96 protein-coding genes, 1 tRNA gene and 1 pseudogene (2 of these 98 only partly in view) are annotated in these 115,343 nt (G+C 62.1%); 77 read left to right on the top strand and 21 right to left on the bottom strand.

Annotation, left to right across the window (positions count from 1 at the left end):
- Nucleotides 1-568, bottom strand: partial view of a gluconate 2-dehydrogenase subunit 3 family protein gene (locus LT42_RS04990; protein ID WP_037010429.1) — the 5' portion only. 179 nt of this gene lie to the left of the window's left edge; the window shows 568 of its 747 coding nt (coding positions 1-568); the start codon lies at nt 566-568; its stop codon lies beyond the left edge, outside the window.
- Between the two features lie 518 nt (nt 569-1,086).
- On the opposite strand from LT42_RS04990, the gene mrdA reads away from it, so the two are divergent.
- The 25 genes and pseudogenes from mrdA to LT42_RS26635 all read left to right on the top strand — a co-directional run bounded on the left by mrdA (nt 1,087) and on the right by LT42_RS26635 (nt 29,872).
- Nucleotides 1,087-3,021, top strand: a complete 1,935-nt coding sequence (gene mrdA, locus LT42_RS04985) for a penicillin-binding protein 2 (protein WP_052075091.1) — start codon at nt 1,087-1,089, stop codon at nt 3,019-3,021.
- A gap of 287 nt (nt 3,022-3,308) precedes the next feature.
- On the top strand, nt 3,309-5,030 hold the full coding sequence (gene poxB, locus LT42_RS04980) for a ubiquinone-dependent pyruvate dehydrogenase (protein ID WP_037010427.1): 1,722 nt from the start codon (nt 3,309-3,311) through the stop codon (nt 5,028-5,030).
- Nucleotides 5,031-5,518: 488 nt separating this feature from the next.
- Complete coding sequence (locus tag LT42_RS04975; protein ID WP_037010425.1) at nt 5,519-6,370, top strand: MurR/RpiR family transcriptional regulator; 852 nt, start codon at nt 5,519-5,521, stop codon at nt 6,368-6,370.
- Between the two features lie 197 nt (nt 6,371-6,567).
- Nucleotides 6,568-7,122, top strand: coding sequence for a D-alanyl-D-alanine dipeptidase (gene ddpX, locus LT42_RS04970; protein WP_037010422.1), 555 nt, complete (start codon nt 6,568-6,570; stop codon nt 7,120-7,122).
- A 298-nt stretch (nt 7,123-7,420) separates the two neighbouring features.
- Nucleotides 7,421-8,977 carry an ABC transporter substrate-binding protein gene (locus LT42_RS04965; protein ID WP_037010420.1) on the top strand — a complete coding sequence of 519 codons (1,557 nt, stop codon included), beginning with the start codon at nt 7,421-7,423 and terminating at the stop codon, nt 8,975-8,977.
- Nucleotides 8,978-9,099: 122 nt separating this feature from the next.
- Nucleotides 9,100-10,116: an ABC transporter permease gene (locus LT42_RS04960; protein WP_037010418.1), complete on the top strand. Its 1,017-nt coding sequence runs from the start codon at nt 9,100-9,102 to the stop codon at nt 10,114-10,116.
- Nucleotides 10,117-11,016, top strand: a complete 900-nt coding sequence (ddpC, locus tag LT42_RS04955; protein WP_037010413.1) for a D,D-dipeptide ABC transporter permease — start codon at nt 10,117-10,119, stop codon at nt 11,014-11,016.
- A gap of 2 nt (nt 11,017-11,018) precedes the next feature.
- The gene (locus LT42_RS04950) at nt 11,019-12,053 is read left to right on the top strand and encodes an ABC transporter ATP-binding protein (RefSeq protein ID WP_420806879.1); all 1,035 of its coding nucleotides are present in this window, start codon (nt 11,019-11,021) and stop codon (nt 12,051-12,053) included.
- Nucleotides 12,050-13,033, top strand: a complete 984-nt coding sequence (locus LT42_RS04945; protein ID WP_037010410.1) for an oligopeptide/dipeptide ABC transporter ATP-binding protein — start codon at nt 12,050-12,052, stop codon at nt 13,031-13,033. The genes LT42_RS04950 and LT42_RS04945 overlap by 4 nt, the downstream gene beginning before the upstream one ends.
- 761 nt (nt 13,034-13,794) lie before the next feature.
- A pseudogene (locus tag LT42_RS26485) lies at nt 13,795-14,829 on the top strand (HAMP domain-containing protein); the annotation flags it as partial.
- Nucleotides 14,830-14,922: 93 nt separating this feature from the next.
- A complete protein-coding gene (locus LT42_RS26480; RefSeq protein ID WP_420806895.1) occupies nt 14,923-15,687 on the top strand; it encodes a methyl-accepting chemotaxis protein in 765 nt (254 codons plus the stop codon).
- Nucleotides 15,688-16,947: 1,260 nt separating this feature from the next.
- A complete protein-coding gene (phnC, locus tag LT42_RS24840) occupies nt 16,948-17,781 on the top strand; it encodes a phosphonate ABC transporter ATP-binding protein (RefSeq protein WP_052075089.1) in 834 nt (277 codons plus the stop codon).
- 59 nt (nt 17,782-17,840) lie between these two features.
- On the top strand, nt 17,841-18,845 hold the full coding sequence (gene phnD / locus LT42_RS04925; protein WP_037010406.1) for a phosphonate ABC transporter substrate-binding protein: 1,005 nt from the start codon (nt 17,841-17,843) through the stop codon (nt 18,843-18,845).
- 96 nt (nt 18,846-18,941) lie between these two features.
- Nucleotides 18,942-19,730, top strand: coding sequence for a phosphonate ABC transporter, permease protein PhnE (gene phnE, locus LT42_RS04920; protein ID WP_037010404.1), 789 nt, complete (start codon nt 18,942-18,944; stop codon nt 19,728-19,730).
- 126 nt (nt 19,731-19,856) lie between these two features.
- On the top strand, nt 19,857-20,534 hold the full coding sequence (gene phnF / locus LT42_RS04915) for a phosphonate metabolism transcriptional regulator PhnF (protein ID WP_037012973.1): 678 nt from the start codon (nt 19,857-19,859) through the stop codon (nt 20,532-20,534).
- 14 nt (nt 20,535-20,548) lie between these two features.
- Nucleotides 20,549-21,028 (top strand): phosphonate C-P lyase system protein PhnG, encoded by a 480-nt coding sequence (phnG, locus tag LT42_RS04910; RefSeq protein WP_052075088.1) that lies wholly within the window; start codon nt 20,549-20,551, stop codon nt 21,026-21,028.
- Between the two features lie 26 nt (nt 21,029-21,054).
- A complete protein-coding gene (gene phnH, locus LT42_RS04905) occupies nt 21,055-21,687 on the top strand; it encodes a phosphonate C-P lyase system protein PhnH (RefSeq protein WP_052075253.1) in 633 nt (210 codons plus the stop codon).
- Nucleotides 21,687-22,760, top strand: coding sequence for a carbon-phosphorus lyase complex subunit (locus LT42_RS04900; protein ID WP_037010403.1), 1,074 nt, complete (start codon nt 21,687-21,689; stop codon nt 22,758-22,760). The genes phnH and LT42_RS04900 overlap by 1 nt, the downstream gene beginning before the upstream one ends.
- Complete coding sequence (locus LT42_RS04895) at nt 22,757-23,656, top strand: alpha-D-ribose 1-methylphosphonate 5-phosphate C-P-lyase PhnJ (protein WP_052075086.1); 900 nt, start codon at nt 22,757-22,759, stop codon at nt 23,654-23,656. Before LT42_RS04900 ends, LT42_RS04895 begins: the two co-directional genes overlap by 4 nt.
- On the top strand, nt 23,653-24,483 hold the full coding sequence (gene phnK, locus LT42_RS04890) for a phosphonate C-P lyase system protein PhnK (protein WP_037010401.1): 831 nt from the start codon (nt 23,653-23,655) through the stop codon (nt 24,481-24,483). Before LT42_RS04895 ends, phnK begins: the two co-directional genes overlap by 4 nt.
- A 22-nt stretch (nt 24,484-24,505) precedes the next feature.
- Nucleotides 24,506-25,264 carry a phosphonate C-P lyase system protein PhnL gene (gene phnL, locus LT42_RS04885; protein ID WP_052075084.1) on the top strand — a complete coding sequence of 253 codons (759 nt, stop codon included), beginning with the start codon at nt 24,506-24,508 and terminating at the stop codon, nt 25,262-25,264.
- Nucleotides 25,258-26,421: an alpha-D-ribose 1-methylphosphonate 5-triphosphate diphosphatase gene (locus LT42_RS04880; RefSeq protein WP_037010399.1), complete on the top strand. Its 1,164-nt coding sequence runs from the start codon at nt 25,258-25,260 to the stop codon at nt 26,419-26,421. The genes phnL and LT42_RS04880 overlap by 7 nt, the downstream gene beginning before the upstream one ends.
- Complete coding sequence (gene phnN, locus LT42_RS04875; RefSeq protein WP_037010397.1) at nt 26,421-26,987, top strand: phosphonate metabolism protein/1,5-bisphosphokinase (PRPP-forming) PhnN; 567 nt, start codon at nt 26,421-26,423, stop codon at nt 26,985-26,987. Before LT42_RS04880 ends, phnN begins: the two co-directional genes overlap by 1 nt.
- Nucleotides 26,978-27,727, top strand: a complete 750-nt coding sequence (gene phnP, locus LT42_RS04870; protein WP_037010395.1) for a phosphonate metabolism protein PhnP — start codon at nt 26,978-26,980, stop codon at nt 27,725-27,727. Before phnN ends, phnP begins: the two co-directional genes overlap by 10 nt.
- 138 nt (nt 27,728-27,865) lie before the next feature.
- Nucleotides 27,866-29,872, top strand: coding sequence for a methyl-accepting chemotaxis protein (locus LT42_RS26635; RefSeq protein WP_037010393.1), 2,007 nt, complete (start codon nt 27,866-27,868; stop codon nt 29,870-29,872).
- A gap of 189 nt (nt 29,873-30,061) precedes the next feature.
- Here the strand turns inward: LT42_RS26635 and LT42_RS25620 are convergent, their stop codons facing one another.
- Entirely contained in the window at nt 30,062-30,430 is a 369-nt protein-coding gene (locus LT42_RS25620) for a hypothetical protein (protein ID WP_152597587.1), read from the bottom strand.
- A 338-nt stretch (nt 30,431-30,768) separates the two neighbouring features.
- Between LT42_RS25620 and LT42_RS04855 the strand changes: the two genes are divergently transcribed.
- Entirely contained in the window at nt 30,769-31,590 is an 822-nt protein-coding gene (locus LT42_RS04855) for an alpha/beta fold hydrolase (protein WP_037010390.1), read from the top strand.
- Between the two features lie 164 nt (nt 31,591-31,754).
- Nucleotides 31,755-32,084: a thioredoxin family protein gene (locus LT42_RS04850; RefSeq protein ID WP_037010389.1), complete on the top strand. Its 330-nt coding sequence runs from the start codon at nt 31,755-31,757 to the stop codon at nt 32,082-32,084.
- A gap of 49 nt (nt 32,085-32,133) precedes the next feature.
- On the opposite strand, the gene moaA is transcribed toward LT42_RS04850, so the two are convergent.
- From moaA to LT42_RS04800, 10 genes are all read right to left on the bottom strand, one after another.
- A complete protein-coding gene (moaA, locus tag LT42_RS04845; RefSeq protein ID WP_037010387.1) occupies nt 32,134-33,132 on the bottom strand; it encodes a GTP 3',8-cyclase MoaA in 999 nt (332 codons plus the stop codon).
- A gap of 76 nt (nt 33,133-33,208) precedes the next feature.
- A complete protein-coding gene (locus LT42_RS04840; protein WP_037010385.1) occupies nt 33,209-34,036 on the bottom strand; it encodes a formate/nitrite transporter family protein in 828 nt (275 codons plus the stop codon).
- 306 nt (nt 34,037-34,342) lie between these two features.
- Nucleotides 34,343-35,713 (bottom strand): cation:proton antiporter, encoded by a 1,371-nt coding sequence (locus LT42_RS04835; RefSeq protein ID WP_037010383.1) that lies wholly within the window; start codon nt 35,711-35,713, stop codon nt 34,343-34,345.
- A 599-nt stretch (nt 35,714-36,312) separates the two neighbouring features.
- Nucleotides 36,313-37,365, bottom strand: coding sequence for an ABC transporter substrate-binding protein (locus LT42_RS04830; RefSeq protein ID WP_037010381.1), 1,053 nt, complete (start codon nt 37,363-37,365; stop codon nt 36,313-36,315).
- Nucleotides 37,362-38,570: an NAD(P)/FAD-dependent oxidoreductase gene (locus tag LT42_RS04825; protein WP_037010379.1), complete on the bottom strand. Its 1,209-nt coding sequence runs from the start codon at nt 38,568-38,570 to the stop codon at nt 37,362-37,364. The genes LT42_RS04830 and LT42_RS04825 overlap by 4 nt, the downstream gene beginning before the upstream one ends.
- Entirely contained in the window at nt 38,567-39,943 is a 1,377-nt protein-coding gene (locus tag LT42_RS04820; RefSeq protein WP_037010378.1) for an FAD/NAD(P)-dependent oxidoreductase, read from the bottom strand. The genes LT42_RS04825 and LT42_RS04820 overlap by 4 nt, the downstream gene beginning before the upstream one ends.
- The gene (locus LT42_RS04815; protein ID WP_037010376.1) at nt 39,940-40,230 is read right to left on the bottom strand and encodes a (2Fe-2S)-binding protein; all 291 of its coding nucleotides are present in this window, start codon (nt 40,228-40,230) and stop codon (nt 39,940-39,942) included. The genes LT42_RS04820 and LT42_RS04815 overlap by 4 nt, the downstream gene beginning before the upstream one ends.
- Nucleotides 40,231-40,273: 43 nt before the next feature.
- A complete protein-coding gene (locus LT42_RS04810) occupies nt 40,274-41,068 on the bottom strand; it encodes an ABC transporter permease (RefSeq protein WP_037010374.1) in 795 nt (264 codons plus the stop codon).
- 3 nt (nt 41,069-41,071) lie between these two features.
- Nucleotides 41,072-41,935, bottom strand: coding sequence for an ABC transporter permease (locus tag LT42_RS04805; RefSeq protein WP_037010372.1), 864 nt, complete (start codon nt 41,933-41,935; stop codon nt 41,072-41,074).
- Entirely contained in the window at nt 41,932-42,960 is a 1,029-nt protein-coding gene (locus LT42_RS04800) for an ABC transporter ATP-binding protein (RefSeq protein WP_037010371.1), read from the bottom strand. Before LT42_RS04800 ends, LT42_RS04805 begins: the two co-directional genes overlap by 4 nt.
- Before the next feature lie 247 nt (nt 42,961-43,207).
- On the opposite strand from LT42_RS04800, the gene LT42_RS04795 reads away from it, so the two are divergent.
- Both LT42_RS04795 and LT42_RS04790 read left to right on the top strand, forming a co-directional pair.
- The gene (locus tag LT42_RS04795) at nt 43,208-44,044 is read left to right on the top strand and encodes an IclR family transcriptional regulator (RefSeq protein WP_037010370.1); all 837 of its coding nucleotides are present in this window, start codon (nt 43,208-43,210) and stop codon (nt 44,042-44,044) included.
- Between the two features lie 267 nt (nt 44,045-44,311).
- Nucleotides 44,312-45,931: a methyl-accepting chemotaxis protein gene (locus LT42_RS04790; RefSeq protein WP_037010369.1), complete on the top strand. Its 1,620-nt coding sequence runs from the start codon at nt 44,312-44,314 to the stop codon at nt 45,929-45,931.
- Nucleotides 45,932-46,890: 959 nt separating this feature from the next.
- On the opposite strand, the gene LT42_RS04785 is transcribed toward LT42_RS04790, so the two are convergent.
- Both LT42_RS04785 and LT42_RS04780 read right to left on the bottom strand, forming a co-directional pair.
- The gene (locus LT42_RS04785; protein ID WP_037010368.1) at nt 46,891-47,829 is read right to left on the bottom strand and encodes a class I SAM-dependent methyltransferase; all 939 of its coding nucleotides are present in this window, start codon (nt 47,827-47,829) and stop codon (nt 46,891-46,893) included.
- Nucleotides 47,830-47,939: 110 nt separating this feature from the next.
- Entirely contained in the window at nt 47,940-49,193 is a 1,254-nt protein-coding gene (locus tag LT42_RS04780) for an MFS transporter (RefSeq protein WP_420806878.1), read from the bottom strand.
- Between the two features lie 213 nt (nt 49,194-49,406).
- On the opposite strand from LT42_RS04780, the gene hemB reads away from it, so the two are divergent.
- Nucleotides 49,407-50,381, top strand: a complete 975-nt coding sequence (hemB, locus tag LT42_RS04775; RefSeq protein ID WP_037010366.1) for a porphobilinogen synthase — start codon at nt 49,407-49,409, stop codon at nt 50,379-50,381.
- Nucleotides 50,382-50,732: 351 nt separating this feature from the next.
- Here the strand turns inward: hemB and LT42_RS04770 are convergent, their stop codons facing one another.
- Nucleotides 50,733-51,680, bottom strand: coding sequence for a VTT domain-containing protein (locus LT42_RS04770; RefSeq protein ID WP_037010364.1), 948 nt, complete (start codon nt 51,678-51,680; stop codon nt 50,733-50,735).
- A gap of 242 nt (nt 51,681-51,922) precedes the next feature.
- On the opposite strand from LT42_RS04770, the gene LT42_RS04765 reads away from it, so the two are divergent.
- A complete protein-coding gene (locus LT42_RS04765) occupies nt 51,923-52,408 on the top strand; it encodes a Dps family protein (protein ID WP_037010362.1) in 486 nt (161 codons plus the stop codon).
- 152 nt (nt 52,409-52,560) lie between these two features.
- Here LT42_RS04765 and LT42_RS04760 read toward each other — a convergent pair whose 3' ends face one another.
- A complete protein-coding gene (locus LT42_RS04760; protein WP_037010360.1) occupies nt 52,561-53,991 on the bottom strand; it encodes a mechanosensitive ion channel family protein in 1,431 nt (476 codons plus the stop codon).
- A gap of 197 nt (nt 53,992-54,188) precedes the next feature.
- On the opposite strand from LT42_RS04760, the gene LT42_RS04755 reads away from it, so the two are divergent.
- The 4 genes from LT42_RS04755 to LT42_RS04740 all read left to right on the top strand — a co-directional run bounded on the left by LT42_RS04755 (nt 54,189) and on the right by LT42_RS04740 (nt 59,352).
- Nucleotides 54,189-55,181, top strand: a complete 993-nt coding sequence (locus LT42_RS04755; RefSeq protein WP_037010358.1) for an MBL fold metallo-hydrolase — start codon at nt 54,189-54,191, stop codon at nt 55,179-55,181.
- A gap of 114 nt (nt 55,182-55,295) precedes the next feature.
- A complete protein-coding gene (locus tag LT42_RS04750) occupies nt 55,296-56,633 on the top strand; it encodes a cytochrome c (protein WP_037010357.1) in 1,338 nt (445 codons plus the stop codon).
- Nucleotides 56,630-57,094: a (2Fe-2S)-binding protein gene (locus LT42_RS04745; protein WP_037010355.1), complete on the top strand. Its 465-nt coding sequence runs from the start codon at nt 56,630-56,632 to the stop codon at nt 57,092-57,094. Before LT42_RS04750 ends, LT42_RS04745 begins: the two co-directional genes overlap by 4 nt.
- On the top strand, nt 57,091-59,352 hold the full coding sequence (locus tag LT42_RS04740; protein WP_037010353.1) for a xanthine dehydrogenase family protein molybdopterin-binding subunit: 2,262 nt from the start codon (nt 57,091-57,093) through the stop codon (nt 59,350-59,352). Before LT42_RS04745 ends, LT42_RS04740 begins: the two co-directional genes overlap by 4 nt.
- 81 nt (nt 59,353-59,433) lie before the next feature.
- Here LT42_RS04740 and LT42_RS04735 read toward each other — a convergent pair whose 3' ends face one another.
- Nucleotides 59,434-60,654: an MFS transporter gene (locus LT42_RS04735; protein WP_037010351.1), complete on the bottom strand. Its 1,221-nt coding sequence runs from the start codon at nt 60,652-60,654 to the stop codon at nt 59,434-59,436.
- Between the two features lie 412 nt (nt 60,655-61,066).
- On the opposite strand from LT42_RS04735, the gene LT42_RS04725 reads away from it, so the two are divergent.
- From LT42_RS04725 to LT42_RS04715, 3 genes are read left to right on the top strand one after another with little or no spacing between them, the layout of a single operon-like run.
- Entirely contained in the window at nt 61,067-62,593 is a 1,527-nt protein-coding gene (locus LT42_RS04725; protein WP_052075082.1) for an ATP-binding protein, read from the top strand.
- Nucleotides 62,556-63,227, top strand: a complete 672-nt coding sequence (locus LT42_RS04720; RefSeq protein WP_276209490.1) for a response regulator transcription factor — start codon at nt 62,556-62,558, stop codon at nt 63,225-63,227. The genes LT42_RS04725 and LT42_RS04720 overlap by 38 nt, the downstream gene beginning before the upstream one ends.
- Nucleotides 63,208-65,235, top strand: a complete 2,028-nt coding sequence (locus LT42_RS04715; protein ID WP_152597586.1) for an ATP-binding protein — start codon at nt 63,208-63,210, stop codon at nt 65,233-65,235. Before LT42_RS04720 ends, LT42_RS04715 begins: the two co-directional genes overlap by 20 nt.
- Before the next feature lie 27 nt (nt 65,236-65,262).
- Here the strand turns inward: LT42_RS04715 and LT42_RS04710 are convergent, their stop codons facing one another.
- The gene (locus LT42_RS04710) at nt 65,263-65,907 is read right to left on the bottom strand and encodes a phosphohydrolase (RefSeq protein WP_152597585.1); all 645 of its coding nucleotides are present in this window, start codon (nt 65,905-65,907) and stop codon (nt 65,263-65,265) included.
- A 225-nt stretch (nt 65,908-66,132) separates the two neighbouring features.
- On the opposite strand from LT42_RS04710, the gene LT42_RS04705 reads away from it, so the two are divergent.
- From LT42_RS04705 to LT42_RS04665, 8 genes are all read left to right on the top strand, one after another.
- A complete protein-coding gene (locus LT42_RS04705) occupies nt 66,133-66,558 on the top strand; it encodes a helix-turn-helix domain-containing protein (protein ID WP_081955316.1) in 426 nt (141 codons plus the stop codon).
- 140 nt (nt 66,559-66,698) lie between these two features.
- On the top strand, nt 66,699-67,619 hold the full coding sequence (locus LT42_RS04700; RefSeq protein WP_037010345.1) for a LysR family transcriptional regulator: 921 nt from the start codon (nt 66,699-66,701) through the stop codon (nt 67,617-67,619).
- A gap of 1,149 nt (nt 67,620-68,768) precedes the next feature.
- The gene (locus LT42_RS04690; RefSeq protein WP_037010341.1) at nt 68,769-69,185 is read left to right on the top strand and encodes a DoxX family protein; all 417 of its coding nucleotides are present in this window, start codon (nt 68,769-68,771) and stop codon (nt 69,183-69,185) included.
- On the top strand, nt 69,178-69,807 hold the full coding sequence (locus LT42_RS04685) for an antibiotic biosynthesis monooxygenase (RefSeq protein WP_052075078.1): 630 nt from the start codon (nt 69,178-69,180) through the stop codon (nt 69,805-69,807). The genes LT42_RS04690 and LT42_RS04685 overlap by 8 nt, the downstream gene beginning before the upstream one ends.
- A gap of 145 nt (nt 69,808-69,952) precedes the next feature.
- On the top strand, nt 69,953-71,791 hold the full coding sequence (locus tag LT42_RS04680; protein WP_037012956.1) for an amidohydrolase: 1,839 nt from the start codon (nt 69,953-69,955) through the stop codon (nt 71,789-71,791).
- A gap of 126 nt (nt 71,792-71,917) precedes the next feature.
- Nucleotides 71,918-72,541, top strand: coding sequence for an isochorismate family cysteine hydrolase YcaC (gene ycaC, locus LT42_RS04675; protein WP_037010340.1), 624 nt, complete (start codon nt 71,918-71,920; stop codon nt 72,539-72,541).
- Between the two features lie 148 nt (nt 72,542-72,689).
- Nucleotides 72,690-73,097 carry an SRPBCC family protein gene (locus tag LT42_RS04670; RefSeq protein WP_037010338.1) on the top strand — a complete coding sequence of 136 codons (408 nt, stop codon included), beginning with the start codon at nt 72,690-72,692 and terminating at the stop codon, nt 73,095-73,097.
- Between the two features lie 402 nt (nt 73,098-73,499).
- Nucleotides 73,500-74,186 carry a dihydrofolate reductase family protein gene (locus LT42_RS04665; RefSeq protein WP_037010337.1) on the top strand — a complete coding sequence of 229 codons (687 nt, stop codon included), beginning with the start codon at nt 73,500-73,502 and terminating at the stop codon, nt 74,184-74,186.
- Nucleotides 74,187-74,296: 110 nt separating this feature from the next.
- On the opposite strand, the gene LT42_RS04660 is transcribed toward LT42_RS04665, so the two are convergent.
- From LT42_RS04660 to LT42_RS04650, 3 genes are all read right to left on the bottom strand, one after another.
- Nucleotides 74,297-74,372: transfer RNA gene (locus LT42_RS04660), tRNA-Asn, on the bottom strand.
- A gap of 800 nt (nt 74,373-75,172) precedes the next feature.
- A complete protein-coding gene (locus LT42_RS04655) occupies nt 75,173-77,287 on the bottom strand; it encodes a TonB-dependent siderophore receptor (RefSeq protein ID WP_037010335.1) in 2,115 nt (704 codons plus the stop codon).
- A gap of 177 nt (nt 77,288-77,464) precedes the next feature.
- Nucleotides 77,465-78,508, bottom strand: coding sequence for an SDR family oxidoreductase (locus tag LT42_RS04650; protein WP_037010333.1), 1,044 nt, complete (start codon nt 78,506-78,508; stop codon nt 77,465-77,467).
- 232 nt (nt 78,509-78,740) lie between these two features.
- On the opposite strand from LT42_RS04650, the gene LT42_RS04645 reads away from it, so the two are divergent.
- From LT42_RS04645 to LT42_RS04505, 31 genes are all read left to right on the top strand, one after another.
- Complete coding sequence (locus LT42_RS04645; RefSeq protein WP_037010332.1) at nt 78,741-79,145, top strand: antitoxin Xre-like helix-turn-helix domain-containing protein; 405 nt, start codon at nt 78,741-78,743, stop codon at nt 79,143-79,145.
- The gene (locus tag LT42_RS04640) at nt 79,139-79,831 is read left to right on the top strand and encodes an RES family NAD+ phosphorylase (protein ID WP_037010330.1); all 693 of its coding nucleotides are present in this window, start codon (nt 79,139-79,141) and stop codon (nt 79,829-79,831) included. The genes LT42_RS04645 and LT42_RS04640 overlap by 7 nt, the downstream gene beginning before the upstream one ends.
- Nucleotides 79,832-79,962: 131 nt before the next feature.
- On the top strand, nt 79,963-80,394 hold the full coding sequence (locus LT42_RS04635) for an HhH-GDP family DNA glycosylase (RefSeq protein WP_037010328.1): 432 nt from the start codon (nt 79,963-79,965) through the stop codon (nt 80,392-80,394).
- Nucleotides 80,391-81,128 carry a DUF72 domain-containing protein gene (locus tag LT42_RS04630; RefSeq protein ID WP_037010326.1) on the top strand — a complete coding sequence of 246 codons (738 nt, stop codon included), beginning with the start codon at nt 80,391-80,393 and terminating at the stop codon, nt 81,126-81,128. Before LT42_RS04635 ends, LT42_RS04630 begins: the two co-directional genes overlap by 4 nt.
- A 168-nt stretch (nt 81,129-81,296) precedes the next feature.
- Complete coding sequence (locus LT42_RS04625; protein ID WP_052075076.1) at nt 81,297-82,418, top strand: GGDEF domain-containing protein; 1,122 nt, start codon at nt 81,297-81,299, stop codon at nt 82,416-82,418.
- Between the two features lie 136 nt (nt 82,419-82,554).
- Nucleotides 82,555-84,180 carry an NADP-dependent glyceraldehyde-3-phosphate dehydrogenase gene (locus LT42_RS04620; RefSeq protein WP_037010322.1) on the top strand — a complete coding sequence of 542 codons (1,626 nt, stop codon included), beginning with the start codon at nt 82,555-82,557 and terminating at the stop codon, nt 84,178-84,180.
- Nucleotides 84,181-84,567: 387 nt separating this feature from the next.
- Nucleotides 84,568-85,071 carry a type VI secretion system contractile sheath small subunit gene (tssB, locus tag LT42_RS04615; protein WP_037010320.1) on the top strand — a complete coding sequence of 168 codons (504 nt, stop codon included), beginning with the start codon at nt 84,568-84,570 and terminating at the stop codon, nt 85,069-85,071.
- 30 nt (nt 85,072-85,101) lie between these two features.
- A complete protein-coding gene (gene tssC, locus LT42_RS04610) occupies nt 85,102-86,640 on the top strand; it encodes a type VI secretion system contractile sheath large subunit (RefSeq protein ID WP_037010317.1) in 1,539 nt (512 codons plus the stop codon).
- A 23-nt stretch (nt 86,641-86,663) separates the two neighbouring features.
- Complete coding sequence (tssK, locus tag LT42_RS04605; RefSeq protein WP_037010315.1) at nt 86,664-88,019, top strand: type VI secretion system baseplate subunit TssK; 1,356 nt, start codon at nt 86,664-86,666, stop codon at nt 88,017-88,019.
- A complete protein-coding gene (tssL, locus tag LT42_RS04600; RefSeq protein ID WP_037010313.1) occupies nt 88,016-88,699 on the top strand; it encodes a type VI secretion system protein TssL, short form in 684 nt (227 codons plus the stop codon). The genes tssK and tssL overlap by 4 nt, the downstream gene beginning before the upstream one ends.
- A gap of 7 nt (nt 88,700-88,706) precedes the next feature.
- The gene (locus LT42_RS04595; protein WP_037010311.1) at nt 88,707-90,509 is read left to right on the top strand and encodes an OmpA family protein; all 1,803 of its coding nucleotides are present in this window, start codon (nt 88,707-88,709) and stop codon (nt 90,507-90,509) included.
- Between the two features lie 16 nt (nt 90,510-90,525).
- The gene (locus LT42_RS04590; protein WP_037010309.1) at nt 90,526-91,017 is read left to right on the top strand and encodes an Hcp family type VI secretion system effector; all 492 of its coding nucleotides are present in this window, start codon (nt 90,526-90,528) and stop codon (nt 91,015-91,017) included.
- A gap of 189 nt (nt 91,018-91,206) precedes the next feature.
- Nucleotides 91,207-93,834 carry a type VI secretion system ATPase TssH gene (gene tssH, locus LT42_RS04585; RefSeq protein WP_037010307.1) on the top strand — a complete coding sequence of 876 codons (2,628 nt, stop codon included), beginning with the start codon at nt 91,207-91,209 and terminating at the stop codon, nt 93,832-93,834.
- Nucleotides 93,834-96,368, top strand: coding sequence for a type VI secretion system Vgr family protein (locus LT42_RS04580; protein ID WP_052075074.1), 2,535 nt, complete (start codon nt 93,834-93,836; stop codon nt 96,366-96,368). Before tssH ends, LT42_RS04580 begins: the two co-directional genes overlap by 1 nt.
- Nucleotides 96,369-96,503: 135 nt before the next feature.
- The gene (locus tag LT42_RS04575; protein WP_037010305.1) at nt 96,504-98,546 is read left to right on the top strand and encodes a lipase family protein; all 2,043 of its coding nucleotides are present in this window, start codon (nt 96,504-96,506) and stop codon (nt 98,544-98,546) included.
- Nucleotides 98,539-99,333: a hypothetical protein gene (locus tag LT42_RS04570; RefSeq protein ID WP_037010303.1), complete on the top strand. Its 795-nt coding sequence runs from the start codon at nt 98,539-98,541 to the stop codon at nt 99,331-99,333. Before LT42_RS04575 ends, LT42_RS04570 begins: the two co-directional genes overlap by 8 nt.
- Complete coding sequence (locus LT42_RS25615) at nt 99,330-100,154, top strand: hypothetical protein (protein ID WP_152597584.1); 825 nt, start codon at nt 99,330-99,332, stop codon at nt 100,152-100,154. The genes LT42_RS04570 and LT42_RS25615 overlap by 4 nt, the downstream gene beginning before the upstream one ends.
- 127 nt (nt 100,155-100,281) lie before the next feature.
- Nucleotides 100,282-100,989 carry a hypothetical protein gene (locus tag LT42_RS04565; protein WP_052075072.1) on the top strand — a complete coding sequence of 236 codons (708 nt, stop codon included), beginning with the start codon at nt 100,282-100,284 and terminating at the stop codon, nt 100,987-100,989.
- Nucleotides 100,990-101,029: 40 nt separating this feature from the next.
- Nucleotides 101,030-101,830 (top strand): hypothetical protein, encoded by an 801-nt coding sequence (locus LT42_RS04560; RefSeq protein ID WP_037010302.1) that lies wholly within the window; start codon nt 101,030-101,032, stop codon nt 101,828-101,830.
- A gap of 41 nt (nt 101,831-101,871) precedes the next feature.
- Nucleotides 101,872-102,654, top strand: coding sequence for a hypothetical protein (locus LT42_RS04555; RefSeq protein WP_037010300.1), 783 nt, complete (start codon nt 101,872-101,874; stop codon nt 102,652-102,654).
- A 104-nt stretch (nt 102,655-102,758) separates the two neighbouring features.
- Nucleotides 102,759-103,103 carry a PAAR domain-containing protein gene (locus LT42_RS25135; RefSeq protein ID WP_338050478.1) on the top strand — a complete coding sequence of 115 codons (345 nt, stop codon included), beginning with the start codon at nt 102,759-102,761 and terminating at the stop codon, nt 103,101-103,103.
- Nucleotides 103,104-103,105: 2 nt separating this feature from the next.
- Complete coding sequence (locus LT42_RS04550; protein WP_052075071.1) at nt 103,106-104,263, top strand: hypothetical protein; 1,158 nt, start codon at nt 103,106-103,108, stop codon at nt 104,261-104,263.
- The gene (locus LT42_RS04545; protein ID WP_276209489.1) at nt 104,260-107,646 is read left to right on the top strand and encodes an ImcF-related family protein; all 3,387 of its coding nucleotides are present in this window, start codon (nt 104,260-104,262) and stop codon (nt 107,644-107,646) included. The genes LT42_RS04550 and LT42_RS04545 overlap by 4 nt, the downstream gene beginning before the upstream one ends.
- Entirely contained in the window at nt 107,643-109,268 is a 1,626-nt protein-coding gene (gene tssA, locus LT42_RS04540) for a type VI secretion system protein TssA (protein ID WP_037010298.1), read from the top strand. Before LT42_RS04545 ends, tssA begins: the two co-directional genes overlap by 4 nt.
- A 22-nt stretch (nt 109,269-109,290) precedes the next feature.
- Complete coding sequence (gene tssF, locus LT42_RS04535) at nt 109,291-111,060, top strand: type VI secretion system baseplate subunit TssF (RefSeq protein ID WP_037010296.1); 1,770 nt, start codon at nt 109,291-109,293, stop codon at nt 111,058-111,060.
- Nucleotides 111,024-112,259: a type VI secretion system baseplate subunit TssG gene (gene tssG, locus LT42_RS04530; RefSeq protein WP_081955312.1), complete on the top strand. Its 1,236-nt coding sequence runs from the start codon at nt 111,024-111,026 to the stop codon at nt 112,257-112,259. The genes tssF and tssG overlap by 37 nt, the downstream gene beginning before the upstream one ends.
- Nucleotides 112,240-112,776, top strand: a complete 537-nt coding sequence (gene tssJ / locus LT42_RS04525) for a type VI secretion system lipoprotein TssJ (protein WP_037010294.1) — start codon at nt 112,240-112,242, stop codon at nt 112,774-112,776. The genes tssG and tssJ overlap by 20 nt, the downstream gene beginning before the upstream one ends.
- Before the next feature lie 2 nt (nt 112,777-112,778).
- Nucleotides 112,779-113,219 (top strand): type VI secretion system baseplate subunit TssE, encoded by a 441-nt coding sequence (gene tssE, locus LT42_RS04520; protein ID WP_037010293.1) that lies wholly within the window; start codon nt 112,779-112,781, stop codon nt 113,217-113,219.
- A gap of 11 nt (nt 113,220-113,230) precedes the next feature.
- Nucleotides 113,231-113,968: a type VI secretion system ImpA family N-terminal domain-containing protein gene (locus tag LT42_RS24835; protein WP_276209488.1), complete on the top strand. Its 738-nt coding sequence runs from the start codon at nt 113,231-113,233 to the stop codon at nt 113,966-113,968.
- 313 nt (nt 113,969-114,281) lie between these two features.
- Nucleotides 114,282-114,971 carry a biliverdin-producing heme oxygenase gene (locus LT42_RS04510; protein ID WP_052075069.1) on the top strand — a complete coding sequence of 230 codons (690 nt, stop codon included), beginning with the start codon at nt 114,282-114,284 and terminating at the stop codon, nt 114,969-114,971.
- Nucleotides 114,961-115,343, top strand: the start of a protein-coding gene (locus tag LT42_RS04505; protein WP_037010291.1) for an ATP-binding protein. Its footprint extends 1,834 nt past the window's final position; only the first 383 of its 2,217 coding nucleotides appear in the window; it begins with the start codon at nt 114,961-114,963; the stop codon falls past the right edge of the window. Before LT42_RS04510 ends, LT42_RS04505 begins: the two co-directional genes overlap by 11 nt.

Raw genomic sequence — 115,343 nt, 5'->3', positions numbered from 1 at the left:
TGGTGTTGCCCAGCACTTGCTGGAAGAACAATTTGCTGTCGATGCCGTCCAGCGCGATCTCGCCTTTTTCCACCCCGGTCAGGACCTTGTCCTGCTGCTCGGGGGCGAGGGCGGCAAAGCTTTTCTGGAACTGCTTCTGGCAATACGCTTCCAGGCCGGCCAGGCCCAGACGGTAGCGCTGGCGCGGCACCAGTTCCGACTGATCGCCCTGCATCGGTGTGCCCTGCACGAAAGGGCCTTGCATGTACAAGCGACTGAACGTGCCGTACTCGCCGGCCAGCTGGCGGTCGATGAACACGGCACAACCGGCGTCCTTGCCACTGACGCTGAGGTCGTCGGCAGGGATCAACCGGGCCACGATGGCTTCCACCGTCGCGGCCTCGGCGTCGGTGAAAAACTGCCAGCCGGGCGTGTCGTAGTGCATGGGGCCGTTATGGTCGAAGGGCACCCACTGTGGAACGCCAACGACGGTGGCCGCCTGAGCGGTCGCGGCGGCGCCAACTGCCAGGGTGGTGGCTGAAGACTTCAGCAGCTGGCGCCGGGTCAGTCCTTTGGGTTTCTCTGTCATTCTGGGCTCCTGCAAAACCGCGCCGCCACAGGCCATCGAGAATGGTCCGTGCCGGGGCTGTACTCTGCGTTCTTTATCACGGGTATTGCCGCGCATACGATGTGCACGGCAGGTGGCTCTTGGCAGGGTGTGACATTGGGTCTCTGGCAAGCCAGCGCACGAAAGGCGCACGCTAGGCAGGGAGGTGTCATAACCGCTCATCATCTTTTGATGCCGATATCCATGATAGATGTGTTACGACGTATTGCGGCGGCGGATTTGGTAAATGACTTTTACAGATCCCGTAACAGTGACGTTTTTCCGATAGTCAGTTTTGTGGGTCCCGGCGCTTTACGCTGCCACGCTGGGGTAGGCTCGCTTCGTCTTAACTTGGGGAATAGCGCCAACCTGACAGAATCTTCATAAAGCCGGCCCCGTTGCCGAGGCGACTTCTTGGTATCGTGCACGCCATTTGCGTCCCGCTTTCCCTTGCGGGTTGCTGTGTATGCCGTCCTTCTGTTCACCGAGTAGCTGCAGAAATGCCCGATCCAATACCCCTTAAAGACCACGAGAAGGAAACCCGGCTGGTCAATAAACGCTTGATCGCCTGTGCTGTTTTCGTGGCCATGCTCAGCGTCGCGCTGGTGTGCCGCATGTACTTCCTGCAAGTCACCGAATTCGCTTATCACTCGACCATTTCTGAAAACAACCGCGTTCACGTGTTGCCGATTCCGCCGGAGCGCGGGCTGATCTTCGACCGCAACGGGGTGATTCTCGCCGACAACCGTCCCAGCTTTAACCTCACCATGACCCGCGAGCGCGCCGGCGATTGGCATGCGGTGATCGACACGCTGATGCAGATTCTCAATCTGCCGGACGAGGATCGCATCATCTTCGACAAGGCCATGAAGAACTCGCCGCATCGGTTTGTGCCGGTGACCTTGCTCTATGAGCTGACCGAAGAGCAGATTGCCCTTTTGGCGGTCAACCAGTTCCGCCTTCCAGGGCTTGATGTCGAGGCGCAGTTCGTGCGTCATTACCCACTGGCCGAGCATTTTGCGCATTCGATTGGCTACGTTGGGCGTATCAATGAAAAAGAAGCGACCCAGCTTGATCAGGTCGAATACCGCGGCACTCAGTCGATCGGCAAGACCGGCGTCGAGCGTTTTTACGAGAGCGAACTGCACGGCCACGTCGGCTACGAAGAAGTCGAAACCAACGCTCAAGGGCGGGTGTTGCGGGTGCTCAAGCACACCGACCCGGTGGCCGGTAAAAACATCACGTTGAGTCTGGACATCAAGCTGCAGAAGGCCGCCGAAGAGGCGCTCGGTGACCGCCGCGGCTCGGTGGTAGCCATCGACCCGGCCACCGGTGAAGTGTTGGCAATGGTCAGCAAGCCCAGTTTCGACCCCAATTTGTTCGTGACCGGGATCAGCTTCAAGGAGTATTCGGCGCTGCGTGATTCGGTTGACCGGCCGCTGTTCAATCGCGTACTGCGCGGGTTGTACGCGCCCGGCTCGACGATCAAGCCAGAGGTGGCCATTGCCGGTCTGGACAGCGGCGTGGTGACGCCTTCAACGCGGGTGTTCGACCCGGGCTATTTCCAGTTGCCGGATTTCGATCACAAATATCGGAACTGGAACCACAGCGGCGACGGCTGGGTTGATTTGAACGCAGCGATCATGCGTTCCAACGACACTTATTTCTACGACCTGGCGCACAAGCTGGGCATCGACCGTCTGCACGATTACCTGACCATGTTCGGCATCGGCCAGAAGGTCTCGCTGGACATGTTCGAGGAGTCGGCAGGGCTGATGCCGTCCAAGGAATGGAAGCGCATCACCCGACGCCAGGCCTGGTTCCCGGGCGAAACGGTGATTCTCGGCATTGGCCAGGGCTACATGCAGGTCACGCCGCTGCAACTGGCCCAGGCGACCACCCTGATCGCGAGCAAGGGCATCTGGCACCGTCCGCACCTGGCCAGGGAAATAGGCGGGGTCTCGCCGGTAGACGAACACCCGATGCCGAACATCGTGTTGCGTGACCCCCACGAGTGGGATCAGGTCAATAACGGCATGCAGGCGGTGATGCACGACCCGCGCGGTATCGCACGCGCCGCTGCGCAAGGCGCGCAATACCGTATCGCCGGCAAGAGCGGTACCGCGCAGGTGGTGGCGATCAAGCAGGGCGAGCGCTATAACCGTGAGAAGACCCTGGAACGGCATCGCGACAACGCCTTGTTCGTCGGCTTTGCACCGGCCGCCAATCCGAAGATCGTGGTTTCGGTAATGATCGAAAACGGCGAGGCGGGCGGTCGCGTGGCCGGGCCGGTGGTGCGAGAGATTCTCGACGCCTGGCTGCTCGATCAGGACGGTCACCTGAAACAGCAGTACGCCACGCCTGCCGCCACCCCGGTCAACCCGAAAGTGCAGATCGCCGCCCCGAGCAAAACCGTGGTGCAGCCGCCGGTGTGAGATTGAAAAGCCCCAATGCTCGCTTCCCGAACGACGCTGGTCTAACACATGGCGCACGAACCTGTAGGAGCCGGCTTGCTGGCGAACCCGATCTGTCAGTTACGCAAAAGCTGACTGACACAACGCGTTCGCCAGCAAGCCGACTATCTACGGATTCCAGCGCGCTCAAAAATGGCGCCCACCCACACGCACTGAACTGTGTCAGGCGCAGCGGGTCGATTTGAGACCACGCGCACGGTCTATCCAAGGCCTCGCGCGCTCATTCGACTCGACAAGGAATTTGCCCCATGTCCAGCAGAACCATCGCCGATTACCTCGCCCAAACCCTCGCTGCTGCCGGGGTCTCGAAGATTTGGGGCGTCAGCGGCGACAGCCTGAACGGGCTGACCGACAGCCTGCAGCGCCTGGGCAAGATCCAGTGGATGCACACCCGTCACGAAGAGGTCGCAGCGTTCGCGGCCGGCGCCGAGGCGGCGTCCACCGGCAAACTGGCGGTGTGCGCAGGCAGCTGTGGTCCGGGCAATCTGCATTTGATCAACGGCCTGTATGACTGCCACCGCAGCGGTGTGCCGGTGCTCGCCATTGCTGCGCAGATTCCCTCTTCCGAAATCGGCCTGAATTACTTTCAGGAAACCCATCCCACCGACCTGTTCAAAGAGTGCAGCCACTTCGTCGAAACGGTCAGCACCCCGGAGCAGTTTCCGCGCGTGCTGGAGCGGGCGATGCGTGCAGCGATCAGCCAACGCGGCGTGGCAGTGATTGTGATCTCCGGCGACTTCGCCCTGAGCGCGGTACCAGACATCAAGCCGCAATGGGTCGATCATGCACCTGCGCGGGTGATCCCGGCAGAAGCCGACCTGCAGCGGCTGGTTGACCTGCTTGACGGCTCCAAGGCAGTGACGATTCTCGCGGGCGCCGGGTGTGCCGACGCCCACGACCAAGTGGTAGCGCTGGCCGAAAAACTCTCCGCGCCAGTCGTCCACGCGCTGCGCGGCAAGCAGTACATCGAATACGCCAACCCCTTCGACGTCGGCATGACCGGCCTCATCGGCTTCAGCTCCGGCTACCACGCCATGATGGCCTGCGACACGCTGGTCATCCTGGGCAGCAGCTTCCCGTATCGTAATTTCTACCCTGATAAAGCCAAGGTCATTCAGATCGACATCGACCCCACGGCAATCGGCCGCCGTGTGCCCGTGGCGCTGGGTCTGGCTGGCGGCATTGCCGAGACCCTCGATGCGGTGCTCCCGCGTCTGAAAGAACACACCGACCGCAAGTTCCTCGACAAAGCGCTGGACCACTACGCCAAATCGCGCGAAGAACTGGACGAACTGGCCACGCCATCAGGCCACGGCGAGCCGATCCATCCGCAATACCTGACCCGCCTGGTGGACGCCTACGCCGACCCGGACGCGATCTTTACCGTCGATGTCGGCACACCGACATTGTGGGCGGCGCGTTACCTGACCATGAACGGCAAGCGCTCGCTGTTGGGCTCGTTCAACCACGGCTCCATGGCCAATGCCATGCCTCAGGCGCTCGGTGCAAAGGCGGCGTTCCCGCAGCGACAGGTGGTGGCGCTGTGCGGCGATGGCGGGTTGTCGATGCTGATGGGCGATCTGCTGTCGATCCGCCAGTTGAACCTGCCGGTCAAGCTGGTGGTGTTCAACAACAGCTCGCTGGGCTTCGTGGCGATGGAGATGCAGGCGGGCGGCTATGTGCCGCATGACACCGACTTCGATCGCACCAATTTCGCCAACATCGCCATCGGTGCAGGGATTCTGGGCATTCGTGTTGAAGACTCGGCAGACCTACCGAACGCGCTGAAGAAAGCGTTTGAACATCCGGGGCCTGTGGTAGTGGACGTTGTGACAGCGAAACAGGAATTGGGCATGCCGCCGAAGATCAAGCTGGCCCAGGCGAAGGGCTTCAGCCTGTTTATGCTCAAGGCTGTGATGAACGGCAAGGCCGACATGGTGCTGGAGTTGGCAAAAACCAACCTGCGCTGATTTCACGGGGGCCCGCGTTCCCATGTGGGACAGGCTTTAGCCGGGAAGGGTAGCTTGGTGACACCTAAAGATTCGGGGTGTTCACACGGGCCTCTTCCCGGCTGAAGCCGATCCCACTAATACACCGCATCGCCACGTGGATCCCACTAATGAACCGGATCTCCATGCGATTCCCACCAATGGATCGCGTGTCCTTGTGGGGCCCGCTAATGGATCGCATCTCCTTGTGGGACCGGCTTTAGCCGGGAAGAGGCCAGCCTTGGCACCCCAATTATCACCCTGCCACGTCCCCATTTTTGCCCCCTAATCGCGCATTTCTCCTAACCCTCGCACCACCCTGATTCACCAAAATCCCTTACTTGAAATCTTTGGAAAAAACCGTTGTAAGGGCGAGAATTGCGATGTTATGTTGCTAACATCCTGTCGCAGAATGACCGCCGGATAACATTTCCGACGCCTGCGCGCCACGCTTCAGAAGCGGAACACCCATGCAGAAAACCCCTTTTCTCGATGCGCTGGAGCAACGCTTCAGTGACCTGACGCCTACTGGCAAGCGCATCGCAGGCTATCTGCTGGCCAATCCACAGAAGCTGCCTTTCGAAACGGCCGACAGCATCGCCCAGCAGACCGGAACCACCGGAATTTCGGTGGGGCGATTTCTGCGCTCCCTGGGCTACCGCAACCTCGACGACGTCAAACAGAGCCTGCGGGGTGACAGCGCAAGCCCCTGGGTCATCACTGACCGGCTGGGTGCCTTTCGCGAAGAAAACACCCAGGGCGATGCGCTGGAGCGGTCGATGAACCGCGAGCTTGAGGCCATTCAGCGGGTCTACGCGCTGGCCCGAGGCGAAACCTTCGCCCGCATCGTGGACCGTCTTTACAGCGCCGAGGCTGTGTTCATCGTTGGCATTCAGACCACACGCGGCATTCTCAACGCCTTTTTCAGCCACCTGGAATACATCCGGCCCAAGGTGTACTACGTCGATGGCCTGTCCGGCACTTATGCCGAGTCCCTCAATTCGCAGTTTCAAGACCCCTATGCCGTGATCGCCGACTTCCGCACGTATTCAGCCGTGACGCGTACGTTTTGCGAGGTCGCTCAGCAGCAGGATCTGGGGCTGGCTTTCATCACCGACTTCCATTGCCCGTGGGCCCGTGATTACCCGAGCGACTTGTTGCAGCTGAACTCCGACGTGGGCCAGTTCTGGGATTCCCTTGCGCCTTTGACCTGCCTGTTCAACCTGATGGTGTCGGCGGTGGCGGAGAAATTTGGCGAGCGTCTGGATCAGCGCCTGGCGAAGAACCGTGAGCTGCAGCAGGTGTTTGGCCAGTTTGAGTAAGCAGGATTGCCCGGTTGAAGCCGGTTTTCAAAAGCGCAACAGCTTCCCGGCTGAAGCCGGTCCCACAGGGCTAAAACCGGAGCTACGTGCGGTCGGTGCCGCGCAATGATTTGGACCAGGAGTGGGACCGGCTTTAGCCGGGAAGCTTCATCCACAAGGCAACACTGAATCAACACGCAGATCTGGAGAGTCGTTACGTGAACAGCCCCCTCGTCGAAGTCGACGCCGATGCGCTTGAGGTCGAGATCGACCTGATTTATGCCGGTGCCGACAACCTCGCCGGCAAGCAGATTTACCAGGACCCGCGTTGCCTGCTGCACCGCGACGCCGAGCTTTGCCTACGCAAGGCCAGCACCCTGGCGCGCCAGGCCGGTTTGCGTCTGCGCCTCTTCGATGCCTATCGCCCAGCGTACGCGCAATATTTGCTCTGGCAGGCGCTGCCCAATCCCGAGTATGTGCGCGACCCCAGCCTGGGCTCTCATCACACGCGTGGCGTCGCCGTCGACCTGACCCTGATCGATGCCAGCGGCAAGGCCCTGGACATGGGCACCGGCTTCGATGACATGCGCGAGCATTCCCATCAGTTCTTCGCCGACCTGCCCGCCGAGGTACAACGCAATCGCCTGCTGTTGCTGGGCATCATGCTGGCGGCGGGCTTCACTTACATCGACAGCGAGTGGTGGCACTACGAGCTGCCCGAGGCAGACGCCTACCCGCTGATTGATGACGGGTCAGTGGGGCCGGCGGGCTGAGATTGGCAAGGGACAAGGGACAAGCGGCAAGCAGCAAGTAGCAAACAGCAAACAGCAAGCGGTAAGCAGCAAGCGGCAAGCGGCAAGCAGCAAAAGGGAGAGTAGAGCAGCACACCGCACAAACCTGACACACACGACCGGGACGACCATGAATCCCGGCTGAATCTGGCGACACCTCAACTTGCATGAGCAAGGTGCGCCATTTCGCAGGCCTCAGGCCTGTGAGCTTTAACTGCCCGGTATAGCTTCAATAACAAACCTGACGAACTTCCATACATCGAATGATCAAGGAACCGGCATGAAATCAATCGTTACTCCACGCACGCTGGCGATGGCAGTCCTCTGCACCGCCATGGGCCTCGGCGCCTGGCAGTCGGCCAGCGCAGCCGTCCCCCAGGACACCCTGATGATCGGCAAACCGTCCGATCCGCAAACCCTCGACCCGGCCGTGACCATCGACAACAACGACTGGACCGTGACCTACCCGGCCTACCAGCGGCTGGTCACCTACAAAGTCGAAAACGGCAAAGGCAGCACGGAAGTGGCGGGGGAGCTGGCCAGCAGCTGGACCACCTCGGCGGACAACCTGACCTGGGAGTTCAAGCTCAAGCCGGGCAACAAGTTCGATGATGGTGCCGAGGTCAACGCCGACGCCGTGAAATTCTCGTTTGACCGGGTAATGAAGCTCAAGCAGGGGCCCTCTGGCGCCTTCCCGGATGACATGACGATTTCGGTGGTCGATCCGCTCACCGTGCGCTTCACCTTGAAAGCACCCTATGCGCCGTTCCTCTCGACGCTGGCCCACAACGGCGCGGCGATCATCAATCCCGACGTGGCCAAGAAACCCGAAGGCGCGGAAGCCTGGCTGTCGAACCACACCGCAGGTTCCGGCGCATTCAAACTGGTCAACTGGCAGAAGGGCCAGACCCTGACCATGGAGCAAAACAGCTATTACGCTGGCCCCAAACCGACGCTGAAAAAGGTCGTGGTGAAGATCATCGGTGAGGCCTCGGTGCGCCGCTTGCAGCTCGAACACGGTGACCTGGACATCATTGAGGACATGCCCGAAGACCAGCTAGAAGCGCTGGCGAAAAAATCCGGCATCGTTGTGGGTGACTATCCATCACTGCGCGTGACGCTGCTGTACCTCAATACGCAAAAAGCGCCGATGAACAACCCGGACGCGCGGCGTGCCATTGTCGAGTCGCTGGACTACGACGGCATCATCAACGGCATTCTCAAAGGCAAAGCCAAGCCGTTGAACGGCCCGATTCCACAAGGCATGTGGGCGTACGACGAGAAACAGCCGGCCTTCAAGCAAGACATGAACAAGGCTAAAGCCGACCTGGCGAAAGTTTCGCCGAAGGTCAGCAACCTGACGTTCATGTATTCCGACAAAGACCCGAACTGGGAGCCGATAGGCCTGACCCTGCAAGCGGGACTGCAGCCTCTGGGCGTCAACCTGAAGCTGGAAAAGCTCGCCAACGCGAGCATGCGTGAGCGCCTGGGCAGCGGCGACTTCGACATCGCCATCGGCTCGTGGAGCCCGGACTTCGCCGACCCCTACATGTTCATGAACTTCTTCTTCGACTCCAAGCTGAAGGGGCTGGCGGGCAACCGCTCGTTCTATGACAACCCGGCGGTGGACTCGCTGATCCGCGAATCGGCCACCACCAACGACATGGGCAAACGCATCGAGCTCTACCAGCAGGCGCAGAAGATCGTGCTCAACGACAGCGTCTACGCCTACCTGTATCAGAAGGCCTACACCTTGCCGATGAGCGAGAAGGTCAAGGGCTACGTGTTCAACCCGATGCTGGAGCAAGTGTTCAACGTCGGCACGATCACCAAGTAAGCGTTTCACCGGTAAGTCGCTGTCGCATCGCATGGCTCCGTCGCTCTGGCGGCCCATGCGGTGCAACGCTGTGTCCGCGAGCTGTTTCGCGTTATTGATCGACTGCGTGACCGAGGTGCCTGATGGCCTTCCTGAATATGCTGCGTAAACGCCTCGGCGGCCTTCTGCTGGTCGTGTTCGGCGTTTCCCTGATTACCTTTTCGATTTCCCACCTGATCCCGGGCGACCCGGCGCGGCTGATCGCGGGCGACCGTGCCACCGACGCAATCGTCGAAAACATCCGCCATCAACTGGGATTGGATTTGCCGCTGTATCAACAGTACGGCCGCTACATGATGGACCTGCTTCAAGGCGATCTGGGCACGTCCATTCGCACCCATCGTCCCGTGCTTGAAGACCTGCAAACATTCTTCCCGGCCACGCTGGAGCTGGCCCTCGTCGCGCTGACCCTGTCGATCCTGGTGGGCGTGCCATTGGGCGTGCTGTCGGCGGTGTATCACAACCGTTTCATCGACCAAGTGGCGCGAACCCTGGCAGTGACGGGGATTTCTACCCCGGCATTCTGGCTCGGGCTGGGCCTGATCGTGCTGTTCTACGGCCATTTGAACTGGTTGCCGGGCAGCGGTCGCCTTGACGAGGGGCTGGAGCCGCCGCGGACCGTCACCGGTTTCTACCTGATCGACACGCTGCTGGCCGGCGACACGGCGCTGTTCTTCAACGCATTGCAGCATCTGATCCTGCCGGCCATCACCCTGGGCTTCGTCAACCTGGGGGTGGTTGCGCGGCAGATCCGCTCGGCGATGCTCGATCAGCTGGGCGAAGACTACATCCGTACCGCGCGGGCCTACGGGCTGTCGAAGTGGGCGGTAATCCTGCGCCACGCATTGCCCAACGCGCTGATTCCCTCGGTGACAGTGCTGGGCCTGACCCTGGGCGATCTGCTCTACGGCGCGGTGCTCACCGAAACCGTGTTTGCCTGGCCGGGCATGGGCGCTTACGTGGTCAAGTCGATCCAGTCACTGGATTTCCCCGCCGTGATGGGTTTCGCGATCATGGTGTCCTTCATTTATGTGCTGCTGAACATGGCGATCGATCTGCTGTACCGCCTGATCGACCCGCGCATTGGCGAGGTCAACTGAATGTCCACTCCGATCACCGCGCCCTCCGTGGCGCCACTGCCGGCGGCATCGCGCTGGCAAGACACGTTTGCTTACCTGGCGCATCAGGTGCGCCGTAGTCCGCTGACCATGGCGGGTTTGCTGATCACAATGATGGTGCTGTTGGTGATGGTGTTCGCGCCCTGGCTCGCGTCCCATGACCCCAACGCCCTGAACCTCAGCCAACGCCTGGCTGCGCCGTCCGCCGCCCACTGGTTTGGCACCGATGAAGTGGGCCGCGATTTGTTCAGCCGCGTGCTGTACGGCAGCCGGCAATCCGTTGGCGTCGGGCTGTTTGTGGCCTTCGCATCGTGTCTGGCCGGGGGGTTGCTCGGCTGCCTGTCGGGGATCATTGGCGGACGTTTCGACGGTCTGATCATGCGCCTGATGGACATCATGCTGTCGGTGCCGTCCCTGGTGCTGATCATGGCCCTGGCCGCTGCGCTCGGCCCGAGCCTGTTCAACGCCATGCTCGCCATCACGCTGGTGCGGATTCCGTTCTACGTGCGGCTGGCCCGGGGGCAGGCCCTGAGTATCCGCCAGATGGGTTACGTCAAAGCCGCCGAGACCTTCGGTGCCGGGCGCTGGCACATGGTCAGCTGGCACGTCGCGCGTAACGCGATGCCGCCGTTGCTGGTGCAGCTGAGCCTGGACATCGGCAGCGCCATCCTCATGGCGTCGGCGCTGGGTTTCATCGGCCTTGGCGCGCAACAGCCGACTGCGGAGTGGGGCGCGATGGTCGCCACGGGTCGTAACTACATCCTCGACCAGTGGTGGTACTCGACCTTTCCCGGCGTGGCGATTCTGATCACCGCCACCGGCTTCAACCTTTTGGGCGACGGCGTGCGTGATCTGCTCGACCCACGGCAACAGGGGAAATGACCATGACCGCTACTGCTCAACAGCCCCTTGCCGGGGCTGCACCGGTGCTGGTCATTGATGACCTGCGCATTGAATTCCCGGCCTACAAGAGCACCGTCAAGGCGCTTAATGGGGTGTCGCTGCACGTCGATCCCGGTGAGATCGTCGGTGTTATCGGCGAGTCCGGCTCTGGCAAGTCGGTCACCGCGATGCTCAGCCTGCGCCTGCTGCCGGAGCGATCTTACGAGGTGAAAAGCGGCAGGTTGAGCATCCTTGGCCGCGACATGCTGACCGCCAAAGAGAAGGACCTGCTGAGTGTGCGCGGCCGTGACGCGGCGATGATCTTTCAGGAACCCATGACCGCGCTCAACCCGACCCGCCGGATCGGCCGGCAGATGCTCGACGTGATCATTCACCACCAGCGCCTGAGCAAGGCCGAAGCCAAGGCCAAAGCCATCGCTTTGCTGCGCGACATGCACATCGCCGACCCCGAGCAGGTGATGAACAGCTATCCCTTCGAGCTGTCCGGCGGCATGCGCCAGCGGGTAATGATCGCCCTGGCGTTCTCCTGCGATCCGCAGTTGTTGATTGCCGACGAACCCACCACGGCGCTCGACGTGACCGTGCAACGACAAGTCCTGCTGTTGCTGCGCGAGAAAGCGCGGGCACGCGGTACGGCGATCTTGCTGATCACCCATGACATGGCGCTGGTGTCGCAGTTCTGCGACCGCGTCTACGTGATGTACACCGGCGCGGTGGTGGAGCAGGGCGTCACGGCGCAGGTCATGGCCGACCCTCAACACCCTTACACCCGAGGGCTGCTCAGTGGTTTGCCGGAGCAGGTCGAGCCAGGGCAGGATCTGATGACCATCCCCGGTCAGGTGCCCAATCTGTCGGCGTTGCCGGACGGCTGTACGTTCCGTGATCGCTGCGCCTTCGCCATGCCCAAATGCGTGGAGCGTCCGCCGATGCATACCCTCAATGTTATTGCGGACCGCAAGAGCGCCTGCTGGCTGAGCGTTCCCCATCCCGTCACCGTACAGGAGTCGCGGACATGAACCGCTCGGCCCTCAAACCCTTGCCGGACCAAAGCCCGGCCATCCTCGCCCTGCACGACGTGCGCGTGCATTACCCGATGGGCAAAGACTGGCTCGGTCGTCCCAAGGCCTTTGCCCATGCCCTTAACGGCATTGATCTGCAGGTCCGCGCCGGTGAAACCCTGGGCGTGGTCGGTGAATCCGGCTGCGGTAAAAGCACGCTGGCGCAATTGCTGATGGGGCTGATCAAGCCGACGGAGGGCCGGCTGGCCTGGGTTTACAGCACCGAGCAAGAGCGCAGCAGCAACGTACAGATCGTCTTTCAGGACCCGCAGTCGTCCCTCGACCCTCGATTGCCAGTATGGAAAATCATCACTGAACCGCTGTTCGTGCAGCGGTCCGCGCCGCGCCAGGCGATGCGTGCCATCGCTGCGAAAGTGGCGTCTCAGGTGGGCATTCGTACCGAGTACCTGGAGCGCTTTCCCCATCAGTTTTCCGGTGGGCAGCGTCAGCGCATTGCAATTGCCCGTGCGCTGTCTTCGGACCCGGACATCATCGTCCTTGATGAGCCGACGTCGGCGCTGGATATTTCGGTGCAGGCGCAGATCCTCAACCTGCTGGCCGAACTGCAACGCAGCCGCGACCTTACTTACATCCTGATCTCCCACAACGTTTCGGTGGTGCGTCACATGGCCGACCGGGTGGCGGTGATGTACCTGGGGCAGATCGTCGAGCTGGGCACCGCCGCCGAGGTACTGGAGCGGCCGCGGCATCCGTACACGCAACTGCTGCTGGAGGCGGTGCCGCGTCTGGGCGTGGCGGTGGACGAGGCGCAGGCCTCGGCGCCCACGGAGCTGCCGGGCAACCGCACGCTGCCGACCGGGTGCTTCTTTCGCGACCGTTGCCCCAGAGCCACCGCCGGCTGCGAACAGCCTCAGGCGCTGCTTCCCGTCAGAGGCGCAGCAGAAGGCGAGCGGGTGCGCTGTCATCTGGCGTCGTAAGGGAGGGCTTTCATCAGACCCGCAGGAGTGCGGCTGCTCGCGAATGTGGTGTGCCAGTCAGTGCCTCATTGCCTGGACAAATGCCTTCGCGGGCAAGCGCGCTCCTACAGTGCCGGTCAGTCATGCGCTGACATGATCGTTCCCACGCTCCGCGTGGGAATGCAGACCCTGACGCTCTGCGTCGCATGGATATTCATCGCCCGGGCTGCCATCACACCTGTAGGAGCGCGCTTGCCCGCGAATGCGTGATGTCAGTCAGCGCATCAGTGCCTGATGAAATGCCTTGGCGGGCGAGCGCTCCTACGATCCCGGGCAGTCAGGCGATGACATATTGACTGGGGTGACGCGTTCGCCAGCAAGCCGGCTCCTACAGAGCGGGTACGCCTTTCAATTGCCTGATCGTTCCCACGCTCCGCGTGGGAATGCAGACCCTGACGCTCTGCGTCACATGGACATGCAAAAATCATCTCCAATTAACTCCTAAAAATTAGCGATTGTTAATTAAGCCTTATATAAGCAATGGTCTTTATTGGATCCACTCATTGAACTAACGCTGTGCGTTTGAATGGAAGTTGACTGGGATCTCCCTCAATTAACCGCCCCCAAACTTTCATCTATAACTGCCCTAAATTCCGCACCGTCGCGGCCGAAACAGCTTTCATGCCGTGCCTATTTTTCCCCTGCAGACCGAGTGCAGGGGGCAGCGCACCTGTCGGCACCGCATTCGCGTCGCTGTCATCTCCGGTTATGGAAACACTCATATGATCAAACGTCTGGGTTTCAGCAGAAAGATCCTGCTGGCCGCTGCACTGATAGTGGTAGTTGCCTTTTCATGTTTCATCCTGGTGAACGATTATCGCCAACGTGAAACCCTGAAAAACAACGTCGCTTCCGAACTTCAACAGTTGGGCAGTCTGACCACGCAAAACATTCAAACCTGGCTCGACAGCCGCACTCAGTTGCTCAACTCCATGGCCCAGCAAATCGCTGTTGACGGCCCGGCGGCGAGCAGCCTGCAGCGCGTCATCGGGCTGCCGGTCTACCCGGACAACTTCCAGCTGAGTTATTTCGGCGGCAAGGACGGTGTGATGTTCTCCGTGCCCGCCGGCAATCGCGCGGCCGACTACGACCCGCGTGCCCGTGGCTGGTACAAGGCGGCCGATGCGGCGCAGGGCATCATCGTCACCGAGCCTTACATTGCCGCATCGTCGGGCAAACTGGTCGTGACCCTGGCCACACCGGTGCGCCAGCAGGGCCAGATGATCGGCGTGGCCGGCGCGGACATTTCCCTGGACGCCATCAGCAAGACCATCAACTCGCTGAACTTCGGTGGCCACGGCTACGCGTACATCGTCAGCGCCGACGGCAAGATTCTCATTCACCCGGACAGCAAGCTGTTGCTCAAAAACGTCAGCGAAGCCTATCCAAACGGCGCGCCGAGCATCGCTCCCGGGGTTGCGGAAATCGAGTCCGGCGGCAAGGCGCAGATCATCTCGCTCACCAAGGTCGAAGGCCTGTCTTCGGCGAACTGGTACGTGGCGCTGGTGCTCGACCGTGACGCGGCCTATTCGATGCTCAGCGAGTTTCGGTCCTCGGCGATCTTCGCCATGGTCATCGCCGTGGCAATCATCATGCTGGCGCTGGGGCTGTTGATCCGCGTGCTGATGCAGCCGTTGCACCAGATGAGCCGCGCGATGCAGGACATTGCCGACGGTGAGGGCGACCTGACCAAGCGTTTGGCCATTGTTTCGCAGGACGAATTCGGCGCACTGGCGCAGTCCTTCAACCGCTTCGTCGAGCGCATCCACGGCTCGATTCGCGAAGTGGCCTCGACGGCAGGGCAGTTGGGCGAGGTGGCCGCTCGTGTGGTGGGCGCATCCAACTCGTCGATGGGCAATTCGGATCAGCAAACCAGCCGCACCAGCAGCGTGGCTGCCGCGATCAACCAGCTCGGCGCTGCCGCCCAGGAAATCGCCCAGAACGCCGCGCTGGCGTCGCAGCACTCCAGCGAAGCCACGCAACTGGCCAGCGAAGGCCAGGGCGTTGTCAGCCAGACGATCAAGGCAATGAATCAGCTGTCCGAGAAGATCAGCGAGTCGTGCGCCAACATTGAAACGCTGAATAACAAGACGGCCAATATCGGGCAGATTTTGGAAGTCATCACCGGTATCTCGCAGCAGACCAATTTGCTGGCGCTTAACGCGGCCATCGAAGCGGCGCGGGCAGGGGAGGCGGGTCGTGGGTTTGCGGTGGTCGCCGATGAGGTGAGAAACCTGGCGCACCGTACGCAGGATTCGGCGCAGCAGGTGCAGGGCATGATCGAGGAGTTGCAGGTCGGCGCGCGCGACGCGGTGATCAATATGACCGAGAGCCAGCGCCAGAGTGAGAGCAGTGTGGTGATTGCCAATCAGGCCGGGGAGCGCTTGAACAGCGTGACGCGTCGGATCAGCGAGATTGATGGCATGAACCAGTCGGTGGCGACGGCGACCGAGGAGCAGACGGCGGTGGTGGAGTCGATCAATGTCGACATTACGGAGATCAATACGCTTAATCAGGAGGGTGTCGATAACCTGAAGTCCACGTTGGATGCGTGTGCTCATCTGGAGCATCAGACTGCGCGGTTGCAGCATTTGGTGGGGACGTTTCGGATCTAGATCGCATATCAGGATCAGGATCAGGATCAAGATCCTTAAGATCAAAAGCGCCTGCCTGGGGGCAGGCTGTTTCGCCTTCGGCGAGTTACTTGGAAAAGCACCCCAAGTAACCAAGGGTGCTTGCTCCTGGTTAGGTTCCTCCTTCGTCGGAATACCCTCACTCCGACGACACTCTGTGGGCCCGCGCCGAACGGACATCCATGTCCTGACGGCGCTCTCGCCGCATCCATGCGGCTCGGCCCACTGCGCGTCGTCTGCGTTCGGCCTGCACCCAAGTCGCGATTGGGGGTGTTTGGGCTTTTTGCGTATGAAGATCAAAAGCGAATCAAAAGCAGAGCAACAGCTTCCCGGCTGAAGCCGGTCCCACCAACCCAGGCACGGCGCGAAACTGTAGGAGCCGCTGCCAGGCATCTGATCGTGCCCACGCTCTGCGTGGGTATGCATCCCGGGACGCTCTGCGTCCATCGCAAGCTGAACCCGGCCCTCTTGGACGAAACGCATTCCACAGTGGGACCGGCTTCAGCCGGGAAGAGGCCAGTTTCTACACGCTCACTTCTGCGGTGTGACACCGGACGCTTTCCCGGCTAAAGCCGGTCCCACCAACGCAGGCACGACGCGAAACACGCTGAATTCTGCGGTGTGACACCGGGCGCTTTCCCGGCTAAAGCCGGTCCCACCAATGCAGGCACGTCGCGAAACACGCTCGATTTTGCGGTGTGACACCGGACGCTTTCCCGGCTAAAGCCAGCCCCACCAACCCAGACACGACGCGAAAACTGTAGGAGCCGGCTTGCTGGCGAACCGGTGTCAGCAGCCGACACTTTCGGTTCTGGCCCTCCGCGTTCGCCAGCAAGTCGGCTTCTGCAGAACCGCTGCCAGGCATCTGTTCTGCCGTGCTGCGACCAACGCTGTCCGGCTAATGCCAGTCGCACTTGCTGTATCGCGATAGGCCAACGGACCAACGGCACGCATTATTTGTTTCAGCCTCACCTTCGGACTCGCCAATTCAGCGTCGACATCCGTGCAACTTGTCTAGCGCGGGCGGCGGCTAGATCGCCCTTGCGCGCCAACCTGTCCACGATCCTCGCGAATAATCCCGCATCAAACCGTCTACGAAGTGCAATCCCACAGTCATCGTCGATTCATGGAACTGCCACAGGCTGCCCCTAATGTCACTCGCACCGAACGCGGCCATGGACGGTCGTGCGGCTGATCATTCACTCCCGGCAGGACGCTGGAATCACAAGACCAGAGAAGCCCATGACCGCAGCCATTCATGTCGACCGCTTGAACAAGACATTCGCCCGCAAGACCGCTTTGGTTGACCTCGCATTGTCTATACAACACGGAGAAATGGTGGCGCTGATCGGCGCTTCCGGCTCCGGCAAATCCACTTTATTGCGTCACCTCGCCGGCCTTGCCTGTTGCGACCGTGACAATGGCGGCAGCGTCCAGGTCCTGGGCCGCGAAGTGCAGGCCTCGGGCCGTCTCAACAGCAAGGTGCGCCGTTTGCGCGCGGACATCGGCTACATCTTCCAGCAATTCAACCTCGTCAATCGCCTGAGCGTGCTCGACAACGTGTTGCTCGGTTGCCTGGGCCGCATGCCGCGCTGGCGTGGCAGCCTTGGGCTGTTCAATGCCGAGGAAAAAGCCCGCGCCATGGCCAACCTCGAGCGCGTCGGCCTGGCTGACCTGGCGCCGCAACGGGCCTCGACGCTGTCTGGCGGGCAGCAGCAACGCGTGGCCATCGCCCGCGCGCTGACTCAGCAGGCCGAAGTCATTCTGGCTGACGAACCGATCGCCTCCCTGGACCCCGAGTCCGCGCGCAAGGTCATGGAAATCCTCGCCGACATCAATCGCCAGGACGGCAAGACCGTCGTGGTCACCCTGCATCAGGTCGATTACGCCGTGCGTTATTGCCCGCGCGCCGTGGCGCTGAAAGGCGGGCGGATTCATTTCGATGGCAACGGCGCCGAGCTCAACAGCCAGTTTCTCAATGACCTGTACGGCGCCGACGCTGATACCAGCCTGATGTTCGACGGCAACGCACGTCCTGCCGAACGTCCGGCGCGGCTGGTCATGGCCCGGGCCTGATCAGCCAAGGCGCTTTGCGCCGCGAATCCCTCACCCCAACCCCGTTTCAGGAGTTCTCCATGTTGAACCGTATCGGGCGCGTGTTCGCGTCTGCCGCTGTGATTGCCGGTTGCCTGATGGGCACTGCGCAGGCAGACGACAACGTCATCAACTTCGGCATCATGTCCACCGAGTCGTCGCAAAACCTGAAAAGCGTCTGGCAGCCCTTTATCGACGACATGTCGAAAAAGACTGGACTGAAAGTCAACGCCACCTTTGCGTCCGACTACGCCGGCCTGATTCAGGGCATGCGTTTCAACAAGGTGGACGTGGCCTGGCTGGGCAACAAGGCGGCCATGGAAGCGGTTGACCGTTCCGGCGGCGAAATCTTCGCTCAGACCGCTGCGGCCAACGGCGCGCCGGGTTACTGGAGCGTGATCATTGCGCGCAAGGACAGCCCGATCAATTCGGTCGAGGACATGCTCAAGCACGCCAAGGAACTGACCTTCGGCAACGGCGACCCTAACTCCACCTCGGGCTACCTGGTGCCGGGCTATTACGTCTTCGCCCAGAACCATGTCGATGCGGCCACCGCCTTCAAGCGCACGCTTAACTCCAGCCATGAAGTCAACGCACTGAGCGTGGCGAAAGGGCAGCTGGATGTCGCGACCTTCAACACCGAAAGCTGGGACCGCCTGGAAGTCACGCAGCCAGACAAAGCCGCGCTGCTCAAAGTGATCTGGAAATCGCCGCTGATCCCGGCCGACCCGATGGTCTGGCGCAAGGGGCTGTCGGACGCGGACAAAAACAAGATCCGCGACTTCTTCGCCAACTACGGCGACACGGATGAAGAAAAGGCCGTGCTGAAGAACATGCAGATGAGCAAGTTCCTCAAATCCTCGGACGACCAGTTGCTGACCATCCGCCAGCTTGAGCTGTTCAAGCAAAAGACCGAAACCACGGCCAGCACCACCCTCAGCGCCGATGAGAAGGCCACGCGCCTGAAAGACATCGACGCCGGTCTCGCCAGGCTGCAGGACCGCATCACCGAGCTGGAAAAACAAGGCACCGCCAAGGCGGGTTGATGCACCCGGCGCGCTGGCGCCTCACGACGCTGCCTCAACGCGTCACCGCTCAGCGCGCCCGGCATGACCGTTCACCCGTTCGCAACCGGACTTCTTATGACCACTCACGCTGCTTACCTGCAAACCGCCGGCAAACGCACTTGGCCGCAATACCTGGGCTGGGGCCTGTTCCTGGCGATGATGGCCTGGGCCTGGCACGGCGCCGAGATGAACCCGCTGGCGCTGTACCGCGACTCCGGGAACATGGCCACCTTTGCCGCCGACTTTTTCCCGCCGGACTTCCACGAATGGCGGGCCTATCTCAAGGAAATGATCGTCACCGTGCAGATCGCGCTGTGGGGCACGCTGCTGGCCATCGTCTGCTCGGTGCCCCTGGGCATTCTGTGCGCCGACAACATCACACCCTGGTGGATTCACCAGCCGCTGCGTCGGGTCATGGATGCCTTCCGTTCGATCAACGAAATGGTCTTCGCGATGCTGTTCGTGGTGGCCGTCGGCCTGGGCCCCTTTGCTGGCGTGCTGGCGCTGTGGATCAGCACCACCGGCGTGCTCGCCAAGCTGTTCGCCGAAGCAGTGGAAGCGATCGACCCCGGCCCGGTCGAGGGCGTGCGTGCCACCGGCGCCAGTGCCTTGCAGGAAGTGATCTTCGGGGTCATCCCGCAAGTCATGCCGCTGTGGATTTCCTACGCGCTGTACCGTTTTGAATCCAACGTGCGCTCGGCGACGGTGGTGGGGATGGTCGGTGCCGGCGGGATCGGCGTGATCCTCTGGGAAAACATCCGCGCGTTCCAGTTCACCCAGACCTGCTCGGTGTTGCTGGTGATCATCGTGGTGGTCAGCGTCATTGACATCTTCTCCCAGCGCCTGCGCAAGCAGTTCATCTAACGACCACGACAGGAGAGGGTGCGAACCCTTTTTTTAGCCATGCAGTTGTCTAGACAAACCGAAGTCCTGCGCCATCCCGCTGCGCCGCTGGCAGCCTCTAGCCGCCAGCCCGCGCAGCGCGAACCGATGTACCTCGAACTGGCGCACACCCTGCGCAGCGAACTCAACCGCTACAGCGCCGGGGACTACCTGCCCGCCGAGGTGCAGCTGGCCGCACGCTTTGAGGTCAATCGTCACACCTTGCGCCGTGCCGTCGACGAACTGGTGCGTGAAGGCAGCCTGCTGCGCCGCCAGGGCAAAGGCACGCAGGTGCTGGGGCGGCCGCTGGTCTACCCGGTTGCCGCCGGCAGCGCCTACAGCGAATCGCTGTCGGCATTGGGTCACGGCGTTGAGGCGGTGCTGCTGCAGCGTCGGCACTGCACGGCCACCGCGGAGGAGGCCGAGCATCTGGGCCTGCCTCTCAACGCGCCACTCATAGAACTGCAGACCCTGCGCCGCCTCGACGGCCAGCCGGTCTGCCTGATTCGCCATCGTTATTGCGCCACTCGCGCGCCGTTGATTGCCGACTACACCAGCGGTTCGGTGCGCCAGTTCCTGGCCGAGCGTCAGCTGCCATTGACCCGCACGTTCAGCCTGATCGGTGCGCGCTTGCCCAGTCGCGAAGAAGCCAGCGTGCTGTTGATGCCGCGCCACCTGCCGGCGCTGACGGTGCTCACCCTTTCCCATGACGCGCTTGGAAACGCGGTGGAGATTGCCCATTCCACCAGCCGTTCCGACCGCTTCCAGTATCAGATCGTCACCTGACGGAGATGTCCTCGATGACTGCCACACCTGCCCATGACACACCCGATGCTCCAGCGTCTGACCAGGCTGCCCGCCAGCACTGGATTGGCGTGCTCGCGCGTAGCCGTCGCGCCGAACTGCTGCCCCACGAAGCTGCGCTGCGTGACGCCGATTACCAGCTGATCCGCGCGCCGGAAATCGGCATGGCCCTGGTGCGTGGCCGCATGGGCGGCAGCGGCGCGCCGTTCAACGTCGGCGAGATGACCGTGACCCGTTGCGTGGTGCGCCTGGCCGATGGCCGTACCGGTTTCAGTTACCTGGCCGGGCGCGACAAGGCCCACGCCGAGCTCGCCGCACTGGCCGACGCGCATTTGCAGGGCGCACGCCGGGCGCACTGGATCAGCGACCTGATTGACCCGCTGGCTCGGGCGCAAGACCTGCGCCGGGCTCAACAACACGCCGAAACCGCTGCGACCAAAGTGGACTTCTTCACCCTGGTCAGAGGAGAAAACTGATGAGCACCTCTCTCGCAACTCAATCCTTGCCTGCATCGCTGTTGCAGCCGGCGTTCGCCGATCCGGTGCTGGACGCCCAGCGCAGCTTTCGCGCCGCGCTCAAGGCCCTCGCCGGTCCCGGTGTGGCCCAGAGTCTGCTCGCCACCCAGACCCCGCCGCACCTGGAGGGTCTCGCCGCCGCCAGCCACGCCTTGTGCCTGGCGTTGCTGGACGTCGACACGCCGCTGTGGCTTGCGCCGACTTTCGACACTCAGGCGATTCGCGCCAACCTGACGTTCCATTGCGGCTGTCCGATTGTCAGCGACCGGCAAAACGCACGCTTCGCCTTGCTCGATGACAGCCAGCTGCATGACCTCAGCGGCTTCGACCTTGGCAACGACCGCTACCCGGACCAGTCCTGCACGCTGCTGGTTCAGCTGCCGAGCCTGCAGGGCGGTACCCAGCTGGCCTGGCAAGGCCCGGGCATCGAAACCCGAAACCACGTCAGCCTGCCGCTGCAGGAAGCGTTCTGGCGCGAGCGCGAAGCCCGCAACGACTTCCCCCGTGGCATCGACGTGTTCTTCGTCGCCGGCAGCGAACTGCTGGGCCTGCCGCGCAGCACCCAGGTGCTGCTCAAGCCGCAGCCTGCCAGTCTGCAACCGTCGAGAGGAGCTGCCTGATGTACGTTGCCGTCAAGGGTGGCGAACAGGCCATCGACAATGCTCATGCGCTGCTGGCCAGGAAACGTCGGGGCGATACCGCCGTTGCCGAACTCGGCGTAGAGCAGATCCGTCAGCAACTGCCCCTGGCCGTGGCCCGGGTGATGACAGAAGGCTCGCTGTACGACACCGAGCTGGCAGCCCTGGCGATCAAGCAATCGGCGGGCGATCTGGTTGAAGCGATCTTTCTGCTGCGCGCTTACCGCACCACGCTGCCGCGCTTCAGTGCCAGTCTGCCGATCGACACCGCCGGCATGCAGCTCAACCGGCGTTTGTCGGCCACGTTCAAGGACGTGCCGGGCGGGCAGTTGCTGGGGCCGACGTTTGACTACACCCACCGCCTGCTGGATTTCACCCTGCTGGCCGAGGGTGAGTTTCCCGGCCCCCAAGTGCAGGCCGGGGCGACCGTGCAGGCGTGTCCACGGGTCTCCGGGCTGCTCGCCAAAGAGGGGCTGATCAAGGAGGAAACCGACACCGGTGCGCCGGTGGCGGACATCACCCGCGAGCCACTGGAATACCCGGCCAGTCGCGCCGAGCGACTGCAAGCGCTGGCTCGCGGTGACGAGGGCTTTTTACTGGCGCTGGGTTATTCGACCCAACGTGGCTACGGGCGCAACCATCCGTTTGCCGGCGAGATTAGAGTGGGCGACGTCGACGTCTGGATCGAGCCGGAAGAGCTGGGCTTCGCAATCTGCATCGGCGCCATCGAAGTGACCGAGTGCGAAATGGTCAACCAGTTCGTCGGCTCTGCCACCGAGCTGCCGCAGTTCACTCGCGGCTATGGCCTGGCCTTCGGTCACGCCGAGCGCAAGGCCATGGGCATGGCGCTGGTGGACCGCTCACTGCGCGCCGATGAATACAGCGAAGAAATCGTCTCGCCCGCGCAGCAGGAGGAATTCGTCCTGGCGCACTGCGACAACGTCGAAGCCGCCGGTTTCGTCTCCCACCTCAAGCTGCCGCACTACGTCGATTTCCAGGCCGAACTGGAACTGATCCGCAAACTGCGCGCGCCCTCCAAGGAGCAGGCCCAATGAACGCCGCCACCCAACCTCGGCCGCACCCGCAGCCACAACCCCAGCTGCCGCGCGACGAGGCTTACAACTTTGCGTATCTGGACGAGCAGACCAAACGCATGATCCGGCGCGGCCTGCTCAAGGCGGTGGCGATCCCCGGTTATCAGGTGCCGTTCGGTGGTCGCGAGATGCCGCTGCCGTATGGCTGGGGCACTGGCGGCATGCAACTCACCGCCGCGATTCTGGGCGCCGAAGACGTACTCAAAGTGATTGATCAGGGCGCCGATGACACCACCAACGCCGTATCGATCCGGCGTTTCTTCGCCCGCACCGCCGGCGTTGCTACCACCGAGCGAACCCCCGAAGCGACGATCATCCAGACCCGTCACCGGATACCGGAAACGCCGCTGCACGCCGATCAGATCATGGTCTATCAGGTGCCCATTCCCGAGCCGCTGCGTTTCATCGAGCCCTCGGAAACCGAGACCCGGACCATGCACGCGCTGAATGATTACGGCGTCATGCACGTCAAGCTCTACGAAGACATCGCCACCTTCGGCCACATCGCCACCGCCTATGCCTACCCGGTGACCGTGGACGAGCGCTACGTCATGGACCCATCGCCAATCCCCAAATTCGACAACCCCAAGCTGAACATGAGCCCGGCGTTGATGCTGTTCGGCGCGGGTCGCGAGAAGCGCCTGTATGCCGTGCCGCCGTTTACCCGCGTCACCAGCCTGGACTTCGAGGACCACCCCTTCGAAGTGCAGCAATGGGCGCACAACTGCGCCATCTGCGGTAGCCGGGAATCGTTCCTCGACGAGCTGATCCTCGACGATCAGGGCACCCAGAGCTTCGTCTGCTCGGACACCGATTACTGCGCACAACGCGTCAGTCAGGGGAGGGCCGCGCAATGAACGTCGCTCAACAGATCGACCGTGATGCCCTCAGTGATCGCACCCAGCCACTGCTCAAAGTGCGCGGCCTGAGCAAATTGTACGGGCCGGAAAAAGGCTGTCAGGACGTCAGCTTCGAGCTGTTCCCCGGTGAGGTGCTGGGCATCGTCGGTGAGTCGGGCTCGGGCAAGTCGACCCTGCTGTCGTTGCTCAGTGGCCGCTGCCCGCCGGACAGCGGCGTCATCGACTACCGCCGCGCCGACGGCCACAAACACGCCGGTGAGTGGCTGGATCTGTACAGCGCCAGCGAGGCCGAGCGGCGCACTTTGCTGCGCACCGAATGGGGCTTCGTCGAGCAAAACCCCCGGGACGGCCTGCGCATGGCGGTGTCAGCCGGCGCCAATATCGGTGAGCGGCTGATGGCCCAGGGCGTGCGCAACTATCAGGCGCTGCGCGCGGCGGGGCTGGACTGGTTGAATCAGGTGGAGATCGACCCGGCGCGCATCGACGATTTGCCACGGACATTCTCCGGCGGCATGCAGCAGCGCTTGCAGATTGCTCGAAACCTGGTGTCCGGCCCACGACTGGTGTTCATGGACGAGCCCACCGGCGGCCTCGATGTGTCGGTGCAGGCGCGCTTGCTCGACCTGATGCGCGGGCTGGTGCGCGAGCTCGACCTGGCAGTGGTGCTCGTGACCCACGACCTGGCCGTGGCGCGCCTGCTCGCCGATCGCCTGATGGTCATGCGCCGTTCCCGCGTGGTGGAGACCGGCCTGACCGATCAGATCCTCGACGATCCGCAACACCCGTACTCGCAGCTGCTGGTGTCTTCGGTGCTGCAGCCATGATCCGACTTCCGGGGTGCTTTCAATGAACACGCTGATCGAGGTCCGTGACCTCTCGAAAACTTTCACGCTGCATCAGCAGAGCGGTGTCGTCCTCAACGTGCTGGATGGCCTTGATTTCGCCGTCAGTGCCGGCGAATGCCTGGTCCTGCACGGCCATTCCGGGGCAGGCAAAAGCACGTTGCTGCGCACGCTGTACGGCAACTATCTCCCCGCAGGCGGAAGTATTCGCGTGCAGCATCAGGGCGAGTGGCTGGAACTGGTCGGTGCCACCCCGCGCCAGGTATTGCAGGTGCGCCAGCAGACCCTGGGCTACGTCAGCCAGTTTTTGCGGGTCATCCCGCGCGTCGCGACGCTGGACGTGGTGATGGAGCCAGCGCTGGCCCGGGGCTGGACCCGGCAAGACGCCCAGGCGCGGGCCGAGCATCTGCTCGCTCGCCTGAACATCCCCCAGCGTTTGTGGCAGCTGGCGCCGGGGACCTTCTCCGGCGGGGAGCAGCAGCGCGTCAACATCGCGCGCGGCTTCATGGTGCCGTGGCCGGTGATGCTGCTCGACGAACCAACGGCCTCGCTGGACGACGATAATCGTCAGGTAGTGCTTGAACTGATCAATGAAGCCAAACACGCAGGCGCTGCGGTGATTGGCATCTTCCACGACCGCGTCGCCCGTGAAGCCGTCTGCGACCGGCATCTGGACATGACACCGTCTGCGCTCGATTCAGCTGCCAATCCGGCACGCGCGACCAATGAAACTTCGGCGCTGAAGGAGGCCGCACAATGCTGAACGAGCAGATCCTGACCAACGCCAGTGTGGTTTCTGCCCAGGGCGTGTTCCTCGGTACCGTGGTGCTGCGTGACGGCCTTATCAGCGAGGTCGACGACCGTGTCAGCTACTTGCCCCAGGCGCAGAACCTCAACGGCGAATACCTGTTGCCAGGGCTGGTGGAGCTGCACACCGACAACCTGGAAAAACACCTCAGCCCGCGGCCCGGTGTGGACTGGCCGTCGGCCTCGGCGGTGATGAGCCACGATGCGCAAATCATCGCGGCCGGCATCACCACCGTCTTCGACGCGCTGTCCATCGGCGACGTCAATCCCAAGGGCAAGCGCATGCAGCAACTGCCGGGCATGGTCGAGGCCATCGCCCAGGCAAACGCCGCCAACATGACACGCGCCGAGCACCGTCTGCACCTGCGCTGCGAAGTCTGTCATCCCGATACCTTGAGCGTGTTTCGCGACCTGGTGGAGCAACCGCTGGTACAGCTCGTCTCGACCATGGACCACTCGCCGGGCCAGCGCCAGTTCGCCCTTGAGTCCAAGTACCGTGAGTACTACATGGGCAAGTACCACTTGAGCAGCGAGCAGATGGACGCGTTCATTGTCGAGCAGGTGGCCAATTCGAAAACCTACAGCGACCGATACCGCCGCGCCATTGTCGATATCTGTCTGGAACGTGGCTTGTCGGTGGCCAGCCACGACGACGCGACCTTGGCGCACGTTGAGGAATCGGCGGCGTACGGCATGACCATCGCCGAGTTTCCGACCACACTGGAAGCCGCGCAGGGCTGCCGTCGTCTTGGCATGAGCGTGCTGATGGGCGCGCCGAATATCGTGCGCGGCGGCTCGCACTCGGGGAACATCGCAGCGGCGAGATTGGCCGAAGAAGGGCTACTGGATATTCTCTCCAGCGATTACTATCCGGCCAGTCTGTTGCAGGCGGCGTTCACCTTGGGTGCGCAGCTGGATGCAGCAAATGAGTCGACAGGCGCAGGACTGGCACGCGCGGTCAGCACGGTCAGCCTGGCGCCAGCGCGTTCGGCGGGCTTGTACGATCGCGGCGAGATTCGGGTGGGCCTGCGGGCTGACCTCATCCACGCCCGGGCGGCGGGCACGCTGCCGATCATTGAGCAGGTATGGCGACAAGCGAAGAGGGTGTTTTGATGACGGGCAGGTTGATCTATCTCATCGGGCCTTCGGGCTCGGGCAAGGACAGCCTGCTGGACGCTGCCCGCGAGGCATTGGCCGCGCGGGGCTGCCGAATCGTGCGGCGGGTCATCACACGCTCGGCCGAAGCCACCGGGGAGGCGGCGCAGGCCGTCAGCGTCGGGCGCTTTGAAGCCCTGCAGGCCGAAGGCGCCTTTGCGCTGGACTGGTTCGCCAACGGGCTGCATTACGGCATCCCGGTAGAGATCGATCAATGGTTGGCTGAAGGTCACGACGTGCTGATCAACGGCTCGCGCGGCCACCTGCCTCAGGCGCGCGCGCGTTACCCGCACATGAGCGTGGTGCTGCTGACGGTTGATCAAGCCGTGCTGCGCGAACGTTTGCAACGCCGGGCTCGGGAGTCTGCCGAAGACATCGAGACGCGACTGGCGCGCAATGCGCAGTTCACCCAAGGCCTGCTCGCCGATGACCCGGAATTAATCGTGCTCGACAACTCGGGGCCCCTTGAGCAAACGGTCGGCAGGCTCATGCAACACCTGGAGCGCGCCGACGCATGCGCCTGACCTTGCTGGGCACAGGAGATGCGCGGCAAGTCCCGGTTTACGGGTGTGACTGCGCCGCCTGCCACGCGGCCCGTCACGATGAGCGACTGCGCCGGCGCCCCTGCTGTGCGCTGGTCGAAGTGGGCGAACAACGCTGGTTGATCGACAGCGGCCTGACCGACCTCACCGAACGTTTCCCGCCGCGCAGCCTCAGCGGCATTCTGCAAACCCACTACCACGCCGACCACGCCCAGGGCCTGCTGCACCTGCGCTGGGGGCAAGGCCTGGTTATTCCGGTCCACGGCCCGGCGGACCCGGAAGGGCTGGCGGACCTGTACAAACACCCGGGCATTCTGGATTTCAGCCGACCCTTCATGCCATTCGAAAGCCGCGGGCTGGGCGACCTCCAGGTCACGGCACTGCCGCTGCTGCATTCCAGGCCAACCCTGGGTTACTTGCTGGAAGGCGGTGGACGGCGCATCGCCTACCTCACCGACACCGTCGGCTTGCCCCACGATACGCAAACCTTCCTGCAGCGCGAAGCGCTTGACGTGCTGATTCTGGATTGCTCGATGCCGCCCCAACCGCACGCACCGCGCAACCACAATGACCTGACCCTCGCGCTCAAAACCATTGACGAGCTCAAGCCTGGACAAGCAGTGCTGACCCATATCGGGCATACCCTGGATGCCTGGCTAATGGAGCATGCCGAGGATTTGCCCGAACACGTTCGGGTGGCGCGGGACGCAATGAAGGTCTGAACGGGGCTGGCAGGCGAGGTTTGGTGAGTCGTCCTGTTACCACCTGTCGCTCTGGTCGCTTAAACCTCGGTGCGGCTTCAACTTTTGCCTGTGATGGCCGTTGCAAATGTAGCCCTACATTTTCTTCGGAGTTTGACCATGTCTTTGATTCCCCGCCGTATCGCTGGACGAATGACCCTGGGAATCCTGACGTTGCTGGTGCTCACGGCCGTGGCGATTTTCGCGGTCATGACTCTGGGCGGCAAACCCCAGTTGGTGGCCGCCGGCACCGAGTCGGCAGAGCAGTCAGCCAGTGCCATTACCCGTCAGTTGGCGCTGCCGTTGAGCCGCATCGAAGGCACGGCTGCTGCCATGGCGCTGCTGGCAGAGTCTTTGCCCCGCGACGAAGCCCTGTACATGAGCAATTTCCCCGGACTGATCGACAGTCAGGGGGATGCGGCGATCGCCGGTGGCGGCGTGTGGCCGGAGCCCAACGCCTTCGCCGCAGGCACCGAGCGCCGCAGTTTTTTCTGGTCACGGGACGCCGGCAATCGATTGGGCTTTTCAGACGAATACAACCAGGTCAAGACACCGCCGTATCAGGCTGAGTCTTGGTACACCGGGGCCAAATCCGCGCCGGCGGGTCGTTGCGTGTGGTCCGATGCCTATCAGGATCCGGTCAGCGGCGTGGCAATGACCACCTGCAGCGTCCCTTATCGGGCGCAGGGCGCCTTCGCCGGTGTCGCGACCATCGACCTCAAGCTTGACGGTCTGGCCGCCTTCCTCAAAGAGAAAGGCGGCGTGACAGACGGCTACGCATTCGCAGTCGATCCTTCAGGGAACCTGCTGTATTTCCCCGACGCGAAAGGCACCAAGGGCCTGTTGACCGTTAGCGGGCTGAGCCAGGAACACGCCTGGTTCAAGCCGGTGGCTGATCAGCTCGCCAATAACACCTCGGCACTGTCGACCCTGAGAATCGAGCACGATGGTCGGCTTGACGGTCCGGCGTACGTCACGCTGGCGACCATGGCTGGCACGGGCTGGCGCATTGGCTTGGTGACGCCGGAAGCCCGCGTTGTCGGCCTGGCCAACCGCCTCACCGGACAGATTCTGTTGTTCCTGCTGCCGCTGCTTGGCGTGCTGCTGGGTCTGGCCTGGCTGGCCGGCAAACGGCTTCTGGCGCAACTGGAGGAAACCACTGCACAGATCTCGAGTCTGGGGCAGGGCGGTCAGACCGACACCCAGCTGGCGATTTTGCGCGCCGACGAGATTGGCGCGCTGCGTGAGTCGGTCAATCAATACGCCGGCTCGCTGCGCAACATGCTGCATCGCATCGCCGAGGAATCGCTGTCCCTGGAGCGCCAGGCCAACGAACTGGCGCAGCTGTCCCAAGGCGTGGCCGAGCGGGCCGAATCCCAGCGTCAAGACAACACCTTGCTGGCGACGGCGATCACCGAGATGTCGGCCAGTGCCAACGAAGTTGCCCAGAACACCACGGACTGCTCCGACACCGCCCGCCGTTCCCTGGGCGACGCGCAAAAAAGCCAGGATCAGGTCAACCACAACAGCCAGTCCATCGAGGTGCTGGCGACGGACATTGCCGGGGCGGCCGGCGCCATCACCCAGCTGGGCGATGACATCGAGCGCGTGGGCAGCGTCCTGGAGGTGATCAAATCGATTTCCCAACAGACCAACCTGCTGGCCCTGAACGCGGCGATCGAAGCGGCGCGCGCAGGCGAGCAGGGCCGCGGTTTTGCAGTCGTGGCTGACGAGGTGCGTACCCTCGCCGGGCGAACCCAGGCGTCGGCGAACGAGATTCAGGAGATGATCTCGCAATTGCGTCAGGCCTCCACCGCGGCCGTCTCGACCATGCAAAGCGGTGCCACCCGCACCCGTGAGTCGGTGCAGCAAGCCGTCAGCGTCGCCGCCACACTGGGCACCACCGTGTTCAGCTTCGACGACATCGTCCAGCGCGCTCATCAGATTGCCGTCGCCGCCCAGGAGCAAAGCCATGTCACCCACGAAATCAACGAACTGGCGGTGCGCATCCACGCCTCCAGCGAACAAGGCGCCAGGGACGCCGGCACCTTGCGCGAACTGGGCAAAGGCATGCAGTCCATCTCCGGTCGTCTGGGGGCATTGAGCCGGGGTGGCAATCAGGCCTGAAGCACTTGGTGCGCCGCCCAGGCTGGGCGTGAGCACGACCAGACCTTCAGCGTCCGAAACGCCGTCTTCGTGAGCAAGCTCACTCCACGTTGATGGTGTCTGCCCCGAATTTGATGGCGCCCACACCGGCCTCTTCCCGGCTAAAGCCGGTCCCACTAACAGCACCGCGTACACCCTGTGGGACCGGCTTTAGCCGGGAAGCTTTGGCTCTGCTTTTGCTCCGCATTTGCTCCGCACTTGCTCTGCTGTTGCTCTGCTGTTGCTCTGCTGTTGCTCTGCTGTTGCTCTGCTGTTGCTCTGCTGTTGCTCTGCTGTTGCTCTGCTGTTGCTCTGCTGTTGCTCTGCTGTTGCTCTGCTGTTGCTCTGCTGTTGCTCTGCTGTTGCTCTGCTGTTGCTCTGCTGTTGCTCTGCTGTTGCTCTGCTGTTGCTCTGCTGTTGCTCTGCTGTTGCTCTGCTGTTGCTCTGCTTCTGCTCTTCATCCGCAAAAATTCCAGACACCGCAAAACGCGACTTGGGTGCAGGCTGAACGCAGGTTTTGCGCAGTGGGTCGAGCCGCATGGATGCGGCGAGAGCGCCGTCAGGACATGGATGTCCGTTCGGCGCGGGCCCACGGAGCAAGACCGGAGTGAAGGAACCCCGACGAAGGAGGGGCCAAACCAGGAGCACAAGCCCTTGGTTACTTGGGGCTCTATCAAGTAACTCGCCGAAGGCGAAACCCGAGGCCGTTAGGCCGAACCGCTTTTGACCTTGATCTAGCTGTAGATATTGATCTAGCTGTAGATCTTGGTTTGCCTCAGACCCTGCCATACGCAAACAAGCACATATCAGCAATCCAGCATCTGAATCACCGACTACGCTCAACCTTCCCCCAAACCCCCTCTTGAGGATTGCGCCCCATGTCCACCCTGACCCTGAAAGACGGCACCGAACTCTTCTACAAAGACTGGGGCACCGGCCAGCCGATCGTCTTCTCCCATGGCTGGCCGCTCGACGGCGACGCATGGGATGCGCAAATGCTCTTCCTCGGCCAGAAAGGCTACCGCGTCATCGCCCACGACCGCCGCGGCCACGGTCGCTCCGGCCAGACCTGGGAAGGCAACGACATGGACACCTATGCCGACGACCTCGCCGAACTGTTCGAAGCGCTGGACCTCAACGACGCCATCATGATCGGCCACTCCACCGGCGGCGGCGAAGTCGCCCGCTACATCGGCCGCCATGGCACTGCCCGCGTCGCCAAAGCCGTGCTGATTGGCGCCGTACCGCCGATCATGCTGAAAACCGCGGCCAACCCCGAAGGCTTGCCGATGGACGTCTTCGATGGCATCCGCGCCGGCTTCACCGCCGACCGCTCGCAATTCTTCAAGGACCTCGCCGTTCCGTTCTTCGGCTTCAACCGCGACGGCGCGAAAACCTCACAGGGCGCCATCGACTCGTTCTGGTCCATCGGCATGCTCGGCAGCGTCAAGGGCGAGTTCGACTGCATCAAGGCCTTCTCGGAAACCGACTTCACCGAAGACCTGAAAAAAATCGACGTGCCGACTCTGATCCTGCATGGCGACGACGACCAGATCGTGCCGATTGCCGCGTCTGGCTACAAGAGCCACGAGTTGGTCAAAGGCTCGACCCTGCACGTCGTCAAAGGCGGCTCCCACGGCATGTGCACCGTGCAGCATGAAGAGATCAACGAAATCCTGCTGGGCTTCATCCAGGGCTGACCCGCTTGTAAGGGCGTGTGCCGACGGTTGCGGTAACCGTCGGCACACCGATGCCTGGCCAACCAGGATGCCGGCCTGCAAACTCAAGCGTGCTGGCGATACCCATCGGCAACACGCGTCGCTAGACTGACAACATCGTCCTGGCAGAGAGAGAGAGCACCGCCATGCCCACCGAACCCTATCTCCCCGAAACCCTGTCGCGCGCCGAACTGGATGCCATGCCCGGTTGCGTCGTGGTCGACTTCGGCACCAACTGGTGCGGGCACTGCACCGCGGCGCAGCCGTTGATCGAGAAGGTCGCCGCCGATTACCCGCAGGTGCGGCACATCAAGATCGAAGATGGCAGCGGTCGCCAATTGGGGCGTTCGTTCAGAGTGAAGCTGTGGCCCACGCTGGTGTGGATGCGTGACGGGCAGGAAGTGTTGAGATTGGTCAGGCCCACTCGCGGAAGCGACCTTGAAGAAGCGTTTGAAACCCTGGTGCAGGAAGGCTAGGGCGCGACGGTTCAGCTGCGCCTGAGCGGGGGGGAGCTTCAGGAAGCCCTCAGCCCCCGGTCATGTTCATGAAGCGCACCACTTGCACATCGTCGTTGAGCTCGAAGTTGTGCTTCCACGGCTTGAGCTGCATGGCGTTAACGATGGCGTTTTCCAGCTTCTCCGGTTGCCCGGGGTTGGCCCGCAGCACGGCTTTGAGATCCGCCGAGTGTTCGTTGCCCAGGCACAACAGCAGGCGGCCCTCGACCGTGACGCGCACTCGATTACAGGTTGCGCAGAAGTTGTGGCTGTGGGGCGAGATAAAGCCGATGCGGATATTCGGCGCCTCGGCCACCCGCCAGTAGCGCGACGGCCCGGAAGTCGACTCGGTGGAGTGCACCAGGGTGTAGCGCTCGGCGATACGCTCGCGCACCTGCTCACTGGAGAAGAACGACTCGGCGCGGCTGTGCTCGCTTATAACCCCCAGTGGCATTTCTTCGATGAAGGTGATGTCGACGCCGCGATCAATCGCGAAGGCCACCAGGTCGTTGATCTCGTGATCGTTGCGCCCCTGCATCACCACGCAGTTCAGTTTGGTGCGCTGAAAGCCTGCCGCGTTGGCGGCGTCGATCCCGGCAATGACCTTGCTCAGGTCACCGGTGCGGGTCAGTTCCTTGAAACGCGCAGGGTCAAGGCTGTCCAGGCTGATGTTCAGGCGCTTGAGGCCGGCTTCGAACAATGGCACCGCGAGCTTGTCGAGTTGCGAGCCGTTGGTGGTCATGCACAGTTCGCGCAGGCCGGGCAGGGCGGCGATGCTGCGGCACAATCCGACGATACCGGAACGCACCAGCGGCTCACCGCCGGTGAGGCGAATCTTTTTGGTGCCCAGCGCAACGAAGCGCTCGGCCACTTGATGGATTTCTTCGAGAGAGAGGATCTGCTGACGCGGCAGGAAGGTCATTTCCTCGGCCATGCAATACACGCAGCGGAAATCACAGCGATCAGTGACCGACAGGCGGACGTAATCAACCTTGCGTGAATAGCTGTCCATCAGGACTCGATCTGACATTACTTCCTCTCGACAGCGTGTTGCGTGGCAGAAACAGCGCGCGAGCCATCTGCATAGACGGCCCGCGAGTACGGCGTTAAATCTTCCCGGCAGCCTGTGGTTCGATGACCGCCGCCTGGGCGCCGGTGGCCGAAGCCTGAATGGCTTTGGAATAGGACACGTAATACGCGAGCCCGACGAAAATTGCACCCCCCACGGCGTTGCCCAGGAACACCGCGACGAAGTTTTCGACGAAATCGGTCCAGCTCAGGGCATCGGCAAAAATCCCCGCCGGGATCACGAACATGTTGGCGACCACGTGCTGAAAGCCGATGGCGACGAAGGCCATGATCGGGAACCACATGCCAAGGATCTTGCCGGTGACGTCCTTGCTCGCATATGACAACCAGACCGCCAGACACACCAGCCAGTTGCAGCCAATGCCGGAAATAAAGGCCTGCGAAAAGTCAGCGCTGGCCTTGGCTTTGGCGATGGCCAGGGTTTTTGCCAGATAGGCCCCTTCGGTCAGGCCCAGGACGTGACCAAAGAAATAAGCGACGAACAGCGCGCCGAGCAGGTTGGCCAACGTCACCAGCGCCCAGTTGCGGACCACCGCCGATAACGGGATGCGCCGGGCGAACATGGCCGTTGGCAGGCTCATCATATTGCCGGTCAGCAGCTCGCCACCGGCCAGAATGACCAGAATCAGGCCAATCGGGAATACGGCAGCGCCCAGCAGGTTACCCAGCGAGGCCCATTGCGTCGGGATCATGGTGCTGACGTGGATGTCCAGCAAAAAGCCCAGGGCGATGAACGCGCCAGCCAGAAAACCCAGCACCAGAATCGCCGGAGTGGCCATGTGAGACTTCTTCACGCCGGCTTCGATGGTGATCTCGGCGATCTGCTGGGGAGTATTGATGGACATAGGCTTCCGGGCTCGCACGCAATGAACGGCGTCGCGACTGTCTGAGCCAGCGACGCGGTAATGAAGGAGGGGTTCAAGCATCCAGTCTTGTTGCGCGAAGGTGTCAGCCGACACGGCGCCGATCGCCGATGAGCGCGCCGCTGCGACGTTAAACCGCAGGACAGAAGGCGCCCAAAAGACCCGATCAATTAGTGAGCACGCTACCGATCGGGGTCTGTAGCGTCCAATCGCTTGTTCTGATGGCTTCATCGACACTGTCTATCACGCGGCTATGCCAGCTGAAGCGGATGAGATTTTGAAACCCAGTCAGTCCGCCCGGTCGGTCTTTTCAGCCTCTGCGTCACCGGCGATGCTGCGCTCGTACCACTCCAACAGCGGCTGAATGCTGATGCCGTGTACCAGAATACTCAGCGCCACCACCGAGAGCGTCAGACTGATGGTGGTGTGTACCGCTTCGGCCGGCAAGCCGTGGGTGAGCGCGTAGCACAGGTAATAGAGGGTGCCGATGCCGCGAATGCCGAACCAGCCGACCAGTGCCTTCTGCGGCCGAGTCAGCAGGCGTCCGCTGATCATCAGCCACACGCTTAGCGGTCTGATGATGCAGAACAATGCCAGACCCAACCCGACAGCGCGCCAGTCCCAGTAGGTGGCGAGTGCGGCGCCCAGCAGCGTGATCAGCAACACTTCCATGGCGCGCTCCACCAGGCTGCCGAAGACCATCATGTCGCCCATCATTACCCCGGCCGCCAGCTGGCTGTCCGACAGCGATTCGCGATCACCCATGATGGCCGACTCGGGATCGCTGTGGGTGTGGCCCAGTACAGGAATGGCCACATGCTCGGCCGGGACCTCTGACTGCGTGGTCTTGACCTCGGCATGGCGCAAGCCGATGCCGGCCGCGAACACCGCCAGAAACCCGTAGGCGCCAAGGCCTTCGGCGGTCACGTAGGCGATGGCGATCAGCGCGAGGGCAAGAAAGTCATTGGGCGACTGGGTACTGTCGGCGTTCTTGATGCGCAGGTAGATCATCAAGTGGCCGACGCCGCGGCCGAGTCCATAGCCGAGCAGCAATCCGAGCGGCACGCCCCAGATGATGTTCTTCAGCAGCCAGGCCTGGGTCCAGTTGAAATCCGAGAAGCCATGGGTGATGAACATCAAGGCGAAGATCACGAACGGAAACGCCGTGCCATCGTTGAGCCCGGCCTCGCCGGACAGGCCGAAGCGCACCCGGTCCAGATCCTGGGCGCTGTTGACCTGTACCAGCCCGGCCAGCACCGGGTCGGTGGGCGAGAGCATTGCGCCGAGCAACAGTGAGATCGGCCATGACAGCTCAAGCCAGTAGTGCGCGACCAGACTGACGCCGGCAATGGTCGCCAGCATCACTGGCCCGGCCAGCAGATACGCTGAATACCAGGCGCCCCGGTGCAGTGGGAGACGCAGCTTGATGCCGGTGTTGAACAGTGAAAACAACACGGCAATTTCAGTCAGCCGTTCAAGCCAGTGGCGCGCGTCGCGCACATCCAGCTGCGCGATGTCCAGGCCCCACGGGCCAATCGCCGCGCCAAACGCCAGACACACCGCCGAGGTGGTCACCGGCAGCCAGCGCAGGTAGGAAGAAGTCAGTGCCAGCAGCATCAGCAGGACACCGAAGACGGTCATGCAAAGAATGAAACTCATCCGGATTCGTCATCAGTCAATGGGCGGGAATGACTGTGTGACTGTACGAGGCGGTGATAGTTGGAACGGATGTGGGATTGAGCCCGTCAGCGGCGCTCAGGATTCCCGGCTTAAGGCCCTACGGACTTATCGGCGTACCGGCTTACAGGCTTACAGGCTTACAGGCTTACAGGCTACCGGCTTATAGGTTACAGCGTTGCGGAACGACGCCAACCATTGTGGTACCGGCTTCAGCCGGGAAGAGGCCCTTGAGTACGCTATCCATCTGCGGCGGAACATCCGACGCTTTCCCGGCTGAAGCCGGTCCCACAGGGACTGTGTTGCCTGCGCGACAGCGCGGGGTCTGAACAACTGATCGTACGGGGCACGCATGTGCTTGCGATCGTTCCCACGCTCTGCGTGGGAATGCATTTGCTGACGCTCTGCGTCAGAGCGATTGACGCGGAGCGTCCCGGGCGGCATTCCCACGCGGAGCGTGGGGACGATCAGCCAGCGACGCGGACCCTTGTGGGACCGGCTTCAGCCGGGAAGAGGCCGTTGGGGACGATCAGCACACCACTGACTACTGCGCACGCCGGGTTCCGCGCAAACTGCCCGTCCTACCGCTCGATGGTGCGGCTCCAGCGCGCGTTCCACTCCGGCCGGACCTGGTTGACCTGGTCCCAATCTATGGTGACGGCGGTTTCCAGGTACTTGTTCATCGCCTCAACCTGACCGCGGGTCTTGTCGGTGGTCGGGGTCTTGGGGTTGGACGGGATCTGGTCGCCCATTTCCAGCGCTGGCGCCTGAGCTTCCGGGGTCAGGAGAAAGGCCGCCAGTTTCTGCGCCAGTTCCGGCTGATCGTTGTTGGCAATCGTGCATTCGGCGACGTTGAGCACCACGGCGCCTTCCTTCGGCGGCGCGTACTCCACCGGGACGCCTTTGAGTTTGAGCGCCGTGACCTGGGTCGGTGTCAGGGGGAACAAGGCCGCTTCCCCGGTCTGCACCATTTCAGAAATCTTCGCCGAGCTGGCAATGTACTCAAGCACGTTGGGCCCGACCGTCTTCGGCCACGCCTTGAAGCCCGGCTCGACATTGGTCTCGTCGCCGCCCTGCAGCCGGTTGAACATCAGGAATCCGTGCAGCCCGAACGTCGAGGAGGCGAGTGACTGGAACACCAGCTTCTCCTTATAGCGCTTGTCTGCCATATCGGCCCAGGACGTCGGCGCGCTCCAGCCGTTTTCCTGGAACATCTTGCTGTTGTAAGCCAGCCCGGTGACGCCAAGGCTCACCGCCACCGCTTCTTCCTTGATCTTGCCCTTGGCCGGAATGTCCGCCAGCGCGGCGCTCGGGTTCAGCTTGCCGCACAGGCCCATGGAAATCGCCCGGTACATGATGCCGTCGTCGAGAAACATCACGTGCATCTGCGGATTGTCCTTGCTGGCCTGGGCCTTGGCGAGGATGTCCGAAGACGTGCCGGGCACGATGACCACCTTGACGTTGTTGGCTTTCTCGAACGCTGGCAACACATGGTCGGCATACAGGCGTTCCATGGTGCCGCCGTTCATGCCCAGATACAGGGTCGGCTCGGCCTGGGCCGGCAGAGACCCGAGCAGCAGGGCGAGCGGCAGGCAGGACGCGCCGGTCAGGGCAAAACGTTTCATCTGAGTCATGGGTTCGACCTTCCTCTGAGCAATGGAATGACGTTGTCCGTGCCGGAACGCACGGCGGTGGCGGGCAGTTGAAGTTGCGGTTGCGGCTGAGGTTGTGATTGAAAACGCTGAATCGAAAACGCGGTCAGGTCGATGCTCGACGCCCCGGTGCAGACTGTTTGCGCCAATGCTTCCCCCGCCGCGGGCCCGATCTGAAAACCCGATCCGGCGAAGCCAAAGCCATGCAACAGCCCCGGCTGGGTAGAACTGGCACCCAGCACCGGTTCGCGGTCAGGCAAATAGCCTTCGGTGCCGCTCCAGGTACGGATGGCCTGCGCACCGGCCAGCGGAGGGTATAACTCCGCGGCGTTTCGCAAGATCTCAAGAATGGCCGCCTGACCGGGACGCGCCGTGGCGGGGTCCAGCGCAAATCCCTGGCCACCGCCCAATACGCAATTGCCTCGGGCCACCTGGCGCGCATAGATCCCGCCGCCTTCGACGCCGGTGCTGACGTCCATGAACATCGGCAGCGGCTCGGTCACCAGCATCGCCGGATGCCCCGCGCGCATGGGCACCGGCTCGCCGAACTGTTGAGCCAGTTGCGCGGCCCACGCGCCGGCGCAGTTCAGCAGCCACGGCGCACAAAAGCGTTGAGCGTTGGCGGTCTGCACCACAAAAGCTTGGCCATCGTGGCTGACCTGAGTGACGTGCGCCTGCTCGAAAGTCTGCGCACCGGCGCGGCGCGCGGCAAACGCGAAAGCGGGCGAGACCAGGCGAGGATTGGCATGACCGTCATCGGCGCACAGAGACGCACCGACCGCCACATCCCCCGCCCAGGGAAAACGCGCGCGCAACTGGCGGTGGTCAAGCAGCTGCAAATCCAGGCCAAACCCGCGAGTGGCCTGTTCATAAGCGGCCAGCGAGGCCATGTCCTTGTCACTGCGCGCCAGCTTGAGGTGGCCGGAGCGCACGTATTCGCCATCGGTGCCAATAAAAGCGCGCAAGTCGCCCCAGATTTCGTGGGCGCGCTGGGACAACGGCAGTTGCGACAGCGGACGGCCCTGACGGCGCACGCCGCCATAATTGACGCCGCTGGAGTGCGAACCGAAAAAGTCACGCTCCAGCAGTGCCACGCGTTTTCCCCTCAGGGCCAGGAACAGCGCAGCCGAGGCACCGACAATGCCCCCGCCGATGACAACTGCATCCACTTCTGTCGGCTGGCTCATTGTTCGGCCTCCACACCAAACGGGATTGGCTTGATCGGCGCCTGCCCCCGCAGCCGACCCACGCTGGCGATATCGCGGCCGGACGCGTGCGCAACGATCTCTGTCGCGGCCAATCCGCACATGCGACCCTGGCAGCGGCCCATGCCGACGCGGCACATGGCCTTGACCCGGTTGATCTCCCAGTGACCTTCGGCCACGGTCTGGCGGATGTCGCCGGCACTGACTTCTTCGCAGCGGCACACCATGAGGGTGTCTGGCGCCTTGGCGGCCCAGTCTTCGGGGAATGGAAAGGCAGTTTCCAAGCCCTGGCGAAAGCGCTGAATCGCCTCCAGTTGTCTCTGCAATTCAACGCTGCGGGCCCGGTCGATGCGCTGGCCGATATCACTGAGCAGGGTCAGAGCCGCCAGTTCACCGGCCAGTTCAGCGGCGTCCGCGCCCATGATCCCGGCGCCATCACCGGCCAGATAAACCCCTTCGACACTGCTGCGGCCAGCCCCGTCGCGGCTCGGCAGCCAGGCGCGGTTCAACCCGCTCCAGGTGAATTCACAGCCCAGCAGGTCGGCCAGTTGTGTTTCGCTGCGCAGGGCGTGGGCGAACGCCACGGCGTCGCAGGCGAGGCTTTTGCGCTGGCCGCCTTGTTGCCAAGTGACGCCGCTAACTCGACGTTGCCCCTCGATTTCCTGTAACTGCGCGCCTTGATGCACCGCAATGCCGTGGGCGGTCAGCCAGCTTCGATAGTAAATACCCTTGGCAAGCGTCGCGGGTTGCCCAAGCAGCGCGGGCAGGGCGCGGGTCTGCGCGGAGAAGGGCGAACTGTCGAGTACCGCAGCCACGCTCGCGCCGGCCTTGGCGTACTGATACGCCACCAGATACAGAAGCGGTCCGCTGCCAGCGAGCACCACCCGCTGGCCGATCGAACAACCCTGAAATTTCAGGGCGATTTGCGCCGCACCGAGGCTGTAGACCCCCGGCAACGTCCAGCCGGGCACTGGCAGAATACGGTCGGTGGCGCCGGTGGCAACCAGCAGGTGTTTGAAGGGGATTTGCCCGGCGCGGCCATTGCACAACGTATCGAGAACGCGCGCTTCGGCGTTCCACACCAAGGTTTCGGGGCGGTAGTCGATGTCGGCCCGCAACTGGTCCAGCGTGGCGTGGACGGCCTGGGCCTTGGCGGCCTCGAAGCCATACAACGCCTTGGCCGAACGTTTGAAATTCTCCGGTTGGCGGCGGTAGATCTGCCCGCCGCCGCGCAGGCCTTCGTCCACCAGACAGGGGCGCAGGCCGTGGGCCACGAGGGTTTGTGCCGCGCGAATCCCGGCGGGGCCAGCGCCAATGATGACCGTGCTCGCAGCGTGCGGGGTTGGCGTGTTCATAAGCGCCGTCCCGGTTCGCGGTTCACGCACATGTCGGCTTCCAGCGGCGTCGAGCAGGCACGCACCCGGCGGCCGTCACCCAGTTTGACCCAGCAGTCCTGGCAGGCACCCATCAGGCAAAACCCGGCACGGGGCTCGCCACTGAAGTCGCTGCCGCGCAGCGAGTCCTCAGCCGTCAATACCGCCGTGAGCAGCGTATCGCCCAGCAAGCCACTGGCCGGTTGCCCGTCGAGGGTGAAACCCAGCGCAGGGCGATCACGCTCCGCCAGTCGTCTCAATAAAGCCATGGCGCGCGCTCCGTGGGGCAAATGCAGGTCAGCGGAAGTCTCATCAATGCCTCCCCACCAGGACCCGATCCAGCCCGTAGACCCGGTCGAGGATGATCATGGTGGCCGCGGTCAAGGCGATGACCAGTGCGGACACCGCCGCCATCATCGGGTCGATGGATTCGGTGGCATAGACGTACATGCGCACCGGCAGGGTCTGGGTCGAGGGCGAGGTGACGAAGATCGACAGCGTGACTTCGTCGAAGCTGTTGATGAACGCCAGCAGCCAGCCGCCTGCAACCCCCGGGAGGATCATGGGCAGGGTGATCAGGCGGAACAGCGTGAAACGGCTGGCACCCAGGGACTCGGCGGCCTGCTCGGCGCTGCGGTCCATGCCGATGGACGCCGCAATCACCAGCCGCAGCACGTAGGGCGTGATGACCACGACGTGGGCAAACATCAGCCAGACGAAACTGCCGTTCACCCCCATCAGCGCAAACAGACGCAGCATGGCCACGCCCAGCACCAGGTGAGGAATGATGATGGGCGAGAGGAACAGACCGTTGAGGAAGTCGCGACCCGGGAAGCGATAACGGGTGATCGCCAACGCCGCCGGCACCGCGATCAACGTCGCCAGCGTGGCGGCGACCACCGCCAGAATCAGGCTGTTGTAAAAGGATTGAATGAAGTCGGCGCGTTCGAACACCGCCCTGAACCAGCGCAGGGAAAACCCGTGCCAGGGCAAGCTGAGGGTGTTTTCCGGAGTGAACGCCACCAGGCACACCACCACCAGCGGCGCCAGCATGAACACCACCACCAGGGCATGAAACGACAGGGCCAGAGGACCGTTCTTGGACATCGCTCATTCCCCCAGGGATTTTTTATAGCGGCCTTCGACCAGCCGGTTCCACGACAGCATCACCAGCAGGTTGACCAGCAGCAGCGCCACCGCAATCGCCGCGCCCATGGGCCAGTTCAACTCGGAGAGGTATTGGTCGTAGACCACGGTGGCGACCATTTTCAGTCGACGACCGCCGAGCAGGCCGGGGATCGCAAACGAGCTGGCCGACAAACCGAATACGATCAACGTCCCCGACAGCACGCCCGGCATCACTTGCGGCAGCACCACCATGCGCATCACCTTCGCCTGTGTGGCGCCGAGGGACAGCGCGGCCTGCTCGGCAGACGCGTCGAGCTTTTGCAGCGAGGTCCACACCGGAATGATCATGAATGGCAGCATCACGTGGACCAGCGCCAGGATCACTGCGAACGGCGTGTAGAGCATCTTGATCGGGCGCCCGCCGAGGGCCTGGATCGCCTGATTGATCAAGCCGTCGGCGCCCAGCAGCAGGCTCCATCCGAACGCCCGCACCACCACGGAAATCAGCAGCGGCGTGAGAATCAGGATCAGGAAAATCGAACGCCACGGCGTGCCCATGCGACTGAGGATGTAGGCCTCGGGTACACCGATCACCACGCACAGCAGCGTCACCAATGCGCTGATCCAGAAGGTCCGCAGGAAGATCTCGTAGAAATACGAATCGGTGACCAGATTCAGGTACTGCGCCAGCGTCCATTCGCCGCCCTTGACCCCGACTTCGTAGTCAAACACGTTGAACGACAGCACCAGCGTCAGCAGCAACGGCAGCACCAGCAACCCTAGAAACAGCGCCAGCGCCGGGGCTGACAGCAGGTAACCGCGCCCGGTGTCGCGCAGCACGCTCATGCCGGCACCTCATCGACGGTGAGCACGCGCAGCAGCTCGGACGGCCAGTCCAGGCCCACGGTGAAGCCCTCGTTCATGGGCGCGTCGCCGTCGTTGCGGCGCACCACGGTGATGTCGCCGATGGCGGTTTCGATCCGGTACAGCCACTGGCTGCCGAGGAAGTAACGCGTGACGATGGTGCCTTGCAACCGGCCGCTGCCTGCGGGGACCAGATCGATCTTCTCCGGGCGCAGGCTCAGCACCAGTTCGCCATCGCCTGAGGCATGCCGGACCTGGGCCGCACCGCTGGCATCACGGTCACCGCGCAGCAGATTGGCTTTGCCGACGAAGCCTGAAATGAAACGGGTGCGCGGGTGTTCGTAGAGCTTGTAGGGCTCGTCGATCTGGGTAATGCGCCCGGCCTGCATGACCACCACGCGATCGCTGATCGACAGGGCTTCGGCCTGATCGTGAGTGACCATCAGTGTGGTGATGCCGACTTCGCGCTGGATGCGGCGAATCTCGAACTGCATTTCTTCGCGCAGATTGGCGTCGAGGTTGGAAAGGAGCTCATCGAGCAGCAGCACGGGCGGCTCGATGACCAGCGCGCGGGCCAGGGCGACTCGCTGCCGCTGGCCGCCGGACAACTCGCGCGGATAACGCTCGGCATGCGGGGTCAGGCGCACCAGGTCCAGCACGCGGGTGACGCGGCGCTCGATGTCGGCAGAGGAAACCTTGCGCATCTTCAGGCCGAAGGCAACGTTGTCACGCACGCTCATGTGCGGGAACAGCGCGTAGGACTGAAACACTACGCCCAGTCCGCGGCTGGCGGGCTTGGCGTGAGTGATGTCGCGGCCATCCAGCAGGATGCGGCCGGCGCTGACATCGACGAAGCCCGCGATCATTTGCAGGGTGGTGGTTTTGCCGCAGCCGGAGGGGCCGAGCAGGGAGACGAATTCGCCTTGCTCCACCGAGAGGTCAGTGGCAACGACTGCATCGACGGCGCCGTAGCGTTTGCCCAGCGCCTGAAGTTGAAGAAAAGCCATGGCTGCGTTCCACCTTTTTTTCGTGCATGCCGATGGCATGCGTTTTTTATGGGCAGATGCGAAGAGAAGTGCTGCGTGTGGCCGTGGACGCTGGCGCTCGATCGGAGTCGGCTGCCGCTGTTATTCAAATCGCCCTGTGGACTGATCCTAGGCCCAAGACTAGGATGCGCTCAACGAGCAATTTCATTGAGCGAGTAGTTTTTTCGGATTCATCCGCTGACTGAAATGGAATAGGAATAAGCATCGTATGAATTCCACTGAGCGGAACGACAACGCCAAAGAAACGGGAGTGGGCGCAGTCTCGCGCCTGTTTGCAGTGCTTCGGGCGCTGGGTGAGTGCCCCGACGGGAGCGAGCGCGTGACGCAACTGGCGCAGCAGGTCGGGCTGTCGCAGCCGACCACTCACCGATTGCTGCGCAGCCTGATGGAAGAGGGCATGGTCGAGCAGGATGTGCGCAGCAAGCGCTACCGCTTGAGCCTGGAATTCTTTGCCCTGGCCGCGCGCGCCGGGCAGTCCGGTAACTTGCGCGATGTGGTGCGGCCCAGCTTGCTGCGTCTGTCGGCCTCGCTGGGAGACTCGCTGTTTCTGCTGGCCCGCAGCGGTTTTGATGCCGTGTGCCTGGACCGCAGCGAAGGGCCATACCCGATTCGCACCTTCACCGGCGATATCGGCGGGCGCGTGGCGTTGGGCGTGGGGCAGGGCAGCCTGGCGATTCTGGCGTTTCTGCCGGAGGAGGAGCGCGAAACCGTGATCCGCTACAACCTGCCGCGCCTCCGCGACTTTCACCTGTACGACGAGGTGATGCTGCGCTCGGAAATCGACACCGTTCGCCGAAGCGGTTACGCCGCGCGCAACACCGGCGTGCTCGAAGGCATGGCCGGTCTGGCGGTGCCGATCCTTGACCGCGACGGCCGGGCAGTGGCCGCCCTGAGCGTCGCGACCATCAGCGACCGCCTCAATGGCGACCGCATGCCCACCGTCGTGGAGATGCTCAAGCGCGAAGCCGCCACCATCAGCCACAAAATCAACCCGTTCGATCCGGTACTGCGACGACCCTCCCAAGTGTTCGGCCAGCGCGAGTGACCTGACACTGCCAAAGGGAGTTCTGCAAAGCCCCCTGGGCGTGCCGACAAAGCGTTCACGTGGCTGAATGACGTCGCATTGACGCTTTTCGGCCGTCCGTCGGTTGCACTTGGCCATTATTCAAGAAGCCCCTCGCGGTGTCGAAGCAGTTTAGGCAGGCGCCTTGCTTTCGGAACGCTCCGAGACGACGGCACAGGGACGTGACCAGCCTTCACTAAAACTCCGGCGATCCCGGAGCAGGTTGCCCTCCCTTTTGAGATGTCCCGTATGTCGAAATCCCTCAGATTGCAGATCCTCGCGCTGCTCACCGGCAGCCTTGTACTGGTCGTGCTCATCGCCCTTGCCTGTTTCCAGTTCCTGTCCAGCAACGTGCATGCCTACCGCGGCTTGCTCGAAGGCCCGCTGCAGGCGTCGCAACTGGTCGATCAGGCCAACCTGCAATTCAAGGTGCAAGTGCAGGAATGGAAGAACGTGCTGTTGCGCGGCAAGCAGCCCGCCGACCGCGATAAATTCTGGTCGCAGTTTGAAGATCAGGAGCGTCAGGTTCAGGACACCCTCGGTCGTTTGAGCGCCATGAATGGCCTGGATGCGGTCACTAAAGCCCAAGTCGATACCCTTCGCGACGAGCACCGCAATCTCGGTGGCGCGTACCGCAAAGGCCGTGATGCGTACGTCGCCTCGGGTGGCGACCCGGTCGCCGGCGACCTGGCGGTGAAGGGCGTTGACCGCGCCGCCAGTGAACAGATGAACGGGTTGGTTGAGGGCCTGCGCAAGCAGAGCGACGCTCAATCGAAGGTCATCAGCAGCACGGCCGATCAGACCATCCTCGTCGGCACGCTGGTGATGCTGGCGTCGGCGTTGCTGGTGGGCGTGCTGACGCTGTGGATGGTCAACCGCAACATCGTCGGACCGATCACCATGCTGATCGAGTACGTGGCGCAGCTGAGCCAGGGACGCTTCAGTGAACGCGTCAACGTCACCCGTCAGGACGAGCTGGGGCGACTCGCCATTGCAGCCAATACGCTGCGCGATTTCCTCGCCGACACCTTCACCCGTCTCAAGCGCAGCACCACCGATCTGGACAGTGCCGGCGGCGAGCTCAAAGCCATTGCGGCGCTGATGGCTCAGGGCACCCACGAACAGTTCGAACGCACTGATCAAGTGGCGACGGCGATGACCGAAATGTCCGCTACCGCCCAGGAAGTTGCTCGCCATGCGGCGCAGGCTGCTCAGGCCGCCGACGAAGCGGACCGCAGCTCGCAGGACGGCAGCAAGGTCATGGGCGCGACGATCACCGCCATCACCCAGATGCGCACGGAGATCAGCAACACGGCCGACGTGATTCGTCGTCTCGAAGCGGACAGCGGGCGCATCGGCAAGGTCCTGGAAGTGATTCGCGGCATCGCCGAGCAGACCAACCTGCTGGCGCTGAACGCCGCGATCGAGGCCGCACGGGCGGGTGATGCAGGCCGTGGCTTTGCCGTGGTCGCCGACGAAGTACGCACGCTGGCGCAACGCACCGCGGCCTCCACTGCAGAGATCAATCAGATCATCAATTCGGTGCAAACAGGCGCGGTGGACGCTGCCCAGGCCATCGAGAGCGGCCAGGCGCGAAGCCAGGAAAGCGTCGATCAAGTCGCACTGGCAGGTGCCTCACTGCAGCGCATCACTTCGTCCGTCGAAGCGATCCGCGACATGAACCGCCAGATCGCCACCGCGGCGGAGGAGCAGACGTCGGTCGCCGAAGACATCTCGCGCAACCTCACGGAAATCACCGCCATCGCCACCACCAACCAGAGCAACGTCCAGCGCACGCAAACCGCCAGCCAGGATCTGCATGTGCTGTCGGTGGGGCTTAATGATGTGATCTCGCGGTTGAGCGCGTAAGCGTCAGGCTTCAGATAATGATCGTTCCCACGCGGCGCGGGTACGATCGGTATCTCTCTGCCGGAACGCCGTTGCTGTAGGAGCGCGCTTGCCCGCGAATGGCTCGTACGGCCGACACAGCTCTGGGGGATGTTCTATTTTTCGCGGGCAAGCGCGCTCCTGGAACTGACCGCATTCCCAGTCAGACGGTCTCTGCCGGAACGCTGCCAGTTCAGAGCGGTTCTTATTGGGAGGGGAGACGGGGTGGTGTGCCTGGTTGCTTCAGCCTGATTCGCAGGCTGGCACAGATCCCGAACGCGGCACAAAACCTGTAGGAGCCGGCTTGCTGGCGAACCCGGTCAACCAGCTATATAGACGTCGACTGACACGACGGGTTCGCCAGCAAGCCGGCTCCTGAAGAATGGGATTTCATCCGACTAACGGGGAGGTGCCCGCGAATGGCGCGTACAGCCGACACAGCTTTGGGGGATGTTCTATTTTTCGCGGGCAAGCGCGCTCCTAGAATAGATCGCGTTTCTTCAATTGCACGGTCTCTGGCGGAACGCTGCCGGTGTAGGAGCCGGTCTTATTAGGAGGGGATTTCATTCGATTGACGGTGGTGTGCCTGGCTGTTTCAGGCTGATTCGCAGGCTGGCACAGATCCCGAACGCGGCACAAAACCTGTAGGAGCCGGCTTGCTGGCGAACCCGGTCAACCAGCGATATAGACGTCGACTGACACGACGGGTTCGCCAGCAAGCCGGCTCCTACGGAATGGAATTTCATCCGACTAACGGGGAGATGCTCGCGAATGGCGCGTACAGTCGACCCAGTTCTGGGGGATGTTCTATTTTTCGCGGGCAAGCGCGCTGCTGGAACTGACCGCATTCCCAGTCCCACGGTCTCTCTGCCGGAATGCTGCGCTCCTACAACTGACCGCATTATTCAGCGATCCAGGTTGTGCCACCCAGCGTCACGGGCTCACTGCTGTCGAAACACCAACGCCTTGAGGCCGCCATCCGGGTCGATGTCGGCGAACTCCGGCGGATTTTCCAGCCGCTCGACAAACCGCAAACCCGGCGCCTCGCGGGTCACGCCTTCGATGAGGAAGTCCGCGCCCAGCGCCGGGTCGTTCATGCATGCCAACACCGTGCCCTGGGCCGTCAATAACTCCGGCAACTTGCGCAGCACGCGCTGGTAATCCTTGGTCAGCAGAAAACTGCCTTTCTGAAACGAGGGAGGATCGATGATCACCAGGTCATAGGGCCCGGTGCTTTTCACCTTGCCCCAGGATTTGAACAGTTCGTGCCCAAGAAACGTGACTTTGCTCAGGTCGTGGCCATTCAACCGGTGGTTGTCCCGACCTCGACTCAGTGCCGCGCGGGACATGTCCAGATTGACCACAAAATCCGCATCACCCTCAATCGCTGCAACCGAAAACCCGCAGGTATAGGCGAAGAGGTTCAACACCCGTTTGCCAGCGGCGTTGGCGCGCACCCAATCGCGGCCGTAGCGCATGTCGAGGAACAGCCCGGTGTTCTGCTTCTTGCCAAAATCCACGAGGTAGCGCAGACCGCCTTCGGTCAGCGTCCACTCGTCCTGCACTGTGCCGAGCAACGCTTCGGTGTGGCTGTCGGGCAGATAGCGGTGCTGCAACAGCAGCGTATGCGCGCCGGACTGCTGCCAGACGGACGATTCGATCAAGGTGCGCAAACGCCGCTTGAGCGCCGCGAGTGCTTCATCCTCGGGCGCCTTGAACAGCGACACGAGTACCACGCCTTGCATCCAGTCGACGGTCAGCTGCTCCAGCCCCGGCCAGCGACGACCGCGGCCGTGGAACAGGCGGCGGGTTTCGGCAGGCGGGGTAGCAAGCGCGTTAAGAAGGAGGGTGTCAAGCAGGTCAAGCGATTCAGCATTCATCGGACGGTGGCGGGTCGGCAGCGGGAAAGGGCGGCATTCTAAACGCAATTACCCGCCGAGCCACCGCCCAAATCCCCCCGCGCTGCAAAAGCCTCAGGCCAGCACAGCCCTCAGGTCGCCGTCGCGCCCTGGGGTTGCACGTCCGCCACGTGTTCGCTGGTTTCCGGCACGGCCAGCCACAGCAGCACGAAGGCCACGGCGGCAATCGCCGCCAGGGTCAAAAACGCCGCGCTGTAGCCTGCTTCACGCACGACAAGACCGGCCAACCCGTTGCTCAGCGCCGCACCCAGCCCGAACACTGTCGAAATGGCGCCCAGGCTGACGTTGAAGCGCCCGGTGCCGCGGGTCAGGTCTTTGACCACCAGCGGCATCAATGCGCCAAACGCGCCCGCGCCGATGCCGTCGAGCAACTGCACCGCGACCAGCCAGTAAGGGTCGTCAGACAGCACATAGAGCACGCCGCGCAACGGCAGAAAGATGAACCCGGCCAGCAACAGTGGTTTGCGCCCCCACACATCGGCCTTTGCGCCCACCAGCCAGGCCACGGGCACCATGACCAACTGCGCCGCGACGATACAGGCCGAGGTGAGCGGGGTGGCCAGATTTACATCGATCTGTGAAAGCTTCTGACTCACCAGCGGCAGCATCGCCGCGTTCGCCAGGTGAAACAGCCCGCAGCAAATGGCGAACACCAGCAGTGGCCGATTATGCAGCAGCGTCGACCAGCCGCTCGGTTGGTCGTGGCCATTGGCATGGCTGGGGTCGAAACCGCGTGCCACGTCGTGATCGATGGCGGACGCATCGACAAACGCCACCGCGACGATGCTCGCCAGCGCCATAAAGGCCATCAGGTAGAACACCGCGATCGGCCCGTACAGCCAGGAGAAAATCCCCGCCAGCAGGGCTGCGCAGGCATTGCCCGCATGATTCCAGGTCTCGTTGCGCCCGGTTCGGCGAGTGAACGCCTTGGGTCCGGTGATGCCCAGGGAAATGGCAGCAATGGCCGGAGCAAACACGGAACCGGCAATGGCACTGATGCTCTGGGTGATCGCTACCCAGGTGAACGAGTGAATGAACGGCAGCACCAGACAACCCGCGGTCACCGCCAACGCGGCCACGATGACCACGAGCCGCTTGCTGAGGGTGCGGTCAATCAGCGCACCCGCCGGGGTCTGTGTGACCAGTGCCGCGATGCCGGCCAGCGTCATGACCAGCCCGATGCTGGCCGGATCCCACTTGTGTACTGCCAGCAAATAGATCGCGAGGTACGGGCCCAGGCCGTCACGCACATCCGCCAGGAAGAAGTTCAGGCCGTCCAGAGAACGGTTATTGCGCACATCGGACGGATTGCTCAAGGTCGGCATCACTCTGTTCGCGCTACAAGCGAAACGGCTGCAGCATGGACAAATGACCCGCCGTCCCTGGGTTGGTTCGCGAGACTGTTGCGGCTTGCGTAAGGGACTTTCTTGTCAGGGTGTTTGAATCGCGACCGGTGCAGGCATAAGCTTCCCGCCATTGAAACGACCGGACGTGTGAGGTCCGGCTGTCTACCGAACATTTTTAGCTCAGGAACCGCCATGTCCAGTCTGTTTCCCGCTGCCCGTCCACGCCGTCTGCGCAGTAACGAAAACTTCCGTTCGCTGTTTCAGGAGAGCGAATTCACCCTCAATGATCTGGTGTTGCCGATCTTCGTCGAAGAAGAGATCGACGAGTTCGTGCCCATCAAGAGCATGCCCGGCGTGCAGCGTATCCCCGAGTCCAGGCTGGCTCAGGAAGTCGAGCGCTATGCCCGCGCCGGCATCAAATCAGTCATGACGTTTGGTGTGTCTCATCACCTGGACGCCACTGGCAGTGACACGTGGCAGGAAAACGGCCTGGTCTCGCGGATCTCGCGGACCATCAAGTCCGCCGTGCCGGAAATGATCGTGATGTCCGACACGTGCTTCTGTGAATACACCGATCATGGCCACTGCGGCGTGATGCACGGTGGCCACGTCGATAACGACGCGACCATCGAGAACCTCGGCAAGCAAGCCGTGATGGCGGCCCGTGCCGGTGCGGACGTGATCGCGCCGTCAGCGGCCATGGACGGTCAGGTCAAGGCGATTCGTGCGGCCCTCGACGCGGCCGGCTTCACCCAGACGCCGATCATGGCGTACTCGACCAAGTTTGCCTCCGCGCTCTATGGCCCGTTCCGCGAAGCGGGCGGCTCGGCGCTCAAGGGCGACCGCAAAAGCTATCAGATGAACCCGATGAACCGCCGCGAAGCCTTGCGCGAGTCCCTGCTCGACGAGGCCGAAGGTGCCGACGCGCTGATGGTCAAGCCGGCAGGCGCGTACCTGGACATCATCCGCGACATCCGTGAAGCCTCAAACCTGCCGCTGGCCGCGTACCAGGTGAGCGGTGAATACGCGATGATCAAATTCGGTGCCCAGGCCGGCGCCATCGATGAACACCGCGTCGTGCGCGAAACCCTCGGCGCGATCAAGCGGGCGGGCGCGGACCTGATCTTCACCTACTTCGCCATGGACCTGGCGTTGAGCGGTATTTAAGGTCTTTTGACTGGCAAACGCGGTGGGTCATCCACGGTGTCGCTCACTCACCGCGTCCACCTGTAGGACCCGGCTTGCTGGCAAACGCGGTGGGTCATCCACCACCGATGTCGCTGACTAACCGCGTTCATCTGTAGGAGCCGGCTTGCTGGCGAACGCGGAGGCTCATCCACCACCGATATCCCTGACTGACCGCGTTCATCTGTAGGAGCCGGCTTGCTGGCGAATGCGGTAGGTCAGCGCCGACGTTATCCACCGACGGATCTGTTCGCCAGCAACCCGGCTCCTACGGACCCGTGTGTGGCCAGAGATCTGTTTCGGTCAAGGCCTCAGGCATCCCCGACGTCGTGGTCACGCCGCGCTTCTATTCCCCACGTCCGCCTGCACATGCGCGGCCTGCCACGCATCCAATCCGCCGATCAGCGCTTTGCCCCGGGTAAGCCCATGGGCGTGGAGTTTTTCTGCCAGCAATGCTGCCGACAACTCGTTAGGGCAGGCGCAATAAAAAACCATCTCTACATCACCCAGCCGCTCCACCCACGGCGCAATTGGCTCTTCAAGGCTGATCGACACCGCACCCGGAATCCCTTCGATAACCGCTGCATGAAAACTCGGTCGCACGTCAATGATCACCGGGGCATCGTCGCTGTCTCGCAACGCCAGCAGTTCCGGCACCGTAATGCGAGGAATCCGCGCCGTGCGGGCCCTGAGCCGACGGCGCTTGGCATACTTCCAGGCGATGAACAGACCCAACACCCCCAGCACGCTGACAATGGCGACTGGAATGTAGCCGCTCAGCCAGTCAAGCATTGGAATCAAGGCGTCGCTGAACAGCATCCCCAATAGCAGCGCTGAACCCGCCCAGATAAACGAGCCAGCAAGGGAATAGCGCACGAACACCCAGATTGGTGTGGCGTTCATTCCGGCCACTGTCGTCACCAGCGCGCCCGCGCCGGGCAGAAATTTGGACAGCAGCATGGCCCGAGGCCCGACGCGCTCATACACGGTCAGACCCTGACGAATGCAAGTGTCCTGGGAGAGGGAAATCCTGCAGATTGTTTTCAGCAGAACCCCGCCATAGCGCTTGCCCGCCCAGTACCACAAGCCATCGGCAATCAGGCAGGCGACCATAGCCACCAGTACACCGGCGCCCAGCAGCGGCTTGCTCTGCATGGCCAGCGCACCGGTGACGATCAGTGTCGGATAGGCCGGCACCGGCAAGCCAATCTGTTCCAGCAGCACGTTGACGAACACCAGCAACAGCCCGTGGCTTTCATTCAGCTGTTGCAGTTCGTTCATGGCGAGGCCTGTTCGGAATGTTGGCAAGCAGAAGAGTGCCGGTAACGTCGCCTGAACAACCCTTTTGTGTCAACGCCGGATGTGGCGGGATGGGGCTGTCAGTTGTTTGCGCGGCAACGCAGCCGGGGGCAAGTTCTATAGCCAGCCTTGATCGAAACGATTGCCATGGCTGATTTCCATCAACCGGAGGTGGTCCCTAGAATTTGAGGCCTCAGCAATCAACGCAATTCAGGGAGCTATTCATGGCTATTGAAATCGGTATCAGCGAGCAGGACCGTGCAGAGATCGTTGAAGGGCTGTCCCGGCTGCTGTCGGACACCTACGTGCTGTATCTGAAAACCCACAACTTCCACTGGAACGTCACCGGCCCGATGTTCCGTACCTTGCATCTGCTGTTTGAAGAGCAGTACACCGAACTGGCGACTGCAGTGGATTCCGTTGCCGAACGCATTCGCGCCCTGGGTTTCCCGGCGCCAGGAACATACGCCACCTACGCGCGGCTGTCGTCGATCAAGGAGGAGCCGGGCGTGCCTGCGGCTTCCGACATGATCCAGCAACTGGTCGAGGGCCAGGAAGCAGTGGTCCGTACCGCTCGCGAGCTGTTCCCACTGTTGGAAAAGGTCAGCGACGAGCCCACTGCGGACCTCCTGACCCAGCGCATGCAAGTCCACGAAAAAGCCGCCTGGATGCTGCGCTCGCTGCTCGAAGGCGACGGATTCGTTGCCTGAGCTTGATGGCGCTCCCACGGGCCATTTCCGGCTGAAGCCGGTCCCACTGACTATGAGCAACCTGCGGGACCTGCTGCGCGCAACCCTGTGGGACCGGCTTTAGCCGGGAAAGCGTCAGCGGCAGCACCGCAACACCGCAGCGCCATAACGATTCAGCGCTTCTGCAGCCAGCCCAAAAAGTTGTTTTTCTTGATGACCACCGGCTTGCGCATGAGCACATGCTCCGTCCCTTGTTGCCGCACGGCCTGGAGTTTGTTGAGTGCGGTGGTGATTTCGACCCGTTGTTCCATTGCCTGGCGGGTGGCCGCCTTGTCGATTCGGTAAATCACGCACGAGGTGAGGGCGGTGAAGCGCGCCCGCGACGGCGTGTCGGCCAGTATGCTTTGCTCCCCCATGACTTCGCCCGGGCCCATGCGCCCTGCTTCTACCATCTCGCTGCCGTCCTTGATGCTCGCCGATACCACGCCGGTGGCGATGACCAGCAAGCCGTCGGTGATTTCATCCACCTCGACAATGGTCTGCCCGGCGGTGTATTCACGCGCGGTCATGTTCTGCGCCAGCTGATTCTTCTCCTCGGCGGTGCTGGTGCGGAACACCTTCACCTCATCAAGCAGCGCCCGTGGCCGTGAAAGGGCTTCGGCCGTGGTTTCCGACTGCCAGGCGATGCCCGCCGCTTCCAGGTGCCGATACGCCAAATCGAACAGCAGATTGCGTACGTCACTTTTGTTGTTCAGATCGCTGATGAACCCGGTCACGGCGTATTCGATGGTCGTCGGGCTGGTTTCCTTGACCACCGCGCGAGGCTTGGGGGTTTGCAGCAGGGCGCTGCAACCTTGTAGCGCCCGCTCCAGCGCATCAAGCACGCGGCGCGGGCGGATGTGCGGCGACATCATGATGTTGATGGACACGCCGTGAATATGGACCGGTCGGCTCAAATTCACGATCTTGGCTTTCGCGGCCACGGAGTTGGGAATCACCACCATGGTGCCGACCCCTGTCAGCAGGTGCGTCGCGCGCCAGTCGATGTCGATGACCTTACCTTCCATGCCGTCGATGGAGATCGAATCGTCAACCTGATACGGCTTGGTGGTGTTGAGGATGATCCCGGAGAACACGTCGCTCAAGGTGCTCTGCAGGGCCAGACCGACGATGATCGCCATCGCCCCGGACGTCGCCAGCAGGCCTTTGACCGGAAGCTGCAGCACATACCCGGCCGCGGCAACGATGGCGATGAGGAAAATTACCGCACCAATCACCTCTTGCAGGAGCCGGCCGCTGTGCCCGACGCGGCTGGTCAGTGCCAGCCCGAGCACGACTGTCAGGGTCCGTGCGGCGTAGATCCACCAGATAATCGCCAGCGCCGTCGCGCCAAACTGCAGCGCACTGTCGTCGGGCCATTCCGGCGCTTCCAGCGGGCTCACGCCGGCATTGATGATCACCAGACTGTAGGCCAGGAACAGCGCCAGCCGCGTGGCGATCCGCGCCAGCCGATTGCGCTCGGCCAGCAGGTGCCAGGCCAGCGCGTCGGCGAGCAACAGCAGCAGGCTCCACGCCAGCGAATAATGGGGGACGAGGGTCGACATGGGCGGTTTCCGCAAAGATAAGTGCAGGGCCGGACTGGCTCGCGCGAAGGCGCGCCGACAATGTAGGCAGCGGCATGAGCGATGTCTATAACCGATGGGGTGCGCAAATCGGTGAAACAAGCACATTGCTTCAAGCGCAGGGCGCGCGGCACCCGGCAGTATCGGGCCCCTCACTTCTTGCGATTCGAGGCCTCTCTATGCGCTCACCTCATCTTTCACTCACACGCTCGGTGGCCCTCGGGCTGGTCCTGTGCGCGGGTGCCGCGCTGGCGCAGGCACCCGCGCAACAGAAAACCCAAGTGCCTGGGTACTACCGCCTGGCCGTCGGCGACTACGAGGTCACGGCGCTGTTCGACGGTTACAACGACCTCGCGCCAAGCTTGCTCAAAGGCATGAAGCCAGACGCCATCCGCGCATTGCTCGCCCGCCGCGACATTGATACCCCCGGCGTGCAGACGGCTTTCAACGCGTTTCTGGTCAACACGGGCGAGCACCTGATTCTGGTGGACACTGGCGCCGGACAATGCATCGGCGAAACGGCGGGCATGCTTACGCAGAACATCAGGGCGGCGGGGTACCAGCCGGATCAGATCGACACCGTTTTGCTCACCCACCTGCACCTGGATCATGTTTGCGGCCTGGTGGACGCCGACAAGCAACCGGTATTCGCCAATGCCACGGTCTATGCCGCGAAGCCCGAAGCCAATTATTGGCTTGACCCCACTGCCATCAGCCGTGTGCCGGAGCAGGCCCGGGCGTATTTCAAGATTGCCCAGGACTCAACCGCGCCCTACATCGCGGCCGGCCGCTTCAAGACCTTCGCCCCGGGCGACTCGCCGGTCCCGGAGGTCACCACCGCACTGGAGGCAGGCCATACGCCGGGCAGTACCACCTACCGCTTCAGCTCCAAAGGGCAAACCATCCTGTTCATCGGCGACCTGATCCACAGCCTTGCGGTGCAGTTTGATCACCCTGCCGTCAGCATTGCCTTCGACGAGAACAGCCAGAAGGCCATTGCCAGCCGTGATCAGGTATTCACCCAGACGGCCAGCCAGAAAATCTGGGTCGCCGCCGCGCATTTGCCTTTCCCGGGCACCGGCCACATCGTCGCCATCGACAAGCACTTCCAGTGGGTGCCTGCCGAATACGGTCCTTACCAGCGCGCCGCCCACGTGCCGTTGTTGAAGTAACCGCTGGCCCCGGCGCTGCGACGGCTGCAACTTTGAGCACAGGCGTACAAGTCGTGGCGGCTCCATGGGCTAGGCTGAGCAGGGATCGCTCATCGGGCCGGAACAGGGGATGACATGAAGCGCGTGACGCTCTACCGGGCAGCATCTTTGATCGTCGTCGCCGGACTGATCTTCTGCGCAGCCATGATGTGGCGTCCTTCGATCGACCCGCTGGCTCAGGCGCCGACGATGGATGACGCGAGTGTTCGGCGTGGCGCGCGGGTGGCGGAGCAAGGCGACTGTGCGGTCTGTCACACCCGCCCCGGAGGCGCCTACATGGCGGGCGGGCTGCCGCTGGTGACGCCGTTCGGTACGCTTTACACAACCAACATAACCCCCGACCGCGACACGGGCATCGGCAACTGGCCGCCCGAGGCGTTTGCCCGCGCCATGCGCCACGGTGTTTCCCGTGACGGGCATTTTCTCTATCCGGCGTTTCCCTACGTGCACTACAGCCGGATGTCCGATGCCGACATCAGCGATGTGTACGCCTACCTCATGAGCGTCGACCCGGTGCCGGCCCGGGCGCCCGACAACCACATGATGTTCCCGATGAACTTCCGTCCGCTGGTGTCATTCTGGAACCTGTTGTTTCTGCGGGATGATCGTTTGGCTGATCTGCCGGATCGCTCGCCGCAATGGAATCGCGGACGCTATCTGGTCGAAGGGGCGGGGCATTGTTCGTCCTGCCACACGCCGCTCAATTTCATCGGTGGGGAGAAAAACAGCGAGCACCTGAGCGGCGGCCAAGTGGACGGCTGGAACGCCCCGGCCCTGACCGGCATGGCCCGGCGCAACAACCCCTGGAGCACCGAGCAACTGGTCACCTACCTGCGCGCCGGCGTGGCCGGGCATCACGGCGCGGGGGCCGGGCCCATGCTGCCGGTCAGCCTCAGCCTGGCGCAGTTGCCCGAAACCGATGTCCAGGCCATCGCCGAGTACATCCTCAGCCTGGACGGCGACACGCCAACCCCCGCTCCTGACTGCGCTGCGACACGCACTGCAGCTATCCCTGCGCCGAGCGCTGCAACAACCGGCACCGAGACACCCGGCGCTGCGAGCACCTCAGCCGCCCCGGCGTTTGCTCAGGGTGAGGCGCTTTTTGCCGGTGCTTGCGCGGGCTGCCATGGCGGCGGTGCGCCCATGCGCACGATCGACGGCCGCCCCGGCCTCAGCGTGGTGTCGGCGGCCACAGCCAGCGATCCGGGCAACCTGATCAAAACCATTCTGGAGGGCATCCCGATGTCAGCCCGGGCACCCAGCCATTACATGCCGCCATTCGCTGACAGCCTCGACGATGCCCACATCGCCGCACTGGCTGGCTATTTGCGCAGCCAGGCCTGCGCCGCCACGCCTTGGCCCGATCTGCTTGAAACAGTCCACACGCTTCGCCATGAGGGCCAGTCGAAATGATCACCCTGAACGTCAATGGCACGGATCACTCGCTGGACATAGATCCCGACATGCCGCTGCTGTATGCGTTGCGCAACCACCTGCAACTCAACGGTGCCAAGTACGGCTGCGGCCTCGGCCAGTGCGGCGCGTGCACGGTGATCGTGGAAGGCAAACAAGTGTTTTCCTGTGTGTTGCCCTCGGGCGCCGTCGCGGGCCGGGCGGTCAAGACCGTGGAAGGCCTGGGCAGTGCCGACAAACCCGGCGTCTTGCAGCAGGCATTCATCGATAACCAGGCCGCGCAGTGCGGTTACTGCATCGCGGGCATGATCATGCGGGCCCAGGCGCTGATCGACACCGTCGCCGCGCCCACGGACGAGCAGATACGCACGCACATGGCGCCTAACCTGTGCCGCTGCGGCACGCATTTGCGGATATTCGCCGCGATCAAGGCTGCGCTGGCCGCCGGGGTGAAGGGATGAAGGGCAGGGATGCGGGTATTGATCAGGGGCGGCGGGCGTTTCTCATCAACGGCGCATTGGTGGTGGGCTTTGCGATGGTGCCGGGAGCAGGGCGCGCATTTGCCGACACCGAGGTCGATACTCTGGGCACTCAGGTACTGGCGCCGGATCTGCCCGGCAGCCTGCGCACCAATCCGTTTCTCGACGCCTGGATTCGTATCGACGAGCAGAACGTCATTACCGTTTATACCGGCAAGGTCGAGCTGGGCACCGGGGTCAAGACAGCGCTGTTGCAAGTCGCCGCCGAGCGCCTTGAGGTCGCGCCGCATCTGATCGTCTTTATGACGGCCGACACGGCGCTCACGCCCAACGAAGGCTACACCGCCGGCAGCCACACGATGTTCGACAGCGGCACGGCGTTGTTCAATGCCGCCGCACAGGTGCGGCAACTGCTGCTTGAGTCAGCCGCGCGCCAGTGGCGTACACCGGTCGAGCAGCTTGGCACACAGGATGCGGTCATTCAGTGCCCCTACGGCCAGTCGATGACCTATGCGCAGGCATTGGCGGGCGTCGAGCTGCACCGTTATGCGAGTGCGCAGTCACCGATCATGGCGCCGGAGCGCTTCACCCGGATCGGCCAGTCGTTGCCGCGTATCGACATCCCCGCCAAGGTCAGCGGCGGTGCCAGCTACGTCCAGGACATGCGCCTGCCCGGCATGCTTCACGCCCGGGTGATTCGCCCTCCGCGGCGTGGCTGTCAGCTCGAAGGCATCGATCAGGCCGCCATCGAGAACATGCCCGGCCACGTCACACTGGTACGCAACGGCAGCTACCTTGCTGTCGTCGCCGAAGATGAATGGCAGGCGATCAAGGCGATGCGCAGCGGGTATGAGCTGGCGCGCTGGTCTCAAGGCGATCCGCTGCCTGATGCTGCCAACATTCACCAGTTGCTCACTCAACTGCCGGCCAAGCGATACCCGGTCCGCAACACCGTCGCATCGTCGCCGGGCCCGGCTGACAGCTCCGCGCACAGCTGGAAGGCCACGCTGACCAAGCAATACCTGATGCACGGCTCCATCGGGCCATCGTGCTCGGTGGCCTGGTTCAACGAGGGCACGCTGACCGTCTGGACTCACACGCAGGGGGTCTACCCGCTGCGGGCCGGCATCGCCGAATTGCTTGGCCTGCCGCTGGAGAAAGTCCGCTGCGTGCATGTTGAAGGCTCCGGCTGCTACGGCCACAACGGCGCGGATGATGCCGCTGCCGATGCGGCATTGATCGCCATGGCGGTGCCGGGCAAACCGGTTCGTGTGCAGTGGATGCGTGAGCAGGAACACCTTTGGGAGCCTTACAGCTCGGCGATGCGCGTCGAACTGGATGTCACGGCAAACGCCGCAGGGCACCTTGGCCGCTGGAACACCGAGCTGTGGACCACGCCGCACAACGAACGAATCGTCAATGCCGGGCGTCTGCTGCCAGCGTGGCTGTTGGCGCAGCCTATTGCCCCGGCGCCGTCCATACCCATCGCCCAGCCCGAGGGCGACGGTGACCGCAACGTGATCCCGCTCTATGACATTGCCGATAGCCGCATCAACATGACCTTTGTGACGCAGATGCCGTTCCGCACCTCGGCGATGCGCTCGCTGGGTGCCCACGTCAACGTCTTCGGCATCGAGTCCGCCATGGATGAACTGGCCGCGCAAGCCGGGATTGACCCGGTCGAGTTTCGCCTGCGCAATATCAGCGATCCCCGTGCACGTTCGGTCATCGAGCAGGTCGCCAAGGCGTTCGGATGGCCAGCCAGGGCAGGCGGCCCGGGCAGCGGTATCGGCTTTGCCTTCGCCCGTTACAAAAACATCATGGGCTATTGCGCCATCGCAGTGCAGGTGCATGTGCAGCGCCAAACCGGCGAGGTGGTCATCGACCGGGTTGTCACGGCGGTCGATGTCGGTCAGGTGGTCAGTCCGGACGGGCTGCGCAATCAAGTGGAAGGCGGGATCATTCAGTCGGCGAGTTGGACGCTGTACGAGCAGGTCGACTATGACCCTGCCGGCGTGCGCAGCTATGACTGGAGTGGCTATCCGATTTTGCGATTCCCGGCGTTGCCCCTCGATGTTGAGGTGCATGTCCTGGACCAGCCCGGCCAGCCGTTTCTTGGGGCTGCCGAGATCGTGCAGGGGCCGATGGCCGCTGCACTGGGCAATGCGTTGTCCAACGCAACCGGAAAGCGGCTGCTGTCTTTGCCATTGGCGCGCAGCGGCTGGCACCGGTCACTTTAGAAGAACTCAATTCAGAGCTCGCAATAAAAACGCCCCGGTCTAATTGCCAGGGCGTTTTCATTTGCGCCTGTGCCGTGACCCTCAGTCGTGATGCGCAGCCCTTTGCCCATAAAGCACAAACATCCCCAGCGCGAGCAGCGGCAGCGCACTCCCGACCAGCACGACACCCGGCCAGCCGTACACCTCGAACACTCTGCCGGCCACGGCCGAGCCAATGGCCCCGCCGACGAAAATGCTGGTCATGTACAGCGCGTTCAGGCGGCCACGACTTGCGGGGTCGAGGGCGTATACGGCGCGCTGGCCGAGCACCATGTTCATCTGCACGGCGAAGTCCAGCAGGACGCCGGTGATGGCCAGGCCGATCACGCTGTAGCCGGGGGCTGTCAAACCAAGCACCAGGGCAATCGGGGCCAGGACCATGGACAGCAGCGAGGCGCGGCGGGTGAAACCGGCATCGGCGAGGCGACCGGCGATGGGTGCCGCAATGGCGCCAATCGCGCCGACCAGCGCGAATACCGCGATTTGCGTTTGCGACAGGCCATGATGCCGGGCCAGCTCAACCGGTACGGTGGTCCAGAACAGGCTGAACGCGGCGAATAACAGCCCTTGGTACAGTGCGCGCTGACGCAACACGGCATGGCGGGCCATCAGCGTGGCGAGGGATTTCAGCAGTTGCCCGTAAGTCGCTTGATGCTGCGGCTTGCGCTGCGGGATGGTCAGCGCCAGCAGCGCCACGATAGCGAGCATCACCAGAGCAGCCAGCATGAACACCGCACGCCAGCCGAAATGGTCAGCCACCACGCTGGACACTGGCCGCGCCAGCAGAATGCCGAGCAGCAGCCCGCTCATGATGTTGCCAACCACCTTGCCGCGCGAGGCTTCGGGTGCAAGGTGCGCGGCCAGCGGGATGAGCATTTGCACGGACACCGAGCTGAACCCCAGCAGCAACGACACCAGCAAAAAACCATTGGCGTGCTCCATCGTTGCAGCGCCGACCAGGCTGGCCGTGGCGACGATGGCCGTTGCAATCATCAGTCGGCGGTTTTCGACCAGGTCCGCCAGCGGCACCAGAAACAGCAGGCCCAGGGCGTAGCCGATTTGCGTCAGCGACACGATCAGGCTGGCGCTTTGGGCAGAAAGGCCGAGGTCCGGGGCAATCAGCTCGACAATCGGCTGGGCGTAATAAATGTTGGCGACGATGGCCCCGCAGCAGAAGGCAAACAGCAGCACCATTGCGCGTGTCAGGGCAGGCGCCGGGGATTGTGTCGCGCAAGGCGTTGTGGAAAGTGTGGAGGTGTTCATATGCAGTGGCTCCCGTCGATGGCAGGGTGGAGACCGGTCGGGTCATCCGTCATGCGTCGACGATAGAGCGCAGCCGCGGCGGGAAGAATAGGCGCTGGGCGCAAAACGCTTTTGCGTTGGGCGCAACGCTGTGGCGGCTGTTTACGGCGAGCGCGGGCTCTATACTCCGGGCAAAACAGCCCGGCGATGGGAGTCAGGTAAGGCACGACGATGCACAGCTTCAGGGCGGCGAGCCTGACCCCCTCACTCGGGGGTAACTATCCCTACAGGTAATATCCGCAATTGCTTTTAACTGATTAGATGGGCGCTTGTTAAAAATGGATAGCTGCGCTGCGTGTCTCGGGAGGTAAGCCCGCCCGGATGACATGCCGCGAATCAGGGTCTGCGACTCCACTTCCAAGGACTGCATGAAATGATAAGTCTCGGTCAGACGATGATTTCCCGCGAGCACAGAGACGTGTTCAAAGACGGCGTAGCGATGCGCATCGGTACGCGCGCTTTTGACATTCTCGAGGTGCTGTTGCGCCATCAAGGTCAGTTAGTGAGCAAGGAGCTGATCCTTCAGAGTGTCTGGCCGGACACCGTGGTTGAAGAGAACAATCTGCAGGTGCATATCTCGGCCCTGCGCAAGGCATTGGGCAGTGATCGCGAGCGAATCCGTACCGTGCCTGGCCGTGGCTACGTACTGCTGGGCGGCGAAAGCGCCGACACCGAAAGCCCCGGCCCAAGCGTGCTGCAGGGGGTCAGTTGTCATCATCGTTTGCCTGCGCGTATCGCCTTGCTCGGACGCCAGGCCTTGCTCGATGAGGTGAGCGGCACATTGGACAATGGCTGCGTGCTGGTCACGCTGATCGGTCCCGGCGGCGTCGGCAAAACCGCCCTTGCCGCCGAATTCGGCCAGACGCTGATCGACGCCGGAACCACTCCCGTGTACTTCGTGCCGCTGGCCCAACTGCAATGCGACGAGCTGTTGCTGGAGGCATTTTCCAGTTCTGTCGGCATGGATTGCAGTCACGGCGAAGCAGACCTGCAAGGCCTGATCCGCCATCTGCAGCAACGCCCGGGCCTGATCATTCTGGACAACTGCGAACACTTGGTGGAAAGCACTGCCGGCCTGCTTGAAGTGATTCTACGGGGTGCGCCCGCCGTGCGCGCCCTGGCCACCAGTCGCGAGCCGTTGCGCATCGCCGGCGAGCGCAGCCTGCAGGTGCCGCCGCTGGAGGTCCCGGGGCGCAATGCATCGCGAAAAATGATCCTGCACAGTGATGCCGCACAGCTGTTTCTGCGTCAGTGGCGGGCGTTGGACAGTCATCGCGCCGCCGGCGGCAACGCCGAGCTGGATGATTACAGCGTCGAACTGGTGGGGGAGATTTGTCGCCGCCTCGACGGCATGCCGCTGGCGCTGGAGATGGCGGCGGCCCGGGCCTGCGCGCTGGGGCTGTATCAGCTGGTGGCGAGCCTGGACGGCAGCCTGCATCTGCTGTCGGCTTCGTTGCGCACGGCACCGCCGCGTCAGCAGACGCTGCAGGCTTCACTGGCCTGGAGCCTGCGCTTGCTGGGGCGTGAAGAGCGTACAGTGCTGCGCCAGCTCGCCGAGCTGGAAGGGCGCTTTACCCTTGAACGCGCATGCGATGCCTTGCAGCGAACCCGTCTGCCGCGTGCGCGCATCATGAACTGCATCGTCCGCCTGGCCACCCAATCGTTGCTGATGGTTACGGCCCAGGGGCCTTTCCGCTTCTACCGCATGCTCTCGGCCAACCGCGCCTGCCTGTTGGCCATTGACGCCGAACAAACCGTACGGACCGATGCCGGCGCGCCGCGCTTGCAAGACTGCGACCCGCCATCCGCCCTGAGCACGTTGCAAAGCGTCAGGGCTGTGCCGATGGGGCCGGACGGGTATCATGCGCGGCATCAAAGAGCCCTGGCCGTTGGCCGTTGATGCGACGGAACCCTTCATGAGCGTGACCCCCAAGGTTTATGTGGTGGACGATGACGCCGCCATACGTACCTCGCTGCAGCGTCTGTTGCACTCCGCTGACATCGCCTGCGAGGTGTTTGACAGCGCTCAGGCCTTCCTCGCCGGCCCGCTGGCGCCAGTGCCTACCTGTCTCTTGCTGGACGTCAACCTGGCCCATGGCACCGGCTTCGATCTGCAGCAGGCTTTGCTGTCGCGCGGCCACACGTTCCCGATCATCTTCATGACCGGCTACGGCACCATCGCCATGTCGGTGCGTGCCATCAAGGCCGGGGCCCGGGAATTCCTCACCAAACCCTTCGAGCCGGAGCAACTGCTGGAGCTGGTGCGCGAAGCGCTGATCAGCGATGCCTCAAGCATGAGCGAGCGCTGCCTCACCGCTTGCGTCAAGACGCGCTATGAAAGCCTCACGCCGCGCGAACGCGAAGTCATGGCGCTGCTCATCACCGGCAAAATGAACAAGCAGATTGCCGTTGAGCTGGGCACCAGCGAAGTGACGGCCAAGGTCCACAAAAAGCACGTCTTGACCAAAATGAACGCGCCCAACGTGATCGAGCTGTTGAAGATGAGTGATCGGCTTGCCTGTCTGGCCAGATAACCCGCCTGGCGAGCCGCTGCCCATCGAACGCTTTATTCAGCGGGCGATGGCTGCGACGGCCGCTTTGGCCGGTGTTCACGAGGCCGGCCTGCTGCACCGCGACATCAGGCCTGACAACCTCATCGAAGACCCGAACGGTGGGATCCAGCTGAGCGGCTTCGGCCTGAGCGTCGATGTGCATTCTGCGTCGGCATTGCCGGCGTCCGACCCGATCTTAAGCTCGCTCGCCTACATGGCGCCCGAGCAAGCGCGGCGGGTCCAGCGCCAGGCTGACCAGCGCAGTGATTTGTACGCATTGGGCATGACCTTTTACGAGTGGCTGGCCGGCCGGCTGCCGTTCTCTGCCAAGGATGCCGTCGAGTGGGTGTATTGCCACGTGGCCCGCATACCGCCGCCGTTGACTCAGCATCGCGGGGACATCCCTGAGCCACTTGCCGACCTTGTGCACCGCCTGATCGCCAAAAACCCCGATGACCGCTACCAGAGCGCGGCCGGTCTTCAGCGGGATCTGGCGGAGATGCTGCGGCAGTGGCAGCAGTTGGGCGACATCCCCGATCTGCCGCTGCACGGGCAATACGACCTGACGCCGGCGCGGTACGCTGCGGACACGACCACGCCCTGGCAGGGTTCGGCTGCTACGGCCTGGCGCTCGTCAGGCGCGGCGCCTTCCAACGGGCCAACGTCAGCGCCCTCGGTCCTCGGAGTGACCAGTCTGGCGGGAGGGCGCGATGCGCTGGACCTGTCGTCGCTGATGAAATCGGCCCACGCGCTGCGTGATGAACACGAACAGGACCGTTTGATCGAGGCGCTGCTGAGCAACACCATCCTCCACGCCGGCGCGCAACGGGCATTGCTGCTGCTGGTCAAGGACGAGGCACCGATCATCTGCGCGGCTGGCCAGGGCGGGGACGAAGGCCTGCGCATCGAGCTGGTGGACACGGTCCCCGACAAGCACCACCTGCCGTTGTCGATCCTCTACCGGGTGATGCGCACGCGTCAGCGTCTGGTGCTGGACGATGTCATGGCCGACGCTTACTTCGCCACCGATGAATACGTGCGCCAGCACCCGGTGCGCTCGGCGCTGTGCGTGCCGTTGGTCAGACAGGGCAGGGTGCTTGGCGTGCTCTACCTGGAAAACAACCTCGCCCCGGGGGTGTTCACAGTGTGTCGTGCCGAGGTGCTGGAACTGCTCACCAGCCAGGCGGCGATCTCCCTCGAAACCGCGCGCCTGCACCATCAGCTGGAGCAGGAAAACGCGCGACGGCGGGACGTCGAAAACGCCTTGCGCAGTGCCCGCACCCGGCTGGCCCACGTTGCCCAGGCCACGGTCATGGGCGAGCTGGCGGCGTCGATCGCCCACGAAATCAATCAGCCACTGGCTTCCCTGGTGTCCAACGCTGCGGCCGGCATCCGCTGGCTCAATCGTGAAGCCCCGCAAGTGGAAGAAGCGCTGTCCGCGCTGCGCGACATCGTTGCCGAAGGCAAACGTGCCGGGGAAATCGTCCACGCCCTGCAAAGCCTGGCCCGGCAAGGGCCGCATCACCGCCGACGGCTGCGGGTCAACGACGTGATACGACACGTGGTCGCGCTGACCGGAGTGGAGGTGGAACAGCAGCGCGTACTGATGACGACACACCTGACCTGCTCGCCCGCGCGGGTCTGTGCTTCCAGCGTGCAGTTGCAGCAGGTGCTGTTGAACCTGATCCTCAACGCGCTGGACGCCATGAGCGCGGGCGATCACGTCCTGCGGCGCCTGTCGATCACCAGTGAAGTGGTGAGCGACGACTATGTGGTGGTCAGCGTCGAAGACACCGGACGCGGCATCGACCCGCAATACCGGGACAAGTTGTTCGACGCCTTTTTCACCACCAAAGACAAAGGCATGGGCATGGGCATGGGCCTGGCGATCTGTCAGTCCATCGTCATCGCCCATGGCGGCCACCTCTACGCGATGCCGGCGCGCTTCGGCGGAGCGACCTTCGTGTTCACGTTGCCCATCGTCGGGTAACGCGCGTTCGCGGGCGATCCGGGCGGCTTAATACGGCCATGTCGAGGCCAATAACCGTTCGCAGAACCCGCCGGCATTCAGGCGATGGGTGTAGAAAGCCAGGACGTCGGCATTGGCAGTGCCGACGGTGGACTGGGGACGGTGGACCTGGCCCAGCGCCATGGCGTGCAGAAACTTGAATTTGAAACCCGCTTCGCGCGGGTACGCCGCCAGTACGAGGGCCTGGGCGGTCGGGCTGAAGCATTCGCAGTGCGCGCCGGTCAGGTCTGTCTCGACAGCCGCGCAGAGCAGGGCGGTCAGCGGTGCTTTGTGCTGTGCAATGCCGGGCGTGGTGTGCAGCGCGATGGCGTCCCACACCTGGCCAATGTCCTCCAAAGTGCGACCGTGACCGCGCAGGAACTGAGCGGCGGCGTCAGCGCTGTCGACTTCGAAACGTTGCTGCGACTCAGCGTAAAGGCGGGTGATGCCGATGCGCAAAAACAGTGCGGCGATGAACAGCAGCTCCGGGTCGAAGCGCAATGCCCGGCTGTGGCCCAGCAAACTGGCGAAGACGAATGTCCGGCACGCGGCGTTCAACAACAGATCGGGCTGGTGGTCGCGCATCAAATCGCTTGCGGCACGGGCCGTCGCCCCGTCAGGCATCAGAATTCCAGCGACATATCGGGTGGTCACGTGCCGTCCCTCGCAGCGAACCGACTCTTAGGAGCACACACGCTAACCCTCGGGCGCATGGCGGTCCTTGGCGGCGCCTTAAATGTTCTGAAGGGTGCGCCGGTGCACCGCCGGGATGCACGTCGTCGTACAACTATTCAGAACGTTTAATACCCCGAGAAGGACTTTAAGAACCGCTCTGCGCAGACTCCACTGACCGCCAACTGCAAAGCTGGAGTGCCTGGAATGACCGCATTCACCCCCTCCCTTCACCCTGAATCGATGCTTGAGCGGGTCGCCTTGTCGCCGTGGCAGGAGCGCCGAGCCAAGGACCTGATGTCCAGCCAGATGGACAAAGGTCTGTCCATTGCCCGTATCGCCGCCGAATGTTCGCTGTCACGCAGTCACTTCTCCCGGGCGTTCAAGAAAAACACCGGGTTGTCCCCACGGGACTGGTTTTTGCAGATGCGCCTGGAGAAGGCCAAGGCGTTGCTCGGCGACTCGATCTTGAGCATTTCGCAGATCAGCCTGGACTGCGGCTTCGCCGATCAGTCGCATTTCACCCGGGTCTTTACCCGCGTGGTGGGGATCACGCCGTTCAGTTGGCGTCGCACCATGGCGCGCCCGGCCTGCACCGTGCGCCTTGCCCCGCAGAGCCTGCATGCCTGCTGAGCGCCGCCGTGGGATCGCCGAGTGAAGCGGGCAGGTGATCAACAGCACTGATGTTCAAGACGCGCCGTCTTCGGCTGTGTCTTCATGCGCCGGTCTGGCATAGTCAGGCCTCCCGAAAACGCCTATCCCGGAATCGCTGAATGAACCGCAACGACCTGCGCCGCGTCGACATGAACCTGTTGGTGATCTTTGAAGCGTTGATGTTCGAACGCAATCTGACCCGGGTGGCGGAGAAGCTGTTCATGGGGCAGCCGGCGATCAGTGCTGCCCTGGCGCGTTTGCGCGATCTGTTCGACGACCCGTTGCTGTTGCGCAATGGGCGGGCAATGGAACCGACAGCGCGGGCGCTGGCGATTCTCAAGGAGCTGCAGCCGGCGCTGGATACGATTTCCGGCGCGGTCAGCCGGGCCAAGGAATTCGATCCGGCGACCAGTTGTGACGTGTTCCGCATCGGTTTGTCGGACGACGCCGAGTTTGGTCTGTTCCCGCCACTGCTCAATTGTCTTCGCGAAGAGGCGCCGGGGATTATCGTTGTGGTGCGTCGCGCCAACTTTCTGTTGATGCCGGCGCTGCTGGCGTCTGGCGAAATCTCGGTGGGGATCAGTTACACCACCGAGCTGCCTGCCAATGCCAAGCGCAAGAAGCTGCGCGACATCGGCGTCAAGGTGCTGCGCGGCGACAAGCGACCGGAGCCGCTGACGCTGGATGAGTTCTGTTCGCGGCCGCATACGATGGTGTCGTTTTCCGGCGACCTGAGCGGGAACATTGATCTCGATCTGGCGAAAGTCGGCCGGGCGAGAAGGGTGGTGGTGGCGGTTCCCCAATTCAGCGGTTTGCGCGCGCTGCTGGCGGGTACCGAGATGATCGCGACCGTGCCCGACTATGCCGCCTGCGCGTTGGTGGAGGGCTGCGCGCTGCGTGCGGAAGATCCGCCATTCCCGATCGAGCCTGCCGAGTTGTCGATGGTCTGGGCGGGTGTTCACGATAACGATCCTGCGGAGCGCTGGTTGCGTTCGCGGATTACGGAGTTTATGTCGCAGGAGACGCGGCCCATGCCGTGATTGTGGGCTGCTGTGGCTTAAGATCGAGATCTAGATCGAGATCAAGGGCTTCGGCCTAACGGCCTCGGTTTCGCCTTCGGCGAGTTACTTGGAAAAGTCGAAAGTCGCACCATCCCCAAGTAACCAAGGGTGCTTGCTCCTGGTTGGGCTCCTCCTTCGTCGGAGTACCCTCACTCCGGTCTCGCTCCGTGGGCCCGCCGCCATCCGCCATCCATGGCGGGGGGCGGCTCTCGCGGCATCCATGCCGCTCGGCCCACTCCCCGAAACCTCCGTTCAGCCTGCACCCAAGTCGCGATTGGCGGTGTCTGGACTTTCTGCATATGAAGATCAGAAGCAGATCAAAAGCAGATCGAAAGCAGATCACCAGTAGAGGATACGCAGGCGGCTGGGTGGCGTTTGTACGGCATTGCGGATTGATTGCATTTTCTGTAGCAGCCGGCTTGCTGGCGAATGCATTTCGTCATCCACCCTATCTATACCTGACCCATCGCGTTCGCCAGCAAGCCGGCTCCTACAGGGCTGCACCCGGCCAGTTGATCGGTGCCACGCGGAGCGTGGGGACGATCAAAAAACGCAGGTCAAGAGCTTCCCGGCTGAAGCCGGTCCCACTGACTGCACGCGCTGCGTTATTGGACCCAGCTCCAGCCGGGAAACCGCCAAGCTACCTTCGCCTTCGCCTTCGCCTTCGCCTTCGCCTTCGCTTCTGCTTGTGATCCGCTTTTGATCTTCATACACAGCCATTCCATCCACCGCCAATCGCGACTTGGGTGCAGGCTGAGCGCAGGTTTTGCGCAGTGGGCCGAGCCGCATGGATGCGGCGAGAGCGCCGTCAGGACAGGGATGTCCGTTCGGCGCGGGCCCACGGAGCAAGACCGGAGTGAAGGAACCCCGACGAAGGAGGGGCCAAACCAGGAGCAAGCACCCTTGGTTACTTGGGGTGCTGTTTCCAAGTAACTCGCCGAAGGCGAAACCCGAGGCCGTTAGGCCGAAGCCCTTGATCTTGATCTTGATTTTGATCTCAAACCCCACCCCATGATGGTCCAGAGCACGTCTGTTCAATACCCACCCCCCAACCCCCCGCACACTGACCCCATCGACCACCTTCCTGCGCCACAACGAAGCCGTGGCCCCTGCAATCAACGGTGTGTGATGACCTACTCAACCTGCAACGACCGCGCGCAAGACCTCGGGCTGCTATTCCTCAGATCCGCCGGCGCGCTGTTCCTGCTGTTCGTCCACGGCCTCCCCAAACTGCTGAACTTCAACGCCCAGCTGGCATTGATCGAAGACCCTTTCCACCTGGGCGCGACCCTGACCCTGAGCATGGCCATCTTCGCCGAAGTCCTGTGCCCCCTGCTGATTCTGACCGGCGTACTGGCGCGTCTTGCGTGCCTGCCTATTCTCTTTCTGCTGCTGGTGGCACTCGTGCTGGTGCACAGCGAATGGAGCGTGGAGCAAGGCCAGTTCGGCTGGTTATTACTGATCATCTTCACCAGTGTGCTGATCGCCGGACCCGGTCGTCTGGCGCTCAACCGTGGTTTGCCTGGAGCACTTCGTTATGCCTGATTACGCCACGACTGCAGACGTCATCCCGACGTCGAAACTGTCCGCCGACGAGATCGTCACGCTGGTGGTCAAACACCGCGTGAAGGCCGGCCTTGAAGCGCAATACGAGGCCTGGCTGCGGCGCATCGTGGCGATGGCCGCCAGCTACCCCGGGCATCTGGGCGTCGATGTGATCCGTGGCAAGGCCGACGGTCTGCACATGTTCACCTGTGTCCTGCGTTTTTGTTCCACCGACGCCATGCACAGCTGGCTGGACTCTGCGCATCGCCGCGAACTGGTCGCCGAGGCGGCGCACATGCTGGCAGACGGCGACTTCACCGAGGTCAACCCGCACAACGAGTTCTGGTTTGTGCCCAGCGAAAATCCGCCGCCGCCGCGCTGGAAACAGGCCTGCGTGACCTTTCTGGTGATCTGCCCGCTGACCCTGATGATCCCGCTGATCTGGGGCCCGGTCTTCCGCCTGTATCCGCTGCTGGCCAACTACCTGATCAGCACCGCGCTGGTCACCGTGACCATCGTCCTGCTCGTGGTCTACGTGCTGATGCCTCGGGCGACGCGGCTATTCGCCCCTTGGCTGAACGCACGGCCAACGCCGGTTGCAGGAGCCGAGCATGAAGGATGACCACACCGATCAACCGTCCTCAACGGACCGCCGCAGCTTCGTTGCCAAAGGCTCTTTGCTCGGTGCCGCCGCTGCACTTTTCTCTTCCATGCCTGGCACCGGCCTTGCCGTCGGGGCTGCCCATTCTTCTACCCAAGGAGGCGCGATGAACGTCGATCTGATTCTCTTCAACGGTAATTTCCACACGGTCGATCAGGAAAAACCCACGGCCAGCGCCGTGGCCATCAGCGGCGGCAAATTCGTCGCCGTTGGCAGTGACGCCGAGATCATGGCCCAGCGCGGTCCGGCCACGCAGGTCATCGACATGCACAAGCGCACGGTGATTCCGGGCCTCAACGACTCGCACCTGCACCTGATCCGTGGCGGTCTGAACTACAACCTGGAGCTGCGCTGGGAAGGCGTGCCTTCGCTGGCCGATGCGTTGCGCATGCTCAAGGCCCAGGCCGACCGCACACCGACCCCGCAGTGGGTGCGTGTAGTGGGCGGCTGGAACGAATTCCAGTTCGCCGAAAAGCGCATGCCGACCCTTGAAGAGCTCAATCAGGCCGCGCCGGATACCCCGGTATTCGTACTGCATTTGTATGACCGCGCCTTGCTCAACCGTGCCGCGCTGCGAGTGGCCGGCTATACCCGTGACACGCCGAACCCGCCGGGGGGCGAGATCGTCCGCGACAGCAATGGCGATCCGACCGGCATGCTGGTGGCCAAACCGAACGCGATGATTCTTTACTCGACCCTGGCCAAGGGGCCGAAGCTGCCGCTGGAGTATCAGGTCAACTCGACGCGCCAATTCATGCGCGAGCTGAACCGCCTGGGCCTGACCAGCGCCATCGACGCAGGCGGCGGCTTCCAGAATTACCCGGACGATTACGCCGTCATCACGCAATTGGCCGAGGCCAAACAGCTGACCGTGCGCATCGCCTACAACCTGTTTACCCAGAAGCCCAAGGAAGAGCTGGAAGACTTCAAGCACTGGACCAGCACCGTCAAGCTGCACCAGGGCGATGACTTTCTGCGCCACAACGGCGCCGGCGAGATGCTGACCTTCTCGGCAGCGGACTTTGAGGACTTCCTTGAACCGCGCCCTGACTTGCCGGCGGGCATGGAGCAGGACCTCGAGCCGGTGGTGCGCCATCTGGTCGAGCACCGCTGGCCGTTCCGCCTGCACGCTACTTACGACGAATCGATCTCGCGCATGCTCGACGTGTTCGAGAAGGTCAATCGCGAGATCCCGTTCAACGGCATTCCGTGGTTCTTCGACCACTGCGAAACCATCACGCCGAAGAACATCGAGCGGGTCAAGGCGCTGGGCGGCGGGATCGCGATTCAGGACCGCATGGCATTTCAGGGCGAATATTTCGTCGAGCGTTACGGCGCCAAGGCCGGCCAGCACACCCCACCGATCAAACGCATGCTGGCCGAAGGCGTGCCGGTGGGCGCCGGCACCGATGCCACACGCGTGTCGAGCTATAACCCGTGGACCTCGTTGTACTGGATGGTCAGCGGGCGCACCGTGGGCGGCCTTGAGTTGTACCCGGAAGGCTTGTCTCGGGAAACCGCGCTGGAGCTGTTCACCCGTGGCAGCGCCTGGTTTTCCTCCGAGCAGGGCAAGAAGGGCCAGATCAAGGTCGGTCAGTTGGCAGACGTGGTCGCGCTTTCCCAGGATTTCTTCAGCGTGCCGGAAGAGTCGATCAAGTGGATCGAATCGGTGCTGACCGTCGTCGACGGCAAAGTGGTCTACGGCGCTGCCGAGTTCGATGACTTGGCACCGCCCAGCGTGCCGGTGCTGCCGGACTGGTCGCCGGTGTCGAAGGTCCCCGGCCACTGGCGCCAGGGCGCACCCATGGCAGCGGCGGTCCACCAGTGCAGCGGACCCTGCGGCGTTCACGCCCACAGTCACGACAAAGCGCGTCAGTCGAAAGTCCCGGTCAGCGATTTCCAGGGCTTCTGGGGCGCGTTCGGCTGCTCGTGCTTCGCGTTCTGATCGTCGAGTCAGCAGAGCAATTGAAAAGAGCATGAAAAGCCTCGTCGGCACTGACTGGCGGGGCTTTGCGCGAGCGTGATGCGCTGGCAATCCTATCGATCCACCACCCACTCAATGGAGTCAACCATGACCGTTCCCTACAAGCGCCTGAACAAAGATGATGCCGTTGTTCTGCTGGTCGATCACCAGACCGGCCTGATTTCCCTGGTGCAGGATTTCACCCCGAACGAGTTCAAGAACAACGTGCTGGCCCTGGCCGACTGCGCCAAGTTTTTCAACCTGCCGACCATCCTCACCACCAGCTTTGAAACCGGGCCCAACGGCCCGCTGGTGCCAGAGCTCAAGGCGATGTTCCCGGACGCGCCGTACATTGCTCGCCCTGGCCAGATCAATGCGTGGGACAACGAAGACTTCGTCAAAGCCATCAAGGCCACCGGCCGCAAGCAGATCATCATCGCCGGCGTCGTGACTGACGTTTGCGTGGCGTTCCCGACCCTGTGCGCGCTGGAAGAAGGCTTCGACGTGTTCGTGGTCACCGATGCGTCCGGCACGTTCAACGACGTGGTGCAGAAAGCCGCGTGGGCGCGTATGACCGCAGCCGGCGCACAATTGATGAACTGGTTCTCCGTGGCGTGCGAGCTGCAGGGCGACTGGCGCAACGACATGGAAGGCCTGGCCAATCTGCTGTCCCAGCGCATCCCGAACTACCGCAACCTGATGAACAGCTATTCGGCCTTCACCGCCAAGTAACAGCTTTTGCGCCGCATGAAATTGCGGCGCAAACCTCTCCCGGATCGGCAGTAACCGTGACAAGATTGCTCGCGGTTCACTGCGCGGCCCCACCACGCCATCGCGCGTTGGCACTTCGGCCGCTGCCCCCAAACATCTGGAGAACACCATGGCTCAAGCATCTGCAACCATTCGCATCCCGGTTTCGGCCGACCAAGTGTGGCAGCTCACCGGCGGCTTTCAGTCGCTACCCCTTTGGCTGCCCTTCATCAAAAACAGCGAATCGCAGGACGGTGGCCGCGTACGTCACCTGACCACTGACGATGGGGCTGAAATCAGCGAGCGTCTTCAGACCTACGACAATGCCGCGCGCACCTACAGTTACACCATCGAAAAAGGGCCGTTCGCCGTCAAGGATTACGTGGCCAGGCTGGTTGTGAAGGAAGATGGCGCCAACGGCGCTCTGGTGGAGTGGTCGGGCAGTTTTACCCCAACCGGCATGACCGAGGCAGAAGCCGAGGCATTGTTCAAAGGTATGTACGAAGGTGGGCTGGAAGCCCTCAAAGCGAATTTCTGATCTTCTCTTGGCCGGCATCAACGAGTGGCTGCCGGGCCTGATGGCCTGGCATTTGAAGCCGCTGCGCTTTCGGTGAGAGTTGCGGCTGAAGGCTCACAGGTGTTCGGACACCGTGGCCGCGTTGATCAGGTCGTACAAGGCAAACGCGCGGTTGACCAGAAAGACCGTGGCGGCGGTGAGGGCGAGGGCGTTGATGATGTGCAGGGTCATGGCGGTGGTCCGTGTCGAGTCTGGGATGACGCGATGGTACGCGACCCCTGCTGAAGCTGAAGACAATAGGCTTTATGGTGTACATCACCGTGAATGATAGGGCCGGCGCCTGAGCCGCATCGGGCTGATTGGCTGAACTATTGCCGTGCAGTGCGGGTCGGCTCTACACCCCTTATCAAGCCGGAGCCTGCCATGCAGCCTTATGTCATTTGCCACATGATGTCCTCCCTCGACGGCCACGCCCTCACCGACGGTTGGGATCGCGCGTTCAAGAAAGACGCCGGTGATCTGTACGAGAAACTTGCTCAGACCTTTGCCTTCGATGCGTGGATCTGCGGGCGCGTAACGATGCAGGAAATTGCCCACGACGAGGGTTATCCCAAAGGGCTCGCCACTGCGCCCATCGAGCGCAGCCATTATTTTGCCGATCGCAATGCCAAGGCCTACGCGGTGTCCATCGACCCGCAGGGCAAGGTGGGCTGGAAGAAAAACCAGGCGCTTGATTCCCATGTGGTGGAAGTGCTGACCGAAGCGGTATCGGATGACTATCTGGCGTACCTGCGCTCGATCGAGGTGTCGTATGTCTTCGCCGGGAAAACCGAGATTGATCTGCAGCAGGTCGTGCAGATTCTGTCGAGCGAGTTGGGGTGCAAGCGTCTGATCGTTGAAGGCGGGCCCCATGTCAGCGGGTCCTTCGTCAACGCCGGGCTGGTCGATGAAGTGAGCGTGCTGATTCTGCCGTTGATCGACGGGCGGGGCGAGCACCCGGCCTCGTTCGAAGTATCACCTAACGCCTGGAAGCAGCCGGCGCACCTCAAGCTGACCTCGGCAGAAGTTCAGGAAGGCGGCGCGGTGTGGTTGCGCTATACCAAAGCCTGATACAGACAGGGAGCGGGGCGTTGCGGCCCCGTTTGCGCAGCCCTAAACGGCGGAATAACGGCGGAAACGAAAAAGGCCAGCTAAGCGCTGGCCTTTTTCTTTACTTCGTCTGGCTCCACGACCTGGACTCGAACCAGGGACCCAGTGATTAACAGTCACTTGCTCTACCAACTGAGCTATCGCGGAATGCGCGCTATCTTACTGATTGGAAAAGGGAAGTCAAGCGAGCGCGTTAAAAATTTTGTCGAGCCTCCATCAGGACAGCTCCGTGTCACGTTCAACGCTCTGGCATAACGGCCAATGCAAAATCCTGAACGCTGCATAGAACCTGTAGGAGCCGGCTTGCTGGCGAACGCGGTCTGTCAGTGACGTGGATGCTGGATCAAACGACTTGTTCGCCAGCAAGCCGGCTCCTACGGGAGAGATTGCACCCGAATAACGTTGGTGCGCCAAGCTAAGGCAGTGCCTGCCCGCTTGCCCGCCTGGCTGACGTTGCGGCGGTTGCGGCGGTTGTCGACATCGGCCAGATCCGCGGGCTGGCACAGACCCCGGACGCTGCACGAAACCTGTAGGAGCCGGCTTGCTGGCGAATGCGGTGTGTCAGTGACGTTGATGCTGGATCAAGCGACGCATTCGCCAGCAAGCCGGCTCCTACGGGAGAGATTGCACCCGAATAACGTTGGTGCGCCAAGCTAAGGCAGTGCCTGCCCGCTTGCCCGCCTGGCTGCCGTTGCGGCGGTTGCGGCGGTTGTCGACATCGGCCAGATCCGCAGGCTGGCACAGACCCCGGACGCTGTACGAAACCTGTAGGAGCCGGCTTGCTGGCGAACGCGGTGTGTCAGTGACGTGGCTGCTGGGTCAACCGACCTGTTCGTCAGCAAGCCGGCTCCTACAGAGACGGATTTGGTCAGATGGATTCCGTTTCCCACAGGCATCGCCGGGGGCTGTTGTCGGAGCCTTTGGAAATAAAGGCCCCGAAACCGCGATCAATACCGCCAGGTCAACGACGCGGTGAGGTTGCGCGGCGCGCCGTAGTTACTGGCCGTGCCGGTGTACAGCGACGTCAGGTATTTGCGGTCGGTGATGTTGTTGAAGTTCAGCGCCGTGCTCCAGTTGCTGTCGATGTCGTAGCTGGTCATCAGGTCGACCAGTGCGTACGCGTTCTGGCGGATGACGCTGTAAGTGTCGTTCTGGATGCCGCTCTGCCAGCTGACGCGGGTACCGATCCGCGCCTGGGGCAGGCCGGGCAGACGGTAGCTCGCCATGCCGCGCAAGGCGTGAGCCGGAACATAACGGCGAGCTCTGTCGCCGTCGTCGTTTTCGATATGAACGTAGGTATAACCCGCCAGCAGGTCGAGCCCCGGCAAAACTTCGCCCGAGGCCTCCAGCTCCACCCCGTGGCTCTCGTAATCTTCGGTGAAGTAGCGGAACTGCGAACCCACCTGAATGTAGTCCGCCGACGCCACATTGCTCTGGTGGGTCTTGAACACCGCAGCCGTCAGGTTCAGGCGATCGTCCATCACGCTGCCTTTCACACCGGCTTCCAGGCTTTTGCCTTCCAGCGGTGCGAGCACTTTGCCGTCGACGCCGACCGTGCCGTACTGCGGATTGAAGATTTCCGTCCAACTGGTGTAAACGCTCCACTGCGGGGTCAGGTCATAGACCAGCCCGGTGTAGGGCGTCACTTTGCCGTGTTCTCGCTGTGAATGGTCAGTGCCGTAGCTGTCGCCGGTGCCATCGGCGCTCAGCATGCGCGCCCCGGCGATCCAGTGCAGGTCATCCGCGAGGCTGAAACGTGCCCCGGCAAACAGGCTCTTCTGGCGGTCGGTGAAGTTTTGTGTGTTGCTGTCGCGGGTGAAGGGAAACTGCGGTGAGATCGAGTTCCCGGCAAGAATCCCGGCAAACGAGGTATTGAAATAGCCTGATTCGAACGCGTCGTACTCACGGGCTTTTTGATGAGTGCGGCCGTAGGCGGCACCAAACGTCAGTTCGTGGTCGCGACCGAACAGGCTGAACGGCCCGGAGACCTTGGCCTCACCAAGCAGCTGATGCGCCTTGCTGGTGGTGTGCGCCGCGAATGCCAGCGCGTCGTCGTCGGTAACGCCCGCGACATACAGCATGTTGGTGTCTTGATACTCGGTGATCCCGGTGCCGGTCAGCGTGGCGTTCCAGCTGTTGCCGAAGTCATGCTTCCACTCGCCGAAGGCGCGCTGGGTATGCATGTTCCAGTATGTCCATGGCTGGCCGACGTTGGACGAACGGCTGCTGTAGTGGATCGGGTTGCTGTTGGTGTCAACCAGCGGCAAGTTGCCCCAGGTGCTCCCGTTGGAATCACTGTTGTGCTGGGTGAAGCCTACCGTGAAGGTGTCGGCGTCGGAGAGGTCGAATGCCAGCAATCCGGCTGCGACGTTCTTCTCGTGGCTGTAACGGTCCATCCACGAATTGCCTTTGTCATGGGCATAAATGAAGCGGCCGCGCACATTGCCTGTTTCAGCCAAAGGCCCCGACACGTCGGCCTGCACGCGACGGCTGTCCCACGACCCCACGCTGGTGTCGATCTGCGCCTGGAAATCACGCGTCGGCCGTTTGCGGATGAAGTTGACCGTGGCTGATGGGTTGCCAGTGCCGCTCATCAAACCGTTGGCGCCGTGGAGTACGTCGATCTGCTCGAACTCGGCCATGTCCAGGTCCCCGATCAGGATGGTCTGGGCGAACGGCATGCCCATCCCGTCGTACTCGAAGCTGCCGATGTCGAATCCGCGCGATGTGAATTCCGTGCGGTCGCTCTCGCTTTGCTCGACGGTCACCGACGGCGCAGAACGCAGCGCATCCTTGACCCCGTTCATTTTGAAGTCGTTCATCTGCGCGCGGGTGATTGTGGTAATCGCCTGAGGCGTCTGTTTATTGGTGAGCCCCAACTTGGTGGTGCTCGAAGACGGCTTGCCCTGATAACCCACGCTTTGCCCGTCGTCCTGCACGGCACTGTCCTGGATTTGCATCTCGGGGAGCGTCACGTCATCGGCTGCATGGGCGGCAGGCCAGGCGGTGACGACGCTGGCGACGCTGGCAAAGAGAAGCGAAGCGGGGAGGCGAGGATTCACAAGCGGATTTCCTGAAGGCGCTGAAAAGTCGCGATTCTGAATCAAGATGCGAATCATTACCACCTGTTACAAAGATATATCTCACGCTTTTTTCACATGCCGACCGCTGCTCTTGCGCAGTGCCTTGCCCGCTGACCAAACGGGCAGGGCACATGCGTTATCCGCATCGTGGCTGGGTTACGGAATCAACTTCCTCGCGCGCATGCCTTCCAGATGCGCCAGCAGCGCTTCGTCCGAGCGCAGACTCATGCCGGTGAACCCTGCCTGACGCGCTTTGGTGACGTCGAAGATCGCGTCCTTTTCGACATGGAAAATGAAGTCGCCAAACGAACCCAGTGCGATACGGTCTGGGTCGGTCTGCGCCAGGCCTTCGCGTTGCGCAAGGTTTCCCCACACAGGACGCAACGCGCCCAGGCGCTGGGTGAGGGAGATGGGTTGCGGCTCGCCCACTTCCAGACCGAACCACTCGGCCAGCTTCGGCCAGACATGGCTCCAGCGAAATACATCGCCATTAGTCAGGTTGTAAGCCCCGTCTTTTTCCTCGACGGCTGCCCAGACCGCTGCCTGGCCGATGAGCTCGGCTGAAGTGACGTTGACCAATACGTTGCGGTAGGCCACGTCCGAGCCAGGAAACTGCATCGCCGTGCCGGTTTCGCGGCACAGCGCCCCGTACAGCCCAATCAGGTTGCCCAGGTTCATCGCCGAACCAATGGAATGGCCGATGACGATATCGGGGCGCAGCGCAGTCCATTTGATGCCCTCGCTTTCGAGGCTTTTGACGAAGTCCTCATGGCGAAAATACAGATTGGGCGGGAAGTGGCGGCTGTCATCCTCGCGGGCAGGGGTCTTGTACACCCCCAGATGTGCGCCATAGATCTTGCCGCCCTGCACAAAAGTAATGCGTTCCAGGTCGGCCCCCGCGCCACGCAGCGCCGCCACCAGGTTCTCCAGCATCGCAGCGTTCTCATCCGCCTCGACGCCCGGGTCGCTGTTCGGTTTCAAGGCGCTGTAGAACAGATGGGTGACGCCCTTGAGGCTGGGCTTCAATGACGCCAGGGTGTGCGGATCGAGCAGGTCGGCACTCAGATGAGGGAAGTGGCTGGGTGCGGTGGTTGACCTGCCAACAGTCGACACCTGCCACCCGGCCTCGGCGAAACTGTCGACGACAGCGCTGCCGATAACCCCGCTGGCGCCGGCCACGAGTAGGTGTTTTTCAGACATGGGTGAGCTCTCCGTTCAACAATGCGGTGACACGACTGCCTTGGGCAGCCAACTAAAAAGGCTGACCGTGTGCGTGCGGGTTTGTGCATTTTTTTGCGCGGCGGTGGGATGGTCGTGATCACCGTACGCCTCGTCGTCTCATTGGCGATCGCACTTGACATTGCGTCCATGGATTCAATTGGAGTAATGTAGCGCCTATAGAGCCAAATTCAGTCCAGTCACAGGTACTCCAATGACCATTGCCATCCCAGCCAGACACTTGTCCAAGTCCGAATGTGTGGTGGGTTTGCGGGCAGCGTTGCGCATTCTGGACAAATGGACAGCCACCAGTGAACAAGCCTGCCAGGTCTTGCGCATTTCCCGCAGCACGTACACACGGGCGCGGCAAGGCGACACCGAGTGGTCGGTCGCGCTCGATCAGGACCAGATGCAACGCGTCAGCTTCGTGCTGAACATCCACGCTGCACTCAGAACGTTGTTCGATAACCCCGACAACGCCTACGGTTTCCCGTCGATGGAAAACCACAACGAGTTCTTCAACGGACGAAAGCCGCTGGACGTCATGGCCCAGGGCGACATGATCTCGCTGTATGAAACCTTCCGCCGCATCGACACCCTCCGGGGCGCGCAATGGTGACGCCGGACAGCCTCCCTGCACTGGCTGGCGAGGCACAGCACGCCTATCGGCTGGTGAATTCCAAATTCCCGCCCATCGAGCTGTTCAGCGACGTGGCGGACGCTGCCGAGTTTGAAACCCTGTACCGCATTCAGGCCCTGACCAATCCAAGGTTATTGAACGAAGTCGGACGCATCGAGCTGATTCCTCTGGCCGACATTCCGTTCGGCATTCCGGGGTGTTCATACGCTGTGGCACCTTTTACCCACGTCAATCCGGCCGGTTCGCGCTTCAGCAGCGGCGAGTTCGGCGTGCTGTACCTGGCCGATACGGTTGACACGGCCATTGCCGAGGTACGCCATCACCAGCAGCTGTACTGGTCGCGAGTGGCGGCGCTGAAGTACGAGCGCTTTGTGTTCCGTAGCCTGTATTGCAGCTTCGGCGAGCAGGGCAGTGTCAATGCCACTGCGGTGCCCGCGTCGGACCCCATTTACGCGCCCGACGACTACTCGCAGTCGCACCGGCTGGGCAAGGCGGCGAAGGAAGCGGGGCTCGCCGGGCTGCGCTACCGCTCGGTGCGCTCACCCGGCAACCATTGTTGGGCCTTGCTGTCGCCGCGCCACGTCACGTCAATCGTGCAAAGCGCTCACTTCGAGATGATCTGGAGCGGTGAGGTCATCGGGATCAACCAGCTTTCCAACGCCTGAAGCCCTCGTTTCAAATTTAGCTGTCATAGCCGCCGTTACGGCCGCTCCATGGCCACTTCACCGCTCGTTGAAAAATCGAACTCATCCGCCCCGGACGAAGTCACTGCACAAACCGGATGAAGGAGAGTGGCATGGGCGTGAACGTCACAGCGCACGCGCTGGGCATTGATCTTGTGCACGGCGGTGAAAGCGCGCTGTTCAAATGGTTGCTGGCCAGCTTTTTGATGGGCAAGCGAATCCGTGCCCAAGTGGCGGTGCAGACATGGCATGTTATCGTCGACAAGCACGGGCGCGACACGCCGCGCAAACTGGCGGGTTGCACACATCGGGAGCTGGTGCGGATGTTGGGCGAGGGCGGCTATGCGCGCTATGACGAGTCCACCTCGACGCGGCTGCAGACGCTGGCTTCCAGGCTGTTGGCTGAATACGGCGGCACGGTCAGCGGTATGCGGGAGGCGAGCACGGACCGGCGTGACTTCGAGAAACGCCTTCAATCGTTTGACGGCATCGGGCCGAAGACGGCGGAAATCTTCATGCGCGAGGCCGCACAGGTGTTGTTTTGAGCGGGCCCGCCAAGGTGTTCGTCGGTTGCGCCGGCTGGAGCCTGGGCCGCGAGCATGCGCCAGCCTTCCCAGGTGAGGGTACCCACCTGCAGCGCTACGCCAGGCAATTCAATACCGCCGAGATCAACAGCTCGTTCTACCGCCCCCATCGCCCGCAAACTTACGCACGCTGGGCCGAGTCCGTGCCCGAAGATTTCCGGTTTTCGGTGAAGATGCCAAAACTCATTTCCCACGAGCAGCGTTTGCAGGGCAGCGCCCAGGCGCTGGATGAATTTCTCGGGCAGTGCGGGGAGCTGGGTCAGCGGCTTGGCTGCCTGCTGCTGCAGTTGCCGCCTTCGCTGGCGTTTGAGGCCGACGTGGCTGAGGTTTTTTTCACCCAGCTGCGCGAGCGCTTCGCCGGCCCTGTGGTGATCGAACCCCGCCATGAAAGCTGGGTGCAGGCTGAGCCGATGCTGGCCGGCCATCGAATAGCGCAGGCGGCGGTTGATCCGTCACGTCTCAGCAACGACCGTCAGCCCGCGGGCTGGGAGGGCCTGCGCTACTGGAGACTGCACGGCGCGCCGCGCATCTATTACAGCGCCTACGAGACTGAGTATCTGGCCCGTTTGGCAGCGGCGCTTCAGGCCCAGGCGCAGCATGGTGCGCCGGTGTGGTGCATCTTCGACAACACCGCCAGCGGTGCCGCCACCGCGGATGCGCTGAAGCTGGTGGAGCTGCTCGGTCAGTCGAGGTAGCCATTCAACAACCGACTTGCGCGCCCGGGCGCCAATAATTTGCGCACGTTTGCACGCCGGGGCCAATTTGGCCTTACCGGATGGCGGATAATTGGCGCGCTAGTTGTTAAGCGTCATAGCACGATGCCACAATCGGTGAACCTCTCATGCCAGTTTCAGGCGAACTCGATGTACCAGGATTCCCAATCTTCACGCGACGCCCGCATTCGCGCCCAAGTGCGTAATGATCGGCTGCAGTTGCTGTTTCGGCAGAGCTTCTTCTCGGTGTTCGGCAGTGTTCTGGCGGCCTCCATGCTCTCGTGGATCTGCTGGGAGCGCCTGAACCACTCCTTGATCAGCGGCTGGCTCAGCCTGGTGGGCGGCTCGGCCAGCTTGCGCCTGGTCATGCTGACGGCCTATTTTCGGGTGCCGGAAGCCACTCGCACCCCGGAGCGCTGGGAAACTACCTACTGGATCACGTTGATCCTTTCCGCAGGCATCTGGGGCTGCGGCGCATTGGCGCTGATGCAGGCCGGCGACTTGCTGACCCAGACGCTGGTGCTGCTGTTTACCGTGGGCATGTCGGTGAGCGCGGTGTCCTGCTATTCGGCCTACCGATCCATGACCCTGGTGGCAATCGCGCTGGTGCTATTGCCTTCGTCGGTCTGGCTGCTGTTTCAGCCCCAGACCGCGCAATTGGGGATGGCGGTGGCGTCGCTGATCTTTGCCGGTTTTGTGGCGAGCGCGACGCGCAAGTTATCCCAGTCGATGGAGAGGGCCTTCCGCCTGGGCCGCGAAATGGAGCACGCCCATCGCATCGCCGACCACGCCGCGCAGACCGACGAACTGACCGGAGTGAAAAACCGCCGGGCCTTTTTCCATCTGGCCGAACGCACCTATGACACGTGCAAGCGCAGCCGCCTGCCACTGTGCGCGCTGATGTTGGACATCGATCACTTCAAACGCATCAACGACTGCCACGGCCATCAGGCGGGGGATGACGTGTTGCGGCAAATCGGCCGGGTGATCTGCGACTCTGCGCGCGAGGGTGATGTCTGCGGGCGCCTCGGCGGCGAAGAATTCGCGCTGTTGCTGGCCAATACGTCCATTGAAGCCGCCCACGTCATTGCCGAGCAGCTGCGGCAGGCGATTGCCGACATCACCTGCCGGCATGACGAAGGTGTGACCGCCAGCCTGGGCGTTGCGGCCATGGGCAAGGCCGATGCGGATGTAAACGGCTTGCTCGGCCTGGCGGACAAGGCGCTGTTTCGGGCCAAGGCGTCGGGCCGCAACCAGACGGCGGTGGCGTAACCGGCCGCTCTGGCCCGCCTGCTGCGCAGGTGCGCTACCTCGACATACATTGATCTCAAGGCTTCATTCGGCGGCGACGGAGGCGTAGTGTGTTCAGCCTGTTTGCCACGCTGATCGACTTGAAGAGGTAAATGAGATGACCCTGCACACCCGCCTGGACAACCTGTACCCGCGCGCCGACGAGATTCCTGAGCAGTTTCGCGCAGGTCCCGCCATCGAGCAGCGCGATTATCTGGTCAATGGCGAACTGCATCAGTGGCAAGGGCCTTTGGCGCCGGTGCTGAGCCCGGTCTCGCTGAGGACCGACGCCGGTCTTGAATCCGTGGTATTGGGCAGCACGCCGCTGATGGACGCCGACACCGCTATGAGCGCACTCGACGCTGCCGTCAAAGCCTACGACCGGGGTCAGGGCGCGTGGCCGACCATGCGTGTCGCCGACCGCATCCATCACGTGGAGACCTTCCTCAAGCTGATGCGCGAGCAGCGCGATGCCGTGGTCACGCTGCTGATGTGGGAAATCGGCAAGAACCTCAAGGATTCGCAGAAAGAGTTCGACCGCACCTGCGATTACATCGTCGACACCATCAATGCGCTCAAGGAACTGGACCGTCGCTCCAGCCGCTTTGAGCTGGAGCAGGACACGCTCGGCCAGATTCGCCGCGTGCCATTGGGCGTAACCCTGTGCATGGGCCCTTATAACTACCCGCTGAACGAAACCTTCACCACGTTGATTCCGGCCCTGATCATGGGCAACACGGTGGTGTTCAAACCGGCCAAGTTCGGCGTGCTGCTGATTCGTCCGCTGCTTGAGGCGTTCCGCGACAGCTTCCCGGCCGGCGTCATCAACGTGATCTACGGCAGCGGACGCGAGACGGTCAGCGCGCTCATGGCCAGCGGCAAGATCGACGTGTTCGCCTTCATCGGCACCAACAAGGCGGCCAGCGCCCTGAAAAAGCTGCACCCCAAGCCGCACCGTCTGCGTGCCGCCCTGGGTCTGGACGCCAAGAACCCGGGAATCGTGCTGCCGGATGTGAACCTGGACAACGCAGTGACGGAAGCCATCACCGGCTCCCTGTCGTTCAACGGCCAGCGCTGCACGGCGCTGAAGATCCTCTTCGTCCACGAAAACGTCGTCGGCAGCTTTCTTGAAAAATTTGAAGAAAAACTCGCTCAGCTCAAGCCGGGCATGCCGTGGGAACCGGGTGTGTCACTGACGCCTTTGCCCGAGCCTGGCAAGACCGAGTACCTGCAAGGGCTGGTAGACGACGCCGTGAGCAAAGGCGCAAAGGTGGTGAACGAAGGCGGCGGCACCACCCAAGCGCAATTCTTTTACCCGGCCGTGCTGTACCCGGTCACGCCGGACATGCGCGTGTACCACGAAGAACAGTTCGGGCCAGTGGTGCCGGTGGTCGCGTACCGTGATCTGGAGACGGTTATCGAGTACGTGCTGGACTCTGACTTCGGCCAGCAGTTGAGCATCTTCGGCAACGACTCCAAGCAGGTTGGACGGCTGGTCGATGCGTTTGCCAATCAGGTGGGGCGCATCAACATCAACGCCCAGTGCCAGCGTGGCCCCGACAGCTTCCCGTTCAATGGCCGCAAGAACTCCGCTGAAGGAACCTTGTCGGTGGACGACGCGCTGCGCGTGTTCTCGATCCGTACGTTGGTGGCGACCAAATTCCAGGAGAGCAACAAGGCGCTGATCAGCGACATCATTCATAACCGCGAATCGACGTTCCTGACCACGGATTACATTTTCTGATTCATCTGCAGTTAATAACCGCAGGTGTGTTGCGCAGCTGACGCTGTTCAACCGCCTGCGGTTTTTTATATCTGTACTGGAAAATTCGCCGCCACTGTATTGGCCATGCATTCTGCCTGTGCACTTGTTCCGCTATTCGCAATTAATTTGTAGGAAACTTTCTAGACTTCCGTAGGATCGCTCTCGACCTGTATTTGGTGGGTGGAGTTTTTATGCGTAGGGCATTAGCCTTGGCACTTCTCGAATCCAGCGCAAACTTCATCGGCCGATTCGTTGCTCACACTTGTTAAAACTTGACCGCTTGGGTCAAGGGCACTTGCCTGATACAAAAGGCGCAGCAACACAGATATCCCGCTCATTGCATACAGTTGATTTAACGGAGACGTCATGGCTTCAAACAGCTTTCAAAATGAAGTGCCAAAGGCCCGGGTCAATATAAAACTTGATTTGCACACGGGCGGCGCACAGAAAAAAGTGGAACTGCCTCTCAAATTGATGATGCTGGGCGATTACAGCAATGGTCAGGAAGATCGACCGTTGTCTGAACGCAGCAAGATCAATATCAACAAAAATAATTTCGACAATGTGCTGACCGAATTCTCACCTGCCTTGAAACTCACCGTTGAGAACACCTTTGCCGGCGATGGCTCTGATGCGTCGGTGGACTTGAAATTTGAAAGGATGAAGGATTTCGAGCCCGAGCAAGTGGCAAGGCAAATCCCTTCACTGCGCGCATTGCTGGCCACTCGCAATCTGCTGCGTGACCTCAAATCAAATCTGCTCGATAACGCGACATTCCGCCTTGAGCTTGAGCGCATCGTAAAAGATGAAGCATTAAGCAACGAGTTGCGCGCTGAGCTGGCGCTGCTCACAGCCCCTGCAGCGCGTTAATCAACCGGGTCTTTTAAAGCAGGTATCACTATGTCTTCGAAACACTCGTCCGCAGTATCGGGCGGCGGCACCGTTTTGTCCGAAGAAAGCACGGGCGTCTATAGCGCGCTGTTTTCCAAAATAAACCTGAGCCCGGTGTCGACGCTGGGTGACATCGAGGCATTTCAGAACAACGAAGCGCTGTCTGAAATTTCTGCCGACGAGCGCGTGACCGCAGCGGTCAGCGTGTTCCTCAACCTGCTTAAGGGCGCGTCGCGCAAGGTTCAGCGCCTTGATAAAACCCTGCTGGACGAGCACATCGCCTCGCTGGACGGGCAGATAAGCCGCCAGCTCGATGCGGTCATGCACCATCCAGAGTTTCAGCGGGTCGAGTCGACGTGGCGCGGAGTGAAGTCGCTGATCGATCAGACCGATTTCCGGCAAAACGTGAGAATCGAGTTGCTGGACATCAGCAAGGACCATCTGGTCCAGGACTTCGAAGACGCGCCCGAGATCGCCCAAAGCGGTTTGTATATGCACACGTATACCCAGGAATACGACACACCGGGCGGCGAACCCATTGCGGCGGCCGTTTCCAACTACGAGTTTGATCGCAGTCCGCAAGACATTGCGCTGCTGCGTAACATCTCGAAAGTCGCTGCAGCGGCGCACATGCCGTTTGTAGGTTCGGTAGGGCCTGCCTTCTTTGGTAAATCCACCATGGAAGAGGTGGCGGCGATCAAGGACATCGGCAATTATTTTGACCGCGCTGAATACATCAAATGGAAGTCTTTTCGCGATACCGATGATTCAAGGTATATCGGTCTGACCATGCCGCGAGTGCTGGGGCGCCTGCCCTACGGGCCGGACACTGTTCCGGTGCGCAGTTTCAATTACATCGAAAGTGTCAAAGGCACCGACCACAGCAAATACCTGTGGACCAATGCCTCTTTTGCGTTCGCCGCCAACATGGTCAAGAGTTTCATCGCCAATGGCTGGTGCGTGCAGATTCGCGGGCCGCAGTCAGGCGGGGCAGTGACCGACCTGCCCATTCATTTGTATGACCTGGGCACGGGCAGTCAGGTAAAAATTCCTTCGGAAGTGATGATTCCGGAAACCCGTGAGTTTGAATTTGCCAACCTCGGCTTCATTCCGCTTTCTTATTACAAGAACCGTGATTACGCCTGTTTCTTTTCCGCCAATTCCACGCAGAAGCCGGCGCTATATGACACCGCCGACGCAACGGCCAATAGCCGGATCAACTCGCGGCTGCCTTATATCTTCCTGCTGTCGCGCATTGCGCATTATTTGAAGCTGATTCAACGCGAAAACATCGGCACCACCAAAGACAGGCGTTTGCTGGAGCTGGAACTGAATAAATGGATCAGCGGCCTGGTCACCGAGATGACCGACCCGGGCGACGATCTGCAAGCCTCGCACCCGTTGCGCGATGCCCGGGTGACGGTGGAAGACATCGATGACAACCCGGGGTTCTTCCGCGTGAAGCTGTACGCCGTGCCGCATTTCCAGGTGGAAGGCATGGACGTGAATCTGTCTCTGGTTTCCCAGATGCCCAAAGCCAAAACCTGACGTCGGCCATAGGTGAGCACAACATGAAAATCGACCGACCTCTCTGGGCTGGCGGCGCACTGCTGTCCCAGCAACAATTCCAGCAACAGTCGCGCTGGGAAGCCTGGACCAATGAATGCGTGGCGCACTTGTCACGGGTGCATCCATGGGGTGTGCAGGCTGCGCGGTTCGATCCTGAAGCCTTGCGGCTGGGCAAACTCAAAGCCTCCGCGCTGCGTGTGCGTCTGGCGGACGGCACGCTGATCGACACTGACGTAGCCGACCCGTTGCCCGCCGCGCTGGCCCTTGATCTGATCCAGATCGCTGCAGGGCAGGGCGTGACCGTGCTGCTGTGCCTGCCGCTGGAACAGGCCAACGGCGGCAATTGCCTGATGGAGGGCGCCCGCGCTGACCGGCCGGTGCGTTACCGCCAGGCGTGGCGTGAGGTGCAGGACCTGTATGGCGACGATCAGCAGTCGATTGGCGTGCTCGAACACATGCTCAGCCTGCGCCTGGACAGTGATGACACGGCCAACTTCCTGACCTGCCCGGTTGCCCGGCTGGTGCGCGACGGACAAGGTCGCTGGGGGCTGGACGACGCATTCATACCGCCGTTGTTGAGTTTCGCCGGGCACCCGGGGCTGCTCGTGCAGATCGACAATCTGCTGACCCAGCTGGCGTCCAAGCGCCAGCGGTTGATGGGCATGCGCCGCGAGAGCAATCAGCGCATGGCCGACTTCGCGGTCGCTGACGTCTCGCTGTTCTGGCTGCTCAACGCGCTCAACACCTATCAACCGGTACTCGCCGATTTCGTGGCCGGCCCCGAGCGTCACCCGGAGCAGGTCTATCAGGAACTGGTGAAGCTGGCCGGCGCCTTGCTGACCTTCTCCCTTGAGCACGACGTGGACGGCATCCCTGCGTACCGTCACGACGATCTTGCGGCGGTGTTCCCGCCATTGATGCAGATGATCTCCACATTGCTGGAAGCCAGCCTGCCGTCGCGGGTGATCGCCCTGACGCTGGAGAACATCACGGCGGGTCGCTGGCACGTAACGTTCAACGACCCACGGCTGCGCGAAGCCGACGCGGCGGACTTTTACCTGTCGGTGCGCTGCCGTGAGGCGCCGGCGCAACTGCAGGCGCAGTTCCCTCGGCTGTGCAAGGTCGGTACGCCCGATGACGTCGATCGATTGATCAACGCCGCGCTGGATGGCGTGCCGTTGCAACCGCTCAGCCATGTGCCGGCGGCGATTCCACTGCGTCTCGAGAATCAGTATTTCGCCCTGGACTTTGCCCATCCCAGCGGCCAGGCGGTGCTCGCCGAAGGCGTTTGTGCCTTCTACGTGCCGACCACAGTGCCGGACGTCAAGCTGGAGCTGTTTGCGGTGTTGCGCTCATGAGCCGGCCCATTGCACCTACGCCGGTGGCGGCCCAGGTAAATGTCGACCCGTTGCTGCTGGACAGCTATTTGCTGGTCATCGAACTGCGCCAGGGGGGCAGTGTCCAGGACGGCGATGCGTTGCGCGACCTGTGCGCCAGGCAGGTCGTGGAAGTGGGCGCTGCCCTTAAAAAGGCCGGCGTCAGCCAGCGCAACGTTGACCACATCAGTTATGCCCAATGTGCGTTGCTGGATGAAACGGTGCTGGCCTGCGGCGATGAGGCGACACGCGCGCAATGGGCGCAGGAGCCGCTTCAGGCACGGTATTTCGCGCGTCATCAGGCCGGCAAGTTTCTGTATGAGGAAATGCGCGACGTGTTGCGCGAGCCATCGCCGGATCTGTGTGTGCTCACGGTTTACCACCGCGTGCTGATGCTGGGTTTCCTGGGCCGCTATTCAGAAACCACTGACCCAGAACGGCAGCAACTGGTGGACGCGCTCAACGAACGGGTCCCGCCGTTGGCGCTGGATCAGGCATTGCCGACGCTGATCGACGCCCGAGGACGCGGGCCCGTTCCGGCCTGGCTGCGGGCGCCGTTGCTGCACCTGCTCGTGGTCGGCGGGTTGCTGGCCGGGTTGTGGTGGCTGCTGGATTCGCACCTGACGGCGCTGGTCGCCTCCCTCCTCATCGAGCGGGTGTGACGCGCCCATGGCCCTCAACCTGATGCGTGGTCTTGTCCTATGGTGCGGATGCCTTGCGCTCGTGCTGATCGGCGTGTTGCCCCTGAGCCCTGGTGCGCAGGCGGTCTCAGGGGCGATTGCCCTGGCGCTGGTCGTCGCGGCGTGGGTCTTTGCAGGTCGGCGCTCGGCGAGTGTTGGCGCGTCGCTGTCTGTCGCGGCGTGGCGGTCTTTGCCCGGCGTTGCGTATGGCCAGCCGGTGGTGCTGGTGTGCGGGGAACACCTGGCGCTGTTGGGTCCTCGCAATCGTGAAGTTGCCGACGGTGCAGTCGAGCACAGCCAAATCCGCCTCACGCCCAACGGCTGTTACATCAGCGTACCGGCGGTGGAAACGCTGCCTTCGCAGGTCGCCGCCTTGCTGACAGCGCGTCCGCAATGGCGGTCACAGTTGAGCGTTATGTGCATCGTCAACCCAGCACATTGCGCCGACACCGCCGAGCTGGCCGGGCAGCTCCGGGCGCTGGAGCACCAGCTTTCGATCATCCGCAGCCGTGCCCTGGCGTTGCCATTGTGGGTGGTGAGCTGTCAGCCGGCACAGCAGAGCGCACGTCACCCTGGCGCGACCGGCCTTGGCCGGCATGATGCCGATTCCGTGACCCGACCGCTCTGGTTCAGCTGGGAGGCAGGCAGTGCCTCTGCACGGGTGCGCGGCGACGGCAGCTGCGTCAGCGCCGAGGACTGGCAGCGTCAGGCGGCTGATCCCAAAGCCTGCGCCGAACGGCTGCGCACCACCGTGCAGATGAATGCCGGCGCGGCATGGCTGGCGCAGTTCGTGGCCCCGTATTTCACCCGCACCGGTCGCCATCACACGCCATTGCCAGTGGCCTACGTCATCCACCGCGGGGCGGGCTTGCCGCCGGCGGTCCCGGGCAATGTCTGGCAACAGTGGCTGCAGGCGAAAACGGCGTTGCGTGCAGCCCCGACCCTTGCGGCGCAAGACGACTGCGCGATGCCGCTGCCGGACCCTCTGTTGGAGCTGCTGCCCCGGCACAACGGCCACAGCGCAGTGCGCCGCGCCACGGTGGTGGGCTTATGGCTGGCAGCGTTCACGGTCATCGTCGCAATGTCGAGTTCGGCGCGGCAGAACACCCTGCTGTTGCGTCAGGTCGGTGATGACCTGCGCCGCTTCGCCTCCATCACCCACACCGCCGGCCGAGGTGCGCAGGCCGCGGCGCAACGTGATGCAGCGCTGAACGTGCTGCACCAGCACGCTCGCCGCCTGGACGACTACTACCGCTACGGCGAGCCGGCCTCACTGGGGCTGGGGCTATACCGCGCAGAGCAACTGAGGATTCCGGTCTGGGCGGCGATCGGCAATTACCGGCCAGCCGCCGAGATGACCACACGTGCGCCTGAACCGGTGCGGCTGGACACGCTCTCGCTGTTTCACATCGGTTCAGCCGAGCTCAAGGCTGACTCCACGCAGATCTTGATCAACGCACTGGTGGGCATCAAGGCCCGACCGGGCTGGTTGATCGTCGTCACCGGTCACACCGACGCCACAGGCAGTGTGCAGCACAACCTGCGCCTGTCCCGCGACCGGGCCGCTTCCGTGCGCGACTGGATGCAGCGCATGGGCGGCATTCCCGGCAGTTGTTTCGCCGTTCAGGGCTTCGGCGCCACGCAGCCGATCGCCAGCAATGACACCGAACAGGGACGCAGGGCCAACCGCCGCGTCGACATCCGTCTGGTTCCGGAAGAGGGGGCCTGCGGGTCGCTTTCCGCCGGGGCCGGACTGGCTAACCCGTCGCCTATCGCGGCATTCGAAAACTGAAGCAAAGGAGTTTCACATGGCTATTCCCGTTTACCTCTGGCTCAAAGATGACGGCGGCGCCGACATCAAAGGTTCGGTCAACGTGCAGTCCCGGGAGGGCAGCGTCGAAATCGTCGCCCAGGACCACAGCGTGTACATCCCCACCGACAACAACACCGGCAAATTGACCGGCGCGCGAGTCCACACGCCGTTTCTGTTCACCAAGGAAATCGATGCCAGCAGCCCGTACCTGTACAAGGCCGTCGGCACCGGGCAGACCCTGAAAAGCGCGGAGTTCAAGTGGTACCGCATCGACGACGCCGGCCAGGAAGTCGAGTACTTCAACACCCTGCTTGAGAACGTCAAGGTTGTTCGCGTCGCGCCAAAAATGCACGACGTCAAAGACCCGGCCAAGGAAAAGCACAACCACCTGGAGATGATCGAGCTGCGCTACGAGAAGGTCACCTGGACCTACAAGGACGGCAACATCATTCACTCCGATTCCTGGAACGAACGACAGACCGCCTGACGCTGCACGGCCGGCAGGCAGGCAGCGTTTGCCTGCCGGCTGCGGTGTGCTGGGTTGAGGGTCCGCAGGCGGGCGTTCAACCCAGCACATCCCGCCAGTAACTCGCGACTCAAGAACCCCCGGCAAGCAGTGACCGGCCGCCGGCCTCGCTGCCGGCACGATCCCCTTTGCGTACAAGGACGACGACCCATGGCACAGAGCTCTTCAGGTTTGCTTCGCCGCCTCAACCCATTTTGCGCCCACGCGCTCAGCGCGGCGGCGACGCTGTGTCAAAGCCGCGGGCACGGCCACATCACCATTGAGCATTGGCTGTTGAAACTGCTGGGGCAGGGCGATGGCGATCTGGTGCTGATCGGCCGGCGTTACGAGTGGGACATCGACGCGCTGTGGCGCGGGCTGCTCGACCACCTGGACAGCCTGCCGCGCAGCGTGCAAGTCCGGCCGCAGCTGTGCGACAAATTGCAGTTGCTGATCAAGAACGCCTGGCTGCGCGCCTCGATGGAAGAGGACAACCAGCAACTGCGCTCGGCCGACGTACTCGCCGCGCTGATCGAGAGCCCCAAGCTGTTGGCCTGCGTCGATGCCTGGCCGCTGCTGAGCGTGAGCGATGTGCAGCTGCGTCACCTGCTGCCGGTGCTCGACCAGCACTCTGACGAGCGCCAACAGCCGCCAGAGTGTCTGGACCTGACCCCGAATGCACCACCTAAGGCGTGTGGCGGCGAGCCGGGGAATCCGGCGCTGGCAAGGTTCACCCAGGACATCACCGACAAGGCGCGCAGGGGAGAAATCGACCCGGTGCTGGGCCGTGACGACGAGATTCGTCAGGTCATCGACATCCTCAGCCGGCGACGCAAGAACAACCCGATTCTGGTGGGCGAGCCGGGGGTGGGTAAGACGGCGCTGGTCGAAGGCCTGGCCTTGCGCATCGTTGCGGGTAACGTGCCTGCCAGCCTGAAACCGGTCAGCGTACGCACCTTGGACCTGGGCCTTTTGCAAGCGGGCGCCGGCGTCAAAGGTGAGTTCGAGCAGCGTCTCAAGGACGTGATCGAAGCCGTGCAGCAGGCCGAACACCCCGTGCTGCTGTTCATCGACGAAGCGCACACCTTGATCGGCGCCGGCAATCAGGCTGGCGGTGCCGACGCCGCCAATTTGCTGAAACCGGCGTTGGCGCGTGGCGAACTGCGCACCATCGCCGCCACCACCTGGGGTGAGTACAAGCAGTACTTCGAGCGTGACCCGGCGCTGGAAAGGCGCTTTCAGACCGTCAAGGTCGACGAGCCGGACGATGCCACCGCGATGGTCATGCTGCGCGGCTTGAAGGCGCGCTACGCCAGCCACCACGGCGTGCACATCGAAGACACCGCCATCCAGGCCGCCGTGCTGCTGTCGCGCCGTTATCTGCCCGGTCGGCAACTGCCGGACAAAGCCGTCGACCTGCTCGACACCGCCAGCGCCCGGGTGCGCATGAGCCTGGATTGCCAGCCGCAACCCCTTGTCACCCTCAAAGCGCTGCAGTGCGCACTGGAACAGGAGCGCCAGGCGCTGGAGGAGGACGCGCGCATCAATGGGCGCAACGCCGACGAGCGTCTGGCCGCCATCGCCGCGCAGCTTGCCGCCCATGGCGCAGCGCTGGCGAGCCTGGAGCGCCAGCACGGCGACGAGCTCGAATTATCCAACCGATTGCTTGCCGCACGCCATGCCGACGTGGACGACGCTGAGGCGTACGCGGCCGTGCAGGCGCAGCTCAAGGCGGTGCAGGGCGACGCGCCGCTGCTGTCGCTGGACGTTGACGCACGCAGTGTCGCGCAAGTGATCGCGGATTGGACCGGCGTGCCGCTGAGCAGCCTGCTCAAGGACGAACAGTCCAGCCTGCTGATGCTGGAGCAAACGCTGGCGGATCGGGTAATCGGTCAGGACCGCGCCTTGACGGCGATGGCGCAACGGCTGCGCGCCGCAAAAACCGGGCTTACCGAAGAGCATGCGCCGCTGGGCGTGTTCCTGCTGGTCGGCAGCAGCGGCATCGGCAAGACCGAAACGGCCCTGGCACTGGCCGACACGCTGTTCGGTGGTGACAAATCCCTGATCACCCTGAACCTGTCCGAGTACCAGGAAGCCCACACCGTCAGCCAGCTCAAAGGCGCGCCGCCCGGTTATGTCGGTTACGGGCAAGGCGGGGTGCTCACCGAAGCCGTGCGCCAGCGCCCCTATAGCGTGGTGCTGCTCGACGAAGTGGAAAAAGCCCACCGCGACGTGCTCAACCTGTTCTACCAAGTGTTTGATCGCGGCTTCATGCGCGACGGCGAAGGTCGCGAAATCGACTTTCGCAACACGGTCATCGTCATGACCTCGAACCTGGGCAGTGACCTGCTGCAGGACTTTGTTCAGGACCACCCCGACGCATCCGACGGCGAACTTCACGAACAGCTGCGGCCGGTGTTGCGCAAGCATTTCCAGCCGGCCCTGCTGGCGCGCTTCCAGACCCTCATCTACCGGCCACTTGAGGCTGCGGCGCTCAAGCGCATCGTCGCCCTCAAGCTGGGCAAGGTCGCCGCCCGTTTAAACCGGCATTACGGACTCGACTGCCAGGTGGACCCGCGCCTGCACGACGCGCTGGTCGACGCCTGCCTGCTGCCGGACAGCGGCGCCCGAAACATCGACAGCCTGCTCAATCAACAAATTTTGCCGGTGCTCAGTCAGCAACTGTTGCAGCGCCAGGCGGCGCAATTGGTCACCCGTGGCGTGCGGCTGGGCCACTGTGAAGTCGCGGGTATCACCTTGGACTTTGTCGGTGACGTAGCGCTGGCGGAGGGCGAATGATGAACGACACCATCGCACGTTTCTTCGATCACAGCCGCCACAAGTTGGCAGTTCATGGCCTCGCTGTGCCCCTTGATGTTTTGGCGTTCGAGGGCGAAGAACAGCTGAGCCAGCCGTTTCTTTACCGCATCGAATTTACCTCCGTTGAGCGCGACATTGCGGCCGATCAAATCCTCGGCAAGAGCGCCCAGTTCAGCCTGCATGCCGCCCCGCATACCTTGCCCAAAGCCATTCGGGGCTTGCCGGGGCCGAAGGTCCAGGCGTTGCGCACGCTGCATGGTGTCATTACCGGTTTCAAGCGGCTCTCGGGTTCGGCGGATGAAGCACGTTATGAAGTGACCTTGCAGCCGCTGCTGGCCTTGCTCGGGCGTGGCAAGCAATTCCGGATCTACCAGCACCAGTCGGTGCCGGAGATCGTTGAGAGCATCTTGCGCACGCGGCATGATTTCGAGGGGCAGGATTTCCGGTTCACCCTTGTGCGCGAGTATCCACGTCGCGAGCAGGTGATGCAGTACGGCGAGAGTGATCTGGCCTTTATTTCGCGGCTGCTCGCAGAGGTGGGGATCTGGTACCGGTTCACCAACGACGAGCGACTGGGCCTTGCGGTGGTCGAGTTTCATGACGATCAGCGCCACTACGTCAAGCCGCGGATCAGTCTTCCGTATCGCCCTCAGTCCGGTTTGGGAAGCAGTGGCGAGGATGGCGTCTGGCAGTTGCAGGCGAATCATGAGGTGGTCGAAAAGAACATTCACTTTCGGGCTTATCACCCTCGCGATGCCCGTGCATGGCTGGACGGTTCGGTGGATCAGACGCGGGGGGATACGACGACTTATGGTGAGGCGTATCACTATGCCGAGCCCTATACCGCGCTCGGCGACAAGCTTGATCAGGATGAGGACCTGCTGGGGGAAAGCGGGTTTTTCTATGGGCGGTTGCGGCATGAGCGGTATCTGAATAATCAAACCCGGCTGAGTGGTGTTTGTAGCAGTGCGTTTTTGGGGTTGGCGCAGGTGCTCGACATTTCAGGTGGCGCGCCCCAAGCGTTTGAACCGGGTGCGGTTGTTACTCGATTGCTACTGCGTGCCGCGCGGGACCGCAGTTTCGAGCTGAGCTTTGAGGCGATTCCCTATTCGGAAAGCCTGTGCTTCCGACCGCCGTTGCTGGAAAAACCAAAGATGGCCGGGACTGTTCCGGCCCGTGTGACCAGTTCGCTGGCCAATGACCCCTACAGCCACATCGACAGTGAAGGCCGCTACAAGGTCAGCTTCTTATTCGACCGCGACAGCTGGAAGCCGGGTCAGGAGAGCCTGTGGTTGCGTTTGGCCAGACCTTATGCCGGCGACACTCATGGCCTGCACCTGCCGCTGATCTGCGGCACCGAAGTGGCGATTGCGTTTGAACAAGGCGACCCCGACCGGCCGTACATCGCCCACGCTTTGCACGACAGCCGACATCCCGACCACGTCACGTTGCTGCGCCGGGATTACACCCGCAATGTCTTGCGTACCCCGGCCAACAACAAACTGCGCATGGAGGACGAGCGCGGCAAAGAGCACAGCAAGCTCAGCACCGAACACAGCGGCAAGACCCAGCTGAATCTCGGGCATCTGGTCGATGACGAGAAGCTCAAGCGTGGTGAAGGGTTTGAACTGCGCACCGATGGCCGGGGTGCGATTCGGGCCGGGGATGGACTGTTTATCAGTGCGGATGAACAGACCAAGGCGCACGGTCAGCACCTCGACATGGACGCTGCAGTCGAGCAACTCGAAAGCGCATTGTCGTTGGCCCGGTCCATGGCTCAGGCCGCGCGGAGTGCGCAAACGACGCCGGCTGACACCTCCAGCCAGGCAAGCCTCGCTGCCGCGCTGACCCACCTTCGCGAGCCGGGCATATTGCTGCATGCCCCGGCAGGCATTGGGCTGGTCACGCCCGAGGCCATCGCCATTTCGTCAGGCAGCGAAAGCGTCGCCATCACATCGTCACGCTCAACCGATATCAGCGCCGGGCGCAACATCACCGGCACTGCTGAGGGGGCGATCAGCCTGTGTGCCGTTACCCAGGGCCTCCAATTCAAGGCGGTGCAGAACGACATTCAACTTCACGCCCAAACCGGCGCACTGCACGCACTGGCCAACGACGACATCAAGATCGAGAGCCTGACAGGCAGGGTCGAGATCAGCGCGCCAAACGAGCTGGTTCTGACCTGCGGCGGCGCATTCATCCGCATCAAGGATGGCGAAATCGAGCTAGGCGCGCCGGGCAACATCTATCACCGGGCCGTCTATGTGCAGAAAGCCGGTGCCACCACACTGACAACCCCCGCAACGCCGATACCGCCGGGCTATGCCGCTGGCTACACCCTCAGCGGCCCGGATAACGGTTACGCCCCCTTCGCCCGTTACCTGATCACCACCCAAGAGGGCGAGCGCTTCTCCGGCGTGACCGACAAGGACGGCAGAACCATCCCGGTTCACACGCTGCTGCCGGGGAACGTAGTGATCGAGTTTCCCGATGAAAAGCACGATGAGCCGTGACCGACGTTCAAGGGTGCGCTGGCCACAGCTGTTCGCCACGCGCGTCGCGCCAGCTATCGACACAGCGCCCGATGCCAGACGGCCAGCCGTAACAAGGCATCACCGCAAGAAATCTTCAATCAGGAAGGACCCGGCATGAAAGACCGAAAGCACCAGACGGACATATTTTGCACCTACAAGCCTGTGGCCATCGGCCCGCAGAAAACCCATTGGGTTGAATTTCAACTGGTGGACGAACTCGGCGAGCCGCTGGCTAATCTGCCATGGCGGGTGGTCAATCAGGCAGTGCGGGATGGCTGCGTCGCGGAGTACTCGGGGAGCACTGATGCCCAGGGCGTGATTCGACTTGAGGCGCTTTACCCCCTCGACGTGACACTGCTGATGCCTGCGACGCCGTTGGCTGAAGTTCTCCAACAGCGGCGCTTGCGAGCGGTGAGGCCTGAGCCCGAGCGGCCCGCTGTCAGTGACAGCAAACCTCTGTACGGCGTTCAGCGCCCGGGGTTTTCACCGGTGGAAACGCAGGCGATTGAGCTGGGGCATGCCTATCACTACCTGCGAATAGGGCAGCTGTGTGATCAGCTGCCGACGTTTAATCCGTCATGGCCAGAGCTCGCTCCAGCGCCGGCCTACCATTTTCCAGACGCTGGGTTTTCGGGGTTTACGGTGCCTTATGAAGCACTGAACACCCGGCATGTATTGGAAGTTTGCCCGCTGCGTGCGTGGTCGTTGGTGCTGCATCATGACGAGACTCAGTACAGCCTGGCGAATGCCTACAACCTGGGGCTGATGAGTATCTTGTCGTACAGCAATGAAGACATAGCTCAGCATGGTTCTCCAGACGAGTTCTTCGGACGGCAGTGCCTGGACCTGTCACGGACCCCGCGAGTATGGGATGGGGGTAAAAATTGGGCCTGCCTTGTCACTGACGTTCCGTTCGATGGTAGATATATTACCTGGACCAGGATGAATACTGCGACCGCAGTGCCTCCGGAGGGAGATACCCAGCTTTTCACCGTTTCAAACCCCGCTCACGTCCTGGTGGCATGGCGAGGAACCGACTTCGACCGGATCCATGCTCCTGATCTAGCAACAGATCTTACATTTCGCCCTGTGGAGCCCTTGCTAAAAGCCGGTTGTGCACCATCCGTAACCTGCGCAGATATGGCACTTGAGGGGCGAGTGCACCTGGGGTTTCAGAGAGCCTTCAAGGCTGCGATGAAGTGTTATGCGGGCCATCTCACGCAAGATCTGCCTCAAAGTATTGAGGGGAGAAAGCTTTATATTTGTGGACATAGCCTCGGCGGTGCGCTGGGATTGATTCATGCAGCTACGCTCAAGAACTATAGACCACTCCTGTACACCTACGGCATGCCACGCACGTTTACCATCAACGCGCTAAAGGGGTTGACTGAGTTTGCCCACTTTCGACACGTTAATGACACCGACACTATTCCAAGCGTGCCACCTGAGGCAGATTTGGATAACGAGCTGTACAGGCTCTACGGCCCTTTAGGCACGACTTTGGGTTTCACTTGGTCGATGGGCCAAGCCTTGGCAACTAATGTCGTCAAATTCGGTGATCCTTACGGCCATCATGGCGAGATTGCCATGCTTTACCGGGTAGATCAGCATATGCAAAGCCGTGGTTCCTCTTATCCCGCGTATCGGAGTAAGGATGGTCTAGGTGCGCCCTACTACAACACCATAAAAACCCGGCTACCCGAGCGGCCAAACCTTTATCTAGTCCCGAGTCTTAACAAAGCAGAAAGTGAGATGGCCGGACAGTCTCAACTCAACTTTATTGGCGGCCTAGACCCCAACACGCTCAACCGTATCTTTGTAGAGAATAAAAATATGAAGCCTGGAGGGCTGTTAGGTATCGGCAACCACATGATGGGCCAATATATGATGCATATAAGCAATCGCCTACGCGCGGCTATTGAACCCAAACGGAAACCGCCGCTGGCAGCACAAGCCGAAATTGAACGTTTTAAGCAGCAGATGGAAAAGCATGGCAGCACTTCGCCGAAAGATGAACATAAGCGTAATTGCTGGTTTCTGTCGATGCATGAGAAGGTCGGTGCAACATTGAAGGTGACTAAAGAGATGGAGGGCGGAATGGTCGCGCTGCAACGCTTCGATGCAGTTGCGAGCCTATCGGGAGCGTTAAATGAATAGCTTGCCATCCAAACTAAGAAATTCGCTGTTTGGATTCGCAGCTGTAGTTATTCTCAACGGCTGCGCGCAGGATTACAACATGGTTCCCTTGGCAGGCGGCGAGAAGCTTAAAATTGGTATAAAAATGCCTGAGGGACTGGAAGCGAAGCCCCTGCGTGTTATGTATCGATCAGCGATCTGCCAACGGGTATCCCATGACAGCAATGGCAAGCCCCAAATGCTGAGCGGGTATAAAGGTTATGAAACATCGTTCAAGCAGCGCGGCGCTACAAATCTGTATGAGGCGGAATTATTTATTAACGGCGGAGGGCGGTGCGAGTGGCAGTTAAGTAATATCATATTCGGCGTGAAGTACCGGATCCCAAGTCGCTTTGGGTCGAATGTAACAAACGGAACAGGCGGGACCGTAATTGTGAGGCTTGACGATAATGTCGCGCAATTCAGCACTGGATGGGAGAGCACTGTGGCGGGGGTGGGTTTGAAGATCGTGGAAGATTATTACCCATGGGTCAGCGAGAAATTCATTGATGGTTACGCTAAGCGTGCAGGCTTGTCTAGTGAGGGTGGTGGGTATATCAGCTACAAGGCTCCTCAGGCGCGTGAAATATACTTTGAGCCGTTGTTGCATTCACGCTATGTAGTAACATCAATATCCCCAATGAAACACGTCATTGGGGATTTTATGAGATTTCATTATCCTGACGGGACGACAGAGTCCGACGGCAAGTCAAAACCTAATTTTGAGAAGTTGCAGGAAATTCGTCTTAAAGCGGAAGTAAAGAAATGAAGTCGCTCGCTGTTTACGGAATGTTGTCGGAAGGCCGGATGAATAACGTGAAGTCGTTAGTGGGAGCCCTGGCTCTAGTGTTTTTCGTGAGCGGATGTGCAACTGACCGTAGCCTCTCACCGCCACCAAGCGGGGAAAAAGTGACGTTTATTATAAAGACTCCTGAAGAATTAAAGCCGTCTGCTATGCGTGTTATGTATCGATCGGCCAAATGTCAACGCGTAACTCATGACGCACACGGTCAGCCTCGAAGGGTCGATGGCAAAAACCTTTATGAGGGGAGGTTTGAGCTTAGTGGCGAGACCGGTATGTATCAAACAGAGCTTTTCCTGAACGGCGGAGGCGCATGCGAATGGCGATTAAGTAATGTGGTATTCAGCGTTGTTCACCGAAACCCACAAAATTTTGGAAAGGGCGTAGTATCAGGCGCAGGCGCAGAAGTAATTGTAACTTTCGATCACAACAACCCTCAGCTTAGAGTTTCAACTCCAGTCCCGGTAACCGGGTCGGAGGTGAATGTTGTGAAGGATTTATATCCTTGGATAAAAGAGAGTTTCATTAGTGGGTATATTAAACGTCTAGGCCTTTCTGGGAAGGACGGTGGCGATTATACGTATTATGCGCCACAGGCTAGAAATGTATATTTTGAACCGGTTCTGCATTCAGGGTTTGTGGTGACGTCTGTAGCGCCCAAAAAACACGTCATTGGGGATTTTATAGGGTTTCATTACCCTGACGGAACAGTAGAGTCTGATGGTAGATCAGAACCCGACTTTGAAAAACTGCAAAAAATTCGTTTGGACGCGGAGGCGAAGAAGTGAAGTCGCCAGGTACTCCACCGTCTGTAGTGACAAATATTCCATGAATAACGCTACGTCATTTTTAAAGGCTTCGGTTTCATGCTTGGTGTTGCTCCCATTTATCAGCGGCTGCGCGAAAGACTACGGTATGAATCCACCACCAGATGGCGAGAAAGTCGAGATCGTTATAAAGATGCCTGAAGAGCTGGAGCCAGAGCCTTTGCGAGTTATGTACCGCTCGGCTATATGCCGCAGAGTCGTCCGTGATGGCGATCGGAGGGCAGAGTCGCTAGAAGGTCGTAGAGGGTTTGATTCGACATTAACGAAGCGCGGAGCAACCAGGTTCTATGAAGCAGGATTATTCATTAATGCCGGGGGACCATGCAAATGGCGTCTCAGCAACGTCATAGTCGGCATAAAATACCGTATTCCAGGTGGTTTTGAGGAGGGTATAACGTCTGGCACTGGTGGCACGGTTATAATAAAATTTGATGAAAAAAACGCGCCAATAAGTGTTGGTGGAGTTAGGGTAGTCGTTGGTTCGGACCTGAAAATAGTAAAGGATTACTATCCGTGGCTCAGCGAAAAATTCATCGATGGTTATGCCAGGCGCGCGAACCTGTCTAGTGAAGGCGGGGGTTATCTTACTTACGAAGCTCGAGAGGCACGGAATATATACTTTGAGCCGATACTGCACTCGGACGTGGTAGTAACATCTGTGTCGCCGAAGAAGCACGTCATCGGAGATTTCATAAAATTTCACTATCCCGATGGCTCTGTGGAATCCGATTGGCGAGCGAGGCCTAACTTTGAAAAAATGCAAAAAATCCGCTTGGCGGCGGAGGCGAGTAAATGAAATTGTTCAGTGTGCTGCACTTTGTTTTTAGGAATCTATTATGAACAACTCGACACTCTACGCAAAAACCAGGCTCTTATGCTTTGCGCTATTCGCCTTCATAAGCGGTTGCGTAAAGGACTACAGCATTCTGGCGCCGCCGCCCGACAGTGAAAAGGTCAAAATCGTGATGAAGGTGTCTGCAGAGCTGGTGCCCAAGTCCTTGCATGCCCAGTACCGGTCTGCGAGATGCCGAATGTTTGTCGACCTTGCCGATGTGAGCCGTATACCGTTTCCAGGATTAAACTTACAGACTTTGAAGTTCACAAGGCGCGGAGAAACGGATTTCTACGAGGCAGAGGTATTCACCAATGGCGGCGGTGAGTGTGGATGGCAACTCACTAACATCGAATTCGGAGTCACCTATCGGATTCCAAGCTCTTTTGGAAAGAGAGTGGCAACTGGCATTGGCGGGACGGTGATTATTAACTTCGATCGGCAGCACTCATCCTATGATGGCATTGACCAGGTTGTAGAAGGCCCGGACCTGAAAATTGTGAAGGATTACTATCCTTGGGTAAGGGAAGCCTACGTACTCGGTTACTATGAGAAGAGCGTAAACTTGACCAACCAATACACAGGTTATCGAACCTACAAGGCCCCCGAGGCACGAAATATATACTTTGAGCCAGTGCTGCACCCAGACCTTGTTGTGACGTCGACCTCACCCAAGAAAAAGGTCTTTGATGAAGTTGAGATTACAACCTTTCTCTACCCCGACGGAACAGAGGAGTCCAGCGTGGGGTTAAACCCGGACGTTGAGAAAATGCAGGCGATCCGCTTGAAAATCAACGCGAAATAATAAAAGGGCTCAGCGCCGCAGGGCATCTTCAGGATGATCAAATGAATCAGATTGCATCAAACGTCAGGGCTTTACTCATAGCTCTCACGTTGGTTTCAACGCTCAGTGGGTGTGCGCTCGACTATGAAGTGCATCCGGACCCGGATGGGGAACATGTCACTGTGACGATCAAGGTATCGGAAGGGTTAGTTCCACCCCCTATGGCCGTGGGTTATCGATCAACGATCTGCCAAAACGTTTATGAGGGCCCTGATGTGTTCGGCAACATCAGGCTGCAAACTGTAGCGTTCAAACGGCGCGGGGAGGGCAATGCCTATGACGCCAATTTTGCTGTTGATGGCGGCGGGCTCTGTAGGTGGCGCGCGGCTTACGTGTCGTTTGGCGTGCATGTTCAATCGCCTGAGCGCATCGGCGAGGGTGCGGTTGTGGGAACGGGAGGTGATGTTCTGGTCCTGTTTCAGCCGCACAATCCTGATTCCCTGCCCAAATGGCTTAAGAACGTGGCCGGGAAGGATCTCGATATTAAAAATGACTACTATCCATGGCTGCGCGATGTCTTGAAGAGGGATTACGTCAAGAAGGTCAATCTGGTGGGTGAAGTGGTGCCTTATCCGACGTACTTTGCCCCTCAAGCACGAAATATAAATTTTGAGGCGGTGCTTCATGCCAACGATGTCGTGACATCAAAAGAGCGTCAGTTCAAAGAGACCGGAGTTCACCCCGCTTTTATTTACCCAGACGGGACCTCTGATTCTGATGACAGCGATGCCCCGAACTTTCGCAAGCTTGAGGCGATTCGTTTGAAGGCAGAGGCTAACCCATGACAATAGCGTAAGGCGTAACTCGCCGCTCCTGCTAGTTATGCCGGCCTCAGGCCAATGAGTACCGGCCCGTACCGTTAACACTTAGCACGTCACAAGCACGCGCAATGTATCCGCTCGTCCCGGCACCCGCTCGCACGGAATTAATACACGGCTTCATCAATTCATTATTAAGGGATCTTTCAATGTCACAGGGATTCGTATTGTTGGGTGACAAGACCACCCACGGAGGTGCGGTGGTTTCCGCATCATCCACTCATATCACCCAAGGCAAGGCAGTCGCTCTCGTAGGCGATCTGGTTATGTGTCCCGTACCTGGACATGGCGTTAATCCAATTATTGAAGGTTGTGCCGACTGGTTAGAGGACGGCCGTGCGCTGGTCGTCGATGGTTGCCACTCACTGTGCGGCTGCCAGGTAATGTCCAGCGCACCTGACTGGGCGGTGGGCTGAAGATGGCGTGGCAACGTGAATACGCGCAAGCAGCGCTCGCTCCCAAACCACCGTCGACGGTTCGATGGCTGCTGATCGTGGTTTCAGCCGTGGCGTCGGCTGTGCTGATGTTTCTGCTGTATGCCGTATTGCCTGAACTGCAGGTGTTAAATGTGTGGGCATTCAGCGCATCGCCGTTGGCGGTGGCCATTCTCGCCCTGGCAGCGCGCATGCATGCCTACGGTGTCGCGCTAGAAGAGTACACGCTGCTGCAGGAGCGGACCCGGCTGGCGCAGGTGGCCTGGACGCAATGGGGTCAACGTTATATGGCTGTCATGGCGGCGCTCGTTCTTTTGCCCGAGCCTGTGTCTGCGGTGGCATTGATGAAACCGGCACAGACGCCCATCCCGCAATCGGGCAAAACGCGCCGCATAGCTCGCCTTCCAAAGAGCAAAAAAGGCCGGGCCATGGCAGGTCTGGTCCAACTGATGGATTCGCTTTCGGCTGTCCTGGTGCCGCTGCCACCGGGAGAAAACTTCAGTGTCACTGTTCTGACCGATGCTCCACAGGGTGAATACGCAGCGCTCACTCACATTTGTCAGCAGCGTCTGACGGACCTTACCCCGTCATCCGTCATCAGCGCCGTTCACGTCACAGCTCAGCTTCCCTTCGCGTGGATGGAAGAACGGCTCAAGACCCCAAGCGACCACGTCGAATTCATCCTCGTCATCCAGCTCCACGGCGATGACGCCTACTCCGACGGCCTCGCCGCCATTGTGCTGTGCACCGACGCAGTCGCCAGTGCCCACACGTTACCCGTTGCTGCACGCCTATTGCGGCCCATGCCCCTCGACATCGACGCGTCGGCAACCGATTTCACCACCTTCCTGCAGATTCAAGCCGCTGCCCGCCAGGCAACGGGCCTGTTGGCCGACCGCGCTGAATGGCAGCCGGTGGCCCACACATTACTGGCGGCAGCCGGTGCCGAGGGTGCAGCGCTGCCAGTTGAAAACCGCTGGATTCTGGAGGCCGTGAACGGCGCGCCGGGGCCCTGCGGCCACTGGCTGCTGGCCGCGCTTGGCATCGAGATGGCCAGGCTCGCGCGGCAACCCTTGTTGCTGCTGGCGAGTGAAGACACGGGCCGCTGGATCACCACCGTCACACCGGGAGAAATGTCATGAAAGCCTTGATCGGCAATGGTTGGCGTCGCGTCGGCGGCGCGGTATGGCTTGTCGCGTTTGCAGCGGCGCTGGGCTGGTTCATTTACGCCTATGGCGCAAGGGTCGGACTGACGGAGCGGCATCAGCAAATCTTCGCGTTTCTGCTACTGATGCTGATCGCGCTGCTGGTGCAAACCATTCCCCGCGCCCTGGCGCTGATGAAGAGCCGCCGAAGCATCAAGCGGCAGCCGGGTGATAGCGTATTCCCACCGGATGAGGCGCCATCCACGGCTTCAACTGAAAAGGTCTCGGGCGCCGTGGCGCTGCAGAATTACCTACTCCAGCAATACACCCCCCTGCAACGCCTGCGCACCCGCTTCTACCTCATTGTCGGCGAGCCCAAACAGATTGAAGCCATCGCGCCAGGCCTGGCCGACGCCAAATGGCTCGACAGTCAGAACACCGTGCTGCTGTGGGGCGGCAGCCCGCAAACGCAGAGCGCTGAAGCCGCTGCCCAATGGCAGGCAGTGTTGCACCGGCGTGGCGTGCACGGCGTGGTCTGGGCGCTTGATATTCAGCAAAGTAACGACGCCGCGGCCATGTCCAACGGCGTGGCGGGCCTGAAAAAACTGGCCGGCGACGTCGGTTGGCAACTGCCGTTGCACGTGTGGCAAGTCTGCGACGACGCGAGGCCGCCGTTGAAGCGCCCTCGGGAAACGCTCGGGTGTCTGTTGCCTGCGCGGTTGACCGCAGCGAAGTTGATGGCGGCGATGGGCCGCCTTAATGAGCCTTCGTTGACGCGCGGCCTGGCTCAGGTTCAGGAGACCCAGGCCCATGACTTCCTCCTGCGCCTGGGTCGGGACTTGCAAGCAGAGGGCATCGCTCGCTGGTGCCAGGCACTGACGCCGTTGTTCGGCAGGTTTGCCCGCAGCGTGCCGTTGCGCGGCCTGTGGTTCAGTTTGCCAGCGCAGGCCGCTCAATCGGCTGGCCATGCGTGGCTGCCGGATGCGGCCTGGGCAGGTGTCCTCGCCGGCAAAACCCGCCAGGCCCGGCGCCTGGGCTGGCCCGCCAGCCGCGTTGGCTACACGCTTGTAATGGCCGTCGCGGTGGTGTGGGCGTCGGGCGTGCTGCTGTCGTTTTCCGCTCATCGCGCGCAGATCGTTGAGATCAGCACGGCCCTCGATGACGTCAAGTCTTCGGGCCACCGGGACCAGCAACTGCTCGCGCTCAACGCGCTGATTCTGGAGATGGAACGGCTGAAGGTTCATGCCCAGCGAGGCGAGCCGTGGCACCAGCGCTTCGGCTTGAGCCAGAACGATGCCTTGCTCGCCGCCATGTGGCCGCGCTACGTCGAGGCCAACAACCGGCTGATGCGTGACCCGGCAGCGGAAAACCTCAGGCGTCAGCTTGCGGCGCTGGTCGACACACCGGCAGACAGCGCGCGGCGTGCCAAGGGCGCGCACAACGCTTATGTCCAGCTCAAGGCCTATCTGATGATGGCGCAGCCGGAAAAGGCGGACGCGGCATTTCTGGTCACGGCCCTCAGCCACGCGGAACCTGCGCGCATGGGCGTAGCGCCGGGGCTGTGGAAAGGGCTGTCGCCGAGGCTCTGGCAGTTTTACGCGGAGCATTTGGCGGCGAATCCGCAATGGCGCATCATCCCGGACGAGGCCTTGGTCGCCCATGCGCGCCAGGTGCTGCTCACGCAGCTGGGGCAGCGCAATGGCGAAGCCAGTCTCTATCGGCAGGTGCTGGAGGCAGCGTCGACCCATCACCCCGATCTCGGCCTTGAGCAGATGGTCGATGACAAGGACGCCTGGCCGTTGTTCTACACGCAGACAAAGGTGCCGGGCATGTTCACCCGGCAAGCCTGGGAAGGGCAGGTGCGTCAGGCCATCGACGAGGTTGTCGCGGCGCGGCGCGAGCAGATCGACTGGGTGCTCAGTGATCAGCGCAGCAGCGCCATCGCCAGCAACGCCGGTGTAGCGGGCACTTCGCCGGAGCAACTGCGGGCGCGGCTGACCGAGCGCTATTTTGATGACTACTCGGGCGCCTGGCTGGCGTTCCTCAACAGCGTGCAGTGGCGGCGGGCAGACAGCCTGGCCGATGTCATCGATCAATTGACGCTCATGAGCGATGTCCGCCAGTCGCCGTTGATTGCCTTCATGAACACCCTCGCATGGCAGGGCCAGGCCGGCAACCTTGAGCAGGGGCTCAAGGAGTCGCTGGTGCAATCCGCGCAGAAGCTGATGGGTAGCGAGCGTGTGGCACGCGTCCCGGCCATCAGTCAGTTGACGGACATTCCGGCCGGGCCACTGGATGCGACGTTCGGCCCGCTGTTGGAGTTGCTGGGCAAGGACCCGCAAGGCAATGGCGGCGACGACGAACTCAGCTTGCAGGCGTTTCTGACGCGTGTGACGCGGGTGCGCCTGAAGTTGCAGCAGATCGGCCATGCCCCCGACCCTCAGGGCATGACCCAGGCCATGGCGCAGACGGTGTTTCAGGGCAAGGGCATCGACCTTACCGACACCCGCGCCTACGGCGAGCTGCTGGCGGCCAGCCTTGGTGAAGAGTGGGACGGCGTGGCCCACGCGCTGTTTGTTCAGCCGCTGGATCAGGCCTGGCGAACAGTCCTGGAGCCCTCAGCCGCGGCGCTCAACCGGCAGTGGCAGCAGGCGGTGGTCGAACATTGGGATCAGGCATTTCTGGGCCGCTATCCGTTCGCCGCCACCGGCAGCGATGCGTCATTACCCATGCTGGGCAAAATGATCCGCTCGGACTCGGGGCGCATCGAGCAGTTCTTGCAGCAGGAACTCAACGGGGTTCTGCGCAAGGACGGTGATCGCTGGGTGGCAGACCCCGCCCACGGTCAGAGCCTGCCGATCAACCCGCGCTTTCTTGCGGCCGTGAACCAGCTCAGCCATCTGGCCGACGTGCTCTATACCGACGGCGGCATGGGTCTGCACTTCGAGTTGCAGGGCAAGCCGGTGCGTGACGTGGTCCAGACCACCTTTGTGCTCAATGGCGCGCGGCATCAGTACTTCAACCAAAAAGAAAGCTGGCAGCGCTTCGGCTGGCCCGGCAGCAGCGATTACCCCGGTGCCAGCCTCAGCTGGACCAGCGTGCGCAGCGGCGAGCGCCTATACGGCGACTTTGAGGGGCCATGGGGGCTGATTCGCTTGCTCGACGCCGCCACCGTCACGTCGCTGGACGACAGCGACAGCCGCTACCGCATCACCGTCCCGGCGCCCGACGGCCTGGCCTTGACGTGGCACATGCGCACCGAACTGGGGGCGGGGCCCATGAGCCTGCTGGCGCTGCGTAACTTCCGCCTGCCGCGGCAAATCTTCCTCAACGGGGTTGCCAGCGCAAACACACCACCGCGCAACGAGGTGAGCGAATGAGCCTGCAACAGCTGATGGCCGCCGCACTGGGCGAGCGTGACGCCGTGAAGCTGGCCAGAACCCACGCTGAACCTTGGGAACCCTGGCTGGCGCCGATCAGTGCCGAGTCGGCTGTGGGTGCTGACCCGGGCTACGACGATGATTTCCAAAGCATGCGCGAGGAGGTCAACAAGTTGTCCGGTGCGAACGCCGATCGGGTCATCGCACTGGCCGAGACGCTGCTCAAGGGCAAATGCAAGGACCTGCGCGTGCTCACCTATTACCTCTGGGCGCGCCTGCACCGGGACGGCGAGGCGGGACTGTCGCAAGGGCTGAGCCTGCTGGCTGCCATGATCGAACGCTACACGGCCCAAGTGCTGCCGTTGCGGTCGAACAGCCGCAAAGTCGCGCTGGAATGGCTGGCCAGTGCCAAGGTACTGGACAGCCTGATGCTGTACCCGGAGGTGGTGAAGGCCGAAGCCGAACGCACCGTCGCCGCGCTCACCTGGCTGGATCACGTGCTGCTTGCATGGCCGGCAGCGCAACGTCCGGAACTGGGCGCGCTGTACGCGGCGTTGTCGGCGCGCCTTGCCCAGGCTGGCGGGCTTGACGCAGTGGTGCCGCAGTTCGGCGCCAGCCGCAATGCGCGCGAGGTTGCCGTCAATGGTGAGTCCGATGGCCGAGACAGCACCAGGCAAAGCGCGGCGCCTGCGCCCGATGTCATCCGCTCCGGTCGCGATTTGCTCGACAGCGGACGCGCGCTGGCCGGTTACCTGCGCGAGCAACCCCAGGGCTGGCTCGCCGCCCACCGCCTGATCAAAAGCCTGCGCTGGGACACGGTGCATCAGTCGCCGCCGCAGGACGCCAGCGGGCGCACACGGCTGGCACCGCCGCGGGGCGAATACCGCGCGCAGCTCAAGCGCTTGTACGTGCAGCAGAGCTGGAACGAACTGCTCGATCAGGTCGAGCGCATGTTCGCCGAGGGCGTGAACCATTTCTGGCTCGACCTGCAGTGGTTCCTTTACCAGGCGCTGAGCAAGCAACCCGCGCCGTACGAAGGCTGGGCGCGCATCGTCAAGGATGACCTGAGCATGCTTCTGGACCGTCTGCCGGGGCTTGAAACGCTGTGCTGGAACGACGGTTCGACGTTCGCCGATGAGACCACGCGCGAGTGGATCGAGCAGCACGTCATCCGTCAGGACACCCAGGCATGGCTTGCCACGCCCGCTGCCTCCACCGCCGGCGAGGCGGACATTCTGGCGCTGGAAAGCGAAGCGCTGGCCCAGGCTGATCGTGACGGCGTCGAGCAGGCGCTGGCGTGGCTGGGCGCGCGGCCTGACATTCACAGCGGGCGCCAGCGCTGGCTGCTGCGCCTGCTGATGGCGCGGGTCGCGGAACAGTGCGGCAAAAGCGAGCTGGCGTTGCACCTGCTCGGTGAACTGGACGCCATAGCCCTGCGCCATGGGTTGGCGCAGTGGGAGCCGGAGCGGGTATTTGAAGTCAAGGCGCGGCTGCTCAAGCTGCTGCGCATGAAAGCCCAGCGCAGTGACGCCGACAAGGCTGCGCTGGGCAAACGTATGGAGCCGCTGCTGGCGGCTCTGGTAGCGATGGACCCGGTGCGCGCAGCCGTGCTGTGCGTCTGAAACCTATGACCAGGAGGTATCTTTGAACCAGGACAATCTCACCCTGCAATATTTCGACGCGGAAATGCGTTACCTGCGCGAGGCCGGTCAGGAGTTCGCCAAAGCATTCCCCGACCGCGCCGCCTCGCTGAATCTGGACAAACCCGGCGCCCACGACCCTTACGTTGAGCGGCTGTTCGAAGGCTTTGCCTTCCTGATGGGACGGCTGCGGGAAAAGCTCGACGATGACCTGCCGGAGTTGACCGAAGGCCTTGTCAGCCTGTTGTGGCCGCATTACCTGCGCACCATTCCATCGCTGTCGATCGTCGAACTGCAGCCCGACGTAAATCAGATGAAGCAGAGCGAGACCGTTGCCACCGGCTTCGAAATCCAGTCGCAGCCCATCGGACCGCAGCGCACGCGGTGCAGCTACACCACCACGCAGGATTTGATCCTGCGCCCGCTGACGCTGGATTTCGTGAGGCTGGCGCAGGAACCGGACGGTCGCTCGGTAATCCGCCTGCGTTTTTCCTGCGGTGCGTTGAGTCAGTGGGGGGAGATGGACCTGCGCCGTATTCCGCTGTACCTCAACGCCGCTCCCGCCGTGGCCAACGCTTTGCACAACGCGCTGACACTCGGCGCTCAGGCGATGTACGTGCGCCAGTCGACCGATGCGCAACGTCAGCCGTTGCAAGGGCACTTCGCGGCAAAGGGCTTTCGCGAGGAGGACCAGCTCTGGCCCAAGGGCGACAGTGCGTTCAGCGGCTATCAGCTGTTGCTGGAGTACTTCAGTTTTCGCGAGAAATTCATGTTCGTGACGCTGTGCGGGCTGGAGCAGATGAACATCACCCCCGGTGCGGCGTGGATCGAACTCGACGTGGTGTTGGGCGAAGCCTGGCCCCATGCGTTCGCCCTGAGCACCGAGCACATGCGCCTGCACGCCGTGCCGGTGATCAATCTGTTTGCGCTTGAGGCCGACCCGCTTACGCTGGACCCGCTGCAGACCGACTACCTGCTGCGCCCCATGCGCTTGCAGGACGGACATACCGAGATTTACTCGGTTGATCGGGTGACTGCATCCCGAGATTCGGGCCGCGAGGAGTACGTGCCGTTTTCTAGCTTCCGGCACAAGGGCGGCATGCTGCACGACGAGGCCCCTGAACGCTACTTTCATACTCGCCTCAAACGCGGGCCCAATGGCCTGCATGACACCTGGCTGATCCTGGGCGGAGAGGGCGCGGACGTCGACCGGCTCAGCCAGCGCCCCTGTCTGTCGCTGCGCCTGACCGGCACCAACGGCCAGTTGCCGCGCAAGGCCTTGCAAAGCACGGTGCTCGACACACCGCTGCACTCGATCCAGGTCGGTCTGCGCGTGCGTAACCTTTGCGCGCCGACGCTGCCGTTGTACCCGCCCAGCCGCGACCGCTTCCACTGGCGGATATTGAGCCATCTGGGCTCCACGTTTTTGCCCATGCTCGACAACGCCGAAGTGCTGCGCGGCACTCTGGCGCTCTACGACTGGACGGGCAGCGAGCTGAATCGACGTCGCCTGGAAGCCATTGTCGAGGTCAGCCACCACCTGATTCAGCGCTTCGAAAAGGGCTTTCTGCTGCGCGGCGTGGACATCCAGATCACGCTGGACGCCGACGGCTTCGGTGGCCAGGGCGACATCTGCCTGTTTGGCGAAATGCTTAATCGGTTCTTTGCGCTGTACGCGGACATTCACTTGTTCACTCAGGTCACTCTGGTGCTGCAACCGACCGGGAGGAGCCTGCGATGGAGCGAAAACCACAGCCAGCGGATCCCCGGCTGACCGTCGCGGTACTCCTTGACGCGCTGCGCGGCCGGGTGGCTGAGGCGAACGTTTACCGCTTCTGCCAACTGGTTGAAGACGCGGCGCCTGGCCAGCCGCCCTTGGGCAGTTCCGAACGCCCGGCCGACGACCTGGTGCGCTTTCGCCCCGATCCCGGAATGGGCTTTCCGGCCAGCGAACTGAAAGGGCTTGAATGGCCGTCGCAGAACAGTGCGCTGCCCGCGACCGTGCGCACGCGGGTGCTGGGGCTGTACGGCGTGGATTCGCCGCTCCCGACCCGTTATCTGGACGACATTGCCCAGCGACGTGAAGGCCATGAGGCCCTGGAGGCGTTTCTCGACGTCTTCAACCACCGGATATTCACCCAGTACTACCGGATCTGGCGCAAGTATTCCTACCCGGCGTCGTTCGCCAGCGGCGGCGTGGATGCCACTTCTCAATGCCTGTTCGGGTTGATCGGGTTGGGCATTCCCGGCACGGCCAAACGCGTGGAAACGCCGCTGTCGCGGTTTCTCGCACTGCTGGGCATCATGCGTTTGCCGACCCGCAACGCAGAAGGCATCACCGCCCTGGTGCGGGTGCTGGCTGCGCGTACTCAGGCGACGACCGCGCCGCACTGGCCGCTGAGTATTACATTGGCGGCACCCGCCAGCTTGTCGGCGGCGCGCCCGGTGAGCCTCTCCCAGAACACACCATTGGGCCGCGTCGGTTGGGACGTCAACAGCGAGTTGCTGCTGACGTTATTCACCGCCGACCACCACGAGGCCCGCAACTGGTTGCCCGGTGGCACGTTGCGCCGCGACTTGCTGGTGCTGTTGCAGGTGTATCTGGGCTGGCGCTGCACGGTGCGCTTGCACCTGTCGCTGCCCGTCGCCTGCCTGCCACCGTCAGTGTTGAGCGGCGCAGGCGTGCTGCTGGGCATGACCGCCAGCCTTGCGCTGCAGTGCCGGTCAACCGGGCAAGCAACCCCGGTCCACCTTCATGAACCGGGCTCAGAGATTGATTCGGCAGATGACTCGGCCCCGCAAACATCTCCTGACCCAATCCCCAGGCCATACCCAGACCCAGACCCAGACCCAGACCCGGATCCATCCCGCGCCTTCTCCCCCACAACAGTCACGATCTACCTGGGTCGTTACAAGGGCCTCAAACCCCGAACTCTGGAAGGAATACCTCTCTATGTCTCGATCCATATTTAGCGCGTTGCCCATGCTTGCCCTCGGGCTTCTCATCAGCGGCTGCGGGATGACGCAAAGCGTGTCCGAATCCTCTGCTTCGCTCGCCGACTCGATCTTCCACAAGCAATTGCGCACGCTGCGGCTGGACTTCGACGGGCGAATGGCCTTGAACACCGAAGGCACCGACATGCGCGCGCTCTCGGTGCCGGTCATGGTGCGGGTGTATCAGCTGCGCGACGGTGCCTCGGTCAATAACGCCAGTTACGATGATCTGCTGCGCGATGCCCAGCGCGTGCTCGGCAGCGACCTGCTGGACCAGCGCTCGGTGGTCGTCAGGCCCGGGGAGGGCGCGCAGCTGGATGTGCCGCTGGACGAGAACGCTGCTGTCATTGCCGCGGTCGGTTTGTTCCGCGAGCCCGATGCGCAGCGCAACGACTGGCGGCTGGTGTTCAAACGCGACGACCTTGATGCCGAGCGGCCCCGGGTGATCGAACTGAGTGGCAACCGCTTGACGTTGCGGCCGTTGGCCGAGGACTGACCATGGCTGCACTCAACCCCTCGCTGTACGAGACGCTGCTGCAGAATTTCAGTGGCGAACTCGACCTGCATCAGGTGACTGAAGACGACCAGTACGTGCTTTCGGTGCTGGATAACCTTCAGCGCATCCTCAATAGCCGGGCGGGCACGCTGGCGCATCTGCCCGATTTCGGTTTGCCTGACATGGCCACCGTGCTCGAGGACCTGCCGTCTGCCGCCCATGGGCTGATGCGCACCATCGCCGACACCTTGCTTAAATACGAGCCGCGTCTGGTGTCGCTGCACATTGAGCTCTTGCCGCAGACCCAGCCGGGGCATCTGGTCTATGCCCTGGAGGCGACGCTGCATGGCGAACGCACCGCGACGTTCGGCACGACCTTGAGCCCGGAGGGGCGCGCTGTGGTACGCCACCTCAAGCGCCATGACCTGCAGCAGCGCTGCTGAGGAGCAAGGAGGTGAACGTGATCGAAAACGCTGAACTGCGCACCGTCGCAGGCGCTGATCCACGCGGGCTGCCGGAGTACCAGGCGCTGTGCGCGGAAATGGCCAAGCTCGGTCACCCTGCGTGTCCTGATGTGCAATGGCGCTGCGTAGAACAGCGCTGCCTCAGGCTCTTTGCCTGCAACGGCGCGGACCTGCAATCGGCCGCGTGGTATGTACTTGCGCGCAGTCACCTGGACGGCCTCGACGGGCTGGTGCAAGGCCTCAACGTGATCGAGACGCTGGTGGCGGCGGGCGCCAATCCCTGGCCGCGTGGCCTGTCGGCGCGGGCGGACATACTCAGGCGGCTAAATGTTCTGTTGCAGGGGGCGCTGCGAAGTACAGCACTGGACGCGCACGATCTGCCGCGCCTTGGCCTGATCGAACGGCAGCTGGCGCATTTGCACCTGAGGCTGGTCGGCCAGCCTGCGGATACTGTCAACCCGCTGGATGGCCTGCGCCAACAGATTGCGCGACTGGCGTGCCGCATAGAACGTGATGCCCGTGAGCAGGCGCGGCGAGGGGCTGGCGCCTCGATCAAGCCGCCGGATGCACACGCCGCCGAGCATCCCGCAGTGCCGGGAATGGGGCGGGAGATTAAAAGCGCCAGGCGGCCAGATACCAAGCCTGCCGCGAACAGGCGAGGGCTGGCGTGGCTGGCATGCCTGGGATCGGCCCTGCTGGTTTTGCTTGCCGCCTTTACCGGAAGCTGAGGTACGCGATTCACGCCAGCCACAGTACGGCGGCGGTCATAGGGTGCCGCGGTCCGTAGGAGCCAACGTGCTGGCGAACGCGCCCGACGCCACGGCAGCGAATAGTCCCCGCGTTCGCCAGCACGCCGGCTCCTGCAGGGCTGCACTCAGCCACAAGGACCGAGTTTCGCCGGGATACTGCCGATCTTTCATGCAACAGAGCCGAAACCTGCCGTTTGGCCGGGCGTCGCCTTTAAGCTGTCCGCCATATTTACAGTCGGGCACCCGTCCATTAGTGTGCGCGCATCAACTGCCTTGAAACTGCGGCTGCCGCATGTTCACGCACGTCTGCACAGACCGGACACCTTTGCCTTTGATCGACACCACCCTTGAGTTGACCACCGCCCTGGTTCCGGTGCCGACGGCCAGCGTTCTTCAGCAGTTGCGCACGGCGACTGCCGCTCAGCATCGGGCGCTGGAAGCCAGGCTGCCACTGACCCATGCCGACCTGGATTTCCCCACCTATCAGCACATCATCCAGGCCTATTACGGCTTCCATTCACCGCTGCAACGCTCGATCGATCAATTCTTCGCGGCTCAGCCGGCTCACTCGTCGCTTGTGCAGGACCCCGCACGCCACAAGGTCCCGGCGCTGCTCAAAGACTTGCACGCGATGGGCCTGACTGACGCGCAGATTCAAGACTTGCCTCAATGCAGCGAGTTGCCTGTGATCGACAGCGTCGCCCGGTTGTTCGGGGTGATGTACGTCATGGAAGGGGCTACGCTGGGGGGGCAGGTGCTGCGCCGGATCATCGCGGACAGGCTGGGCATTGATGCCGAAAGCGGCGGCGAGTTTCTGGACGTCTATGGCCGGGACACCGGGCGTTTGTGGAAAACCTTCCTCAGGCAGCTGGCAGATTTCGATTCGCCCCGGCACAACGCCGAGGTCGCGCAATCGGCCTGCCTCACTTTCGAATGTTTTGAAACCTGGCTGGAGCGCGCGGGAGTGCTGAATGACGCTTAACGACACGCAGACCATGGATGCGCTGCTGGACACTTGCGCCAACGAGCCCATCCGTATCCCGGGTGCGATACAGCCCCACGGCGCACTGTTGACGCTGCTGGAAAGCGACTGGACCGTGCAGCAGGTGAGCGCCAATGCGCGCGAGATGCTGGGCGTTAGCCATGAAGTCCAGCCCGGCGATGGGCTGGCGCGCTGGCTGGGTGACGCCCAGGCAGACAGTCTGGTTGAAGCGCTGCGCCACGCCGACCTGGAGAGCATCGACCCTTTGCCGATGCAGTTCGGCGGGCAGGCTTTCGACGGCCTGTTGCATCGCCACGACGGCCTGTTGTTTCTGGAGCTGGAACCGGTGCCGCCCCAGTCGGCCGTGCATGG

Origin of the sequence: Pseudomonas lutea (assembly GCF_000759445.1) — a bacterium.
GTDB classification, from domain to species: domain Bacteria; phylum Pseudomonadota; class Gammaproteobacteria; order Pseudomonadales; family Pseudomonadaceae; genus Aquipseudomonas; species Aquipseudomonas lutea.
This window is presented reverse-complemented; position numbering and strand designations above follow the sequence as displayed.

What these genes read in the sequence shown, in the direction of transcription:
- mrdA (WP_052075091.1), top strand. Translation starts at nt 1,087, where the DNA reads ATGCCCGATCCAATACCCCTTAAAGACCACGAGAAGGAAACCCGGCTG.
- poxB (WP_037010427.1), top strand. Translation starts at nt 3,309, where the DNA reads ATGTCCAGCAGAACCATCGCCGATTACCTCGCCCAAACCCTCGCTGCT.
- LT42_RS04975 (WP_037010425.1), top strand. Translation starts at nt 5,519, where the DNA reads ATGCAGAAAACCCCTTTTCTCGATGCGCTGGAGCAACGCTTCAGTGAC.
- LT42_RS04965 (WP_037010420.1), top strand. Translation starts at nt 7,421, where the DNA reads ATGAAATCAATCGTTACTCCACGCACGCTGGCGATGGCAGTCCTCTGC.
- LT42_RS04960 (WP_037010418.1), top strand. Translation starts at nt 9,100, where the DNA reads ATGGCCTTCCTGAATATGCTGCGTAAACGCCTCGGCGGCCTTCTGCTG.
- ddpC (WP_037010413.1), top strand. Translation starts at nt 10,117, where the DNA reads ATGTCCACTCCGATCACCGCGCCCTCCGTGGCGCCACTGCCGGCGGCA.
- LT42_RS04950 (WP_420806879.1), top strand. Translation starts at nt 11,019, where the DNA reads ATGACCGCTACTGCTCAACAGCCCCTTGCCGGGGCTGCACCGGTGCTG.
- LT42_RS04945 (WP_037010410.1), top strand. Translation starts at nt 12,050, where the DNA reads ATGAACCGCTCGGCCCTCAAACCCTTGCCGGACCAAAGCCCGGCCATC.
- LT42_RS26480 (WP_420806895.1), top strand. Translation starts at nt 14,923, where the DNA reads ATGGGCAATTCGGATCAGCAAACCAGCCGCACCAGCAGCGTGGCTGCC.
- phnC (WP_052075089.1), top strand. Translation starts at nt 16,948, where the DNA reads ATGACCGCAGCCATTCATGTCGACCGCTTGAACAAGACATTCGCCCGC.
- phnD (WP_037010406.1), top strand. Translation starts at nt 17,841, where the DNA reads ATGTTGAACCGTATCGGGCGCGTGTTCGCGTCTGCCGCTGTGATTGCC.
- phnE (WP_037010404.1), top strand. Translation starts at nt 18,942, where the DNA reads ATGACCACTCACGCTGCTTACCTGCAAACCGCCGGCAAACGCACTTGG.
- phnF (WP_037012973.1), top strand. Translation starts at nt 19,857, where the DNA reads ATGTACCTCGAACTGGCGCACACCCTGCGCAGCGAACTCAACCGCTAC.
- phnG (WP_052075088.1), top strand. Translation starts at nt 20,549, where the DNA reads ATGACTGCCACACCTGCCCATGACACACCCGATGCTCCAGCGTCTGAC.
- LT42_RS04900 (WP_037010403.1), top strand. Translation starts at nt 21,687, where the DNA reads ATGTACGTTGCCGTCAAGGGTGGCGAACAGGCCATCGACAATGCTCAT.
- LT42_RS04895 (WP_052075086.1), top strand. Translation starts at nt 22,757, where the DNA reads ATGAACGCCGCCACCCAACCTCGGCCGCACCCGCAGCCACAACCCCAG.
- phnK (WP_037010401.1), top strand. Translation starts at nt 23,653, where the DNA reads ATGAACGTCGCTCAACAGATCGACCGTGATGCCCTCAGTGATCGCACC.
- phnL (WP_052075084.1), top strand. Translation starts at nt 24,506, where the DNA reads ATGAACACGCTGATCGAGGTCCGTGACCTCTCGAAAACTTTCACGCTG.
- LT42_RS04880 (WP_037010399.1), top strand. Translation starts at nt 25,258, where the DNA reads ATGCTGAACGAGCAGATCCTGACCAACGCCAGTGTGGTTTCTGCCCAG.
- phnN (WP_037010397.1), top strand. Translation starts at nt 26,421, where the DNA reads ATGACGGGCAGGTTGATCTATCTCATCGGGCCTTCGGGCTCGGGCAAG.
- phnP (WP_037010395.1), top strand. Translation starts at nt 26,978, where the DNA reads ATGCGCCTGACCTTGCTGGGCACAGGAGATGCGCGGCAAGTCCCGGTT.
- LT42_RS26635 (WP_037010393.1), top strand. Translation starts at nt 27,866, where the DNA reads ATGTCTTTGATTCCCCGCCGTATCGCTGGACGAATGACCCTGGGAATC.
- LT42_RS25620 (WP_152597587.1), bottom strand. Translation starts at nt 30,430, where the DNA reads ATGCGGCTCGACCCACTGCGCAAAACCTGCGTTCAGCCTGCACCCAAG.
- LT42_RS04855 (WP_037010390.1), top strand. Translation starts at nt 30,769, where the DNA reads ATGTCCACCCTGACCCTGAAAGACGGCACCGAACTCTTCTACAAAGAC.
- LT42_RS04850 (WP_037010389.1), top strand. Translation starts at nt 31,755, where the DNA reads ATGCCCACCGAACCCTATCTCCCCGAAACCCTGTCGCGCGCCGAACTG.
- moaA (WP_037010387.1), bottom strand. Translation starts at nt 33,132, where the DNA reads ATGTCAGATCGAGTCCTGATGGACAGCTATTCACGCAAGGTTGATTAC.
- LT42_RS04840 (WP_037010385.1), bottom strand. Translation starts at nt 34,036, where the DNA reads ATGTCCATCAATACTCCCCAGCAGATCGCCGAGATCACCATCGAAGCC.
- LT42_RS04835 (WP_037010383.1), bottom strand. Translation starts at nt 35,713, where the DNA reads ATGAGTTTCATTCTTTGCATGACCGTCTTCGGTGTCCTGCTGATGCTG.
- LT42_RS04830 (WP_037010381.1), bottom strand. Translation starts at nt 37,365, where the DNA reads ATGACTCAGATGAAACGTTTTGCCCTGACCGGCGCGTCCTGCCTGCCG.
- LT42_RS04825 (WP_037010379.1), bottom strand. Translation starts at nt 38,570, where the DNA reads ATGAGCCAGCCGACAGAAGTGGATGCAGTTGTCATCGGCGGGGGCATT.
- LT42_RS04820 (WP_037010378.1), bottom strand. Translation starts at nt 39,943, where the DNA reads ATGAACACGCCAACCCCGCACGCTGCGAGCACGGTCATCATTGGCGCT.
- LT42_RS04815 (WP_037010376.1), bottom strand. Translation starts at nt 40,230, where the DNA reads ATGGCTTTATTGAGACGACTGGCGGAGCGTGATCGCCCTGCGCTGGGT.
- LT42_RS04810 (WP_037010374.1), bottom strand. Translation starts at nt 41,068, where the DNA reads ATGTCCAAGAACGGTCCTCTGGCCCTGTCGTTTCATGCCCTGGTGGTG.
- LT42_RS04805 (WP_037010372.1), bottom strand. Translation starts at nt 41,935, where the DNA reads ATGAGCGTGCTGCGCGACACCGGGCGCGGTTACCTGCTGTCAGCCCCG.
- LT42_RS04800 (WP_037010371.1), bottom strand. Translation starts at nt 42,960, where the DNA reads ATGGCTTTTCTTCAACTTCAGGCGCTGGGCAAACGCTACGGCGCCGTC.
- LT42_RS04795 (WP_037010370.1), top strand. Translation starts at nt 43,208, where the DNA reads ATGAATTCCACTGAGCGGAACGACAACGCCAAAGAAACGGGAGTGGGC.
- LT42_RS04790 (WP_037010369.1), top strand. Translation starts at nt 44,312, where the DNA reads ATGTCGAAATCCCTCAGATTGCAGATCCTCGCGCTGCTCACCGGCAGC.
- LT42_RS04785 (WP_037010368.1), bottom strand. Translation starts at nt 47,829, where the DNA reads ATGAATGCTGAATCGCTTGACCTGCTTGACACCCTCCTTCTTAACGCG.
- LT42_RS04780 (WP_420806878.1), bottom strand. Translation starts at nt 49,193, where the DNA reads ATGCCGACCTTGAGCAATCCGTCCGATGTGCGCAATAACCGTTCTCTG.
- hemB (WP_037010366.1), top strand. Translation starts at nt 49,407, where the DNA reads ATGTCCAGTCTGTTTCCCGCTGCCCGTCCACGCCGTCTGCGCAGTAAC.
- LT42_RS04770 (WP_037010364.1), bottom strand. Translation starts at nt 51,680, where the DNA reads ATGAACGAACTGCAACAGCTGAATGAAAGCCACGGGCTGTTGCTGGTG.
- LT42_RS04765 (WP_037010362.1), top strand. Translation starts at nt 51,923, where the DNA reads ATGGCTATTGAAATCGGTATCAGCGAGCAGGACCGTGCAGAGATCGTT.
- LT42_RS04760 (WP_037010360.1), bottom strand. Translation starts at nt 53,991, where the DNA reads ATGTCGACCCTCGTCCCCCATTATTCGCTGGCGTGGAGCCTGCTGCTG.
- LT42_RS04755 (WP_037010358.1), top strand. Translation starts at nt 54,189, where the DNA reads ATGCGCTCACCTCATCTTTCACTCACACGCTCGGTGGCCCTCGGGCTG.
- LT42_RS04750 (WP_037010357.1), top strand. Translation starts at nt 55,296, where the DNA reads ATGAAGCGCGTGACGCTCTACCGGGCAGCATCTTTGATCGTCGTCGCC.
- LT42_RS04745 (WP_037010355.1), top strand. Translation starts at nt 56,630, where the DNA reads ATGATCACCCTGAACGTCAATGGCACGGATCACTCGCTGGACATAGAT.
- LT42_RS04740 (WP_037010353.1), top strand. Translation starts at nt 57,091, where the DNA reads ATGAAGGGCAGGGATGCGGGTATTGATCAGGGGCGGCGGGCGTTTCTC.
- LT42_RS04735 (WP_037010351.1), bottom strand. Translation starts at nt 60,654, where the DNA reads ATGAACACCTCCACACTTTCCACAACGCCTTGCGCGACACAATCCCCG.
- LT42_RS04725 (WP_052075082.1), top strand. Translation starts at nt 61,067, where the DNA reads ATGATAAGTCTCGGTCAGACGATGATTTCCCGCGAGCACAGAGACGTG.
- LT42_RS04720 (WP_276209490.1), top strand. Translation starts at nt 62,556, where the DNA reads ATGCGCGGCATCAAAGAGCCCTGGCCGTTGGCCGTTGATGCGACGGAA.
- LT42_RS04705 (WP_081955316.1), top strand. Translation starts at nt 66,133, where the DNA reads ATGACCGCATTCACCCCCTCCCTTCACCCTGAATCGATGCTTGAGCGG.
- LT42_RS04700 (WP_037010345.1), top strand. Translation starts at nt 66,699, where the DNA reads ATGAACCGCAACGACCTGCGCCGCGTCGACATGAACCTGTTGGTGATC.
- LT42_RS04690 (WP_037010341.1), top strand. Translation starts at nt 68,769, where the DNA reads ATGACCTACTCAACCTGCAACGACCGCGCGCAAGACCTCGGGCTGCTA.
- LT42_RS04685 (WP_052075078.1), top strand. Translation starts at nt 69,178, where the DNA reads ATGCCTGATTACGCCACGACTGCAGACGTCATCCCGACGTCGAAACTG.
- LT42_RS04680 (WP_037012956.1), top strand. Translation starts at nt 69,953, where the DNA reads ATGAACGTCGATCTGATTCTCTTCAACGGTAATTTCCACACGGTCGAT.
- ycaC (WP_037010340.1), top strand. Translation starts at nt 71,918, where the DNA reads ATGACCGTTCCCTACAAGCGCCTGAACAAAGATGATGCCGTTGTTCTG.
- LT42_RS04670 (WP_037010338.1), top strand. Translation starts at nt 72,690, where the DNA reads ATGGCTCAAGCATCTGCAACCATTCGCATCCCGGTTTCGGCCGACCAA.
- LT42_RS04665 (WP_037010337.1), top strand. Translation starts at nt 73,500, where the DNA reads ATGCAGCCTTATGTCATTTGCCACATGATGTCCTCCCTCGACGGCCAC.
- LT42_RS04650 (WP_037010333.1), bottom strand. Translation starts at nt 78,508, where the DNA reads ATGTCTGAAAAACACCTACTCGTGGCCGGCGCCAGCGGGGTTATCGGC.
- LT42_RS04645 (WP_037010332.1), top strand. Translation starts at nt 78,741, where the DNA reads ATGACCATTGCCATCCCAGCCAGACACTTGTCCAAGTCCGAATGTGTG.
- LT42_RS04640 (WP_037010330.1), top strand. Translation starts at nt 79,139, where the DNA reads ATGGTGACGCCGGACAGCCTCCCTGCACTGGCTGGCGAGGCACAGCAC.
- LT42_RS04635 (WP_037010328.1), top strand. Translation starts at nt 79,963, where the DNA reads ATGGGCGTGAACGTCACAGCGCACGCGCTGGGCATTGATCTTGTGCAC.
- LT42_RS04625 (WP_052075076.1), top strand. Translation starts at nt 81,297, where the DNA reads ATGTACCAGGATTCCCAATCTTCACGCGACGCCCGCATTCGCGCCCAA.
- LT42_RS04620 (WP_037010322.1), top strand. Translation starts at nt 82,555, where the DNA reads ATGACCCTGCACACCCGCCTGGACAACCTGTACCCGCGCGCCGACGAG.
- tssB (WP_037010320.1), top strand. Translation starts at nt 84,568, where the DNA reads ATGGCTTCAAACAGCTTTCAAAATGAAGTGCCAAAGGCCCGGGTCAAT.
- tssC (WP_037010317.1), top strand. Translation starts at nt 85,102, where the DNA reads ATGTCTTCGAAACACTCGTCCGCAGTATCGGGCGGCGGCACCGTTTTG.
- tssK (WP_037010315.1), top strand. Translation starts at nt 86,664, where the DNA reads ATGAAAATCGACCGACCTCTCTGGGCTGGCGGCGCACTGCTGTCCCAG.
- tssL (WP_037010313.1), top strand. Translation starts at nt 88,016, where the DNA reads ATGAGCCGGCCCATTGCACCTACGCCGGTGGCGGCCCAGGTAAATGTC.
- LT42_RS04595 (WP_037010311.1), top strand. Translation starts at nt 88,707, where the DNA reads ATGGCCCTCAACCTGATGCGTGGTCTTGTCCTATGGTGCGGATGCCTT.
- LT42_RS04590 (WP_037010309.1), top strand. Translation starts at nt 90,526, where the DNA reads ATGGCTATTCCCGTTTACCTCTGGCTCAAAGATGACGGCGGCGCCGAC.
- tssH (WP_037010307.1), top strand. Translation starts at nt 91,207, where the DNA reads ATGGCACAGAGCTCTTCAGGTTTGCTTCGCCGCCTCAACCCATTTTGC.
- LT42_RS04580 (WP_052075074.1), top strand. Translation starts at nt 93,834, where the DNA reads ATGAACGACACCATCGCACGTTTCTTCGATCACAGCCGCCACAAGTTG.
- LT42_RS04575 (WP_037010305.1), top strand. Translation starts at nt 96,504, where the DNA reads ATGAAAGACCGAAAGCACCAGACGGACATATTTTGCACCTACAAGCCT.
- LT42_RS04570 (WP_037010303.1), top strand. Translation starts at nt 98,539, where the DNA reads ATGAATAGCTTGCCATCCAAACTAAGAAATTCGCTGTTTGGATTCGCA.
- LT42_RS25615 (WP_152597584.1), top strand. Translation starts at nt 99,330, where the DNA reads ATGAAGTCGCTCGCTGTTTACGGAATGTTGTCGGAAGGCCGGATGAAT.
- LT42_RS04565 (WP_052075072.1), top strand. Translation starts at nt 100,282, where the DNA reads ATGAATCCACCACCAGATGGCGAGAAAGTCGAGATCGTTATAAAGATG.
- LT42_RS04560 (WP_037010302.1), top strand. Translation starts at nt 101,030, where the DNA reads ATGAACAACTCGACACTCTACGCAAAAACCAGGCTCTTATGCTTTGCG.
- LT42_RS04555 (WP_037010300.1), top strand. Translation starts at nt 101,872, where the DNA reads ATGAATCAGATTGCATCAAACGTCAGGGCTTTACTCATAGCTCTCACG.
- LT42_RS25135 (WP_338050478.1), top strand. Translation starts at nt 102,759, where the DNA reads ATGTATCCGCTCGTCCCGGCACCCGCTCGCACGGAATTAATACACGGC.
- LT42_RS04550 (WP_052075071.1), top strand. Translation starts at nt 103,106, where the DNA reads ATGGCGTGGCAACGTGAATACGCGCAAGCAGCGCTCGCTCCCAAACCA.
- LT42_RS04545 (WP_276209489.1), top strand. Translation starts at nt 104,260, where the DNA reads ATGAAAGCCTTGATCGGCAATGGTTGGCGTCGCGTCGGCGGCGCGGTA.
- tssA (WP_037010298.1), top strand. Translation starts at nt 107,643, where the DNA reads ATGAGCCTGCAACAGCTGATGGCCGCCGCACTGGGCGAGCGTGACGCC.
- tssG (WP_081955312.1), top strand. Translation starts at nt 111,024, where the DNA reads ATGGAGCGAAAACCACAGCCAGCGGATCCCCGGCTGACCGTCGCGGTA.
- tssJ (WP_037010294.1), top strand. Translation starts at nt 112,240, where the DNA reads ATGTCTCGATCCATATTTAGCGCGTTGCCCATGCTTGCCCTCGGGCTT.
- tssE (WP_037010293.1), top strand. Translation starts at nt 112,779, where the DNA reads ATGGCTGCACTCAACCCCTCGCTGTACGAGACGCTGCTGCAGAATTTC.
- LT42_RS04510 (WP_052075069.1), top strand. Translation starts at nt 114,282, where the DNA reads ATGTTCACGCACGTCTGCACAGACCGGACACCTTTGCCTTTGATCGAC.